The 115,343-nt window shown below is 70.9% G+C and carries 99 protein-coding genes and 5 tRNA genes; 48 read left to right on the top strand and 56 right to left on the bottom strand.

What is annotated here, in order from left to right:
• Nucleotides 1–732: 732 nt before the first annotated feature.
• Nucleotides 733–1,059, bottom strand: coding sequence for a hypothetical protein (locus RT2_RS11515; protein WP_072844926.1), 327 nt, complete (start codon nucleotides 1,057–1,059; stop codon nucleotides 733–735).
• A 106-nt stretch (nucleotides 1,060–1,165) separates the two neighbouring features.
• On the opposite strand from RT2_RS11515, the gene RT2_RS11510 reads away from it, so the two are divergent.
• The 3 genes from RT2_RS11510 to RT2_RS11500 all read left to right on the top strand — a co-directional run bounded on the left by RT2_RS11510 (nucleotide 1,166) and on the right by RT2_RS11500 (nucleotide 4,244).
• Nucleotides 1,166–1,804 (top strand): TetR/AcrR family transcriptional regulator, encoded by a 639-nt coding sequence (locus tag RT2_RS11510; RefSeq protein WP_072844925.1) that lies wholly within the window; start codon nucleotides 1,166–1,168, stop codon nucleotides 1,802–1,804.
• A gap of 164 nt (nucleotides 1,805–1,968) precedes the next feature.
• Nucleotides 1,969–3,186, top strand: a complete 1,218-nt coding sequence (locus RT2_RS11505) for an LLM class flavin-dependent oxidoreductase (RefSeq protein WP_245709454.1) — start codon at nucleotides 1,969–1,971, stop codon at nucleotides 3,184–3,186.
• Nucleotides 3,183–4,244: an alcohol dehydrogenase catalytic domain-containing protein gene (locus RT2_RS11500; RefSeq protein WP_072844923.1), complete on the top strand. Its 1,062-nt coding sequence runs from the start codon at nucleotides 3,183–3,185 to the stop codon at nucleotides 4,242–4,244. Before RT2_RS11505 ends, RT2_RS11500 begins: the two co-directional genes overlap by 4 nt.
• 65 nt (nucleotides 4,245–4,309) lie before the next feature.
• Here the strand turns inward: RT2_RS11500 and RT2_RS11495 are convergent, their stop codons facing one another.
• A complete protein-coding gene (locus tag RT2_RS11495; protein WP_371851159.1) occupies nucleotides 4,310–4,918 on the bottom strand; it encodes a mycothiol-dependent nitroreductase Rv2466c family protein in 609 nt (202 codons plus the stop codon).
• Nucleotides 4,919–5,149: 231 nt separating this feature from the next.
• On the opposite strand from RT2_RS11495, the gene RT2_RS11490 reads away from it, so the two are divergent.
• Both RT2_RS11490 and pepN read left to right on the top strand, forming a co-directional pair.
• Nucleotides 5,150–6,379: an NAD(P)/FAD-dependent oxidoreductase gene (locus RT2_RS11490; protein WP_072844921.1), complete on the top strand. Its 1,230-nt coding sequence runs from the start codon at nucleotides 5,150–5,152 to the stop codon at nucleotides 6,377–6,379.
• Between the two features lie 84 nt (nucleotides 6,380–6,463).
• On the top strand, nucleotides 6,464–9,043 hold the full coding sequence (gene pepN, locus RT2_RS11485; protein ID WP_072844920.1) for an aminopeptidase N: 2,580 nt from the start codon (nucleotides 6,464–6,466) through the stop codon (nucleotides 9,041–9,043).
• A gap of 110 nt (nucleotides 9,044–9,153) precedes the next feature.
• On the opposite strand, the gene RT2_RS11480 is transcribed toward pepN, so the two are convergent.
• From RT2_RS11480 to RT2_RS11470, 3 genes are all read right to left on the bottom strand, one after another.
• Nucleotides 9,154–9,624: a DUF5130 domain-containing protein gene (locus RT2_RS11480; RefSeq protein ID WP_072844919.1), complete on the bottom strand. Its 471-nt coding sequence runs from the start codon at nucleotides 9,622–9,624 to the stop codon at nucleotides 9,154–9,156.
• The gene (ctaJ, locus tag RT2_RS11475; protein ID WP_072844918.1) at nucleotides 9,611–9,871 is read right to left on the bottom strand and encodes an aa3-type cytochrome oxidase subunit CtaJ; all 261 of its coding nucleotides are present in this window, start codon (nucleotides 9,869–9,871) and stop codon (nucleotides 9,611–9,613) included. The genes RT2_RS11480 and ctaJ overlap by 14 nt, the downstream gene beginning before the upstream one ends.
• Before the next feature lie 63 nt (nucleotides 9,872–9,934).
• Nucleotides 9,935–10,594 (bottom strand): HNH endonuclease, encoded by a 660-nt coding sequence (locus RT2_RS11470; RefSeq protein ID WP_083577330.1) that lies wholly within the window; start codon nucleotides 10,592–10,594, stop codon nucleotides 9,935–9,937.
• Nucleotides 10,595–10,826: 232 nt separating this feature from the next.
• Between RT2_RS11470 and RT2_RS11465 the strand changes: the two genes are divergently transcribed.
• Complete coding sequence (locus tag RT2_RS11465) at nucleotides 10,827–11,222, top strand: globin (RefSeq protein ID WP_072844916.1); 396 nt, start codon at nucleotides 10,827–10,829, stop codon at nucleotides 11,220–11,222.
• Between the two features lie 66 nt (nucleotides 11,223–11,288).
• A complete protein-coding gene (locus RT2_RS11460; RefSeq protein WP_072844915.1) occupies nucleotides 11,289–12,878 on the top strand; it encodes a glycoside hydrolase family 13 protein in 1,590 nt (529 codons plus the stop codon).
• A gap of 57 nt (nucleotides 12,879–12,935) precedes the next feature.
• On the opposite strand, the gene RT2_RS11455 is transcribed toward RT2_RS11460, so the two are convergent.
• From RT2_RS11455 to RT2_RS11415, 9 genes are all read right to left on the bottom strand, one after another.
• A complete protein-coding gene (locus tag RT2_RS11455) occupies nucleotides 12,936–13,619 on the bottom strand; it encodes a DUF8010 domain-containing protein (protein WP_072844914.1) in 684 nt (227 codons plus the stop codon).
• Entirely contained in the window at nucleotides 13,612–14,064 is a 453-nt protein-coding gene (locus RT2_RS11450) for an acyl-CoA thioesterase (RefSeq protein WP_072844913.1), read from the bottom strand. Before RT2_RS11450 ends, RT2_RS11455 begins: the two co-directional genes overlap by 8 nt.
• Nucleotides 14,061–18,998 carry an NAD-glutamate dehydrogenase gene (locus RT2_RS11445; protein WP_072844912.1) on the bottom strand — a complete coding sequence of 1,646 codons (4,938 nt, stop codon included), beginning with the start codon at nucleotides 18,996–18,998 and terminating at the stop codon, nucleotides 14,061–14,063. The genes RT2_RS11450 and RT2_RS11445 overlap by 4 nt, the downstream gene beginning before the upstream one ends.
• Before the next feature lie 128 nt (nucleotides 18,999–19,126).
• Nucleotides 19,127–19,549, bottom strand: coding sequence for an acyl-CoA thioesterase (locus RT2_RS11440; RefSeq protein ID WP_072844911.1), 423 nt, complete (start codon nucleotides 19,547–19,549; stop codon nucleotides 19,127–19,129).
• A 3-nt stretch (nucleotides 19,550–19,552) separates the two neighbouring features.
• Nucleotides 19,553–21,232, bottom strand: coding sequence for an energy-dependent translational throttle protein EttA (ettA, locus tag RT2_RS11435; RefSeq protein WP_072844910.1), 1,680 nt, complete (start codon nucleotides 21,230–21,232; stop codon nucleotides 19,553–19,555).
• Between the two features lie 98 nt (nucleotides 21,233–21,330).
• Nucleotides 21,331–22,500 carry a lipase family protein gene (locus tag RT2_RS11430; protein ID WP_072844909.1) on the bottom strand — a complete coding sequence of 390 codons (1,170 nt, stop codon included), beginning with the start codon at nucleotides 22,498–22,500 and terminating at the stop codon, nucleotides 21,331–21,333.
• A 163-nt stretch (nucleotides 22,501–22,663) separates the two neighbouring features.
• Nucleotides 22,664–23,794, bottom strand: coding sequence for a lipase family protein (locus RT2_RS11425; protein WP_072845013.1), 1,131 nt, complete (start codon nucleotides 23,792–23,794; stop codon nucleotides 22,664–22,666).
• Nucleotides 23,795–23,883: 89 nt separating this feature from the next.
• Entirely contained in the window at nucleotides 23,884–24,381 is a 498-nt protein-coding gene (ssb, locus tag RT2_RS11420) for a single-stranded DNA-binding protein (RefSeq protein WP_072844908.1), read from the bottom strand.
• A gap of 235 nt (nucleotides 24,382–24,616) precedes the next feature.
• Nucleotides 24,617–25,273, bottom strand: a complete 657-nt coding sequence (locus RT2_RS11415; protein ID WP_245709457.1) for a TetR/AcrR family transcriptional regulator — start codon at nucleotides 25,271–25,273, stop codon at nucleotides 24,617–24,619.
• Nucleotides 25,274–25,384: 111 nt separating this feature from the next.
• On the opposite strand from RT2_RS11415, the gene RT2_RS11410 reads away from it, so the two are divergent.
• The gene (locus tag RT2_RS11410; RefSeq protein WP_072844906.1) at nucleotides 25,385–26,365 is read left to right on the top strand and encodes an oxygenase MpaB family protein; all 981 of its coding nucleotides are present in this window, start codon (nucleotides 25,385–25,387) and stop codon (nucleotides 26,363–26,365) included.
• A 28-nt stretch (nucleotides 26,366–26,393) separates the two neighbouring features.
• Here RT2_RS11410 and RT2_RS11405 read toward each other — a convergent pair whose 3' ends face one another.
• A complete protein-coding gene (locus RT2_RS11405) occupies nucleotides 26,394–27,329 on the bottom strand; it encodes a serine/threonine dehydratase (protein WP_072844905.1) in 936 nt (311 codons plus the stop codon).
• On the bottom strand, nucleotides 27,326–29,356 hold the full coding sequence (locus RT2_RS11400; protein ID WP_072844904.1) for a bifunctional copper resistance protein CopD/cytochrome c oxidase assembly protein: 2,031 nt from the start codon (nucleotides 29,354–29,356) through the stop codon (nucleotides 27,326–27,328). Before RT2_RS11400 ends, RT2_RS11405 begins: the two co-directional genes overlap by 4 nt.
• Before the next feature lie 123 nt (nucleotides 29,357–29,479).
• Here RT2_RS11400 and RT2_RS11395 point away from each other — a divergent pair.
• The 3 genes from RT2_RS11395 (at nucleotide 29,480) to RT2_RS26385 (ending at nucleotide 30,171) form a co-directional block, all read left to right on the top strand.
• Nucleotides 29,480–29,553: transfer RNA gene (locus tag RT2_RS11395), tRNA-Arg, on the top strand.
• A gap of 214 nt (nucleotides 29,554–29,767) precedes the next feature.
• Nucleotides 29,768–30,037: a hypothetical protein gene (locus RT2_RS11390; RefSeq protein WP_072844903.1), complete on the top strand. Its 270-nt coding sequence runs from the start codon at nucleotides 29,768–29,770 to the stop codon at nucleotides 30,035–30,037.
• An 8-nt stretch (nucleotides 30,038–30,045) separates the two neighbouring features.
• Entirely contained in the window at nucleotides 30,046–30,171 is a 126-nt protein-coding gene (locus RT2_RS26385; protein ID WP_255312527.1) for a hypothetical protein, read from the top strand.
• 996 nt (nucleotides 30,172–31,167) lie between these two features.
• Here RT2_RS26385 and RT2_RS11385 read toward each other — a convergent pair.
• On the bottom strand, nucleotides 31,168–32,547 hold the full coding sequence (locus RT2_RS11385; RefSeq protein ID WP_072844902.1) for an outer membrane protein assembly factor BamB family protein: 1,380 nt from the start codon (nucleotides 32,545–32,547) through the stop codon (nucleotides 31,168–31,170).
• Complete coding sequence (locus RT2_RS25855; protein ID WP_169888303.1) at nucleotides 32,544–33,878, bottom strand: hypothetical protein; 1,335 nt, start codon at nucleotides 33,876–33,878, stop codon at nucleotides 32,544–32,546. The genes RT2_RS11385 and RT2_RS25855 overlap by 4 nt, the downstream gene beginning before the upstream one ends.
• Nucleotides 33,879–34,210: 332 nt before the next feature.
• Here RT2_RS25855 and RT2_RS11375 point away from each other — a divergent pair, with 332 nt between their 5' ends.
• On the top strand, nucleotides 34,211–34,807 hold the full coding sequence (locus tag RT2_RS11375; protein WP_139191241.1) for a hypothetical protein: 597 nt from the start codon (nucleotides 34,211–34,213) through the stop codon (nucleotides 34,805–34,807).
• Nucleotides 34,808–34,847: 40 nt separating this feature from the next.
• Here the strand turns inward: RT2_RS11375 and RT2_RS25850 are convergent, their stop codons facing one another.
• From RT2_RS25850 to RT2_RS11355, 4 genes are all read right to left on the bottom strand, one after another.
• On the bottom strand, nucleotides 34,848–35,018 hold the full coding sequence (locus RT2_RS25850; protein WP_169888300.1) for a hypothetical protein: 171 nt from the start codon (nucleotides 35,016–35,018) through the stop codon (nucleotides 34,848–34,850).
• Nucleotides 35,019–35,171: 153 nt separating this feature from the next.
• The gene (locus RT2_RS11365) at nucleotides 35,172–35,405 is read right to left on the bottom strand and encodes a hypothetical protein (RefSeq protein WP_072844898.1); all 234 of its coding nucleotides are present in this window, start codon (nucleotides 35,403–35,405) and stop codon (nucleotides 35,172–35,174) included.
• Nucleotides 35,406–35,417: 12 nt separating this feature from the next.
• Complete coding sequence (locus RT2_RS11360; protein WP_072844897.1) at nucleotides 35,418–36,596, bottom strand: fatty acid desaturase family protein; 1,179 nt, start codon at nucleotides 36,594–36,596, stop codon at nucleotides 35,418–35,420.
• A gap of 43 nt (nucleotides 36,597–36,639) precedes the next feature.
• Complete coding sequence (locus tag RT2_RS11355) at nucleotides 36,640–37,737, bottom strand: ferredoxin reductase (protein WP_072844896.1); 1,098 nt, start codon at nucleotides 37,735–37,737, stop codon at nucleotides 36,640–36,642.
• Between the two features lie 207 nt (nucleotides 37,738–37,944).
• Here RT2_RS11355 and RT2_RS11350 point away from each other — a divergent pair, with 207 nt between their 5' ends.
• Together RT2_RS11350 and RT2_RS11345 are read left to right on the top strand one after the other, a co-directional pair.
• The gene (locus tag RT2_RS11350) at nucleotides 37,945–38,583 is read left to right on the top strand and encodes a TetR family transcriptional regulator (RefSeq protein ID WP_072844895.1); all 639 of its coding nucleotides are present in this window, start codon (nucleotides 37,945–37,947) and stop codon (nucleotides 38,581–38,583) included.
• Nucleotides 38,584–38,622: 39 nt separating this feature from the next.
• Nucleotides 38,623–39,432, top strand: coding sequence for a TetR/AcrR family transcriptional regulator (locus tag RT2_RS11345; protein ID WP_072844894.1), 810 nt, complete (start codon nucleotides 38,623–38,625; stop codon nucleotides 39,430–39,432).
• Here the strand turns inward: RT2_RS11345 and RT2_RS11340 are convergent.
• Both RT2_RS11340 and RT2_RS11335 read right to left on the bottom strand, forming a co-directional pair.
• A complete protein-coding gene (locus tag RT2_RS11340; protein WP_072844893.1) occupies nucleotides 39,414–40,394 on the bottom strand; it encodes an endonuclease/exonuclease/phosphatase family protein in 981 nt (326 codons plus the stop codon). The genes RT2_RS11345 and RT2_RS11340 overlap by 19 nt on opposite strands.
• 110 nt (nucleotides 40,395–40,504) lie before the next feature.
• Nucleotides 40,505–41,746: a PucR family transcriptional regulator gene (locus tag RT2_RS11335; protein WP_217635620.1), complete on the bottom strand. Its 1,242-nt coding sequence runs from the start codon at nucleotides 41,744–41,746 to the stop codon at nucleotides 40,505–40,507.
• A gap of 140 nt (nucleotides 41,747–41,886) precedes the next feature.
• Here RT2_RS11335 and RT2_RS11330 point away from each other — a divergent pair, with 140 nt between their 5' ends.
• Both RT2_RS11330 and RT2_RS11325 read left to right on the top strand, forming a co-directional pair.
• Nucleotides 41,887–42,750 (top strand): alpha/beta fold hydrolase, encoded by an 864-nt coding sequence (locus tag RT2_RS11330; RefSeq protein WP_072844892.1) that lies wholly within the window; start codon nucleotides 41,887–41,889, stop codon nucleotides 42,748–42,750.
• Nucleotides 42,747–43,331, top strand: coding sequence for a DUF4203 domain-containing protein (locus RT2_RS11325; protein ID WP_072844891.1), 585 nt, complete (start codon nucleotides 42,747–42,749; stop codon nucleotides 43,329–43,331). The genes RT2_RS11330 and RT2_RS11325 overlap by 4 nt, the downstream gene beginning before the upstream one ends.
• Here the strand turns inward: RT2_RS11325 and RT2_RS11320 are convergent.
• Complete coding sequence (locus RT2_RS11320; protein ID WP_072844890.1) at nucleotides 43,301–44,677, bottom strand: MFS transporter; 1,377 nt, start codon at nucleotides 44,675–44,677, stop codon at nucleotides 43,301–43,303. The genes RT2_RS11325 and RT2_RS11320 overlap by 31 nt on opposite strands.
• A gap of 151 nt (nucleotides 44,678–44,828) precedes the next feature.
• Here RT2_RS11320 and RT2_RS11315 point away from each other — a divergent pair, with 151 nt between their 5' ends.
• The 6 genes from RT2_RS11315 to RT2_RS11290 all read left to right on the top strand — a co-directional run bounded on the left by RT2_RS11315 (nucleotide 44,829) and on the right by RT2_RS11290 (nucleotide 52,583).
• Nucleotides 44,829–45,755: an SGNH/GDSL hydrolase family protein gene (locus tag RT2_RS11315; RefSeq protein ID WP_072844889.1), complete on the top strand. Its 927-nt coding sequence runs from the start codon at nucleotides 44,829–44,831 to the stop codon at nucleotides 45,753–45,755.
• 98 nt (nucleotides 45,756–45,853) lie between these two features.
• The gene (locus RT2_RS11310) at nucleotides 45,854–46,381 is read left to right on the top strand and encodes a PadR family transcriptional regulator (RefSeq protein WP_072844888.1); all 528 of its coding nucleotides are present in this window, start codon (nucleotides 45,854–45,856) and stop codon (nucleotides 46,379–46,381) included.
• Between the two features lie 70 nt (nucleotides 46,382–46,451).
• Entirely contained in the window at nucleotides 46,452–48,482 is a 2,031-nt protein-coding gene (locus RT2_RS11305; protein ID WP_072844887.1) for an NADPH-dependent 2,4-dienoyl-CoA reductase, read from the top strand.
• A 104-nt stretch (nucleotides 48,483–48,586) separates the two neighbouring features.
• Nucleotides 48,587–49,390, top strand: coding sequence for a mycolate reductase (cmrA, locus tag RT2_RS11300; protein ID WP_072844886.1), 804 nt, complete (start codon nucleotides 48,587–48,589; stop codon nucleotides 49,388–49,390).
• 103 nt (nucleotides 49,391–49,493) lie between these two features.
• Nucleotides 49,494–50,837 carry a diaminopimelate decarboxylase gene (gene lysA / locus RT2_RS11295; protein WP_072844885.1) on the top strand — a complete coding sequence of 448 codons (1,344 nt, stop codon included), beginning with the start codon at nucleotides 49,494–49,496 and terminating at the stop codon, nucleotides 50,835–50,837.
• A gap of 105 nt (nucleotides 50,838–50,942) precedes the next feature.
• Nucleotides 50,943–52,583 carry an AMP-binding protein gene (locus RT2_RS11290; RefSeq protein ID WP_072844884.1) on the top strand — a complete coding sequence of 547 codons (1,641 nt, stop codon included), beginning with the start codon at nucleotides 50,943–50,945 and terminating at the stop codon, nucleotides 52,581–52,583.
• A 20-nt stretch (nucleotides 52,584–52,603) separates the two neighbouring features.
• Here the strand turns inward: RT2_RS11290 and RT2_RS11285 are convergent, their stop codons facing one another.
• Nucleotides 52,604–54,454 carry a helicase HerA-like domain-containing protein gene (locus tag RT2_RS11285; protein ID WP_072844883.1) on the bottom strand — a complete coding sequence of 617 codons (1,851 nt, stop codon included), beginning with the start codon at nucleotides 54,452–54,454 and terminating at the stop codon, nucleotides 52,604–52,606.
• Nucleotides 54,455–54,539: 85 nt separating this feature from the next.
• Between RT2_RS11285 and orn the strand changes: the two genes are divergently transcribed.
• Both orn and RT2_RS11275 read left to right on the top strand, forming a co-directional pair.
• On the top strand, nucleotides 54,540–55,139 hold the full coding sequence (orn, locus tag RT2_RS11280; protein WP_072844882.1) for an oligoribonuclease: 600 nt from the start codon (nucleotides 54,540–54,542) through the stop codon (nucleotides 55,137–55,139).
• A gap of 89 nt (nucleotides 55,140–55,228) precedes the next feature.
• A tRNA-His gene (locus RT2_RS11275) sits at nucleotides 55,229–55,301 on the top strand.
• Nucleotides 55,302–55,480: 179 nt separating this feature from the next.
• Here the strand turns inward: RT2_RS11275 and RT2_RS11270 are convergent.
• Nucleotides 55,481–56,683: a L,D-transpeptidase gene (locus RT2_RS11270; RefSeq protein WP_072845011.1), complete on the bottom strand. Its 1,203-nt coding sequence runs from the start codon at nucleotides 56,681–56,683 to the stop codon at nucleotides 55,481–55,483.
• A gap of 271 nt (nucleotides 56,684–56,954) precedes the next feature.
• Here RT2_RS11270 and RT2_RS11265 point away from each other — a divergent pair.
• The 4 genes from RT2_RS11265 (at nucleotide 56,955) to RT2_RS11250 (ending at nucleotide 60,962) form a co-directional block, all read left to right on the top strand.
• Nucleotides 56,955–57,027: transfer RNA gene (locus RT2_RS11265), tRNA-Lys, on the top strand.
• A 157-nt stretch (nucleotides 57,028–57,184) separates the two neighbouring features.
• Complete coding sequence (locus tag RT2_RS11260) at nucleotides 57,185–59,548, top strand: arylsulfatase (RefSeq protein ID WP_072844881.1); 2,364 nt, start codon at nucleotides 57,185–57,187, stop codon at nucleotides 59,546–59,548.
• Between the two features lie 14 nt (nucleotides 59,549–59,562).
• Complete coding sequence (locus RT2_RS11255; RefSeq protein ID WP_072844880.1) at nucleotides 59,563–60,780, top strand: DUF2254 family protein; 1,218 nt, start codon at nucleotides 59,563–59,565, stop codon at nucleotides 60,778–60,780.
• A gap of 109 nt (nucleotides 60,781–60,889) precedes the next feature.
• A tRNA-Lys gene (locus tag RT2_RS11250) sits at nucleotides 60,890–60,962 on the top strand.
• Nucleotides 60,963–61,035: 73 nt separating this feature from the next.
• Here the strand turns inward: RT2_RS11250 and RT2_RS11245 are convergent.
• Both RT2_RS11245 and RT2_RS11240 read right to left on the bottom strand, forming a co-directional pair.
• Nucleotides 61,036–61,437, bottom strand: a complete 402-nt coding sequence (locus RT2_RS11245; protein WP_072844879.1) for a hypothetical protein — start codon at nucleotides 61,435–61,437, stop codon at nucleotides 61,036–61,038.
• Between the two features lie 120 nt (nucleotides 61,438–61,557).
• Nucleotides 61,558–62,313: a TetR/AcrR family transcriptional regulator gene (locus RT2_RS11240; protein WP_072845010.1), complete on the bottom strand. Its 756-nt coding sequence runs from the start codon at nucleotides 62,311–62,313 to the stop codon at nucleotides 61,558–61,560.
• A gap of 234 nt (nucleotides 62,314–62,547) precedes the next feature.
• Here RT2_RS11240 and RT2_RS25845 point away from each other — a divergent pair, with 234 nt between their 5' ends.
• Both RT2_RS25845 and RT2_RS11235 read left to right on the top strand, forming a co-directional pair.
• Entirely contained in the window at nucleotides 62,548–62,703 is a 156-nt protein-coding gene (locus RT2_RS25845; RefSeq protein ID WP_092776285.1) for a DUF6131 family protein, read from the top strand.
• 63 nt (nucleotides 62,704–62,766) lie between these two features.
• On the top strand, nucleotides 62,767–63,960 hold the full coding sequence (locus RT2_RS11235) for a fatty acid desaturase family protein (protein ID WP_072844878.1): 1,194 nt from the start codon (nucleotides 62,767–62,769) through the stop codon (nucleotides 63,958–63,960).
• Nucleotides 63,961–64,002: 42 nt separating this feature from the next.
• Here RT2_RS11235 and RT2_RS11230 read toward each other — a convergent pair whose 3' ends face one another.
• Genes RT2_RS11230 through RT2_RS11220 form a run of 3 tightly spaced genes read right to left on the bottom strand, consistent with a single transcriptional unit; the run spans nucleotide 64,003 to nucleotide 65,177 of the window.
• Nucleotides 64,003–64,401 (bottom strand): low affinity iron permease family protein, encoded by a 399-nt coding sequence (locus RT2_RS11230; protein ID WP_072844877.1) that lies wholly within the window; start codon nucleotides 64,399–64,401, stop codon nucleotides 64,003–64,005.
• A gap of 60 nt (nucleotides 64,402–64,461) precedes the next feature.
• On the bottom strand, nucleotides 64,462–64,947 hold the full coding sequence (locus tag RT2_RS11225; protein ID WP_245709458.1) for an Rv1443c family protein: 486 nt from the start codon (nucleotides 64,945–64,947) through the stop codon (nucleotides 64,462–64,464).
• Nucleotides 64,948–64,955: 8 nt separating this feature from the next.
• The gene (locus RT2_RS11220) at nucleotides 64,956–65,177 is read right to left on the bottom strand and encodes a DUF3618 domain-containing protein (protein WP_072844876.1); all 222 of its coding nucleotides are present in this window, start codon (nucleotides 65,175–65,177) and stop codon (nucleotides 64,956–64,958) included.
• Nucleotides 65,178–65,315: 138 nt separating this feature from the next.
• Between RT2_RS11220 and bcp the strand changes: the two genes are divergently transcribed.
• Nucleotides 65,316–65,789: a thioredoxin-dependent thiol peroxidase gene (gene bcp, locus RT2_RS11215; protein ID WP_072844875.1), complete on the top strand. Its 474-nt coding sequence runs from the start codon at nucleotides 65,316–65,318 to the stop codon at nucleotides 65,787–65,789.
• A gap of 55 nt (nucleotides 65,790–65,844) precedes the next feature.
• Here the strand turns inward: bcp and RT2_RS11210 are convergent, their stop codons facing one another.
• The 4 genes from RT2_RS11210 to RT2_RS11195 all read right to left on the bottom strand — a co-directional run bounded on the left by RT2_RS11210 (nucleotide 65,845) and on the right by RT2_RS11195 (nucleotide 70,102).
• Complete coding sequence (locus tag RT2_RS11210) at nucleotides 65,845–67,212, bottom strand: dipeptidase (RefSeq protein WP_072845008.1); 1,368 nt, start codon at nucleotides 67,210–67,212, stop codon at nucleotides 65,845–65,847.
• The gene (locus tag RT2_RS11205) at nucleotides 67,212–67,688 is read right to left on the bottom strand and encodes a hypothetical protein (protein ID WP_072844874.1); all 477 of its coding nucleotides are present in this window, start codon (nucleotides 67,686–67,688) and stop codon (nucleotides 67,212–67,214) included. Before RT2_RS11205 ends, RT2_RS11210 begins: the two co-directional genes overlap by 1 nt.
• A 1-nt stretch (nucleotide 67,689) precedes the next feature.
• Nucleotides 67,690–69,153 carry a glutamate/gamma-aminobutyrate antiporter GadC gene (gene gadC, locus RT2_RS11200; protein ID WP_072844873.1) on the bottom strand — a complete coding sequence of 488 codons (1,464 nt, stop codon included), beginning with the start codon at nucleotides 69,151–69,153 and terminating at the stop codon, nucleotides 67,690–67,692.
• A gap of 142 nt (nucleotides 69,154–69,295) precedes the next feature.
• Nucleotides 69,296–70,102, bottom strand: a complete 807-nt coding sequence (locus tag RT2_RS11195; protein WP_245709459.1) for a TetR/AcrR family transcriptional regulator — start codon at nucleotides 70,100–70,102, stop codon at nucleotides 69,296–69,298.
• Between the two features lie 68 nt (nucleotides 70,103–70,170).
• On the opposite strand from RT2_RS11195, the gene RT2_RS11190 reads away from it, so the two are divergent.
• From RT2_RS11190 to RT2_RS11180, 3 genes are all read left to right on the top strand, one after another.
• On the top strand, nucleotides 70,171–71,145 hold the full coding sequence (locus RT2_RS11190; RefSeq protein WP_072844871.1) for an ATP-binding cassette domain-containing protein: 975 nt from the start codon (nucleotides 70,171–70,173) through the stop codon (nucleotides 71,143–71,145).
• Nucleotides 71,142–71,924 carry an ABC transporter permease gene (locus RT2_RS11185; RefSeq protein ID WP_072844870.1) on the top strand — a complete coding sequence of 261 codons (783 nt, stop codon included), beginning with the start codon at nucleotides 71,142–71,144 and terminating at the stop codon, nucleotides 71,922–71,924. The genes RT2_RS11190 and RT2_RS11185 overlap by 4 nt, the downstream gene beginning before the upstream one ends.
• Nucleotides 71,925–72,016: 92 nt before the next feature.
• The gene (locus tag RT2_RS11180; protein ID WP_072845007.1) at nucleotides 72,017–72,706 is read left to right on the top strand and encodes a TetR family transcriptional regulator; all 690 of its coding nucleotides are present in this window, start codon (nucleotides 72,017–72,019) and stop codon (nucleotides 72,704–72,706) included.
• Between the two features lie 106 nt (nucleotides 72,707–72,812).
• Here RT2_RS11180 and acpS read toward each other — a convergent pair whose 3' ends face one another.
• Entirely contained in the window at nucleotides 72,813–73,229 is a 417-nt protein-coding gene (gene acpS / locus RT2_RS11175) for a holo-ACP synthase AcpS (RefSeq protein WP_072844869.1), read from the bottom strand.
• On the bottom strand, nucleotides 73,229–82,531 hold the full coding sequence (locus RT2_RS11170) for a type I polyketide synthase (RefSeq protein WP_072844868.1): 9,303 nt from the start codon (nucleotides 82,529–82,531) through the stop codon (nucleotides 73,229–73,231). Before RT2_RS11170 ends, acpS begins: the two co-directional genes overlap by 1 nt.
• Nucleotides 82,532–83,031: 500 nt before the next feature.
• Here RT2_RS11170 and RT2_RS11165 point away from each other — a divergent pair.
• Nucleotides 83,032–83,113 (top strand) — tRNA-Leu (locus RT2_RS11165).
• Between the two features lie 561 nt (nucleotides 83,114–83,674).
• Nucleotides 83,675–84,316: a dihydrofolate reductase family protein gene (locus RT2_RS11160; RefSeq protein ID WP_072844867.1), complete on the top strand. Its 642-nt coding sequence runs from the start codon at nucleotides 83,675–83,677 to the stop codon at nucleotides 84,314–84,316.
• Nucleotides 84,317–84,412: 96 nt separating this feature from the next.
• Here the strand turns inward: RT2_RS11160 and RT2_RS25100 are convergent, their stop codons facing one another.
• Nucleotides 84,413–85,252: a pentapeptide repeat-containing protein gene (locus tag RT2_RS25100; RefSeq protein WP_169888297.1), complete on the bottom strand. Its 840-nt coding sequence runs from the start codon at nucleotides 85,250–85,252 to the stop codon at nucleotides 84,413–84,415.
• 423 nt (nucleotides 85,253–85,675) lie between these two features.
• On the opposite strand from RT2_RS25100, the gene RT2_RS11150 reads away from it, so the two are divergent.
• From RT2_RS11150 to RT2_RS11140, 3 genes are all read left to right on the top strand, one after another.
• Complete coding sequence (locus tag RT2_RS11150; RefSeq protein WP_072845006.1) at nucleotides 85,676–86,941, top strand: MFS transporter; 1,266 nt, start codon at nucleotides 85,676–85,678, stop codon at nucleotides 86,939–86,941.
• Nucleotides 86,942–87,128: 187 nt separating this feature from the next.
• Entirely contained in the window at nucleotides 87,129–87,533 is a 405-nt protein-coding gene (locus RT2_RS11145) for a transcriptional regulator (RefSeq protein WP_072844865.1), read from the top strand.
• Nucleotides 87,530–87,889: a DUF3817 domain-containing protein gene (locus RT2_RS11140; protein ID WP_072844864.1), complete on the top strand. Its 360-nt coding sequence runs from the start codon at nucleotides 87,530–87,532 to the stop codon at nucleotides 87,887–87,889. The genes RT2_RS11145 and RT2_RS11140 overlap by 4 nt, the downstream gene beginning before the upstream one ends.
• A 354-nt stretch (nucleotides 87,890–88,243) precedes the next feature.
• Here RT2_RS11140 and rdgB read toward each other — a convergent pair whose 3' ends face one another.
• The 10 genes from rdgB to clpS all read right to left on the bottom strand — a co-directional run bounded on the left by rdgB (nucleotide 88,244) and on the right by clpS (nucleotide 95,148).
• Entirely contained in the window at nucleotides 88,244–88,861 is a 618-nt protein-coding gene (rdgB, locus tag RT2_RS11135) for an RdgB/HAM1 family non-canonical purine NTP pyrophosphatase (protein WP_072844863.1), read from the bottom strand.
• Complete coding sequence (rph, locus tag RT2_RS11130) at nucleotides 88,854–89,642, bottom strand: ribonuclease PH (RefSeq protein WP_072844862.1); 789 nt, start codon at nucleotides 89,640–89,642, stop codon at nucleotides 88,854–88,856. Before rph ends, rdgB begins: the two co-directional genes overlap by 8 nt.
• Before the next feature lie 27 nt (nucleotides 89,643–89,669).
• The gene (locus tag RT2_RS11125; protein WP_072845005.1) at nucleotides 89,670–90,428 is read right to left on the bottom strand and encodes a cyclic nucleotide-degrading phosphodiesterase; all 759 of its coding nucleotides are present in this window, start codon (nucleotides 90,426–90,428) and stop codon (nucleotides 89,670–89,672) included.
• A 130-nt stretch (nucleotides 90,429–90,558) separates the two neighbouring features.
• Nucleotides 90,559–91,221 carry a rhomboid family intramembrane serine protease gene (locus tag RT2_RS11120; protein WP_083577324.1) on the bottom strand — a complete coding sequence of 221 codons (663 nt, stop codon included), beginning with the start codon at nucleotides 91,219–91,221 and terminating at the stop codon, nucleotides 90,559–90,561.
• A 21-nt stretch (nucleotides 91,222–91,242) separates the two neighbouring features.
• Entirely contained in the window at nucleotides 91,243–92,205 is a 963-nt protein-coding gene (locus tag RT2_RS11115; RefSeq protein ID WP_072844861.1) for a PLP-dependent cysteine synthase family protein, read from the bottom strand.
• A gap of 5 nt (nucleotides 92,206–92,210) precedes the next feature.
• Nucleotides 92,211–92,480, bottom strand: a complete 270-nt coding sequence (locus tag RT2_RS11110; protein WP_072844860.1) for a MoaD/ThiS family protein — start codon at nucleotides 92,478–92,480, stop codon at nucleotides 92,211–92,213.
• Nucleotides 92,477–92,920, bottom strand: a complete 444-nt coding sequence (locus tag RT2_RS11105) for a M67 family metallopeptidase (RefSeq protein ID WP_072844859.1) — start codon at nucleotides 92,918–92,920, stop codon at nucleotides 92,477–92,479. The genes RT2_RS11110 and RT2_RS11105 overlap by 4 nt, the downstream gene beginning before the upstream one ends.
• A gap of 188 nt (nucleotides 92,921–93,108) precedes the next feature.
• A complete protein-coding gene (locus RT2_RS11100) occupies nucleotides 93,109–94,179 on the bottom strand; it encodes a P1 family peptidase (protein ID WP_072844858.1) in 1,071 nt (356 codons plus the stop codon).
• Complete coding sequence (gene aosR / locus RT2_RS11095; RefSeq protein ID WP_072844857.1) at nucleotides 94,176–94,751, bottom strand: oxidative stress transcriptional regulator AosR; 576 nt, start codon at nucleotides 94,749–94,751, stop codon at nucleotides 94,176–94,178. The genes RT2_RS11100 and aosR overlap by 4 nt, the downstream gene beginning before the upstream one ends.
• A 61-nt stretch (nucleotides 94,752–94,812) precedes the next feature.
• On the bottom strand, nucleotides 94,813–95,148 hold the full coding sequence (gene clpS / locus RT2_RS11090) for an ATP-dependent Clp protease adapter ClpS (RefSeq protein WP_072844856.1): 336 nt from the start codon (nucleotides 95,146–95,148) through the stop codon (nucleotides 94,813–94,815).
• A 141-nt stretch (nucleotides 95,149–95,289) separates the two neighbouring features.
• Between clpS and RT2_RS11085 the strand changes: the two genes are divergently transcribed.
• The 3 genes from RT2_RS11085 (at nucleotide 95,290) to RT2_RS11075 (ending at nucleotide 99,333) form a co-directional block, all read left to right on the top strand.
• Nucleotides 95,290–96,615, top strand: a complete 1,326-nt coding sequence (locus RT2_RS11085; RefSeq protein WP_072845003.1) for a nicotinate phosphoribosyltransferase — start codon at nucleotides 95,290–95,292, stop codon at nucleotides 96,613–96,615.
• Nucleotides 96,616–96,647: 32 nt separating this feature from the next.
• Nucleotides 96,648–97,241 (top strand): isochorismatase family protein, encoded by a 594-nt coding sequence (locus RT2_RS11080; RefSeq protein WP_072844855.1) that lies wholly within the window; start codon nucleotides 96,648–96,650, stop codon nucleotides 97,239–97,241.
• A 61-nt stretch (nucleotides 97,242–97,302) separates the two neighbouring features.
• A complete protein-coding gene (locus RT2_RS11075; RefSeq protein WP_072844854.1) occupies nucleotides 97,303–99,333 on the top strand; it encodes an ATP-dependent DNA helicase in 2,031 nt (676 codons plus the stop codon).
• On the opposite strand, the gene glgP is transcribed toward RT2_RS11075, so the two are convergent.
• Complete coding sequence (gene glgP, locus RT2_RS11070; protein ID WP_072844853.1) at nucleotides 99,330–101,918, bottom strand: alpha-glucan family phosphorylase; 2,589 nt, start codon at nucleotides 101,916–101,918, stop codon at nucleotides 99,330–99,332. The two genes, RT2_RS11075 and glgP, sit on opposite strands and share 4 nt — an antisense overlap.
• A gap of 98 nt (nucleotides 101,919–102,016) precedes the next feature.
• Between glgP and RT2_RS11065 the strand changes: the two genes are divergently transcribed.
• The 3 genes from RT2_RS11065 to RT2_RS11055 are packed head-to-tail and all read left to right on the top strand — an operon-like array spanning nucleotide 102,017 to nucleotide 107,654.
• Nucleotides 102,017–104,023: an alpha-1,4-glucan--maltose-1-phosphate maltosyltransferase gene (locus RT2_RS11065; protein ID WP_072844852.1), complete on the top strand. Its 2,007-nt coding sequence runs from the start codon at nucleotides 102,017–102,019 to the stop codon at nucleotides 104,021–104,023.
• Entirely contained in the window at nucleotides 104,020–106,224 is a 2,205-nt protein-coding gene (gene glgB, locus RT2_RS11060; protein ID WP_072844851.1) for a 1,4-alpha-glucan branching protein GlgB, read from the top strand. Before RT2_RS11065 ends, glgB begins: the two co-directional genes overlap by 4 nt.
• Nucleotides 106,221–107,654 carry a neutral zinc metallopeptidase gene (locus tag RT2_RS11055; RefSeq protein ID WP_072844850.1) on the top strand — a complete coding sequence of 478 codons (1,434 nt, stop codon included), beginning with the start codon at nucleotides 106,221–106,223 and terminating at the stop codon, nucleotides 107,652–107,654. Before glgB ends, RT2_RS11055 begins: the two co-directional genes overlap by 4 nt.
• Before the next feature lie 46 nt (nucleotides 107,655–107,700).
• Here the strand turns inward: RT2_RS11055 and RT2_RS11050 are convergent, their stop codons facing one another.
• The 3 genes from RT2_RS11050 to RT2_RS11040 form a co-directional block, all read right to left on the bottom strand.
• The gene (locus tag RT2_RS11050) at nucleotides 107,701–108,603 is read right to left on the bottom strand and encodes a tetratricopeptide repeat protein (protein WP_072844849.1); all 903 of its coding nucleotides are present in this window, start codon (nucleotides 108,601–108,603) and stop codon (nucleotides 107,701–107,703) included.
• 206 nt (nucleotides 108,604–108,809) lie between these two features.
• Nucleotides 108,810–109,184 (bottom strand): DUF3817 domain-containing protein, encoded by a 375-nt coding sequence (locus RT2_RS11045; protein ID WP_072845002.1) that lies wholly within the window; start codon nucleotides 109,182–109,184, stop codon nucleotides 108,810–108,812.
• A 109-nt stretch (nucleotides 109,185–109,293) separates the two neighbouring features.
• Nucleotides 109,294–110,487 (bottom strand): acetyl-CoA C-acetyltransferase, encoded by a 1,194-nt coding sequence (locus RT2_RS11040; protein WP_072844848.1) that lies wholly within the window; start codon nucleotides 110,485–110,487, stop codon nucleotides 109,294–109,296.
• A gap of 89 nt (nucleotides 110,488–110,576) precedes the next feature.
• On the opposite strand from RT2_RS11040, the gene mce reads away from it, so the two are divergent.
• Nucleotides 110,577–111,056, top strand: a complete 480-nt coding sequence (gene mce / locus RT2_RS11035; protein ID WP_072844847.1) for a methylmalonyl-CoA epimerase — start codon at nucleotides 110,577–110,579, stop codon at nucleotides 111,054–111,056.
• 126 nt (nucleotides 111,057–111,182) lie between these two features.
• Complete coding sequence (locus tag RT2_RS11030; RefSeq protein ID WP_072845001.1) at nucleotides 111,183–112,196, top strand: coiled-coil domain-containing protein; 1,014 nt, start codon at nucleotides 111,183–111,185, stop codon at nucleotides 112,194–112,196.
• On the opposite strand, the gene RT2_RS11025 is transcribed toward RT2_RS11030, so the two are convergent.
• Together RT2_RS11025 and nucS are read right to left on the bottom strand one after the other, a co-directional pair.
• On the bottom strand, nucleotides 112,177–112,479 hold the full coding sequence (locus RT2_RS11025; RefSeq protein ID WP_072844846.1) for an Rv1322 family protein: 303 nt from the start codon (nucleotides 112,477–112,479) through the stop codon (nucleotides 112,177–112,179). The genes RT2_RS11030 and RT2_RS11025 overlap by 20 nt on opposite strands.
• A 20-nt stretch (nucleotides 112,480–112,499) precedes the next feature.
• Nucleotides 112,500–113,174: an endonuclease NucS gene (nucS, locus tag RT2_RS11020; RefSeq protein WP_072844845.1), complete on the bottom strand. Its 675-nt coding sequence runs from the start codon at nucleotides 113,172–113,174 to the stop codon at nucleotides 112,500–112,502.
• 70 nt (nucleotides 113,175–113,244) lie between these two features.
• Here nucS and RT2_RS11015 point away from each other — a divergent pair, with 70 nt between their 5' ends.
• The gene (locus RT2_RS11015) at nucleotides 113,245–114,789 is read left to right on the top strand and encodes an adenylate/guanylate cyclase domain-containing protein (protein ID WP_072844844.1); all 1,545 of its coding nucleotides are present in this window, start codon (nucleotides 113,245–113,247) and stop codon (nucleotides 114,787–114,789) included.
• On the opposite strand, the gene RT2_RS11010 is transcribed toward RT2_RS11015, so the two are convergent.
• Nucleotides 114,786–115,343, bottom strand: a 558-nt coding sequence (locus RT2_RS11010; RefSeq protein ID WP_218019048.1) for an FKBP-type peptidyl-prolyl cis-trans isomerase, incomplete at its 5' end; no start/stop codon positions are given. The two genes, RT2_RS11015 and RT2_RS11010, sit on opposite strands and share 4 nt — an antisense overlap.

Here is a 115,343-nt window from a genome sequence, read left to right as displayed (position 1 = left end):
TGCCCTAACTGGCAGCCAGCTCAGAGGGGAGGATGCGGATGAAACCAAGACAGCCAGGGCGGGGCACCCCTTCGTAGGCCCCGCTGCAGGTCTCGCTGCTGCCCACAGCAGCGCTGCCCGACTGAACGGGGCCCGCAGCGCTGCCCGTCAGTGGGAGAACAATGGCTGCAAGGAGAACTTGGAACGAATCGCCGATGGCGGGGTTGGGCTCCTCAGCCGACGCCGTGCCCCCACCGAGTGCCAGGCCACCGCCGAGCAGAGCCGCCGCGACCAGGACGGACGCGCCGCGGCGCGCCAGATTTCGAGACATGAAACTTCCTTCGTTCGAATGTGTAGGACCGGGGTGCCCACACCTAACGGAACGCCCCCCGACCGAGCCAGAATAGGGCGAATCGGCCAGGACGGCAGCCGAATCAGACTCGACTTCCCGCAGGTCAAACCGTTAAACACGACCGACGGCAGGACCCCCCACCGCGCTGCGGTCCTGCCGCCGTGGGTTGCCGGTGGTCACCGAAACGGGCGTCCCCTGTTGCCGTCCGACGACGGCACCAGGGGCTCGACAATCACCCACTGCTCATCACAGATCACACTCGTGCGCACCACACCGAGCATGGTGCGCCACAGACACGATCAGATTAAGGAGACATGATCTAGGCGGCTCCGCCGCTCGTGCGCGGTTGACGGGTCCGGGGACCCGTCAACCGCGCACGAGCCGGACCCGGCCACCAGTCGCTAGGACCGGACCACACGCTCGCAGTGGGCGCGCACCCGCCGGTTCTCGCCGTCCACCCAGCCCTTGGACTCGGCGTAGTCGATCATCGAGACGAACCGCGGCAGCCAGTCGGTCACCCGGTCGGGGTGCGCGCGCACCGCGCGTTCCAGCTCGGCGATCTCGAGCCAGACGTGACCGTCGGCGACGATGCCCCACCCGCCGAGCACCGAGGCCATCCGATCGGCGTCGGGGTCCCCGGACACCGTCACCGCGAGCCGCGTGAACTCGTCGACACCGGTCAGTGTCACCGGCGCGACGTCCGAATCCAGGTCCACCTCGAGCTGCATGGCACGCACTCCTCCGACATCGATGTCACCAATTGGATCAGCCGATCCAATCAGTGCCATTGGAAGCCATCGCCGGGCCGCAGTCAAGATGTGGAATGCTCGGCGCATGTCCACCGCCTCCGGGAACCGACAGGGCACCGCCACCCGCCTGCGCCTGATCAAGACGGCCGAACGACTCTTCGCCACCCAGGGCTTCGACGCCGTGTCGGTGCGCGCGGTCAACGCCGCCGCCGGACTGGGCCCCGCGTCGGTGCACTACCACTTCGGCACCAAGGAGGACCTGCTCACGGCGGTCCTCGTCGATCTCGGCGGTGCGGTGCGCGACCAGATCACGGCGAACGTCGCGGAACTGGCGGCGGGGCCGCAGCCGGCCGACGCCGACGCGCTGGTGCGCGCGGTCACCGGGCCGTACCTGGAACTCCTTCTGCGCCAACGCACCCGAGGCATGCGCTGGGTCAAGATCATCGCGCAGATCTCGCCGGAAGGTCACCCGACACTGGAGGCGGCCGGACGGGAGCTGCAGGTCGCACTGCTCGGCGAGGTCCGCCGGACCTACCCCGAGGCCGACCCGGCTCGACTGGAACGGCGCTGGGCGATCTCGGTGACGAGCTTCCTGCAATCCCTGAGCCGCGCCGACGAGTGGCGCCGGGACGGCGGCCGCCTGTCCCCCGACGAGCTCGCCTCGTTCCACGAGGACCTGGTTGTCTTCGTGGTCGGCGGACTCGAACGGCTGCTCGCCAGCTGAAACCGACTTCACCCACACCCGGCCCCTGGCCGCCGACACATTCGGATCACCTGATCCAGAAACTGGAGTGACCGCTGAGCGGGATATTTTTGGATCATCTGATCCAGTTAGGTGATAGGAATCGACCGAGCGCATGTGATGTCGCTCACGCCACAACCTTCGCCGTGTCAACAGTCGCCCGTCAGGAGATGACGCTCGTGTGGACCAGAGATTCCCTCGAATTCGGCGCGTTCCTCGCGCCCTACCACCCGCTCAACGCCGACCCCGCGCTGCAACTGCGCCGGGACATCGACCTGATGGAACACCTCGACCACCTCGGCTTCGCCGAGGCGTGGATGGGTGAGCACCACTCGACCGGGGCCGAGATCGTGCCGGCGCCCGACATGTTCATCGCCGCCGCGGCCGAACGCACCCAGCGGATCCGGTTCGGCACCGGCGTCACCTCGCTGCCCTACCACCATCCGCTCGTCACCGCGGACCGCATCACCCAACTGGACCTGCAGACCCGTGGGCGCCTGATCTTCGGGACCGGCCCGGGCAAGATCCCCCTCGACGCGCACATGATGGGCATCGACCCGTCCGACCAGCGCCGCATGCAGGGCGAGGCGCTCGAGGCGATCCTGCCGCTGCTGCGCGGCGAGGTGGTGAACATGGAGACCGACTGGTTCACGCTGCGCGACGCGCGGGCCCAGCTGCCCACCTACAACCCGGCCGGCATCGAGATCGCGACCGCCTCGACCATCTCCCCCAACGGCTCGGTGCTCGCGGGCACCCACGGCCTGTCGCTGCTCTCGCTCGCGGCGAGCTCGCCGACCGGTTTCGAGGCACTCGGCCGCAACTGGGACATCTACGAGCAGGTCTCGGCCGAACACGGCCACGTCGCGGACCGCTCCACCTGGCGCGTGGTCAACCCGATGTTCCTCGCCGAGACCCGCGCAGACGCCGAACGCGCCGTCAGCCGCCGGATCGGCTCGATGGCCGCCTACGTCAATCGGCAGACCGGGCAGAACCCGGAGTGGGCGCAGACCCCCAAGGGGATCGTCGACCAGTGGCGGGGCGACACCCTCGGCGAGTTCGGGCAGGCGATCATCGGCACCCCGGACGACGCCATCGCGCAGATCGAGCGGCTGATCGAGCAGACCGGCGGGTTCGGCACCCTGCTCGTCCTGCACGTGGACATGGCGAGCTGGGAGGACACCAAGCGCAGTTACGAGCTGTTCGCCTCCGAGGTGGTCCCGCACTTCAAGAACCGAAACGCCGGCCGCGAGGCCAGCCTGCAGTACGCGGCCGACAACCGCGACTACCTGATCGGCGGACTGATCGGCGCAATCACCAAGGCGCACACCGACTACTACGGCCAGCCCGCGGGAGCACAGGCATGAGGGCGGCGCAGTTCGCCGACGGCGCGTTCACGGTCACCGAGGTCCCGGGCCCGCCTGCCGTCGGCCCCGGTCAGGTCCGGATCGACGTCGTCGCCTGCGGCATCTGCGGCAGCGACCTGAGCATGTCCAAGGACCCCTGCCGGTTCGTCCACGTCGCGGAGAACGCGGGCTACCCGCTGGCCACCTTCGACACCGACCGCCCCGTCGTGCTCGGTCACGAGTACGCGGGCACCGTCGCCGAGATCGGCTCGGCCGTCACCGAGTTCGCCGTCGGTGACCGGGTCGCGGGCATCGGGCTCGCGACCGACACCGCCACGGGCATCCCGAAGATCATCGGCTACTCCAACGAGTACCACGGCGCCTTCGGCGAGCACATCGTCGTCGACGCCTTCTGGGTCCGCCGGGTCCCCGAGGGACTCTCGCTCGAGCACGCCACCCTCGCCGAACCGCTGCACGTCGGCGAGATGCACATGCAGCAGTCCGGTCTCACCGCCGCGGACTCGGCGCTGGTGATCGGCTGCGGCACCATCGGGCTCGGCGCCGTCGTGGCCGCCAAAGCCCGCGGGGCTCGGCTGGTGATCGCGTCCGAGCCGTCACCGAAACGTCGCGAGCTGGCCGCAAAGATGGGCGCCGACATCGTCGTCGACCCGAACGAGCAGGACCCGATCGAGCTGTGGAACCGGATGGTCGCCGAGGGCAACACCCTCGTCGGGCAGGCGGGCGGGGGCATCCTGATCGCCTACGAGTGCAGCGGCCGCGCCGGGGTCCTGGGCACCCTGATGCACACGCTGCCGTTCAACTCGCGGATCCAGGTGCTGGCGGCGCCGTTCGGGGACGAGACGATCATCCCCGTGGTCGGACAGTTCCGCCGGATCGCGATCAACTTCGGCCACGGCCCGTACGAGGACGCCTACGACATCACGCTGCGGCGCCTGGCCGACGGGGAGATCGACGCGGACGCGATCATCACGGGGCGGGTGGGGCTGGACGGGGTCGCGGACGCGTTCACCGCGCTGCGCAGCCCCGACGAGCACGTCAAGATCCTGGTCCTGCCCTAGGCGCTCCCCCTAGGCTCGGTTGACGGGTCCGTCGGACCCGTCAACCGCGCACGAGTGCGCAGTGCTCAGTCGAAGGAGGGGTCCTCGGTCCGGGTGCGCTTGAGCTCGAAGAAGTGCGGGTACGACGCCAGCGCGACGGTGCCGTCCCAGACCCTGCCCGCGTCCTCGCCGCGCGGGATGCGCGAGAGCACGGGCCCGAAGAACGCGACGCCGTTGACGTGGATGGTCGGGGTGCCGACGTCTGGGCCGACGGCGTCCATGCCCGCCTTGTGGCTGGCGCGCAGTTCCTCGTCGTAGTCGCCCGACTCGGCCGCCGCGGCCAGTTCCGCGGGCAGGCCGACCTCCTCGAGTGCCTCCGCGATGACGACGGGCAGATCCTTGTTGCCCTGGTCGTGGATGCGCGTGCCCATCGCCGTGTAGAGCGGCAGCAGCACCTTGTCGCCGTGGTCGCGGGCCGCGGCGATCGCCACCCGGACCGGCCCCCACGCGCGCACCATCAGTTCCTGGTACTCCTCGGGCAGGTCGCGGCCCTCGTTGAGCACGGCCAGGCTCATCACGTGGAAGTTGGCGTCGATGTCGCGGACCTTCTCGACCTCGAGGATCCAGCGCGAGGTGATCCAGCACCACGGGCAGAGCGGGTCGAACCAAAAGTCGGCGGTGTCCTTGGCGGTCACGGGCTGGTCTCCTGTCAGCTGCATCGTCGGGGCGAACCACCCCGACGCGGATCGGTACGAACTCGAGACACGGGTCTCCTGCCATGCCAACCTGCCACGGCCCCGATTCCTTCCCGCGCGACCGGGTGCGCCGCTCTCGGTCCACGGACCGCCCACGGGCAGTAGGGTCGGGACGAAGACCCGTTCGGATCCGATCGTTCGCCAGAACCTGGGGAAACGGAGCGTGACGCGATGTCATCGAACCGCACATTTGTCATCGTCGGCGGCGGCCTGGCCGGCGCGAAGACGGCGGAAGCCCTCCGTGAGAAGGACTTCGACGGTTCGATCGTGCTGCTGAGCGAGGAGGACCACCTCCCCTACGAACGTCCGCCGCTGTCCAAGGAACACATGGCGGGCAAGAAGTCCCTCGCGGAGTTCACCGTCCACCACGGCGACTGGTACCGCGACCACCACGTCGACCTGCGGCTCGGCACCACGGCCACCGCCCTGGACCGCGACGCCCACCTGGTCACCCTCCCCGACGGCTCGACGCTGGGCTACGACAAGCTCGCGCTGGCCACCGGGTCCCGCTCCCGGCGCCCCCCGATCCCGGGCGCCGACGCCGACGGAGTCCACTTCCTGCGCACCGTCGAGGAGTCCGACGCCCTGCTCGACGCCCTGTCCCCCGGCGCACGGCTGGTGGTGATCGGCGCGGGCTGGATCGGGCTCGAGGTCACCGCCGTCGCCCGCGACCGTGGCGTGATCGTCACCGTCCTCGAGGCGGCCGAACTGCCGTTGCTCGCCGCCCTGGGCGCCGAGATGGGCACCGTGTTCGCCGAAATGCACCGCGAGCACGGCGTCGACCTCCGGTTCCAGGCCCGGGTCGAGGAGATCACCACCGCCGACGGCCGGGCCACGGGCGTACGGCTGGCCTCCGGTGACGTGCTGGCCGCCGACGCGGTCCTCGTCGCCGTGGGCGCGCAACCGAACATCGAACTGGCCGAGTCGGCCGGACTGACCATGGACGGCGGCGTGGTCGTCGACTCCGCGCTGCGGACCAGCGACCCGGACATCGTCGCGGTCGGCGACATCGCCGCGCACTTCCACCCGGTGCTCGACACCCGAATCCGCGTGGAGCACTGGGCCAATGCGCTCAACCAGCCGGCGGCGGCCGCGGCGACCATGCTCGGTCACCCCACCGACTACACGAACCTGCCGTATTTCTTCACCGACCAGTACGACCTCGGCATGGAGTACGTCGGCTACGCACCCCACTACGCCCGGATCGTGGTGCGCGGCGACGTCGCCCGACGCGAGTTCGTCGCGTTCTGGCTCGACGGCGACCATCGGGTCCTGGCCGCGATGAACGTCAACGTCTGGGATGTCGGTGACGTGGTGCGGGCCCTGATCCTCGGCCGGATGCCGGTCGACCCGGTGGCGCTGTCCGATCCGAACGTGCCGCTCACCGAGGTCGCCGCCTGAGAGTCGGTGCGAGCGGTCGTGAGGTCCGGCACGTCGTGATGGGATGGAGGCGTACACCTTTCCCGACCCCGAGGAGCGTCCGACGTGGCCCCACCGAACCTGACCCGCGACCAGGCAGCGCAGCGCGCGGAGCTGTTGACGGTCGACAACTACCGCATCGAACTGGACCTGACCGACGGCAACGGGGCCCCGGGCGAGCACACCTTCCGCTCCCGCACCACGGTCACGTTCGGCGCGAAGGCCGGCGGCTCGACGTTCGTGGACCTCATCGCCCAGACCGTGCACGGCGCCACCCTCAACGGGCGCGCGGTGGACGTGAGCGGGTACGACGAGTCCACCGGCATCACGTTGACGGACCTGGCCGAGCGCAACGAGCTGACCGTGGAGGCCGACTGCGTCTACTCGCACACCGGTGAGGGCCTGCACCGCTTCGTCGACCCCACCGACCAGTCCGTCTACCTGTACTCGCAGTTCGAGACGGCCGACGCCAAGCGGATGTTCGCCTGCTTCGACCAGCCGGACCTCAAGGCCACCTTCGACGTTCGGGTCACCGCGCCCACCGAGTGGCAGGTGATCTCCAACTCCGCCGTGGTCGAGACCCTGGCCGCGACACCCGGCGAGCACCACTTCCGCACCACGCCGAGGATGAGCACCTACCTGGTCGCCCTGATCGCCGGCCCCTACGCGCAGTGGAGCGACAGCTACTCCGACGAGCACGGCCACGTCCCGCTGGGCATCTTCTGCCGCGCCTCGCTCGCCGAGCACATGGACGCCGAGCGGTTGTTCACCGAGACCAAGCAGGGTTTCGAGTTCTACCACCGCAACTTCGGGGTGCCGTACGCGTTCGGCAAGTACGACCAGTTGTTCGTGCCCGAATTCAACGCGGGCGCAATGGAGAACGCCGGCGCCGTGACCTTCCTGGAGGACTACGTCTTCCGGTCCAAGGTCACCCGGGCGTCGTACGAACGGCGCGCGGAGACGGTGCTGCACGAGATGGCGCACATGTGGTTCGGCGACCTGGTGACGATGACCTGGTGGGACGACCTGTGGCTCAACGAGTCGTTCGCGACCTTCGCCTCAGTGCTGTGCCAGAGCGAGGCCACCGAGTACACCAACGCCTGGACGACCTTCGCGAACGTGGAGAAGTCCTGGGCGTACCGGCAGGACCAGCTGCCCTCGACGCACCCGATCGCCGCCGACATCCCGGACCTGGCCGCCGTGGAGGTGAACTTCGACGGCATCACCTACGCCAAGGGCGCCAGCGTGCTCAAGCAGCTGGTCGCGTACGTCGGCCTGGAGCCGTTCCTGGCCGGCCTGCGCGCCTACTTCGCCGAGCACGCCTTCGGCAACGCCACCTTCGACGACCTGCTCGCGGCGCTCGAGAAGTCCTCGGGCCGCGACCTGTCCGAGTGGGGCGCGCAGTGGCTCAAGACCACCGGCCTGAACATCCTGCGGCCGGAGTTCACCGTCGACGAGCAGGGCCGGTTCACCTCGTTCGCGGTGCTGCAGGACGGCGCCGCGCCGGGTGCGGGCGAGACCCGGGTGCACCGGCTGGCCGTCGGCATCTACGACGACTCGGACGCCGGGAAGCTGGTCCGGACCGAACGCATCGAGCTGGACGTCGAGGGCCCGCGCACCGAGGTGCCGGAGCTGATCGGCGTCGCCCGCGGCAAGCTGATCCTGGTCAACGACGACGACCTCACCTACTGCTCGGTGCGCCTCGACGCCGAGTCGCTGTCCACCCTGATCGAGCGGATCGGCGACATCGCCGACCCCCTGCCCCGCACCCTCGCCTGGTCCGCGGCCTGGGAGATGACCCGGCAGGCCGAGCTCAAGGCCCGGGACTTCGTGGCGCTGGTGCAGCGCGGCATCGGCGCCGAGACCGAGGTCGGCGTCGTGCAGCGGCTGCTGATGCAGGCGCACACCGCGCTGAGCAGCTACGCCGAGCCGGACTGGGCTGCCGAGACCGGCTGGCCCGGCTTCGCGAACCGGCTGCTGGAACTGGCCCGCGAGGCCGAGGCGGGCTCCGACCACCAGCTCGCGTTCGTCAACGCGCTGACCGGCGCGCAGCTGTCCGCCTGGCACACCGAGGTGCTGACGGAACTGCTCGACGCGGACCCGGCCAGCCTCGGCCTGCCGGGCCTGACGGTGGACACCGACCTGCGCTGGCGGCTGGTGCACGCGCTGGCCGCGGCCGGCGAGGTGGACGCGGAGTCGGTGGCGTCGCCTTTCATCGACGCCGAGGCGCAGCGTGACCCGACCGCGGCCGGGTCACGTCATGCGGCTGCCGCGCGGGCGTTGCGGCCGCAGGCGGAGGCCAAGGCGCTGGCCTGGGCGAAGGTCGTCGACGACGACTCAGTCCCGAACATCACCGCCCGCGCCATCATCGGCGGGTTCGCCGGACTGGGGCAGGACGCGGTGCTCGAGCCGTACCTGACCCGCTACTTCGCGGACATCCCCGGCGTGTGGGAACGACGCTCGAGCGAGGTCGCGCAGACGGTGGTGATCGGTCTGTACCCGGCGTGGGCGATCAGCGAGGCGGCGGTCGCCGCGGCGGACGAGTTCCTCGCCGGTGAGCACCCGCCGGCGCTGCGGCGGCTGGTGGTCGAGGGCCGGGCCGGGATCGTGCGGTCGCTCGCGGCGCGGGCGTTCGACGCCGGCTGACCCCCCGCAGACGCCAGTGACCGAATGTCGCATTCGTTCAGCTCAGCTGAATGAATGCGACATTCGGTCACACGGGGGTGGGGACTGAACGTCCCCGCCAGCTCATAGAACTACGGGCGGGCGATGGCCGCGCTCATCACGCGGATCGCGCTGATCAGGCCGTCGATCAGGTCGGCCTCGCCGAACGAGGAGACCGCCGCGGTCACGCCGAGCTGCGCGACCCGGTCGGTGACCCGGTCTGCCACGGCCTTGCCCGAACGGATCTCCACGGCGCGCTGGTTCGGCGACACCGCGATGAGCACCGAACGCTCGGCCTCGGGCGTCGTCGGGAACAGCTCCTCCGCGCCGGCCGCCGGGTCGTCGCCGAGCGGGCCGATGTACGCGTTGAAGCGCACCTTGGTCGCGCGGGTCGCGTCGGTCATGGCGTCGTCGAGCGCCACCAGCTCGTCCACGGTGAACGGCAGATCGTCGTACGGCTCGCCGATGCGGTGCACCGACGAGACGCGACCACTGGCGGTCAACACGGACCCCACCGGGAGGTCGGCCTCGATCACTGCCGGGAAACGGTTACCACCTGCCACTTGCCGTACCTCCGATCAGATCTGCGGAACCGGCCTCGATGGCCGCATGTCCACCGTGGTGACCGGCAACGGTCACCTCGTCGACTGCGGACCACAACACCGGCTTGTGCGTCCATTCCTTGTCCAGCGAGTAGTGCTCGGGCGTCGTGCCCGCCACCGGCTTGGCAAGGTAGGACAGTCCCGCGATGATCGCCGTGATGACCACGGGGATCGCTACGAAGATCAGCACTGTCTCAAGAATGCTCACGAGGCAAACGGTAGCCCAGTCGACGGCAATTTGTACCGTCGGGGCCAACTCCGCGCGAGCCGCCTACGCCGCGCCCTCACCCAGGTAGCGCAACCACACCGGGTCGAGCTCCTTGTTGTCCGCAAGCAACCGCCAGTGCTGCCCCTTCGGCGGCACCAATGTGGCTCGCAGCGTCCAGCCGAGCTCGCTGAGCAGCTTGTCGGCCTTGCGGTGGTTGCACGGCGCGCAGCACGCGACGCAGTTCTCCCAGGAATGGCCGCCGCCTCGGCTGCGCGGGACCACGTGGTCGATGGTCTCGGCCTTGTCGCCGCAGTAGGCGCAGCGGAAGCGGTCCCGGTGCATCAGCGCGGCGCGGGTCAAGGGGATCCGGGCCCGGTACGGGACGCGCACGTAAGTACGCAGCCGGATCACGGACGGCACCTGCAGCGAGTACTCAGCAGAGTGGATGACCTGGCCCAGCGGGTCCTCGTGGACGGCGTCGGCCTTGGCGCAGACCAGCAGGACGACGGCCCGACGGACGGGCAGTGCGGTGAGCGGTTCGTAGGTGGCGTTGAGCAGCAGCACCCGGCGTTTCACCCAGGCGGGTACCGCGTCCTCGCCCAGGTCCGAGGGTCTGGCGCCCTCGTTGATCAATTGCAGCGGAGAAGCCCCCGGTCCCCGTGACATGCGGGAAGCGGTGGGCTCGAGTTGTCGATGCGCGCGTGCGCCCTGTCGGTGCTTCATGCGACCTCCGGAAACAAGTGCCTCCAAGTTGACCACGGATGACGGCCGTGCGCACGCCCATTTTTGACATCGGACACCGGACATCGGGTGAACACTGGGCAACGACCGTGTCACCGGCGCGGCACGTCACCAACACAATCCACACGTCAGCACCACACCCCACAGGCCAGCGCTACGACCCATGGGCACTGCCTTCGACACCGCACCCGGTGGCAGGCACAATGGTGACGCCATGACTGAACCCGAGATGAGCTTCTACGACGCAGTCGGCGGTGCCGAGACGTTCCGCCGGCTCACCGCCCGGTTCTACGAGGAGGTGGCCAAGGACGAGATCGTCCGGCCGCTGTACCCGGAAGAGGACCTCGGCCCCGCCGAGCGCCGCATGCGGTTGTTCCTCGAGCAGTACTGGGGCGGCCCGCGCACCTACTCCGACGAGCGCGGCCACCCGCGGCTGCGGCTGCGCCACCAGCCGTTCCGGATCGGCCCGATCGAGCGGGACGCCTGGCTGCGGTGCATGCACATCGCGATCGCGTCGATCGAGCCGGAGATCCTCGACGACGCGCACCGCCGCGCCCTCACCGACTACATGGACATGGCGGCCGCGTCGATGGTGAACGCGCCGATCTGACCGACTACGCCCGCGCGGTGCCGCTCGGGTCGTGGCGGCAGCGGGTGTTTGGCACTATGTGAACCTGTGAGCACCGAGGAGAACGCGCCGCAGGCGGCAGAACCGTGGTGGACGAATGCGGTGTTCTACCAGATCTACCCGCGCTCGTTCTCCGACTCGAACGGCGACGGGGTCGGTGACCTGGGCGGCGTCCGGGAGCGGCTCGGTTATCTCGAACTGCTCGGTGTCGACGCCCTCTGGCTGAGCCCGGTGATGCGCTCGCCGATGGCCGACCACGGCTACGACGTCTCCGACCCCCGCGACATCGACCCGCTGTTCGGCGACCTGGACGTCATGACGGCGCTCGTCGAGGAGGCGCACGCCCGCAAGATCAAGGTCACCATGGACCTGGTGCCCAACCACACCAGCTCCGAGCACCCGTGGTTCCGGGCGGCGCTGGCGGCCGCCCCGGGCAGCCCGGAGCGTGCCCGCTACCTGTTCCGCGACGGCCGCGGCCCGGACGGCGCCGAGCCGCCGAACAACTGGCCGAGCATCTTCGGCGGCCCGGCCTGGACCCGGGTCACCGAGGCCGACGGCTCGCCCGGCCAGTGGTACCTGCACATCTTCGCCCGCGAACAGCCCGACCTGAACTGGGACAACCCGGAGGTCGCAGAGGACCTGGCGAAGACCCTGCGGTTCTGGCTGGACCGCGGCGTGGACGGCTTCCGCATCGACGTCGCGCACGGCATGGCCAAGCCCGAGGGCCTGCCGGACCACGACTGGGACACCAACCGGCTGATGCGCAACGACGACGACGATCCGCGGTTCAACAACCCCGGCGTCCACGAGATCCACCGCAGGCTGCGCAAGGTGATGGACGAGTACCCGGGCACGGTGGCCGTCGGCGAGATCTGGGTCCGCGACAACGAGCGGTTCGGCCAGTACATCCGCCCGGACGAGCTCCACCTGGGCTTCAACTTCCGGCTCGCCGAGGCCGAGTTCGGCGCCGAGCCGGTGCGGGCGGCGATCGAGAACTCGATGGCCGCGGTCGCCGGCGTCGGCGGCACGCCCACCTGGACGCTGTCCAACCACGACGTCGAACGCGAGGTCACCCGCTACGGCGGCGGCCGGGTCGGCACGGACCGGGCGCGGGCGATGGCACTGGTCGAACTGGCGCTGCCGGGTGCCACCTTCGTCTACAACGGGGCGGAGCTGGGACTGCCGAACGTGGAGCTGCCCGACGCGGCACTGCAGGACCCGGTCTGGGAGCGGTCCGGGCACACCGAGCGCGGCCGGGACGGCTGCCGGGTGCCGCTGCCCTGGGAGGGCGGCGCACCGCCGTTCGGGTTCACCTCCGGCGCCTCGCCGTGGCTGCCGATGCCGCCCGAGTGGGCCCCGCTCACCGTCGAGGCCCAGCTCGAGGACCTGGGATCGATGCTGACGCTCTACCGCACCGCGCTGGACCTGCGGGCCACCCGCCCGGAGTTCAGCGGAGCCGAGATCGACTGGTACGGAAGCCCTCCCAGCTGCCTGGCGTTCCGTCGGCGCGGCGGACTCATCTGCGCACTCAACGCCTCCGACGCGCCCATCCCGATGCCGCCGGGCGAGGTACTGCTCGCCAGTGTCCCGCTGACGGCCGGCGAGCTCCCGCCGAACGCGGCGGTCTGGCTGGTCTGACACTCCGCCCCGGACCCGACCGGGCCCGGGAGCCCGGCCGGGTCGGTCGGGGTGCGGTCAGATGACGGTCAGCGGCAGCGATCCGCCGCGCCGGGCGAACACCGAACCGAAGCGGGCATCGAGCCGGAGCCAGCCCCTGGTCACCCGGATCCGCACCGTCTCGTCCGCGTCGATCCGCGCCAGGTCGGCGTCCAACGCCAGCGGCGCCGCACCGGCGTGCGGGATGAATCCCATTGCCGCCAATGCGAACACCGTGCGCATCGACACCGCGACCTGCTCCCCCGCGCCGTCGACGGTGAGTACCTCCTGCGCGAGCAGGGACGCGGGCGGGCCCTGGCTGCTGCCGAAGTCCTTGGCCACCGCCACGCCCTGCTGCGCCAACTCCACGAGCACTCGTGCCGGCACGTCGTCGACGTGCACGAATCCCTCGACCGGCGGCAACGCACCCTGCCAGGCCGAGTCCATCGAGAAACCAGGGTCGACGTGGGCACCCGTCGCCTCGGTCAGTGCGCGCAGCAGCGCGTCACCGGCCGCCGTGGTGTCTGCGGGTGCGACCTGTCCGGACACCACCCGCGCCGCGAGGGCATCGAAACCCGTTGTCGCCCAAGCCTCCAACATATCCTCGCCGCGCTGGCGCAGTCGCACGACCACGGCCTCGTCCAACCTGATCGCCCGGGCGAGGAAGGTCGCGAGGTTCTCCCGCTCACCCCGGTCCGGGACGGTCAGGCCGCGTTCATGCACGCTTCCAGCTCTCCAGGTAGCCGCGCTCGCCGGCGGTGAGCCGACGCAGGCGCTGGGTGTCGATGTCGAACGCCGCAATCTGGGTGGACGCCACGATCGCCGGCGCCGACGCCGGGTCGGCGCCGCCCGCCCGCACCTCGTACCCGATGGTGAAGTCGACCGCGCGCACCGACTCGATCCACATCAACACGTCGAGCGGGCCGTCGTCGTGCCGCAACTGGCCGCGGTAGCGCACGTGCAGGTCCGCGATCACCGCGCCCTCCCGCAGTGACACCGTCGGCCGCCCCTCCTCGAACAGCCAGGGGATGCGGGCCTCCTCGAGCAGCGTCACCATGCGGGCGTGGTTGATGTGCTGGAAGACGTCCATGTCGGACCACCGCACCCCGACCTTCGTGTGGAAGCCCACCGCTCCCGCCGTCGTGGTGCCTACAGCCTCGACAGTCATCGAGTTCCTTCCGATCGGGTGCCCGCTCCGCGCACCATGCTCCGTACCTGACGCGCCGCCACCGAGAGCGTCGCCAGGTCCAGCGTCCCAGACTCGATGATCTCGGTGAGCGCGGCCCGTGCCCTGGCGAGCCGCGACGAATTCGTGGACTCCCAGTCCGCGATCTTCTCGGCCGCGCTCTCGTCCGGTTCGCCCGCGACGAGTACGTCCATGGTCAGCGACCGCAACGAACCGTACAGGTCGTCGCGCAACGCCAGCCGGGCCAGCGAGTGCCACCGGTCGCCGCGTTCGAGACCCGATACGGCCGTGAGCAGTTCGTCGATCCCGAGGTGCTCGTCGAGCGCGTAGTACAGCTGCCCGACCTCGTCGTGCTCACGTTCGGTGATGTCCGCGATGTCGATGATGTCGAGCACCGGGAACACGTCGAGCAACCGGTACACCCGCTCCGCCAGCTCGTGCGGGCAGCCCCGCTCGATCACTCCCGCCATCCGGGCGTCGAGGTAGGTCACGTGGTGCCCGGTCAGCCAGCCCGCGATCCGCGGGGTCAGCGCCCGCACCCGCGCGGCGTACCGGTTGATCTCGGCGCCGACGGCCACCGGCTGCGGACGGTTGGACAGCAGCCAGCGTGAGGCCCGGTCGAGCAGCCGGCACGACTCCAGGGTCAGCTCGTCGCTGACAGTGGAATCGACCGACGCCGAGCCGATCTCGACCCACACCGCACGCAGGTCGAAGATCTCGGCGGCGGCGCTGAAGGCCCGGGTGGCGTCGGTGCTGTTGGCCCCGGCCTCCTCGCGGAGCCGGTACACGTAGCTGATGCCGCCCCGGTCGACGGTCTCGTTGGCCAGCAGGGTGGCCACGATCTGCCGCCGCAGCCGGTGCCCCCGGATCTGCGCGGCGAACCGGTCCCGCAGCGGGACCGGGAAGTACCGGGGCAGGCGGCCGGCGTAGGTGTCGCTGTCGGGAAGCTCGCTGGCGAGCAGGTCATCCTTGAGCTCGAGCTTCACATGGGCCAGCAGGGTGGCCAGTTCCGGTGAGGTGAGACCGATCCCGGCGGTGCGGCGTCGGGCGATCTCCGCGGTCGTGGGCAGCGCCTCGAGCTCCCGGTCCAGGCCCCGCTTGCTCTCCAGCCGATCGATCAGGCGCTCGTGCACCGAGAGCATCAACGGCGCGTCCGCCCGAGAGGCCCCCATCAACTCGTTCTGCAGGACGTTGTCGGCAAGCACCAGCCGGGTGACCTCGTCGGTCATCGAGGCGAGCAGCTCGTTGCGCTCCTGCCTCGGCAGCGCGCCGGTGTGGACGGCCGCGTCCAGCAGGATCTTGATGTTCACCTCGTGGTCGGAGCAGTCCACGCCGGCGGAGTTGTCCACCGCATCGGTGTTGATCCGGCCGCCGGCCAGGTCGTACTCGATGCGCCCGCGCGAGGTGAACCCGAGGTTGCCGCCCTCACCCACCACCCGCGCCCGCAGCTCGCAGCCGTCGACCCGGACCCCGTCGTTCGACTTGTCCCCCACCTGCGCGTCGGTCTCGTCGGCCGCCTTGACGTAGGTCCCGATACCGCCGTTCCACAACAGGTCCACCGGAGCCCGCAGGATCGCGCGCACCAGTTCGGGCGGGGACAGCTCGACCACCTCGTCGTCCAGTCCGAGCACCGCGCGCGCCTCGGCACTGATCGCGACCGACTTGCGGGTGCGTTCCCAGACCCCACCGCCCGCACCGATCAGCGAGGCGTCGTAGTCCGCCCACGAGGATCGCGGCAACCCGAACAGCCGCTGCCGCTCGGCAAAGGAGCTCTCCGCCACCGGGTTCGGGTCCAGGAAGATGTGCCGGTGGTCGAACGCCGCGACCAGGCGGATGTGCCGGCTGAGCAGCATCCCGTTCCCGAACACGTCGCCGCTCATGTCACCGATGCCGGCCACCGTGAAGTCCTCGGCGGCGGTGTCGAGCCCCAACTCCCGGAAGTGCCGCTTGACCGACTCCCAGGCGCCCCGTGCGGTGATGCCCATCGCCTTGTGGTCGTACCCGACCGAGCCGCCCGAGGCGAATGCGTCGCCGAGCCAGTAGTCGTACTGTGCCGCGACGTCGTTGGCAAGATCGGAGAACGCCGCGGTCCCCTTGTCGGCCGCCACCACCAGGTAGGTGTCGTCGCCGTCGCGCCGCACCACCCGCGGTGCGGGCAGCACCGCGCCGCTCGCCCGATCAACGTTGTCGGTGACGTCGAGCAGTCCGGAGACGAACAGCCGGTAGCACGCCTGCCCCTCGGCGAGGGCCGCCTGCCGGTCCACCCCGGCGTCCCCGGTGGGCGCGGGCGGACGCTTCACCACGAACCCGCCCTTCGCGCCGACGGGCACGATCACCGCGTTCTTCACCGCCTGCGCCTTGACCAGCCCGAGCACCTCGGTGCGGAAGTCCTCCCGGCGGTCGGACCAGCGCAGCCCGCCGCGGGCCACCGGGCCGAACCGCAGGTGCACGCCCTCGACCCGCGGCGAGTAGACGAACACCTCGAAACGCGGACGCGGCCTGGGCAGGTCGGCGATCTGGCTCGGATCGAGCTTGAACACCAGGACGTCCCGGTACGCGGCGTCGGCGTCGGTGACGTAGGCGTTGGTACGCAGCGTCGCCAGTACCAGCCCGAGCATGCCGCGCAGGATCCGGTCCTCGTCGAGGCTGAGCACGGCGTCGATCCGGGACCGCAGTTCGGCGACCAGGGTCTCGGCACGGTCCGCGGACGCCGCGTCGGGGTCGAAAATCGCACAGAACAGCTCGCTGAGCAGTCTGGTGGTGTGCGCGTGGTCGACCAACACACCCTCGATGTGGAACTGGCTGTACGGGAACCTGGCCTGCCGCAGGTACTTTGCGTATGCCCGCAGCACCACCGCCTGCCGCCACTCGAGGCCCGACCGCAGCACCAACTCGTTGAACCGGTCCGGCTCGGACCGACCCTGCCAGACCGCGGTGAACGCCTCGGTGAAGCGTCGCTGCAACTCGCGGGCCGCCACCGACTCGTCCAGGTCGTCGGCCTCGTCGAGTTCCCGGTCCAGGTCTTCCTCCACCGACGAGTCGATCAGTTCCGGGGCCGCGGACAGACCGAAATCGTAGATCCAGCAGCGCATTCCGTCGGGCCGGGTCACCTCGTAGGGTCGCTCGTCGATCACCTCGACGCCGAGGGACTGGAGCACCGGCAGCACCTGACTCAGGGACACCCCGTCCCCGCCCGCGATGTACAGCGTGAACCGCCACTGGCCGGGCGCGGCGTTGCGCCGGCGGTAGAGCTGCAGGTCGATCGAGTCCCCCGTCAGCGCCTCGAGTCGGACGATGTCGTGGGTCGCCCGGGCCTGGCCGAAGTCCTCCTTGTAGCCCTCGGGCAGCGCCGTGGCGTAGCGCTGAGCGGTCAGCGTCGTCACTCGCGGCTCGTCCACCGTCGCGTCCATCAGATCGTCGTCCCAGGCCCGGGTCGCCGCCGCGAGCAGGCCCTCGATGCGTTCCCGGTTCTTTTCCGAGACATCCACCGCCGCACCGTCTTCCGTGGTCCGGCGGATCGTGAAGTGCACCATCGCGAGGTCGGACTCGGTGACCCGCACGCTGTACTCGAGGCTGGCGCCGCGCAGCTCGCGCATCAGGATCGACTGCATCGCCAGGCGGGCCCGGGTGTTGTACCGGTCCCGGGACAGGTACACCAGCGCCGAGGTGAAGTGTCCGTAGCGGTCGTCGCGCAGGAACAGCCGCGCCTGCCGGCGCACGCCGATGGCCAGCACCGACAGCACCGTCTCGTACAGCGTGTCCTCGTCGCTGGCGAACAGTTCCGCGCGAGGGAAGGACTGGATCACCTCGAGCATCGCCTGACCGGAGAACGAGTGCAGGTCGAAGCCGGCCCGCTCGATCACCGAGTGGGCCCGCCGGGCAATCACCGGGATGTCGAGGATGTTCTCGTGCAACGCGGTGACCGTGAACACACCGAGGAAGCGGTGTTCGCCGACGGTCCGTCCGTCCTCCCCAAGCGCGGTGACCGCGACGAAGAACGGGTACACCGATCGGTGCACGGTCGCCGGGGCGGGCCCCTGCGAGAACATCAGCAGCGGGCGCTCCGGCCAGAGCACCGGCGCGGGCAGGTCGATGCCGTGGTCCGTGAGGGTGTGGGAGCCGAGCACTCCGAGTCCGCTGTCGGGGACGATGTGAGCCCGCGGGCGGCCGGTGCCGGTGGTGTCCTCGAACTCGTAGCGCCGGTAGCCGAGCAGGGCGAAGTTTCCGCCCGCGAGCCAGTGCAGCAGCTCCGCGCAGTCCCGGACCTCGTCCTCCGGGTACCGGCAGTCCTCGCGGTCCGCGTGAGCCTCGAGTTCCTCGGCGAGTGCGAGTTGGCTGTAGCGCATCGCGTCGGTGTCCGCGATCACCTGACGGACGTCGAGCAACACGTCGTGGACCGCCTCGCCGATCTGCCCGAGCAGGGCCGCGTCCGTGGCGGGGTGCAACTGCAGGTGCATCCACGACTCCGGCCACAGCGACCCGTCCGTGCCGGTGTCGGAGCCCGCCTCCTCGGCGGTCGACGCGCCGTTGACCAGGACGTCTTCGAGGTCGCCGGCTGGGCCGCGTCGCACCCGCAGGACGGGATGCACGATCTCCACGACGGTGACACCGAGCCTGGTGAGCAACGCGGTCACCGACTCGACCAGCATCGGCATGTCGTCGGTGGCGATCTGCACGGCCGGAGACCCGACCGCGGGGGTGAACACCCGGGACAGCGACTGGCCCGGCCGGCGGTGGCGCGCGAATATCAGATGTTCGCGGAACCCGCGCATCGCGTCGTCCGAGACCACGCCCCCGGTCCACGCGAAATCGGTGTTGCGGAAGTAGGCGGCCGCCACCTCCTCCAGGTGGGAGACGAGGGCCGCGGGCAGGCTCATCGCCCACTGCTCGTCGAAACGATCTGCCGATACGGTCATCGCGGGCCACTCCCTGGTCGATGTGACAGGTGTGCTCCGCTGAGCCTAACCTCGTCCGCGTCGCCCGACCGGGAACCGGTGGCCGGGCGACACGGACGCCGGCGCTGCTGCGCCGGGGTGGCTCGGGGTCAGTCGACGACGGCCGCGACAGCGTACTCGGCCAGCGCCGTCCGGACCGCGTCGGCGAGCGGCGTCGACTTGTCCGTCTTGCGGTCGAAGCCGACCAGCACGCTGTCCGCGACCGCGCAGGTGTGGCCGTGCCGGTCCCGCATGACGTGCCGGACCTCGAACGAACTGTTCCCGATGTGCAGGATGTAGACCTCCGCCGTGAGCGGACCCGACTCGTCGGTGACCGGCCGCAGGTACTCGATCTCCATCTTGCGGACCACCGTGGCGGTGGCCTGTACGCCCGCGGTCCAGATGCAGTCGCGGAAGAACTTGACCCGCGCCTCCTGTGCGTACTCGACGAAGAGCACGTTGTTCACATGGCCGAGGCGGTCGGAATCGCCCCAGCGCACCTGGATCTCGCAGGTGTACGTCTTGTTCGGCACAGATCAGTCTCGGGTGAGCTTGCGGTGCGTGACCCGGTGCGGCCGAGCGGCGTCGGGGCCGAGGCGCTCGACCTTGTTGGCCTCGTAGCCCTCGAAGTTGCCCTCGTACCAGTACCAGGCCGCCTCGTTGTCGCCGAATCCGCCTTCCCACGCCAGGATGTGCGTGCAGGTGCGGTCCAGGAACCAGCGGTCGTGCGAGATGACCACGGCGCAGCCGGGGAACTGCTCGAGCGCGTTCTCCAGCGAGCCGAGGGTCTCGACGTCCAGGTCGTTGGTCGGCTCGTCGAGCAGGATCAGGTTGCCGCCCTGCTTGAGCGTCATCGCCAGGTTCAGGCGGTTGCGCTCACCACCGGAGAGCACCCCGGACGGCTTCTGCTGGTCGTGGCCCTTGAAACCGAACGAGCTGATGTAGGCGCGCGAGGGCATCTCGGTCTGGCCGACCACGATGTGATCGAGGCCGTCGGAGACGACCTCCCACACCGACTTGTTGGGGTCGATGCCGCTGCGGTTCTGGTCGACGTAGCTGAGCTTGACCGTCTGACCGATCTTGACCTCGCCCGCGTCCGGCTCCTCCAGCCCGACGATGGTCTTGAACAGCGTCGTCTTGCCGACGCCGTTGGGGCCGATGACGCCGACGATGCCGTTACGCGGCAGCGTGAACGACAGGTCCTTGATCAGGACCCGGCCGTCGAAGCCCTTGTCCAGGTTGGAGACCTCGACCACCACGTCGCCCAGCCGCGGCGGCGCCGGGATCTGGATCTCGTCGAAGTCGAGCTTGCGGGTCTTCTCGGCCTCGTTGGCCATCTCCTCGTAACGGTCGAGGCGGGCCTTGTTCTTGGCCTGACGGGCCTTGGCGCCGGAACGGACCCAGGCGAGCTCGTCCTTGAGGCGCTTCTGCAGCTTCTGGTCCTTCTTGCCCTGGACCTCGAGTCGCGCGGCCTTCTGCTCCAGGTAGGTGGAGTAGTTGCCCTCGTACGGGTAGAGCCGGCCGCGGTCGACCTCACAGATCCACTGCGCGACGTGGTCGAGGAAGTACCGGTCGTGGGTGACGGCCAGGATGGCGCCCGGGTAGGCGGCCAGGTGCTGCTCGAGCCACAGCACCGACTCGGCGTCGAGGTGGTTGGTGGGCTCGTCGAGGAGCAGCAGGTCGGGCTTGCTCAGCAGCAGCTTGCACAGCGCCACGCGGCGCTTCTCGCCACCGGAGAGGTGGGTGACCATCTCTTCGGGCGGGGGGCAGCGGAGGGCGTCCATGGCCTGCTCGAGCTGGGAGTCGATCTCCCAGGCGTCGGCGTGGTCGAGCTTCTCCTGGAGCTCGCCCATCTCCTCCATCAGCTCGTCGGAGTAGTCGGTGGCCATCAGCTCGGCGATCTCGTTGTACCGCTTGAGCTGGACCATCACGTCGCCCATGCCGTCCTCGACGTTCTGGCGGACGGTCTTGGTCTCGTCGAGCTCCGGCTCCTGCATGAGGATGCCGACCGTGGCGCCGGGCGCGAGGAACGCCTCGCCGTTGCCGGGCTGGTCCAGTCCGGCCATGATCTTGAGGATGCTGGACTTACCCGCACCGTTCGGCCCGACCACACCGATCTTCGCGCCGGGGTAGAAGCTCATCGTGACGTCATCGAGGATGACCTTGTCGCCGTGCGCCTTGCGCACCTTCTTCATCGTGTAAATGAACTCCGCCATGGGCACCAGAGTATCGCCCGCCGGGGCGGCGCCCCAATCCACGCGGGGCAGGGCCCCGATCCACCCGCGGCAGGGCCGAGAACCGGCCCCGCCGCAGGTCAGATCAGGGCCCGCACGAACGCGGTGACGTCCGGCAACGACTCCAACGCCGACACCCGGTGCGTGCCCGGATAGGTCCGGAACGTCACGTTCTGTCCGTTCAGCGCCAGGTCCGCGGCCAGCTTCGCGCCGAGCGGGTACGGCACCGTCGTGTCCGGCAGTCCGTGCCCGACGAACAGCGGCCGGTCGTAGCCGGTGGTGGGCACCGAAAGGTATTCGCGGATCGCGGTGCGGAACGTGTCGTCGCCGAGCGGCCGGGAGAGCATCTCGCCCACCCCGACGTCCCCGGCCTCGGCCAACAGTTCGGTGAAGCAGAGCTGCTCGGACCTGCGGACCAGCCCGGCACCTACCGGAGTGAGGTAGTCGTCGACGCGGATGTCCGGCCGGGCCACCCGCAGCCCGTCGACCACGTAGGCGGCAAACGCGGGCAGTCCGCTCAGCCCCAGGTTCGGAAATCCCGGCCCGCCGAGCGGGAACAGGTCCTCCAGGTTCGCCGGGGTCCCGGTGGCGACCGCTCCCCGGTAGTCGAGTTCGGGTGCGTACCGAGTCGCCTCGTGCGCGGCGAACATCGCGGCGTGCCCGCCCTGCGAATGCCCGACCGCCACCCACGTCGGCGACAGCTCCGGCGTCACCGCGCGGGCGGCGCGGACCATGTCGATGACCGCGCGTCCCTCGCTGCGGCCGTGCAGGTACGCATGCGTTCCGTCGGTACCGAGCCCGACGAAGTCCGAGGCCACCACCGCGAAGCCCTGCGCCAGCCACGTCCCGAGGTACGTGCGGGCAAAGTCGGAGATCTCCCCGTGCGACGGGGCGCAGGCGTCCGCGACTCCGGTGGTGCCGTGCGCCCAGGAGACCACCGGCCAGCCGCCGGCCGGTGACGGGCCGTCGGGCACGTACACCGCGCCGGTGCTGAGCGCGGGCCCGCCGGTCGGACCCTCCGTCCAGTAGGTGAGGCGCTCCGAGTCGTGGGCACCGACGAGCTGGGCATCGGCAGGCAGCGTCTCGACGGACACGACCGTCCCCGGCGCCCCGGCCGGCGCTGGGGCCGCCGACACCGCGGCCGGAGCCGTCAGCGCAAGCACCGCCACCGCGGCTGTCACGATGCCGAGTCGGCGGAAACGGGTGGTCTCGGTGGTCGGTCTCTTCGTCGGTGTCTGCGCCACGGTCATTGTCTACCGCACTTCGACAGCACAGCGGGCGGTTATGTTCCCGACCTGGAATCCATGTCCACAGAATCAAAACCGTGGTCGCACAACGGCGGCCGCGTCCGGCAACGACGCCGCCGGCCCGCCGCGCTCTGGCCCGCCGCGTTCGGACGCGCCGGGCCAGAGCTCAGCGCAGTATCCGGTCGACGAAACGCGCTGAGTCGTCGAAGGATGCCGCGAGGGTTCCGACGTGGTCGGTGCCGGGATAGGTACGGAAGTCCACCCGGGCGCCGCGCAGCGCGAGGTCGGCGGCCAGCTTCACGTTCAGCGGGAAGGGCACAACCAGGTCCGAGAGGCCCTGGCCGAGGAAGACCGGCCTGTCGTAGCCAGCGGTCGGAACGGCCAGGTAGTCGGCGAACGCGCGCCTGACCTGGGTGTTGTTCAGAGACCTCGAGAACAGGTCGCCGACCGACGCGTTGCCGATGGACGGTCGCAGGTCGACGGTGCACACCTGCTCGGCCTTCGCTGCCAGGTCCCGACCACGCGGCGAGAGATACCCGTCCAGGTTCAGATCCGGACGCACCTCACCGAGACCCATCACCGTGTACAGCAGGAACACGGTGAGCCCGGCAACCCCGAAGTTCGGGATCCCCGGGCCGGCGAGCGGAAATATCTGCTCCAGGTTCGACGGCACACCCAGCGCGACGGCGCCGCGGTAGTCGAGCTCCGGCGCGTACCGGGTGGCCTCGTGCGCGGCGAACATCGCCGCGTGTCCGCCCTGCGAGAGTCCGGCCACCAGCCACCGCGGCGCCAGGTCACCGACCGCGGAGCGGGAGGCGCGCACCATGTCGATGACCGAATACGCGGCGGCCAGTCCGTCGAGGTAGGGCAGCGGACCGTCGGTGCCGAGGCCGATGTAGTCGGTGGCCACCACCGCGTATCCGCGGGCCAGCCACCGCGCCACGTACTGGGACTCCGGTTCGTACAGCCCGACGACGGACGGCGCGCAGGCGTCCGCGACACCGATGGTGCCGTGCGCGTACGAGATGACCGGCCAACCGCCCGCCGGTGCGGTGCCCGGCGGCAGGTACACCGCCCCGCTGCTCACGGCGGGCGCCCCGAAGTGGTCGGTGGTCCGGTAGGTCAGGCGGTATGCCCGGGCCGCCCCGGGGACCGCCACGGCCGCGGGCATCTCCTGTTTCGAGAGCACCTCGCCCGGCGCCGCCGGAGCGGCACCAACGGCGGCGGGCACCGCCACCCAGGCGACCGCGAGGGTCACGAGTAGCACGGTCAGAGCGTGAATTCTGGTGCGTTCCATCGCGATCGTCTCCCGCTCGCCGGATCGGCCCACGCAGTCGGACGGACCAACAGTAGGCCTTCGTACACCGCCCAACCGGCATATTGCGTTCAACTCGCCGCCGCGACCGCCTCGATCTCGACCCTCTCGGCCGCTTCGTGTTGCGTGTCGGTCCCGTCTGCGCGCTGCTCCGTGCCACCGTCGGGCTCCGCTTCCTGACCGCTCTCCGACGCGGGCTTCACGCCACGCGTTCCCCGTTCGAGCCGGGCGATGCACCGGGCCAGGTCAGGGCCGACCGCACTGGCGCGCATCTCCAGGTCGGCCCGCTCCACCCCGTCTCGGGTGGTGTACTCGTTGGTCCGCAGCTGCCCGTACGCGATGACGGGGTCTCCCTTCATCAACGAGGCCCCCACCCCCGCAACCAGCCGGCGCCAGCAGGTCACCGTCAGGTAGAGCGTGCCGCCGTCCGTCCAGTCCCCCGTGGCCTGATCCCAGCGCCGGACGTTGCTCGCCATCCGGAAGCTGAGCACCTCCTCCCCGGAGTTCGTCGGACGCTTGACCGGGTTGGTGATGACGGTGCCGACCACCGCCGTGTGTGTCTCGTACATGTTCTGCCCCTTTGCCTTCGACGGGCCACGCGGCCCTCGGCAACAACGGTGCCCCGAGCGGCGCCGAGATTGAGCGCCGGAGCGAATCTGGGGATGACGAAACCGGTTGTCCACAGGAAACCGAGTTCGGCGCCCGGAGAGGGTTTTCCGTCGCAGCCACGTGGTAGGAGCGGGAGATTCAGATGGGGCCTTCGGACCCGCCCCGTCAGATCAGGGCAGGCCCGGCGCCACACGCTCAGGTGCGGCGGCCGGTGACCGACGCGGCGAGGGCGGCGGCGTAGGTCTCGAGCCGCTCGCTGGTGTAGGTGTCGGGGTCGCTGACCGCGAGCCGGCCGAGCATCTCCGCGATGGAGAGCATCGTGTGGGCAAGTAGCACCGGGTCCAGGCCGGCGAGTCCCGGCTCGAGCTCGATCCCGGCTCGGGCCAGCACCTCGGCCCGTGCCAGCACCGCGCCACGGGCGGCACGCAGGTGCTCGCGGTACTCGCCGGGCGCGGTGTCGGGGGCGGTGAGGATCAGTCGCCACCGGGTCGGGTTCTCGAGCACCACGTGCACGAACGCCGAGACCGTGCCCGCGTAGGCCGCGGCCGGTCCCAACGGCCGAAGATCCGTCGGCATCGCCGCGAGAACCTGCCCGATCGCGAGGTCGTGCTCGCGCTGCAGCAGCGCCTCGACCAGGTCCACGCGGGTGCGGAAGACCGTGTACAGCACGGGCTTCCCCACGCCCGCCTCGTCCGCGACGGCCTCCATGCTGAGGTCGTGCAGACCGGACCGGCGGGTCACCTCGAAGGCGGCGTCGAGCAGTTGCGCGCGGCGCTGCTCCGGGGGTAGCCGCGGCGCGTACTTGCGCCGGGGCCGGTCCGCCGGGGTCGCCGCCTGGGGTCGCGTCGTCACGGGGGCCGATCCTACGCACCCGTTGTATTTGCGACCGACCATTGCTACGGTCGCGTTGTATTCACTCCCGGCCGGCGGCACCAACGCGGCCGCCCTCGGCAGGAGAACACCATGAGCGAACCCCGCACGACGGCCGGCCACGGCTGGCCGTTCGACCCGTCGCGCCGCCGCGAGGACCACGGGTTCTTCGGGCCGGGGTCGCCGACCTGGAAGGTGTGGACGCACCCGACCGCGCTGCTCGGATTCCAGCGCGCGGTCACCCTCGAGCACTTCGACCCGTTCCTCACAGCCGCGGTCGCCGATGCCCGCGGGATCTACCTGGACCCGCGCGGCCGTCTCGACGGCACCCTCTCCTACTTCCTGATCGTCGCGGTCGGCGACACCCGCTCCGCGATCGAGACGTCGGAGCTGTTGATGCGGGTGCACGCCAAGGCCACCGGCATCGAGCCGATCAGCGGCCGGCGCTACAGCGCGAACAACCCCGACAGCCAGTTGTGGATCCACGTCACGGGCTGGCATTCGGTGCTCAAGTGCTACGAGATGTTCGGACCCGGCCCGCTGACCGAGGTGGAGGAGACGCAGTACTGGGCGGACTGCGCCGTCGCCGCCGAACTGCAGACCTGCCGGGCCGCGGACGTCCCCCGGTCGCGCGCGGAGGTCCACGAGTACTTCGACGCGGTTCGGTCGCGGTTGTGCGTCTCCGAAAGCGCGCTCGAGGGCATGCACTACCTGCTGCGCACCCGGGCCGGGAAGGGCCGGCTCGCGTTGTGGGCGATGAGCCGGGCCATGGCGCCCGCGACGATCGCGACCCTGCCGAAGTGGATGCGCGAGCTCGGCGGCTTCGACCAGCCCGTCCTCGTGGACCGGGCCGTCACCCCGTTCGCGCGCGCCGCGGTCCGTGCCACCAGCACCCCCCGGGTGGAGCTGGCCGTGATCCGGCGCCTGCTCCCGATGACCCACTCTGTCCTCGACCAGCACTTCAACGGGGCCCCGCCCGAGCGCGCCGAGACCCTGACGCCGGCCGCCGCGCGAGAGCTGCCCGGGGCCCGGTCGGGCGGGCGACAACGCGGGCTCGCGGGCCGGCCGGGCTAGTCGCCCGTCGGGTCCGAGGACCGCTCGGTCACGCGGGCAGCGTCGTGGGGTCGGTGTTCGCGCCGCAGACCACGGCGACCACCCGCTCGCCCGGGGCAGGCGCGTAGGCGCCGCTGAGCAGGGCCGCGATCGGCGCGGCGGCCGAATACTCGACGGCCAGCCGGTACTCGCGCCACAGCAGGTTCCGGGCGTCGACGATGACGTCGTCGTCGACCAGCACCGAGACCATCGCGGTGCTACGCGCGACGTCCATCGCGATGTCTCCGAGCCGGGTGGCCCCGAGCGCGTCGGCTGCGACGCTGTCCACCGGGACGTCCACGGGCCGGCCCGCGGCGAGCGCGCGGTGCAGGGTGGGCGCACCAGTCGGCTCCACCCCGACGACGGCCGTATCCCCCGACAGCGCCGCGGCGATACCCGCGGCCAGCCCGCCGCCACCGACCGCGACCAGCACGGTGGTCGCGTCGGGCACCTGCTCGGCCAGCTCGAGCCCGATCACCCCGGCGCCCGCGACAACGTCGGGCAGGTCGTAGGCATGCAGTTGCTGGGCGCCGCGCTCGACGGCGATCGCAGTCGCCCGCGCGTACGCGTCGGTGTAGCGCTCGCCGTCGAGGACCACCTCGGCGCCGAGGGCCCGGAGCCGCTCGACCTTGACGACGGGCGCGGACGCGGGAACGACCACCGTGCAGGCCACGCCCAGCATCCGCGACGCCGTCGCCGCCGCGATCCCGGCGTTGCCGCCCGACGCGATCACCACCGGCGCGTCACGCTGCGCGGCGGGCCGGTGCAGCAGGGCGTTGAGGCTGCCCCGGATCTTGAACGAGCCGCCCAGCTGCAGGTGCTCGAGCTTGAGCGCGACCGGGAACTCACCGCCGGGCGTCGGCACGCCCACCCGCAGGACCGGGGTGCGCCGCACCCGGTCGCCCACCCGTGACCGGGCGGCGAGCACGTCCTCGCGGGTGATCACCGGCCGGCTTCGCGGTCCCGGCGAGCCAGCTCCGCGAACATCGCGTTGTGCGCGGCCAGTTCGGCGTCTTCATCTCGGACGGCGGCCCGGTCGATCCGGGTGGCCGTCTTCTTGTCGCTGCGCGACCACTGCACCAGCAGCGCCATCATCACCAGCACGAGCGGGATCTCGCCGGTGGCCCAGGCGATGCCGCCGCCGAGCTGCTGGTCACCGAGCAGGTCGTCGTTCCAGCCCAGCGCCAGGGAACGGTAGTACCAGCCGCCCATCACCTCGCCCATGCTCATCAGCGCGATGCCGAAGAACGCGTGGAACGGCAGCGAGCCGAACACCATCGCCAGCTTGGTCACCGGGGAGAGCGTTCGCGGCGCCGGGTCGATGCCGATGACGACCCAGTAGAAGAGGTAGCCGCTGAGGATGAAGTGCAGGTTCATCAGCAGGTGGGCGCCGTGCGCGTCGAGCGTCGCGCCGAAGATGCCGCCGAGGTACAGCGCGTAGAAGCCGCCGACGAACAGCACCGACGCCACCAGCGGGTGGGTGAGGAACCGTGAGACGGGGCTGTGCAACGCGGCGAGCAGCCACTCGCGCGGGCCGGGCGGACCGTCGGATCCGGCCGGCTTGAGCGCGCGCAGCGCCAGCGTCATCGGGCCGCCGAGCACCAGCAGCACCGGCGCGAGCATCGACAGCGCCATGTGCGCGCCCATGTGCACGCTGAACACCGCGGGCGAGTACCGGCCGAGGCCGGAGGAGGTGGCCACCAGCAGCACCGCGCAGCCCAGCACCCAGGAGATGGTCCGGCCGATCGGCCAGCTGTCGCCGCGCTTGCGCAGTCGGCGCACGCCGAGGACGTAGACGACGGCGGCGATGATCGCCGCGGTCCCGAAGATCAGGTCGAAGCGCCAGTCGAACGCCAGCCGCGCGAGCGTCGGCGGGCCGTCCAGGGTGTAGCCCAGGTACACCTCGGCCGGGCTGGGGCGGATGTCCGACGGCGGCGGCGGGGTGCGGCCCAGGCCGACGGCGATACCGATCGTCGCGGCGAACACGAGCGCCTCCGCGCCGGCGAACCGGATCAGCGCGCCCCGCGAGTTGGGATCGGCGGCCAGTGCGGGCAGCGCGCGGCGACGCTGCACGAAACCGAACACGCCCAGGATCACCAGCGCGACGGTCTTGGCCACCAGCAGCCAGCCGTAGGTGCTGGTGAACAGCTCGCTCACCGGGAGCCGGACCAGGCCGTTGAGGACGCCGGAGATCGCCATCACCACGAACGCGCAGGTGGCGACCAGTGAGAACCGTCGGGCCGCGAGGTCGGTGTGCTCGCCGCGTCGTCGGGCGTGCGCGAGCAGCGCGATCAGCCCGCCGGCCCACAACGCCGCCGCGCCCAGGTGCCACAGCAGGCTGTTGGTGGCGACGTCGTGCGAGCCGCCCGAAGAGGAGTGGCCCGTCAGGCCGAGCGGGACCAGGGTCGCGAGGCCGAGCACCAGCAGCGCCGGAGTCCAGGCCCAGCGCAGCACGAGGCGGCAGCCGATCGCGAGCAGGACCGCGAGGATGGCGGTGTTGCGCCAGGCCCCGGCGAGCTCGATCTGCGGCAGCGCCTTCCACAGATTGGCGGGCTGGATGGACTCGCTCAACGGCTGACCGGAGGTGTCCGAGACGGTCAACGGCACCAGCACCAGCGCGCAGGCCGCCCACACGATCGCGGCGTGGCCGGCGATCCGCACCGCCCGATAGCCGCCGACGTCAAGGACACCGCTGCGCTGCGGCGGCACCAGGAACGCGGCGAGCAGCAGCGACCCGATCGCGAGCACGGCGGACACCTCGCCCGCCGCCTTGACCGCGGGCAGGCCGTAGGTGGTGAGCGGGCCCGGGTCCGGGATGCCGAGCCGGATCAGGGCCTCCGAGGCGGACAGCCCGACCACGATGGCCGCGACCAGACCGGCCACGATCCCGAGCGTCACGAAGATCGGTGCCGAGGTCTCACCGACCTTTCGTGGCGACGGCGCTGGCGAGGGGGCGAGCTCGGGTGATGCCATGGACACCAGGGTAGAAGTTCCGCGCGGGTGCGTTCCTCCCAGGTCGGCACGGCGTGACCCACGCCTCCCAAGAGGCGCGGAGCGGTACCGGTAGACTCCTGTGCCGATCCCCCCGGGGATCACGCCTCCGTAGCTCAGTTGGATAGAGCAAGAGCCTTCTAATCTCTAGGTCGCAGGTTCGATTCCTGCCGGGGGCACTCTGTTTGCGCAGTTCACGACTGCTTTTAGGCGTCCCGCTCCTGCCGCATTCCCTCTACGTTCCCTTGAAGCCCGAGTTGTCGGGCGAGTTCACAGCAGCGATCCGACCGTCTGCAGGATGATTCCGGCCCCAATCGCGACAACACCCCATCCGGCCAGCCGGGCATCCGCCTTCGCCTCCTGATCCAGCTCATCGGCCAGACTCTCGAGAGAATGCTGGGCTCGGGCGCGGTCGGCAGCAAGGTCCGCCGTCACCTGATCGACCCGCTCGGTCGTCGCAGCATGCCCATCCGTGAGGTCCGCGACCAGCCGGGCCCGCCGCTCTGTCTCGGTCTCGTCGGTACGTACCGCCGTGCCGCTGATCGCGATATCAGCCGACAGGGTGCGGAGTACGGCGACGGCTGTCTGACGCTCAGCCCGCGTGAGGCCCGGGTGATCGCCGACCAGTTGCGCGCGTACGCGGACCTCGTCGAGCCGACGTAGACCTCGGGGTGTCCGGCCTGGCTGCCAGCACGACGTCGTTCGAGCACGTGAAGTTCTCGGCGGTGCTCAACGAGATCAACTCCCCCGGTAGCCCATTCCCGGTCGGCAAGGGATTCATGGCCACCAACAACTGATCACACAATGACGGGCCAGCGATCTAAATCTCGCTGGCCCGTCATTTGTCAGAACGTCGTATTCCACCAAGCGAGCACGACGTCGATGACAGTGCCGATGGGGCCGTACCAAAAAGTCCAGGTGTCCATCTCGTTCACCTCCTCTCAGGGGCAGTGCCCGCCCAACCAGCACGGGGCGTTGTCCCGGATCCAGATTCGGATGGGGTCCGGGACAATCCCGTAGGGCAGAAACCCCGAGGTCCGCAGGAGGATTCGCGCCCCCAATCACTAGCAGTTCCACCCGCCCAGGTTGCAGGCCAAGGCAGCCAGTAGCCAGATTTTGATGGGGTACGGGATCCATTCGAACCAGAATGTGTCCACCATCTAGATCACCTCGAAGTTGGTTACGGGCAGTATCCCCCCAGCCAACAGGATGCATTGTCCCGGACCCAGACCCGAATGTTGTCCGGGACGATTCCGTAGGGCATTAGCCACCAGATCGGTGGAAAGTCCATCTCGATCACCTCAGTTCTGGCTGGATTACGGGCAGTGTCCACCGAGGTCGCAGCCGACGATCGACCACAAGATGACTCGCCATTCCATCGGGAACGGCAGTCGGTACATCCAGGTGCTCTGAAACTGCGGGTTCGTCTCTGGCGTCATTCCAAAATCCCCGCCCCTCCGGTCCCGGGCCGATCCGTCTGGTCAACGCTAGACCTCCAGACAGCCGGCCAAAAGTGATCGGTCCCAGGCCCTCGCAAACAGGCCGAATCCCTCTCCGCTTGGAAGCACTATCACCGTTGTTGCTGGTAAACAGCCCTATCACTGCAGGCGGACCGCGTCCTGCTTCGCCTCGAGCGGGCAGTCCATCGGCAGGCCGAGCGGCGTCCACGGCATCACCTTCACGTCCGTTACCCGCTCCGTGACGGGGCCGATCTGCAGACGCCCGGAGTCGGGGAACTCGCCATGATGCTCGACCAGCCCTCAGCGAGCACCTCGGCGATCTCGCTGCGCAGTTCAGGCAGCGCCCACCCCCGCCATCGCCGAACCACTCACCGCAACAACGGAATCCCCCGCAACCACCAACCGGGGTTGCCCTCCCGGCTCGCCCAGGTCCTCGAGGGCCCACACGACCTCCCCGGTGCGCGGCGCCATCGCGAACGCCCCGCGACCGTTTCCGCCGTACGCCACGTCGCCGTCGTAGCCGACGTACTCGGCCGCGACATCGGTCTCCCGTTGCCACAGCCGCTCGCCGGTCGCCAGGTCGATGCCCGACGCGGTGTCAGCAGCGTGCACCAGCACTGTCTCCCCCACCACCGCGACCGAGGTGGCGTCCCGAATGTCGTCGCTGCGCCACACCCGCTTGCCGGTGGTCCGGTCGTAGGCGCCGTCACCGATCACCATCGGAAGCTCGGGATCGACCTGCCGCTCCGGCTGCGCCGCCACACCCGTGGCCACGCTGGTCAGCACTCGTCCGTCGGCGGCGCGGGCCTCGATCTCCCGCAGGTGGCCGGAGCAGTCGGTGCGGCCGACCAGTGTCACCGGACCGGCGACGATCGCGGCCGACTCGACGCAGTCCGGCACGACCCTGGCCCACGTCTGCCGGCCGGTGCGGGCGTCGAGTCCGACGGCCTCCCCGGCCACCTGCACCAGCGCGACGTCACCGGCCACCGTCAGCACCGCCGTGCCGGGCACGTCCTCCCAGCCGCCGCTCACCTCGACGGGGGTGCTCCAGTGCGCGGCCGGGTCCGCGACGCTGCCGGCGTGCACCCGCACGTCGGCGTCCTCCGGGTTGCCCTCCACCGTGAACACCCGGTCGCCGCCGACGGCGATGCCGAACGACATCCAGTCGGTCGCGGTGCGGGTGACCTCGCCCGAGCGGGCGTCGACGGCGACGATCTCGTCCCGCCCGTCGTACCCGGTGGTGAAGCAGACGACGCTCTCGCCCAGCGGCCTCGGGGCACAGCCGCCCAGGCCGTCCGCCGGCACCTGCCAGCGCACCGCGCCGCTGCCCGCGTCGACGCCGACCAGCCGCGCGTGGTCGAGCGAGTAGCCGCCCGGCTTGGGCAGCCCGATCGCGGCGACGACGGTGCTGCCCACCGCGATGCCACCGGTGTCGTCGGAGTCGAACTCGGTGCCCCACAACGGGTTCCGGAACTGCGCGAACTTCCGCCCGTATGCCTGCTCGGCGTCCAGGCGCCAGGACTCGACGGCCGGTGGCCCTGCCGGCTGCACGTCCTCGGTCGGCCCCGGCAGGTAGTCGGTGTACCCGGGTCCGGTGAACGCCGGGAAGGTCTCGGCGGGCGGCTGGTCCCGGACGAGCACCGCCACGGCCGCAGTCACGGTGACGACGGCGACCACCGCCGCCGCGATCAGGTTCCGCGTCTCCCTCGTCACGGCAGATCCAGACCCGGTGCGACCGCCAAGGATTCGAGTTGCTCGAACGTCGGCAACTCGGGCCCCCGCCAGCTCACGGAGACCCGGGTGCCGGACGGCCGGGTGACGGCCACCTGGCGGTAGCTGCCGAACTGGCCGCTCGGTCCGGTCCGGGCACTGACGGAACCGTCCGGGAGAGAACGGATCTCGGTGCGATCGTGCTCGGCCGCCGGGTCGTACGGATCGAGCGGGACTGGCGGCCTGTGACCGCCTCCGATCCCGACGGTCAGCGCCCCGGGACCGCCCGGCCCGGAGGTCCCGACCTCGACGCAGACCGCGTTGCGGCCGGCCCCGCCGAGCTGCAAGGCGTCCAGCGTCCCGTCGAGGGTGACGCCGGCGGGCGTGCCGGCCCGCCACGAGGCGTCGAGCGCGCCGCCCAGGCGGGCGATGTCCTCCCGGGTCAGTTCCCGACCGGAGGCCTCGGAGTCGGCGCTGCATCTCTCCCGCGGCGCCGGGGTGCCCGGCGGCACCGGCGCGGTGACCCGCAGCCCTGGGGCGGTCACGATCGCGGTCAGCTCGTCGAGGGTCAGCGGGAACTCCGCCGCGACCTCCGGCTCCCCGCCGCTCCCCACCGCCACCTGGTCGGTGACCTGAGCAAGCACGGACGACCCGTCGGGCAGGTAGCCCGTCGCCGACCGGCTGAACGTCCGGAACGGGCCGACCTGGTACCAGGTCTCCTGCAGGTCGACGACCGCGTCGCCGGGCCCGGCGATGCGGCGCACGAGATCGCCTGCCACACAGGCCGGCACGGCACGGTCCCAGTTGGCCACCTGCACGTTGAACTCGCCGGGGCCGGACCCGCGGTCGAGGTTGGTCCAGAGCGAGGTCCAGCCGGGGACGTCGTCCCGATCATCTCCGCCGAAGTCGGCGATCGGGTCGAACACCAGCGGCCTCGCGAGGTCCACCGCCGCGTCCGGCGGCAGCGCCGCGGCCAGCGCCTGCGCCATCGCCGTCGCCTTGGGTCCGGAGAACCACGGCTCACGGGGATTGTCGTACGTCTGCTCCCCGAAGCTCGAGTAGGCCGCCCACTCCGCCGTGGACGGGGGCTCGACCGCGTCGCAGCCGGGGATCTGCGCCGGGTACTGCACCGGCGGCGTGAGGTAGTCCTCCGCGGCCGCCCGCGGGTCCTCGGACGGCCGCTCCGGCGGCCGCGTCAGCCCGGCGACCACCACCCCGGTCGCCACGATCGACACCACCACCAGGGTGTTCGTCCAGAAGGCCGTCCTGCGCCACCACGGCCGTGTCGTCGCCTCGTCCACCCGTTCCCCATCCCTCGACTCGTCGTCCCTCATGTCCCTTTCGCCACATTCATCCCCTGCGTTACCGGCGAGTCGCTCCCGCTCCAGCCGTTCGTTTCCTGTATAGGGGCGCCGCTCCCGCGGTAGAGTCAGTCAGGCATTTGGCGACCTCTCGAGGAGCGCTACATGGAACCAGCCGGGGGCCTGGGCCTGAAACACCCGGGCTGCAACACCTCCCAAGAGAACCCGTGCGCGATCAGCAGGCGCAGCGGGAGTACGCATCAACCGCGATACGACGCCGCACGAGCTGCGGCACTGCCGTCGAGTGGCCCCCGACCGGGCCGCCGATTCGAGGTCCATCGTCGAGTTCACCATTGGGGATTGCCATGAAAATGGCCAAGGCTCTTGTCATGCCCGCGCTCGTCTTCGCCGCCGTCGCCGCGGGCTCGGGCACCGCCGGCGCGCAGCCGATCCTGCCGGGTCTTCCCGAAATGCCCGCGCTTCCGGCTCTGCCGCCGCCACCTCAACTGCCGCCGCTTCCGCCGCTTCCGCAGTTCAACGTCGCAGATCCGGTGCTGCCCGGTCTCCCCGCGATCCCCGGCCTGCCCCCGCTGCCCACGGTCCCCGGACCACCGGCGGTCCCCGGACCGCCCGCGGTCCCCGGAATCCCCGCGGTCCCCGACGCTTCGCAGGTGACCACGATGATCGCGGACCAGGCCTGGCCGGAGAACCAGGCCAAGCAGGAGGCCTTCCAACACGCGGCGGACGAGGTCAGCATCGGCTGGGCCAACGGCGGTCAGCAGAAGATGATGGTCGGCTCGGTCGTCGGCATGCTCGTCGGCTGCGTGTCGATCTTCCCGAACTTCATGGCCGGCTGCATGATCGGCAACGTCGTGGGCGCCGGCGTCGGCGCCATCATCGGCATCGACGAGGGCAACCCGAACGCGAAGGTCGCGGTTCAGGAATTCATGGCCACACCATGACGCACTGACCGTCCGGCGGGGTGCGCAGGGGCGGGCGCCGTCAGTTCGACGCGCCCTTGCGTACCACCGTCAGCTTGGACAGCCGCGACGAGATCCGGCGGTCCTCACCGTCACGCAGCAGGGCAATGCCGGACCGGACCTCCTCGACCGCCCAGGTTCCAGCCGTGTCCGAAATGTGCACCAGGTCTCCGACCTGCACGGTCTCGCTCATCGAACTCTCTGCCTCCACGCTCGCTGGGGCACGCGACGGCGCGCCCGCCGACACCTCGGTCGACACAGACAATTATCGCGCGCGATGTAACCGCGCTCACGCGCGGACCACCCGAACCCGCCGGATGTCGCGGATCGGCGCCGCTACTCGCCGCTACTCGCCGGTCGCGCCGTCGCCCGCCGCCGATTCGCGATCTGCCTTCGCCTTCGCGGCGGCCTCCCGCATCTCGAGGCCGTCGGTGATCCAGTCGCCGATCTCGCGGGTCACGTCCCGGACGGCACCGGCGATGATCACCGCGATGTTCCCGACCCGCTCGGCGCCGGACTCTGCCAGCTCCTGGACTGTGTCCTTGCCCAACTCGAAGTCGATCCCGATTCGGTGTTCCATTTCTGATCCCCCTCAGACGGTGGCCTTCTGGCGCTCGACGATAACACCGGGCGGACGTCCGGGACCGGCGATGAACGGCGGCAGGGCCAGGGCGAAGATCTTGCCCCACACCGATCCGATCTGCTTGAAGAAGCCGCCGGTGTTGTAGGGCAGGCCGTGCTTGGCGCACAGCGCCCGGACCTGCGGTGCCATCTCTGGGTACCGGTGCGCGGGCACGTCGGGGAACAGGTGGTGCTCGATCTGGTGGGAGAGGTTTCCGGACATGACGTGGAACAGCGGGCTGCCCTCGATGTTGGCGCTGCCGAGCATCTGCCGCACGTACCACTGACCCCGCGTCTCGTCGGCGGTCTCGTCCTCACTGAAAGTCTGCACCCCCGTCGGGAAGTGACCGCAGAAGATGATCGAGTAGGTCCACACGTTGCGCACCAGGTTCGCGGCGGCATTGCCGAGCAGGGTGCTGACGAAGAGCGGGCCGGTCAGCGCCGGGAACAGCACGTAGTCCTTGAGCACCTGGCGGCCGGCCTTGCGCCACATCCCCTGCAGCAGCGGCTTCACGTCGTACCAGGACCGCTTGCCGCTCACAATGTTCTCCACCTCGAGGTCGTGCAGCATGACGCCCCACTCGAAGAACGTCATCAGCGCGAACGCGTAGACCGGGTTCCCCAGGTAGTAGGGGTTCCACTTCTGCCCCTCGTCCATGCGCAGGATGCCGTACCCGATGTCCCGGTCGCGGCCGACGATGTTGGTGTACGTGTGGTGCATGTAGTTGTGCGAGTGCCGCCACTGGTCGGCCGGGCAGACGGTGTCCCACTCGAACACCCGGGAGTTGAGCCCGGGCTCGCGCATCCAGTCGTACTGGCCGTGCATGACGTTGTGCCCGATCTCCATGTTGTCGAGGATCTTGGAGATTCCGAGCGCGCCCACGGCGGCGAGCCAGAACGGCGGCAGGAAGCCGAGGTACATCAGGCCCCGGCCGGCGACCTCGAAGCCGCGCTGCGCCTTGATCACCTTGTAGATGTACTCGCGGTCCGCGGCGCCGAGGTCGGCGACGACGCGGGCGCGCAGTTCGTCGAGTTCGCGGCCGATCTCCTCGACCTGGTCGTAGCTGAGTACAACCGGCCCGTCGGACGTGCCGGTGTCGGACTTGCCGCCGCCCAGGAACGGCAGCGTGCGGATGGACAGACCGAGCATTGGACTTCTCCTGACGATTCGACGAAGTTTCGTGGCGTGGGGCTCAGAGGTCGAGGCTGACGTCGCCGACCGCTGCCGAGATGCACAGTTGGATCGGCCGGTCCGGGTCGGCGTCGATCTCGCCGGTCCGCAGGTTTCGGGTGCATCCGCTGGTCTTGACCGTGGTGCAGGTGAAGCAGATGCCCATCCGGCAGCCGAAGTCCGGGTTCAGGCCCGCCGACTCGGCCTGCTCGAGCAGGCTGGCGCCCGAGTTCGGTGCGCTGACGCCGGAGGCGGCGAAGGTCAGCTCGCCGGTGGCGTCCGCGTCGGCCGCGGCCGGCGCGATCGTGAACTCCTCGCTGTGCAGCCGGTCGGCGAGCCCACGGCCGTCGTAGAGTTCGCGCACCGAGCGCATCAGCGCGGCCGGCCCGCACAGGTAGGTCTGGGCCCCGTCGGCCCACGGCGCGACGGCGTCGAGGTGCGCGGGCCCGAAGTGTCCGCGCAGGTCTCCCCCGCCGCCGTCGCCGGTGTACACGAGCTCGAGCGTGAGGTTGGCGTGCCGGTCGGCCAGGGCCGTCAGCTCCGGCAGGTAGGCGACGTCGCCGGCGGTGCGGGCGTAGTGCAGGAACGCGATCGGGCCGGCGTGGCCCTCCGCGAGGAGGGTCCGCAGTATCGCCAGCACCGGGGTGATGCCGCTGCCGCCGCTGATCAGCAGGACATGCCCGGGCCGCCGGTCCGGGAGCCGGAAGGCGCCGTCGGCGGGCGAGAGGTCCACCACCAGCCCCACCCGGGCCTCCCTGTTCAGGTAGCCCGAGACCACACCACCCGCATGCTCCTTGACGGTGAGCTCGATGCCGGCGTCGTGCTGCGAGCCGGCGGGCGAGTAGCAGCGGGTGTGCCGGACGCCGTCGACGACCACGCCCACCTGGACGAACTGCCCGGCCTCGAAGCCCCGCCACTGGCGGGTCGGCCGCAGGGTGAGGGTGACGGAGCCGGTACCGCGCCGGACCGCGGTGACCTCGGCCCGCAGGTCGCGGACCGTGACCATCGGATCGACCAGTTCCAGGTAGCGATCGAGGCGGTGCGGGGTCGCGAGCGACTCGAGCAACGAGACCAGCGAGGGCCGGCGGGCGGGCCGTGACGGGCGGGACTGCAGGGCCACTGCGACCTCCTGAGTTGGACAAGGGAACGGGTCGGACGCGGGGATCAGACTTCGATACTTTCAGTGAACAGTCGTACTCCAATTAGTGTGACAGGAAGTGGCAGGTAGATGTCAACAGTCCGGGCCGAACTCGTGTCTCATGACACACCCGTGCACAAATACGGTGCACACCCGGACACCGAACCGAGCTCGCCTACACTCGGAGCCGTGACGGAGCCGGAAACCAGAGCCGAACGCAAGGAGCGCACCCGCCAGGCCCTGCTCGACGGGACGCTGGAGATGCTCGCGGACCGCGGCTTCGCGAGCCTGAGCCTGCGCGAGGTCGCCCGCTCGGCGGGCATCGTGCCGACGGCCTTCTACCGGCACTTCAGCTCGATGGAGGACCTCGGGGTGACCCTCGCCGAGGACGGCATGCGGGTGCTGCGCCGGATGCTGCGCGAGGCCCGACGCGACCGCGGCGCCGCCGGCACCACCACCGTCCGCGCGTCGCTGGACATCCTGCTGCGTGAGGTGCGCGCCCACGAGGGCCAGTTCCGGTTCCTCGGCCGCGAACGCCAGGGCGGCGCCCCCGCGGTGCGCCGCGCGATCTCGACCGAGCTGCGACTGTTCGCGAGCGAACTGACCATCGACCTCTCCCGGATGCCGGCGCTGGCGAGCTGGCCGGTCGAGGACCTGGAGATGGCGGCCGACCTGATCGTCGCGGTGATGATGACGACCGTCGTCGACGTGCTCGAGGTCCCCGCGGGCAGCCGCGAGGAGCGAGCCGTGGTCGCCCGTGCCGAGCGCCAGCTGCGCCTGATCCTGGTCGGCATGGGGTCGTGGCGCCCGAACTCGGAGGCCGGCTGAGGGCGGCGTGGGCGGCGCGCTGGAGGAGAATCCACTGTTGTGGCAGCAAAGAAGGACGTTCCGACCGATCCGGCCCGCACCCTGGCACTGCTGTGGGGCCTCGAAGGCAAGGCCGGACGCAGGGGTCTGAGCGTGGACTCGATCGTCGCGGCCGGCATCGCCCTGGCCGACGCCGAGGGGCTCGACGCCGTCTCCATGCGGCGGGTGGCCGAGCGACTCGACGTCGGCGCCATGTCCCTCTACACCCACGTCCCGGGCAAGGCCGACCTGATGGACCTGATGCAGGACGCGGCGCTCGCCGGGCTGTACGCGGACCTCGACGAACCCGCCCGCGCGCCGGGCGGCTGGCGCGGCGGCATCGAGTTCGTCGCCGAACGCAACTGGGCGCTCTACCAGCGACACCCGTGGATGCTGCACCTGGCCGGGGCCCGCCCGGTCCTCGGGCCGAACACGAGCCGCAAGTACGAGGCGGAACTGCGGCCGCTCGACGGCATCGGCCTCACCGACGTCGAGATGGACTCGGTCCTGACGCTGGTGCTGGCGCACGTCGTCGGCACCGCCCGACAGCTGGCCAGCGTGGCCGCGACCGTGGAGGAGTCCGGGCTCACCGACGCGCAGTGGTGGGGCATCGTCGGCCCGATCCTCGACCGCGTCATGGACGGCGAGCAGTTCCCGGTCTCCGGCCGGGTGGGCACCGCCGCCGGCACCGAGTTCGACGCCGCGTCCGACCCTATCCATGCGCTGCGCTTCGGGCTGGACCGCATCCTCGACGGCGTCGCCGAGCTCATCGGCTCACGCGCGCATCGGGACTCCGCCTCGTCGCGGCCGGATCAGTCCGGCGCGGAGTAGCCACCGGCCGGGTGCACCGCCACGGTCGCGACCACCCCGCGGTGGTCCGACCCGGGCAGTTCGACCGCCTCGGCGCCGGTGGCACACGCCCCGGCGACCAGGATGTGGTCGATCGCGAGCAGCGGCGGCCACCAGCGGTCCGCGGGGTAGGTGCGCAACACCCCGGCACCGGACTGCTCGGCGGCGTCCCGGAACCCGTCGTCGATCAGCGCCCGGTACTGCGCGTGGTCGAAGGTCGCGTTGAAGTCCGCTCCCACGACGACGGTCCCGCCGCCCGCCCGCAGGTCCCGCAGGATCCCCCGGACCTGCCCGAGTTCGCGCGACCAGATGTCTGTCTGCGGCCGCGGCACCGGCGGCAGCGGGTGCGCGGCCACGAGCACGAACGACGGCCCGGTCGGCGGCTGCACCCGCGCCGAGACCATGTTCAACACGAACCCGAGATGCTCGGTCTCCTCCGACAACGGGTGCCGGCTCCAGATCCCGGTCCCGCCGCCCAGGTCCATCGGGCGCAGGTACCGGAACGGCAACTCCTCGTCGAGGCCGGCCGCGCCGAGCGCCGGCACCGCCCCGGGCGTGAGCTCGTTGACCGTCAGCACGTCGACCTGCCTCGACCGGACCTGCGCGACCACGCCCTCCAGGTCGTCGTTGCCGAAGAAGATGTTCGCCTGCATGACCGTCAGCTCCGCGGCCGCATCGGCGACGCGGTCGGCGGTGTAGAGCGGCAGCTGCGTCCAGACGGCGGCCGCCAGCACCACCGCCGCGACCGCGGCCCCCGCCCACTGCCGGGCCGCGGCGAACGCGGCCAGCCCGACGACGCTGGACGCCATCAGCAGCGGCGCCGCCGAGGCCAGCACCACCAGGGTCGTCACGGTGGTGTCGAGGTAGTGCGCACCGACGCCGACCGCGGCCACCAATACCGCCAACGACCCGAACGCCACCGCCGCACGCCGAACCCACCGCATCGAATTCCCCTCCAGGTCGTCGCCCGAGTGTGCCCTACGGGCGAGAGGTCGCGGGAACAGCCGGGCCGGCGGGACGCCACGACCCCGACCGGGGTCGGCGTTCCGGCCGGTCAGCCCAGTGCGCGCTTGGCCACCAGCGCCGCGCCGACCTGCGGCAGATCCGACGGATCCGACGGATTCAGTCCCGTCAGCTCGAAGACCCGGCGCATTCGGTAGTCGACGGTGTTGGCGTGGACGTGCAGCGTGGCGGCGGTGGCGCGACGGTTCAGCCCGCTGGCCACGTACGCCTCGAGGGTCTGCATCAGCTCCGGCTTCGAGGCCAGTGGTTCGAGCAGCCGGGCCAGTTCGAGGTGTGCCGGACTCGGCCGGCTCAGCTGGTACTCGAGCAGGACGTCGGAGAGCCGGTACAGGCCGGGCGGGCGGCCGGAGCGGGCGACGAGCGCGATGATCTCCGAGGTCTCGTGCACGGCGGCGGGCACGGCGGCGGGTTCGGCGATCGCGCCGGCGACCCGCAGGTCGGCGCCGACGACCACCCGCGCCCGCTCGACCATCTGCCGCAGTTCCTCCCAGTCCGGCGGCGAGGCCGGGCAGGGGATCAGGGCGGTACCGCCGCCGCTGTCGATCACGGTGAGCGCGGGCTCGCCGGTGATCCGGTCGAGCTCGGCCTGCAGCCGGCGCAGCTTGCGGCGGGCGGCGACGGTGCCGCTCACCCCGTAGCCGCGTTCGTCGGTGTTCTCGTCGATCGCCAGGCTCAACGCCAGGTAGTGCGGCGCCACCCGGAGGCCGGTGCGGCGCACCACCGCGTCCACCGGTTCGCCGGCCACCAGCGCCGACATCAGCGAGCGCCGCCCCGAGTTCTCCTGACTCTCCATGATCTGGCGTTCTTCGAGGTACGCGGCACTGACCGCGATGGTGAGCCGGCGCAGGAAGTCCAGGACCATCCCGATCACCACCTGGGTGTCGCCCATCTCGTCGGGGTCGGCGCCGGCGAACAGTTCCTCGGCGGCCAGCCCGATGCCCACGTGGTAGGCGTGCAGGATCGCGTCGAGCGGGACACCCTCCTCGGCGCGGCGGGCGGCCGAGTTGCGCTGCTCGACGAGCTCGGAGTCGTACGCGGCGCGGCGCTCACGGATCAGGGTGGCGAACAGCTCCATGTTGTGCTGGATGATGGCGGAGATCTCGCCGTAGACCTCTTCACGCGGCAACTCGCGATAGATCGGCAACTCGTCGACGAGCCGGGCGATGACCCGCGCGGTGAGCTCCGATGCCGACGCGTTCAGCCAGTTCGCGATCGGCCGGCCGCCGATTCGCAGGGGTTCATCTCTCCAAACGACCTTGTTGGTATCTGTCACAATCCGACCCCGACGTTTCTCATGAATAGCGCCGCTCACCGCGATACATGTGATGCATACCATGTTGCCGATTCCACACACAACGGAACCGTCCCGATCATCCGGACGCCACACCTCAAGCGCCGGTACGGTTTTCGACCATGAGGCCACGCAGCGCCAGGAACGATGTCCGGACAGGCGCGGTCGAGGTGGGAGATTTCACCTTCGAAATCACCTCCGCGGGGCCACCCGAGGGCCCTCCGGCGGTCCTGTTGCACGGGTGTCCCGAGACCCCGGCGTGCTGGCTGGAGCTGACCGGGTACCTCACCGCCGCCGGACTGCGGGTGATTGCGCCGGCACAGCGCGGCTACTCCCCCGGCGCCCGCCCCGTCGGCGTCGAGCACTACGCGATGCACCACCTCGTCGGCGACGTCGTGGGCCTGTTCGACGCCCTGGGCCTGGACTCGGTCCACCTGGTCGGCCACGACTGGGGTGCCGCGGTGGCCTGGGCCGTGGCCGCGACGCACCCCGACCGCATCCGCACCCTCACCGCGGTGTCGGTCCCGCACCCCACCGCGTTCAGCCGCGCCCGGCGCGAGGACGACGACCAGCGCGACCGGTCCCGCTACATCGACCTCTTCCGCGACGGCGACCGCGCCGAGAGCCTGCTGCTGGCCGACGACGGCCGCCGGCTGCGGGCCGTGTTCGGCGACGTCGATCCGGTCCGGGTGGAGGCGCACCTGCGGGCACTCACCGAGCCGGGCGCCCTCACCGCGGCACTGTCCTGGTACCGGGCCATGACCCGGGAGTCGAACTCGCTGCCGGCGGTCCGGGTGCCCACCACCTTCGTGTGGAGCACCGGCGATGCGGCGATCGGCCGCGCCGGGGCGCAGATGTGCGGCGAATACGTCGAAGCCCCGTACCGTTTCGTGGAACTGGACGGGGTCAGCCACTGGATCCCCGAGGTCGCCGCCCCGGCGCTCGCCGAGGCGGTGCTGGCACGCGTCGAAGGGAATGAGCGATGAGCGGAATTGCGGTACTGCTGGTCGGAATCGTCCTCTGTTTCTGGGGAATCGGATCGCTGCACGTCGCGGTGCTGGCGGCCGGCTTCGGCCTCGGCTGGTTGATCGCCGACCTGTTCAGCGCGTCGCTCGCCACCCTCTTCCTGTTCGCCCTGATCGGGGCCGTCGCCTCGTGGGTCGTCACCACGCTGGTCTTCAAGTTCTCCGCCTACTTCATCGGCGGCCTCACCGGTGCGATGGCCGGTGCCAAGATCGCGGACGTACTGCAGCCGGGCGAGAACAACTGGGCCATGAGCGGCATCGTGATCGTCGCGGTTGCGGTGGCCGCCGCCTTCCTCGCCGACAAGTACCGTGCCCGGGCGCTGCTGTGGCTGACCTCGATCGGTGGCGCCAGCATGATCCTGAGCGGCCTCGGCCGGACCACCAGTTCGCTCGACTTCCTGGCACACCCGAGCCAGGGCTGGGAGCAGGTCACCTCGACGGTGCTGTGGATCGCGCTCGCCGCGGCCGGCTGGCTCGTCCAGCGCCGACTCTTCCCCGACAAGCTCCGGATTCAGTCCGACGAGGGCGCCAAGAGGAGGTAGCCCGGCCGCGGCGGACGGACCGGGAGCAGCGCGGCCAGCCCCACCGCCAGCACGATCAGCAGGCCCAGGATCCCGGCGCGGTCGCTCCCGAAGAGCCACGCACACAGCCCGAACAGGGTCGGCGCCAGGAACGACGCGGCCCGGCCGGTGGTCGCGTACAGGCCGAACATCTGACCCTCACGGCCCGGCAGGGTGATCCGGGCGAGGAAGGTGCGGGCCGCGGACTGCGCCGGACCGACGAACAGGCACAACACCAGGCCCAGCACCCAGAAGGCGAACGGACCCGACACCACGAGCAGGACTGCGCCCGCGCCGAGCATCGCGATCAGGGACCCGACGATGACCGGCTTGGGCCCCATCCGGTCGTCGAAGCGGCCCGCGGCCAGCGCGCCCGCCGCCGCCACCACGTTCGCCGCCACCCCGAACAGCAGCACGTCGGCGGTCGCGATGCCGTAGACGTTGACCGCGAGCACCGCACCGAAGGTGAAGACGCCGGCCAGCCCGTCTCGGAACAGCGCGCTGGCCCCGAGGTAGTAGACGGTGTGCCGGTCGGCGTCCCACAGCTCGCGCAGGTCCCGCCACAGCACCCGGTAGGAGCCGAGGAAGCCGATCTGTTCTGCAGAATTGCCCGAGGCTCCGCCCGAGAACGTCTGCACCTGGGCGCGGGGCAGTTCCGGGACCGCGAGCAGCACCGGGATCGCGAACGCCGCGAACCAGACCGCGGCGAGCAGCACCACCAGCCGGATGTTCAGCCCGCCGTCGGTGCTGACGCCGAGCAGTCCCCGCGCGTCGCCGTCACCGGCGATGAAGCCGAAGTAGCAGATCAGCAGCAACGCGATGCCACCGAAGTAGCCCATCGCCCAGCCGAACCCGGAGACCCTGCCGATGTTCTGCGGGGTGGACACCTGCCGGAGCATCGCGCTGTAGGGCACCTGGGCGAGCTCGAAGAGCACCGTCGCCGCGCCGAGCAGCGTCAAGCCCAGCCACAGATACTGGTACCGGTCCTGCACCAGGCTCATCGCCGTCATGGCGACCACCACCGCCCCGGTGAGCAGCGCGAGCGAACGCTTGCGGTGCCCGGTGGCGTCCGACCGCTGACCGGTCACCGGGGCCAGCACCGCGATCAGCAGGCCCGACGCCCCGAGCGCCCAGCCGAGCCAGCTGCTGGCCGAGACCGAGCCCGGCAGGTCCGCGCCCACCGAGTCGGTGAGGTACACCGAGAACACGAACGTCACGATCACCGCCGAGAACGCGGCCGAGCCCCAGTCCCACATCGCCCAGGCCAGCACCTGCCCCCTGGAGGTCGCCGACCCGATCGCCGCCGGCCCGATCGCCGCTGTCGCCATAACGCGAGCCTAGGGCGAGACGTGGCCCGTCGCCGGGACGTCACTTCGGAGTAACGATTACCCCGGAGCCCGGCGCCGCCCACCGCGCGGTTCCTAGTCTTTCGAGCAACCCTTCTGTGTCGGTCCGTCGCCAAAGAACGGGAGTCCACGCATGCGCTGCCCGAGACTGCTGTCCCTCGCCGTTGCCGTCGCGGCCGCCTCGGCGGCGCTCGCCGGCTCGCCCGCCGGCGCCGATCCGGCCGCCGGCGCCGGTCAGCCCGCCGACACGTACTACCTCTCGCTCGGCGACTCGTTGGCCGCCGGCTACCAGCCGGACACCGACCGGGACGAACCGGTCTCGTACAGCGACGACCTGTACGCCACGTTGCGCCAGTCCGATCCCAACCTGCAGTTCGTCCGGCTCGGATGTTCCGGCGAGACCACCGAGACAATGATCAGCGGCGGCAGTTGCACCTACCCCGGCGCGAGTTCCCAACTCGCCTACGCCACCAAGTTCCTGCGTGAGCACCCGGGACAGGTCCGGTACGTCACCGAGGACATCGGCGCCAACGACATCTACCACTGTCTCCGTGACTCGACCGGTTCCGCCGGCTCGTCCGGGGTGCCCGACATCGGCTGCATCACGCAGAGCCTCGGCACCATCGGCGGCAACCTCACCAAGATCAACGGCCAGTTGCGCGAGGCCGGCGGCGACGGCCCCCGCTACGTCGGGATGAACTACTACGACCCCGCGCTCGCCGGCTGGGTCGACGGCGGGGCGGGCCGCGCGATGGCGGCGGCGACCGCGGCCGCCGCCAACGTCCTGTCCGCGACCATCGCCGGCGCCAACAGCGCGGTCGGATGGCAGACGGCCGACGTGGCCGGCGCGTTCTTCAACAACGACTTCGGCAATCCGGTCGACGTCCCCGGGTTCGGGTCGCTCCCCCGCAATGTCGCGTCGATCTGCACGTGGACCTGGATGTGCACCGACCAGGACATCCACGCGAACCCGACCGGACACCGGGTGATCGCGCAGGCCTTCCTGCCGCTCCTGACGGCCGCGCCCGGTCCGGGCACGGGGTCCGCCGACGCCTCCTGAACCCGGGCCGTCGGCGCGCGGCCGACGCCCAAGCGAATGCACCTCGTTGCATAGTCACCTCGTTGCATAGTCACCTCGTTGCATAGATACTCCTACCCGTGGCACTCGAACACGCGCTCCTGGTCTCGCTCTCCGAGCAGTCCGGCTCCGGCTACGAGCTGGCCCGCCGGTTCGACAAGTCGATCGGCTACTTCTGGAGCGCCACCCACCAGCAGATCTACCGGGTACTGAAGCGGATGGCCGCCGCCGGCTGGGTCGACGGCGAGGTCGTCGGCCAGGACGGCCGCCCCGACAAGCGCGTCTACCGCGTCAGCGACGCCGGCCGCGCCGAGCTCCGACGGTGGATCGCCGAGCCGACCGACGCCGGGCACCTGCGCAACGAGCTGGCCGTGAAGATCCGGGCGGCGGCACACGGCGACCTCGACGAGCTGCGCACCGAGGTCGCCCGGCACCGCGACGCGCACGCCGGTCGCCTGGATCTGTACCGGCTGATCGAGAAGCGCGACTTCCCCGCCCCGCAGCAGCTCGCCGGCACCGACCTGCACCAGTACCTGGTGCTGCGCGGGGGCATCCGGGTGGAGGAGGGCTTCACCGCCTGGTGCCAGGAGGTGCTCGATGCCCTCTGACCGTCCGACCACCCCCGACGATCCGGCGCTCCACCAGCCAGCCAGCCCCGACCCCCGAAAGGCCGCACCCGTGAGCAACCCGTACCCGAACCTGCTCTCGCCCCTGGACCTCGGCTTCACCACCCTGCGCAACCGCGTGGTGATGGGGTCGATGCACACCGGGCTCGAGGACCGCACCCGCGACGTCCCGAAGCTGGCGGCGTACTTCGCCGAACGCGCCCGTGGCGGGGTGGGGCTCATCGTCACCGGTGGCTACGCACCGAACCGCACCGGCTGGCTGCTCCCGCTCGGCGCGGACCTGATCACCAAGTCGCAGGCCGCCAAGCACCGCACGATCACCGACGCCGTGCACGCCGAGGGCGGCAAGATCGCCCTGCAGATCCTGCACGCCGGCCGCTACTCCTACCAGCCGCTGAGCGTCTCCGCGTCCTCCATCAAGGCCCCGATCAACCCGTTCCGGCCGCGGGCGCTGACCGGCCGCGGCGTCGAGTCGACGATCGACGACTACGTCCGCTGCGCCCTCCTGGCCCAGTCCGCCGGGTACGACGGCGTCGAGATCATGGGCGGCGAGGGCTATCTCGTCAACCAATTCCTCGCCGCGCGCACCAACAAGCGCCGCGACAAGTGGGGCGGCAGCGCCGAGAACCGGCGTCGCCTCGCCGTCGAGGTCGTCCGCCGCACCCGCGCCGCGGTCGGGCCGAACTTCGTCATCCTGTTCCGGCTCTCCATGGCCGACCTGGTCGAGAACGGGCAGACCTGGGACGAGATCGTCTCCCTCGCACGCGAACTCGAGACCGTCGGCACCACGATCCTCAACACCGACATCGGCTGGCACGAGTCCCGGGTGCCGACGATCGTGACCTCGGTGCCGCGCGCCGCCTTCGCCGACTTCACCGCCCGACTGGCCCGCGAGGTCACCATCCCGGTGTGCGCGTCGAACCGGATCAACATGCCCGAGACCGCCGAGGAGATCCTCGAAGGCGGTGCGGTGCAGCTCATCTCGATGGCCCGGCCGATGCTGGCGGACCCCGAGTGGGTGCGCAAGACCGCGGCCGACCGCGGCGACGAGATCAACACCTGCATCGCCTGCAACCAGGCCTGCCTCGACCACGCGTTCGTGAACAAGCCCGTGTCCTGCCTGCTCAACCCGAGGGCGGCCCGCGAGACCGAACTGGTGCTCTCGCCCACCCGCCGGGCCAAGAACGTCGCGGTGGTCGGCGCCGGCCCGGCCGGACTGTCCGCGGCGCTGAACCTGGCCGAGCGCGGCCACCGGGTCGAGCTCTTCGAGGCGGGCGAGGAGATCGGCGGCCAGTTCGGGATCGCCCGCCGGATCCCGGGCAAGGAGGAGTTCGCCGAGACCATCCGCTACTACACGCGTCGGCTCGAGCTGGTCGGCGTGAAGGTGCACCTGGGCACCCGCGTCACCGCGCGCGAACTGCTCGACGGCGGCCACGACGAGGTGGTCCTCGCGACCGGCGTCACCCCGCGCATCCCGGCGATCCCCGGGATCGACCACCCCAGCGTGCTCTCCTACGCCGAACTGGTCCGCGAGGGGCGCCCGGTGGGGGCGAAGGTCGCGGTGATCGGGGCCGGCGGCATCGGCGTCGACGTCTCCGAGTACCTCACCCACGACGCCTCGCCGACCCTCGACCTGGCGGAGTGGAACCGCGAGTGGGGCGTCACCCACGACGAGTCGGCGCCCGGCGCCCTCACCGAGCCCCGGACCGAGCCGTCCCCGCGGGAGGTGTTCCTGCTCCAGCGCAAGGCCGGGCAGATCGGCAAGTCGCTGGGCAAGACGTCCGGCTGGGTGCACCGGGCGGCGTTGAAGAAGAAGGGCGTCGAGCAGATCTCCGGGGTGAACTACGAGCGGATCGACGACGACGGCCTGCACATCACGTTCGGGGACAAGCGCGAGCGGCCGCGGACCCTCGCCGTGGACAACGTCGTGATCTGCGCCGGCCAGGAGCCGGTGCGCGACCTCGCGGCGGAACTGGAGGCCGCCGGGATGACCACGCACGTGATCGGCGGCGCCGACGTGGCCGCCGAACTCGACGCCAAGCGGGCGATCGAGCAGGGCACCCGCCTCGCCGCGTCGTTGTGAGAACGCAGGCGGCTCCGCCGCTCGTGCGCGGCAACCGTCCCCCCCCGGACCCGCAAACCGCGCACGAGCCGTGGGCCGTCTCGGCGACCCGCTAGCCTGACCCCGTGAGCCTGCCTATCCCCACCCCCGACACCCGCGCGGTCGTGACCGGCGCCTCCTCCGGCATCGGCGAGGCGCTGGCCGCCGAACTGGCCGCGCGCGGCCACTCGCTGATCCTCGTCGCCCGGCGCGGCGAGCTGCTCGAGGCGCTGGCGCAGCGCCTGACCGAGGCGCACGGCGTCACGGTGGAGGTGCGTGCGGTGGACCTGTCCGACCGCGACGCCCGCGCCGTGCTGACCGCCGAGCTCGCCGACCGCCCGGTCAGCATCCTGTGCAACAACGCCGGCATCGCGACGTTCGGCCCGATCGCGGAGCTGGACCCCGGCTATGAGCGGGACCAGGTCGAGCTCAATACCGTTGCCGTGCACGACCTCACGCTCGCCGTGCTGCCGGGGATGCTGGCCCGCAACAGCGGCGGCATCCTGATGGTGGGGTCGGCGGCCGGCAACATGCCGATCCCGAACAACGCCACCTACGCCGCGTCGAAGGCGTTCGTGAACACCTTCTCCGAGTCGCTGCGCGGCGAACTGGCCGGCACCGGCGTCCACGTCACCCTGCTGGCGCCGGGCCCGGTACGCACCGTGGAGCCCGATCCCGCCGAGGCCTCCATCGTCGACAAGCTGGTCCCCGACTTCCTGTGGATCTCCAGCGAGTACACCGCGAAGCTCTCGCTGGACTCGCTGGCCAAGAACAAGATGCGCGTGGTGCCGGGCCTGATCAGCAAGGGCATGTCGGTGGCCGGGCAGTACACCCCCCGCGCCTTGATCGCGCCGATCGTCGGCACGTTCTACAAGAAACTCGGCGGGTAGGCGTAAGCCTTTGCCACGCGGCCGTCAGGGTCCCGTCAAGGACGACGGATCCGGCGGCCGCGGCGGGTACTCCGGAGGGTGAACCCCACCCAAGGAGCCCACGGTGACCCTGCTCGAGATCTTCCCCTCGTTGCGCTCGGCGATGACCCCGCGCCTCGACCCCGCCGTCTGGCCGGCCAGCACCCACGTCGACGACCACGACCGGATCACGGTGGCCGGGGTCGCGCTGGCGGACATCGCGGACCAGTACGGCACTCCGAGCTACGTCCTCGACGAACTGGACCTGCGGCACCGCTGCCGCACCTACCGAGAAGTCTTCCCCGAGGCCGAGATCGCCTACGCCGGAAAGGCGTTGCTGACCCGGGCCGTGGCCACCTGGGTCACCGAGGAGGGCCTCTCGCTCGACGTGTGCTCGGCGGGCGAGCTGGCCATCGCCCTGTCCGCGGGCGTCAATCCCCGCCGAATCATCATGCACGGCAACGCCAAGACCCCGGCAGAGCTGTCCGCCGCCCGGGACGCCGGCGTGGGACGGATCGTGATCGACTCTCATGCCGAGATCACCCTGCTGGCCGCGACGCTGACCCGCCGCCAGAACGTCCTCGTGCGGGTCACCCCGGGGATCGATGCGCACACGCACCGGGCGGTCGCGACCGGCGTCACCGACCAGAAGTTCGGCTTTCCCCTCGAGCACGGCCAGGCCGACGAGGCCGTCAGGAGGGTGCTCGGACAGCCCCGCCTGAACCTGATCGGCCTGCACTGCCACCTCGGTTCGCAGATCACCGAGGTCGAGCACTTCCGCACGGCGGTGGATCGGATGATCGCGCAGATGGCACAGATCCGGATCGACCACGGCACCATCCTGACCGAACTCAACCTCGGTGGCGGGCACGGCATCTCGTATGTCTGCGGCGACCCACAGCTGGACCTGAGCTCGTTGGCCGCGACACTCGACGACGCGCTCGACGACGCCTGCGCGCGGCACCGCTTCCCGCGACCGCGCATCACCCTCGAGCCCGGCCGCGCGGTTGCAGGCAGGGCCGGGGTGACCGTCTACCGGGTGGTGTCGGTCAAGCACGTGACCGGCGGCCGGACGTTCGTCTGCGTCGACGGCGGGATGAGCGACAACCCGCGGGTCGCGCTGTACGGCGCGCACTACAGCGTCGCCCTGGCGAATCGGCACTCGATCGCCGCGCCCGCCGTGGTCACGGTCGCAGGTAGGCACTGCGAAGCGGGTGACGAGCTGGCGGTAGACGTGCAGCTGCCCTCCGACCTGCACCCCGGCGACGTTCTCGCCGTCCCCGGGACCGGCGCCTACCACCACAGCCTCGCGTCGACCTACAACGCGGTCGGGCGGCCGCCGATCGTTGCGGTGCGCGACGGCCGCAGTCGCGAGTTGATCCGGCGCGAGACCGTCGAGGACCTGCTGCGGCGCGAGGTGTCCGGGTAGGCGTGGCGCCAGTCCTTACCGGCAAGTAAGTTGGGACCCGTGTGGCGGGCGACATCATCGCCGCCGCCCGGGCACACCTCACCGCCACCAGGAGGACACCAGCCGATGCCGCGCCTTTCCGGAGCCACCGACCTGATCAAGGGCCTGGTCCCCATCACCCGCGCCGGCATCGTCGAGCCGATCGGGCCGGGCCGGCTCGCCGGGGTGATCTCCGCCTGGTACCAGTGGGACTTCACCGCCGGCGGGCTGCTGGCGGTGGCGGCGCGCCGCGACGGCGACCGGGTGGCCGTCGTCGACGACCTCGGCGCGATCAGCTACCGCCGGCTCGACGCCGACGCGCACGCCCTCGCCGTCGCCCTGCACGACCGGGGCCTGCGCGAACGCGGGCGGATCGGCATCCTGGCCCGCAACCACCGCGGCTTCCTCGTCGCGATGGGCGCCTCGTCGCGGCTCGGCACCGACCTGGTGCTGCTCAACACCGGGGCCTCGGCCGCCCAGCTCGCGGAGGTCGCCGCCGAGCAGAAGTTGGACTGGCTGCTGGTCGACCCCGAGTTCGCGGCGCTGATCCCCCATTCGACGCTGCGGGTCGCCGTCTTCCACGACCCCGACGCGGCCCCCGACGACACCCGCGCCGACGGCTGGGCGCGGTTCGACGGGCTCCTCGAGGACGGCCGGCGCGGCGGCGTATCCGGGCTGCCCGCCCGCCCGCGCCGCGGCCGGATCGTCGTCCTCACCTCCGGCACCACCGGCACCCCGAAGGGCGCCAACCGACCCGAACCGCGCAGCTGGATGCCCGCGTCGGCGCTGCTGTCGCGGCTGCCGCTGCGCAGCGCGGAGACGACGGTGGTCGCGTCGCCGATCTTCCACACCTGGGGCCTGGCCGCCGTGCAGATCGCGCTCGCGCTGCGCTCGACCATGGTGCTCAGCCGGCGCTTCGACCCCGCCGCCACCGTCGCGCTGGTCGCCGAGCACCGGGCCAGCGTGCTCTGGGTGGTGCCGACGATGCTCCAGCGCATCACCGACCTGCCCGTGGGCGAGCGCGCGGCGGACCTGTCGACGCTGCGGGTGATCGCGGCCAGCGGCTCCGCCATCCCGACCGGCGTCGTGCACCGGACCCGCGAGGTGTTCGGCCCGGTCCTCTACAACTTCTACGGCTCGACCGAGGTGAGCTGGGCGTCCATCGCGCAGCCCCACGAGCTCGACGCGCACCCGACCACCGCCGGCCGTCCCCCCCTCGGCACGGTGCTGCGGATCCTCGACGACCGCGGCGCCGAGGTGCCCCGCGGCACCGTCGGCCGGGTGTTCGTCGGCAACGGCATGCTCTTCGAGGGCTACACCCGCAACGGCAGCGAGAAGGAGGTCCGGGACGGCCTGATGTCCACCGGCGACCTCGGCCACTTCGATGCGGACGGCCTGCTGTTCCTGGACGGGCGCAGCGACGACATGATCGTCTCCGGCGGCGAGAACGTCTACCCGCGCGAGGTCGAGGACCTGCTCAGCCTGCTGCCCGGGGTGCTGGAGAACGCGGTGGTCGGCGCCGAGGACCCCGAGTTCGGCGCCCGCCTGGTCGCCTACGTGGTGCGCAGCGGGGACGCCGACGGCGAGACGCTCAGCGAGGACGGCATCCGCACCCACGTGAAGGCCCACCTGGCCCGCTTCTGTGTGCCCCGCGAGGTGGTCTTCCTCGACGAACTGCCCCGCAACCCCGCGGGCAAGGTGGTCCCCCGCCTGCTCCCTCCGGTCTAGGCGGCTCCGCCGCTCGTGCGTCAGCGCTTGCGGCGGCGGCCGGTGCCGAAGATGGACCGCGAGATTTCCCGGCCGGCGACGGTGGCCGCGGACCGCAGGAAGCTCTTGACCGCGGCATTCTCCATGATCCGCTCGACCGCGCTGGGCTCGTCCGGCGGCGGGGGCGGCAGGTCCGGCAGGTCCGGCAGCAGCGGCGGCAGGTCCAGGCCGTCCGCGTTCGGCGCGCCGGAGACCTTGGCCGTGAGCCGCTCGTAGGCCGACTCGCGGTCGACGGTCTGCCCGTACTTCGCGTTCAGCGGGCTGGCCGCGGCGGCGGCCCGGATGGCGGGCTCGCCCACGGTGTCCATCAGCGACCGCGGCGGCGGGATCATCGCCCACGCGACCGGCGTCGGTGCGCCCTTCTCCGAGAGCACGGTCACCACGGCCTCGCCGGTGCCCAGCGAGGTCAGCGCCTTCTCCAGGTCGTAGTGCGCGGTCTTCGGGTACGTCCGGACGGTCTTGTTGAGTGCCTTCTGGTCGTCCGGGGTGAACGCGCGCAGCGCGTGCTGGATCCGGGCCCCGAGCTGCGAGAGCACGTTGTTGGGCACGTCGGTGGGCAGCTGCGTGCAGAAGAACACGCCGACGCCCTTGGAGCGGATCAGCTTGACGGTCTGCTCGACCTGCTGCAGGAACGCCTTCGACGCGTCCGCGAACAGCAGGTGCGCCTCGTCGAAGATGAACACCAGCTTGGGTTTGTCCACGTCGCCGACCTCGGGCAGCGTCTGGAACAGGTCCGCGAGCACCCACATCAGGAAGGTGGAGAACATCACCGGCCGGGCCGCCTGCGCGCCCAACTCGAAGAGCGTGACGACGCCCTTGCCGTCCGGCCCGACCCGCAGGAGGTCCTCGGTCTCGAACTCGGGCTCGCCGAAGAAGGTGTCACCGCCGTCCGCCTCCAGGTTGACCAGGGCCCGCAGGATCACCCCCGCCGTTGCCGAGGACACGCCGCCGATCCCCTTCAGGTCGGCCTTGCCCTCGTCGGAGGTCAGGTGCGCGATGACCGAACGCAGGTCCTTGAGGTCGAGCAGGGCCAGGCCCTGGGTGTCGGCCCAGTGGAAGATCAGCCCGAGAGTCGACTCCTGGGTGGCGTTGAGCCCCAGCACCTTGCTCAGCAGGATCGGACCGAAGCTGGTGATGGTGGCGCGGACGGGGACGCCGATCCCGCCGGTGCCGAGCGAGAGGAACTCGGTGGGGAACGCGGTGGGTGCCCAGTCCGCGACGCCGGTCGACGCCGCACGGGCGGCGATCTTCTCCCCCGCCTCGCCGGGTGCGGACAGCCCTGACACGTCGCCCTTGACGTCCGCCATCACCACCGGCACGCCCGCGGCCGAGAGCTGCTCGCAGATGCCCTGCAACGTCTTGGTCTTGCCGGTGCCGGTCGCACCGGCCACCAGGCCGTGCCGGTTCAGGGTGGCCAGCGGGATCCGCACTCGCGCAGTGGGATCGACGACGCCGTCCACCATCACGGTGCCGAGCTCGAGCGCGGCACCGGCGAAGGCGTAACCGGCGGCGATCTCCTGGGCGGCCGAGGTCGACGACGCCGGAGCCGAGCCACCCGCGACGGACCCGCCGGCGGATTCGGCGGGCGCGGGAACGGATTCGGCCGGAGCCGTGCTGGTTTCGGCGGGAGCCGGGGTCTCGACCGGCGGCGGCCCTGCCTGCTGCGCCGCGGCCTCCGCCTCACGCAGGGCCGCCGCGGCTGCGGCCGCCGCCTCCGCCGCCACCCGGGCAGCCTCTTCGGCCGCGGCCTGCGCCGCTTTCGCCCTCTCCGCCAGCGAAACCTGGTCGGGCTTCGGCTCGGATGCTCCGGATGCGGTCGGATCCACCGTCATTCACGTCCTCCTGGTCGGCACTGCAACGCGTCGAATGTGTCCACCGGGACCCTATCCCGAGAACCCCGTGACTACTGTGGACCCAGTGCAGGACAAACTCGTGTGGATCGACTGTGAAATGACCGGACTGCGGCTCGGCTCCGACAAGCTCATCGAGGTGGCCGCGCTGGTCACCGACAGCGAGCTCAACGTGCTGGGCGAGGGAGTGGACATCGTCATCCACGCCGACGACGCCGCGCTCGCCGAAATGCCCGACGTGGTCAAGGAGATGCACGCGCGCTCCGGCCTCACCGAGGAGGTGCGCGCCTCCACCGTCACCCTGGCCGAGGCCGAGGAGCGGGTCCTCGCCTACATCAAGGAGCACATCCCGAACGCGGGCACGGCACCGCTGGCGGGCAACTCGATCGCCACCGACCGCGGCTTCATCACCCGGGACATGCCGCTGCTCGACGACTACCTCCACTACCGGATGATCGACGTCAGCTCCATCAAGGAGCTGTGCCGGCGCTGGTACCCCCGGATCTACTTCGGCCAGCCCGAGAAGGGCCTCTCGCACCGGGCCCTCGCGGACATCAAGGAGTCGATCCGCGAACTGAAGTACTACCGCCAGACCGCGTTCGTCGCCGACCCCGGCCCCTCCACCAGCGAGATTGCCGAAATCGTCAAGGTTCTCGAAGCCGAGTAGAAACCGATTGGCTTTCCGGCGGGGAGTCAGGCTAATATCGTTCTCGCTGCTGCGGAACAGCCCGAGAGGGCGAAGCCGTGGAAGTTATGGTGACTGTAGTTCAGTTGGTAGAGCACCAGGTTGTGATCCTGGCTGTCGCGGGTTCGAGTCCCGTCAGTCACCCGAAGAGAAGGCCCCCGATTTCGGTCGGGGGCCTTCTCTCGTTTCCGGCCAAGCCGGCCACCCCGCGACAACCACCCCCGAACGACCGAATGCGTCATTCGTTCACTTGAAGTGAACGAATGACGCATTCGGTCAGTCGAGGCGGACCCGGATCTCCGCGGAGAGGCCGGGCGTACCGGTCAGGCGTTGCCGGCGTTACCGGCCTTCCAGGTGGCCCACGGCACGTTCCAGTCGCCGAGTCCGTCCGTCCCCGACAGCGTGCCGCCGAGGGTGTTCTTCACGATCGTGATGTCGCCGCGCTTGGTGTTGTCGAACACCCACTTCGCGTTGGCGGGACTCAGATTCAGGCAACCATGGCTGACGTTGTAGGACCCCTGGTCCCCCACCGACCACGGCGCGGAGTGGAAGAAGATGCCGCTGTACGACATTCGGGTCGCCCAGTCGACGGGCGTCTTGTAGCCCTGCGGCGAGTTCACCGGGACGCCGTACGTGGACGAGTCCATCACCAGGTGCGAGAACCGGTCCCCGATGATGTAGACGCCGTTGTCGGTCGGCGTGCTGTCCTTGCCCATCGAGGTCGGCATCGTCATCACCACCTCGCCGTTGCGCTCGAAGGTGACCTGCTTGGTGCTGTCGTCGGCGGTCGCGATCATCGCGTCACCGATCTTGAACTGCGAGTGCTCGTCGACCTGACCGAACAGGCCGCCGCCGAGGTCCTTGCCGAAGACGTTCACGTCGACCGTGACGGTGGTGCCGGGCGCCCAGTAGTTCTCGGGCCGCCAGCGCACCTCGCGGTTGTTCACCCAGTAGAAGGCGCCCTCGACGGGCGGGTCCGTTGTGACCTTGATCGCAGACTGGGCCGCCAGCCGGTCCGGGACGTTCTCGTCGAACTGCACGGCGACGGGCTGGCCGATGCCGACGACGTCACCCTGACCGGGCAGCACGTACGGCTTGGTGAGGTTGCCGGGCGAACTCGTGGTGAACTCCGACGTCATGGTCGTCTCGCCGCCGAGACCGAAGGCATCGGCCGTGATCCGGTACCGCCCGTTGTACGCGAGCGGCGCGGTGTTCATCCAGGACAGCCCGTCCGCGGCGACCGCGCCCGGCACCGCGGTGCCCGCGGCGTCGGTCAGCGTGACCGCGGACAGCAGCCCGTCGGTCACCCGGACCGCGACCGGGTCGGCCGGCGAGTGCCCGATGGCACCGTCCGCGACCACCGCGGTGAGCTTGGGCTTGACCATCTCCGTGACGGGGTTCAGGTCGATCGCCACCTTGGTCGGGGCCGCCTCCGCGGTACCGCCCGAGGGGACCGTGCACCCCGTGACCACCAGTGCCATTGCCGCCGCCCCCAGCGCCCACGCGCTCAGCGAGACCCGCACCATCTCCACCCCACTTCTCCTGCTTGTAGACCACCACCGACGTCGAGAAAACGCTCGTCACCTGTGCGGACCTGCCGAACTGCCATGATGCCAGCAGTTAGCTGGACGAGCCAACAACGACTCGGTGCAACCGGTCACGTTCGTATTTCAATCGCAGCGATCCCCCGAAGCGTTACCTGACCTGCGATAACCGTGCAGATTTGCATTCGATCGAGGCGCTCGTCTAATGTTCTCCACGTCGCAGCGAGCGGGTCTGACCCGGTCGAGTGGCGATGCGCCTATAGCTCAGTTGGTAGAGCAAGTGACTCTTAATCACTGGGTCCGGGGTTCGAGTCCCTGTGGGCGCACCCGAAAGTCCCCCCTGATCTTCGCGATCAGGGGGGACTTCGTGTTTCTGCGTCCACCCGGCCGATTCGCTCCGGCGGTGCACGAGCAGCGATTACCCTGAGGCCACTACAGGCGCCGAACGGCGTTCCGATGCATGCCAACGGAATGTGAGCAGCCATGGTGGACCGGGTCGATCGGCGCGAGGTACTTCCTATTCCGGATCGGCCGCATGTCGGCCTGCTGACCTACGACGCGAAAGACCCGGACACGGCGTTCCCACCGATCGAGCCGTTGCTGCCACCGGCGGGCGCACCCAATGTCCTCGTGGTCCTGCTCGACGACGTCGGGTACGGCGCCAGCAGCGCATTCGGCGGGCCGGCGAACACGCCGACCGCGGAGCGACTGCAGCGGGGCGGGCTCACCTACAACCGCTTCCACACCACCGCCCTGTGCGCGCCGACCCGGGCCGCGCTGCTCAGCGGGCGCAACCACCACTCGGTCGGGATGGGCATGATCACCGAGACCGCGACCTCGGCGCCCGGCTCGTCCGGGCTGCGCCCGAACACCAAGGCCGCACTGCCGATGACGTTGAAACTCAACGGCTACTCGACGGCCCAGTTCGGCAAGTGCCACGAGGTGCCGCCGTGGCAGACCTCGCCGGTCGGCCCGTTCGATGCCTGGCCCACCGGCGGCGGCGGATTCGAGCACTTCTACGGGTTCATCGGCGGCGAGAACAACCAGTACTACCCGGCACTCTACGAGGGCGTCGCGCCCGTCGAGGCCGACCGGACGCCCGAGGAGGGCTACCACCTCACCGAGGACCTGGCCGACCGCGCCATCGACTGGGTGCGCACCCAGAAGTCGCTCGCGCCCGACAAGCCGTTCTTCGTCTACTTCGCGCCCGGCGCCACCCACGCCCCGCATCACGTGCCGCGGGAGTGGGCCGACAAGTACGCCGGCCGGTTTGCCGGCGGGTGGGACGCACAGCGTGAGTCCATCTTCGAGCAGCAGAAGCAGCGCGGCGTGGTTCCCGACTCCGCCGAACTCACCGCCCGGCCGGACGCCATCCCGGCGTGGGACGAGATGGACGAGACCCTCAGACCGGTGCTGGAGCGCCAGATGGAGGTGTACGCGGGATTCCTCGAGCACACCGACTTTCACGTCGGCCGCGTCATCGACGCGATCGAGGCGCTCGGCGCCCTCGAGAACACGCTGGTCTACTACATCATCGGCGACAACGGTGCCTCCGCCGAGGGAACGGTCAACGGGGCGTTCAACGAGATGGCGAACTTCAACGGCATGGCCGCGATCGAGACGCCGGAGTTCATGGCGGCGGTCAAGGACAAGCTCGGGACGACGGAGGCCTACAACCACTACTCGGTGGGTTGGGCGTGGGCCATGTGCGCGCCCTTCCAGTGGACCAAGCAGGTCGCCTCGCACTGGGGCGGCACCCGCAACGGCACGATCGTGCACTGGCCCGCCGGGATCCGCAGCAAGGGCGAGACCCGGTCGCAGTTCACCCACGTGATCGACGTCGCCGCAACGGTGCTCGAGGCCGCCGGACTGCCGGAGCCCACGTTCGTCAACGGCGTGCAGCAGGCCCCCATCGAGGGCACCAGCATGGTCTACAGCTTCGACGAGGCCGACGCACCGGAACGACACGACCTGCAGTACTTCGAGATGGCAGGCAACCGCGGCATCTACTACAAGGGCTGGAGCGCCGTCACCCGGCACAGCACCCCGTGGCTGCCGAACGAGGTGCTGCCCGCACTCGACGACGACGTGTGGGAGCTCTACGACGGCACCAAGGACTGGACGCAGGCCCGCGACCTGGCGGCGGAGATGCCCGAGAAACTGGCTGCGCTGCAACGGCTGTGGCTGATCGAGGCCGTGAAGTACAACGTGCTCCCGATCGACGACCGCCGGTTCGAACGGCTGAACGCAACCATCGCCGGCCGCCCACAACTGGTGTCCGGCAACACCCAGGTGCTCTTCCCCGGCATGAAGCGGCTCAGCGAGAACAGCGTCCTCGACGTCAAGAACCGGTCCTTCGCCGTCACCGCCGCCATCGAGACGCCGGCCGACGGCGCGACCAACGGGGTGGTCATCGCGCAGGGCGGCCGCTTCGGCGGGTGGGCCCTCTACGTCAGCGAGGGCCGCGCCCGGTTCGTCTACAACCTCCTGGGCATGAAGGAGTTCGTGACCGAGGCCACCGAAGACCTGTCCCCCGGCAGTCACCAGATCCGGGCCGAGTTCGCCTACGACGGCGGCGGTCTCGCGAAGGGCGGCGACGTCACCCTCTACTACGACGGCCGGGGCGTCGGGACCGGCCGGGTCGAGCAGACCCAGCCGATGGTCTTCTCCGCGGACGAGACGACGGACATCGGCGAGGACTACGGGATGCCCGTCAGCGCCGGCTACACGGGCCCGACCAGGTTCAACGGACGGATCGACGTCGTGCAGATCGACGTCGGCGACGACGACCACTCCCACCTCATCGACCCGGCGGAGGTCTCGCGGGTGGCCGTTTCCCGGCAGTGACGGGCGAGTGACCGGTGCCCACCCCCGTCGGCCAGGTCTTCCGCCGCCACAGACGACGCCTGCGCGCCGGACTCGCCCAGCTGCTGTCGGTCCTGGCCGGCCTGGGGCTCGGTCTCGTCATGCCGACCGTGACAGGTGGGCCCACCGTGCCCGCCCGGCAGGTCACCGACCTGTTGATCACCTTCGGCCTGGGGCTGCTGGGCGCGGTCGCCGTGATCTTCTCGCTGCTCTTCCTGGTGGTGCAGTGGGCCGCCACCACGTTCACACCACGCCTGACGCTGTTCCGGGACGACCCGATCGTCTGGCGGACCTTCGCCTTCGCCCTCGGCCTGGCCGTCTTCGCCATCACTACGGCCCTCGCAATCGGCACCAAGACCGAGGTTTCGGTGATCCTGCCCGTCATCACCTTTCTGCTGCTGCTCGTGATGCTCGCGCTGCTGCGAACACTCCAGCTCCGTGCCTTCGCCGCGATCCAACTGGCCCCGGCCCTGGGCTCCATCGCGGACCGCGGCCGGACGGTCCTCGCCACTCTCTACCCCGAGACCACCGGAGAACCCGTCACGCCGCCGACTACGCTGCCGCCGCTGCGCACGACGGTCACCTGGCCGCACCCGCCGAGCGTGGTGCAGGAGATCGATGTCGACCGGCTCCTGGTCGCCGCCCGGGCCGCGAACGCGGTGATCGTGCTGCGCGGGCTCCCCGGCACCACCCTGCAGCGCGGAGCACCCGTCGCGGATGTCCACGGCGCCGACCTGCCGGATGGCACGGTTCTCGACACGCTGACCTGTGGCCAGGAGCGAACATTCGTCCAGGACCCGCTGCTCGCCCTCCGGTTGTTGGCCGACATCGCGCTGCGAGCCCTCTCGCCCGCGGTGAACGACCCCGCGACGGCCGTCCAGGTGCTCGACGAGATCGAAGACCTGCTCGACCGGGTCGCCGCCGCGGGCACGGCGCCGCTGTGGATCGTCGACAGCGCCGGCGTACCGCGAATCGTCGTCCCGCTGCCCGGATTCGACGACTTCGTGCGGACCGGCCTCGACGACGTGATCGCGGCCGCCGCGACCTCGCCGATGACCCTCGACCGACTCCAGGTGCTGCTGGCGCGGGAACTGAACCGGTCGGCGCCCGTCCACCATCGGGTGCTCGGCGCCCGGCAGGACTGGGTCGACGAACTGGCCGGACCCTTCACACACCTTCACCCGCCGCCCGGTGACAGCGGTCAGTCACCCTGATCGCCCCCGCCGCGGACACCGGAGCGGGGCCGAATTTGGATTCCCGCGGCGCGCTCGTCTAAAGTTCTCCACGTCGCAGCGAGCGGGTCTGACCCGGTCGAGTGGCGATGCGCCTATAGCTCAGTTGGTAGAGCAAGTGACTCTTAATCACTGGGTCCGGGGTTCGAGTCCCTGTGGGCGCACCCGAAAAGCCCCCCTGGTCTTCACGACCAGGGGGGCTTTCGTGGTCTCCGTGGACACCTGGCCGTCCGACGTTCACAAGTCCTGGGAATCCTGGTGCCGGCCGGGTCGAGGCGCTTCCGGTGTCGTCGAGGCCGGATCGATCGTGTCGGCCCGATCCAGCTGCTGGTTCAGTTCGTCACGGGAGGCCGTGGCCTCGTTGCGATGAGCCGCGGCGCGCTGTTCCAGGCCCTCGGCTTCGGCCGCCTTGGCCTCGGCTTCGGCCTGGGCGGCGCGAGCCTTGGCGGCGGTCTCGTCCGCGAGCGCCTCCCGCTCGCCGACCCGGAGTGATTCCTCCCCTGCCTGGGCGCGGATCTTCTCTGCTTCGACGTCACGGTGTTCGTTGCGTTTGTTCCGCGCCACCCACGCGAGCGCGGCCAGGACCGCAATCACCGCGACTGCGGCAACGACGATCCAGATCATTGTGCTGGTGGCCATTTCGGCTCCTTGCGTTTGTCCAGCGTTGGCGACATCACCAATCGCATGACGCAACCTGCTGACCTGGTGTGTGTACGTCTCTCAGTCAACGTTGTAGACCTACGGCCGTCGGCAACGGATTCAGACGACCACAGGTTCCGGACTGTCGGGGTGGGTCAGAGTTGCGATCAGGCCCGCGAACAGGATGTCGAGGCCACGCTCGAGTTCGGCTTCGCCGTCGTACGCGGCCAGCACGGGCGCAAGACCACGCAGCAGCGGAAAGTCCCCGATCGGGAGCCGGTGCAGTCCGAGGCGCAGCAGGTCGTCGGTCTCCTCCGGGCGTTCGACCAGCTCCTGCAGCTCGTTGAGGACATGCCCATGGAGGAACCCGAACAATGCCCGGTAGACGTGCAGTGCCTCGGCGTCGGTGAAGCCCGCCCGCGTGAGCAGGGCCAGGATGGCTTCGAGCGGCCGCAGCGTCCCCAGCGGCCGGAGCCCGAGTGGCGTCGAGAGCGGGCGGGTGACGAGCAGGGGCACGACATGCGGATGGTCGAGCGCCAATCGGCGGTAACCCCGCGCGACCGAACGCAACCGGGCGACCCAGTCACCCTCGCTGCCGTCGACCTCGAACTGGCCGCCGTCGTCGACCTCGAGTTGGTCGAGGACCTTCTCCGCAACGCCGTCGAGTAGGGCCGCCTTGTTCGGCGCATGCCGGTACAGAGTCATCGGGTCACGGTCGAGGGCCTTGCCCAGGTGGCGCATGGACAGCGCCTCGACGCCGTCGCGATCGATGATCTCGAGCGCGACCTCCAGGATCCGCTGCCGGGTGATCGGACCGTCGCCGGGCGCACCGCCACTACCGTGGCGTGTCGAGCGAGGAGCCGGCTCCTTCGACATCACCAACACATCCCGTCCTCGAACGCTGTAGACCTCAAGCATAGGACTACACCGTTGACACACTTTCGAACCCGGCGTTGACTAGGTACGACAGCGTGAGAGCACGCCCGGCACGACCCGTACTCGCGGCGGCTCGGCGCCACCCACCGAGAACCTCACGCAGGTGGGACAGCGACTGCTCGACCTCCACGTCGCGCACTTCGCGCAGTCCGTCAACAAGATCAGGAAGCCGTCATGATCATCCTCGGAATCATCCTCGCCATCGCCGGATGGCTACTCTCGATCCCCGTGCTGCTGTACGTCGGCGTCATCCTGCTCGTCGTCGGTATCGTGCTGATGGTCGCGGGATCGGCGGGCCATGCCGTCGGTGGACGGCGCCACTACTACTGACCACGTCCGGTCCCCACGCCACATCGTCCGCGAGTTCACGGTCTCGCGGGCCGGTGAGCACCCATGGCGATCTCCGACATCAAGGAATACGCGCATCTCAGCAGTAGGGATGTGGAGGAGTTGCGCCGCGAACTCGACAGCATCCGCCGCGAGGTCACCGATTCGCTCGGCGCGAGCGACGCGGCGTACATCCGCCGGACCATCGCCGTCCAGCGGGTACTGGACACCGCCGCTCGGCTGGTGATCCTCACCAGCCGGACCAAGGCCGGCTGGTCACTCGGAACGACGGCGCTGGCCGCGGCCAAGAGCATCGAGAACATGGAGATCGGACACAACGTGTCCCACGGACAGTGGGACTGGATGAACGACCCCGAGATCCACTCGACCAACTGGGAGTGGGACATGGCGGGCCTGTCGTCGCAGTGGCGCTACTCCCACAACTACCGCCACCATGTGTTCAACAACGTCGTCGGCATGGACGAGGACCTGGGCTTCGGGGTCATCCGCATCACCCGGGACCAGCCGTGGCGGCCGGGTCACCTGCTCCAGCCATTGCGGAACCTGTTGCTGGCGGCCACGTTCGAATGGGGCATCGCCCTGCACGGCCTGTACTCCGAGCGGGCCCGTGCCGGCACCGTCGCCGAGCGATCCGCCCACACGCGGGCGCTGCTCGGGAAGGTCGCCCGCCAGGCGGGCAAGGACTACCTGCTCTTCCCGATCCTCGCCGGGCGCCAGTGGCGACGGACCCTGAAGGCGAACATCACGGCCAACCTGCTGCGGAACATGTGGGCGTACGTCGTGATCTTCTGCGGGCACTTTCCCGACGGCGCCGAGAAGTTCACCCTCGTGGAACTCGAGAACGAGAACCGGGCGGAATGGTATCTGCGCCAGATGCTCGGCACCGCGAACTTCCGGGCAGGCAGGGTGCTGGCGTTCATGAGCGGCAACCTCTGCTACCAGATCGAGCATCACCTGTTTCCCGATCTTCCCAGCAATCGCTACGCGGAGATCTCGTCGAAGGTGCAGGCCCTGTGCGCGAAGTTCGACCTGCCGTACACCACGGGTTCGCTGGTGCGGCAGTACCTTCTGGTGCTCCGCACCGTCCACAAGCTGGCGCTGCCGGACCGGCTTCTCGTCGCAACCTCGGACGACGCACCGGAAACGGCCTCCGAACTCAAGTTCAGCAGACCCGGGGCCCAACGAGTCGGCGCCGCCCGTACCGGACTGCTCACCGCGCTGCGGACCGCGTCGCGGTGACGACGAAATCCACTCACCCGGAGTCTCGGCTCACCCGAGCTCTCAGTGGCGCTCTTCGAGGCCGACGGCTTCCCTCAGCCGGTCCGCCGCAGTTCGAAGCGCCGGGTCGTCGAGTGCGGGCGAGGCCAGCAGCGCGGCCAGCGCCTCGGCGATGACATTGAGCTTCTCCTGCGAGGCCTCGTTGGCGCGGCGCCCAGCGTTCTCGAGGAGCACCACGAGGAGCAGCGTGAAGACGCTCGCGATCGTGTGGATGGCGACCTGCCAGGCCTTGAGGTCCGTCCACCACGGCAGGCTGATCAGCCACACCACCACGATCCCGGCACACAGGAAGAAGAAAGGCGCCTGACTCACCCGGAGTTCGGCCTGCTCCACGAATCGGTCGAACGACGAACGGTGCTCTCGTCCTTCGCGGGTGCGGGCGGCATCACTGCTTCGCTCCATCAACCGGAGTTTAGTCGCGTCTCACGCGCCGGATGCGGGCGGAATTCTCGCGACCTGACGCTATCGCGCGAAGTGCCGCCGCAGCCGCCGATGCCGGTGCGCGAAGAAGGCCGCGATCCCGCGGGCCAGCAGGCCGCCCATCCCGGGGACGGCGGCCAGCGGCCGGCGGGGCTCGAAGGTGACCCGGTCGTGCACGCGGGTGCGCGACGGCCCGTCCGAGGTCAGCGTCCGCTCGTGTTCCCAACGTCGCATCGAGCCCATCGTGGACCGCTCGTGGAACCGGTGTCCCGGATCCAGCTCGGCCACCGTCAGGTCGTCGTAGTCGAACGGGAGCAGACCGAAGAGGAACAGCCAGCACCGGCCGACCTCCCGGCCCACCTCGACGGTGTCCACCGTGAGCCCGCGCCGGCCGCGGGGCGTCGCCATCCGCATCACCGGCATCATCTCGCCGTTGATGCCCGCCGACGTGACCACCCGCGCCCACACCTCGTTCCGCGGCGCCTCGACCAGCGAGGTCCGCTCGACCACGCGCACCCGGGTGGACACCGGTCAGGTCAGCTGAAGATCTTGCGCAGCACCAGGACGACGACCAGTGCGCCCGCGCCCACCAGCGCGTACTTGACGGGCGGCTCGTTCACCTTCGCCACCAGCGTGGCCTTGGCGTTCTCCACCAGACGCTTGGGGTTGGTGCGGACGCTGAGCTCGTCCAGGGTGCTGGCGAGCTGGTTGCGCGCCCGTTCGATGTCGCGCTCGATGCTGTCGGTGTCCCTGGGCACGTGAATCCCGCTTTCTCTCATCGCCTTGTCGTTTGTGCCTTGACCGTACCGGGACGAGCACCCCGGCCGTAGCCAGGAACCCGCGTCGGGGCCGACGGAGCACGGCGGGCGGGGAGGTCGAGCAAGTAGCCTGACGTCGTGACCGAGAACATCAAGCTCTCCCCCGGAGACGCCGCACCCGAGTTCACCCTTCCCGACGCCGGCGGCAAGGAGGTGTCGCTGTCCGACTTCCGCGGACGCAAGGTCATCGTGTACTTCTACCCGGCCGCCAGCACCCCCGGCTGCACCAAGCAGGCCTGCGACTTCCGCGACAGCCTCGCCGAACTCAACGGCGCGGGCCTCGACGTCGTCGGCATCTCCCCCGACAAGCCCGCCAAGCTGGCCAAGTTCCGCGACGCCGAGTCGCTGACCTTCCCGCTGCTCTCCGACCCCGAGCGGACCACGCTGCAGGCGTGGGGCGCGTTCGGCGAGAAGAAGATGTACGGCAAGACCGTGCAGGGCGTGATCCGCTCGACCTTCCTCGTGGACGAGGAGGGCAAGATCGAGGTGGCCCAGTACAACGTCCGGGCCACCGGGCACGTCGCCAAGCTGCGCCGCGACCTGTCCGTCTGACGCGTCGACCGCCGCCCCTGCGCCCGAGTACGAACCCGGACGCGGGGCGCCGTGGTCACCGGGTGTCGGCGAACCGGCGCAGGAACAACGCCTCCGCGACCGCCAGGTTCTCGATCTCGGACGGGTCGACGCTTTCGTTCGGGGCGTGGATGAGGCAGCGCGGCTCCTCGACCCCGATCAGGGCGATCTCCGCCCCCGGGACCTGGTTCGCGAAGACGTTGCACAGCGGGATCGACCCACCCTGCCCGACCGTGCCGAGCGGCTTGCCGAAAGCCTCCGCCATGGCCGCGCCGAGCGCCGCGTACCCCGGGCCGTCGGTGCCGGCCCGGAACGGTGACCCGGTCGGCTCCCGCTCGACGGTGACCCGCGCGCGCCAGGGCGCCGCGGCCTCGAGGTGCGCGATCAACGCGTCCTGGGCCTGCTGTGGGTCCATGCCCGGCGGCACCCGCAGGTTCAACCGGGCGGAGGCGCGCGGCTGGACGGCCGCGGCCGAGCCGACCACCGGCGGGCAGTCGATGCCGAGGATGGTCAGCGCCGGCCTGGCCCACACCGCGTCCGCCACCGAACCCGTCCCGGCCAGCCCGACGCCGTCGAGCACCCCCGCGTCCGTGCGGAACTGGGCCTCGGGGTAGTCCACCCCCGCCCACGTCTGGGTGGCGTCCAGCCCCGCCACGACGGTGTTGCCCGCGGCGTCGCGCAGCGTCGCGAGCATCGTCACCAGGGCCGCCAGCGCGTCCGGCGCCGGGCCGCCGAACATGCCCGAGTGCACCTCCCCCGCCAGGGTTTCCACGTGCACCACCACGTTGGCGATGCCGCGGAGGGTGGTGGTGGCGGTCGGCAGGCCCACCTCCGCGTTGCCGGTGTCGACCACCAGGATCATGTCCGCCTCGAAGAGTTCGGGCCGCTCCTCCACGAGGGCCTCGAGGCCGCCGGTGCCCATCTCCTCGGAGCCCTCGGCGACCACCCGGATGCCCACCGGGAACGGCGTGCCCAGCGCCCGCAGCGCCAGCAGGTGCATCACGATGTTGCCCTTGCAGTCCGCGGCGCCGCGTCCGTACCAGCGACCGTCGCGCTCCGTGAGCTCGAACGGCGAAGTGTGCCACTTGCTCTCGTCGCCCGGCGGCTGGACGTCGTAGTGGCAGTACAGCAGCACCGTCGGCGCACCCGGCGGTCCCGGCTGGTGCCCGACGACGGCGTTCGACCCGTCGGCAGTCTCGATCAGGTCGACAGTGCCGATCCCGGCCGCGACGAACGCGTCCCGGACCCACTGCGCGGCCTGCACGCATTCCTCCGCCGGGAACAGTCGCGGGTCGGCCACCGAGCGGAAGCCGACCAGCGTCGCGAGTTCCTCACGCGCCGTGGGCATCAGGGCCCGCACCGCGCCGCGGATCTCGTCCGCCGTCGACGTCTGACTTCCCGCCATCATTCCTCCACCAGTTTGAGGTCGCGCACGTGCGCGTCGTATCCGGCCAGCTCGTCCGGGCAGTAGACCTCGAGCACCAGGCGCTGGGCCTCGACCAGTTGCCGGGTGCCGATGATCGGGCGCTGGCCCGGCCCGGCCGCGCCGCTGACGATCTGCTGGTGCAGCACGGCGTCGCGCAGGGCGCTGCCGGGGTCACTGCACGCCGCCCCGCCGTCGGTGCCCAGCACCCGCGCGGTGGCCTCCGTGTCCAGGGTCCCGAATCCGGCCGCGTCGAAGCGCGCCGACAGTTCGGTCGCCTTGTCCTGCGCGGCGAGGTCGTCCCGGTGCTGGTTGAACGCGACCAGCCCCCACACCGCCAGTCCCACGAAGACGGCGGCCGCCACCAGGTACACCACCCGGTGGGTGTTCTCGGGCCGCGTGGGCTGGTCGTCCACCGCGGCGATGCTCACGCCGTCGTCCTTTGCGGTACCGGCCATCTCACGCCTCCTTCACGGGATCCACGACGAGTTCCTGTTTCCAGGACGGCTTGCGCAGCGCCAGGATCAGCAGCGGCACACCCAGGCCCACGATCCCGAACCCGCCGCCGACGATCAGCACGTACACCAGCACGCTGCCGCCGCCGAACTGCGAGGGCGGTACGAAACCGATGCAGAACGCCGCCACGCTGGCGACCAGGCCCACCCAGCACAGCACGAACAACGCGGGCGCGCGGTAGCCGCGCGGGTGGTCCGGCTGCTGACGCCGCAGCCGCATCGCCGCCACGAACATCAGCACGTACACCACCAGGTAGACCTGCGTGGTGATGACCGAGAGGATCCAGTACGCGCTGGAGACCTCCGGGATGAACGCGTAGAGCAGCGCGATCACGGTGGTCACCGCGCCCTGCGCCACCAGGATGTTCTGCTGGACCCCGTGCACGTTGAGCCGCTGCAGGATCGGCGGCAGGAAGCCGTCCTGCCGGCCGATCATCAGCAGTCCCTTCGACGGCCCGGCCAGCCAGGTGAGCATGCCGCCCAGTGACGCCGCGATCAGCATCAGCGCGAGGATCGGTGTGGCCCAACCGAACCCGAAGTGCGCGAAGAAGGTGTCGAAGGCCTGCATGACGCCCGCGGTCAGGGACAGACTCTCCGCCGGCACCACCCAGCTGATGGCGATGGCGGGCAGGATGAAGATGCCCAGCACCAGCCCCATCGCCACGAACATCGCGCGGGGGAACTCGCTGGCCGGCTTGCGCAGGCTCGAGACGTGCACGGCGTTCATCTCCATGCCCGAGTAGGACAGGAAGTTGTTGACGATGAGCACCAGGCTGGCGACGCCGGTCCAGGCCGGCAGCAGCGCACTGAACTCCATCGGGGCCGCGGACGGGTTGCCCTGACCGAGGAACACCACGCCCATGACGATCAGCAGCACGCCGGGTATCAGGGTGCCCAGCACCAGCCCGGCACTGGAGAGCCCGGCCACCGCCTTCATCCCCCGCGAGGACACGAACACCCCGGCCCAGAACAGGGTGACGATCACGATCGCGGTGTACGGGCCGCTCGATGCCAGTTGCGGGTTCACAACGTACGCAAAGGTGCTTGCGACGTACGCCAGCAGCGTCGGATAGTAGAAGATCGTCATCGCGAACTGACACCACACGGCCAGGAACCCGGCCTTGTCCGAGATCCCCTCGCCCACCCAGCGGTAGACGCCGCCCGCCCAACCCGACGCGAGTTCGGCGGAGACCAGCGCGGTCGGCAGCAGGAACACCAGTGCCGGGACCAGGTAGAGGAACACACAGGCCAGCCCGTACACGGCCATCGACGGGGCCGAACGCAGGCTGGCCACCGAACTGGTGGTCATCATGGCCAGGGCTATCCAGGTGATGTACTGCTGGCGCGGCGCGGGTGGTTTCCGGTGCGCCGCGGTGGAACTCGGCTCCCCTGTCGTGTCCACGCTCATTCGGTCACCATCCCGTCGGACGGGCCGCCGCGGAGTCGGCGGGCTCCCACCCACACTGTCCCCTCTACCGCGGGGGCGTGCACTCGATCGTGCGGGCCAGGCCCGGATTTCACCCGGATCGGATGAGCCGACCGGGCGCGGCTCAGCGATGCGCGTCGATCAGCTTCTCGACGCCGTCGAGCAGCAGGGCGAGCGCGAAAGTGAAGTCCGCGTCGTCCCAGTCGACGTCCGGGTCGGCGTCGAATGCGCCGTCCGCGACCGCCGCGGTCAGGTGCGGAAACTTCGCCGGGTCGAGCAGTTGCGGCAGCAACACCGAATAGTCCAGCGCGGCGGCGTACTCGGGCGACACCGTGGCGGAGGCCGCCTCGAAGTCCGCGGCGAAGCGGGCCCGTCCGATCACGTACAGCGAGGTGTTGAGGACGATCTGGAAACGCAGCGGCGGCGGCAGCGGGGTGTCCGCCAGGCAGCCGAGTCCGGCCTCGAGCCACGCGATGTTGTTGGGCCCGGTCGGCGGCACGCCCCCGAGGGACAGCTGCAGCCACCACCGGTGCCGCATCAGCGCCTGGTACTCGGAGGTGGCCCACTGCGCCAACGCATCCCGCCACGGCGTGTCCGGCTCGATGTGCGGCGCGGGCCCCACCACCCGGTCGGTGATCAGCTCGATCAGCTCGTCCTTGCTCTTGACGTACCGGTACAGCGACATGGTCGTGAAGCCCAACTCCTTGGCCAGGCGGGCCATCGACAGCGATGCGGCACCCTCCGCATCCGCGACTTCGATTGCGGTGTCGAGAATCTTCTCGAGGCTCAGCCCGCGGCGCGGCCCCCGACTGCCCGGTTCGGTGAGCCCCCAGGCGAGCCTGACAGCTCGGGGCAGATCGCCTGTCCCCGTGGTGTCCGCACCACTCGTGTCCATGTCAGTACCGCTCCCGTCGTCACCTCTTGCGCTCATCGTAAAACTGTGTACGTTATAAACCGAAGTTTATGGCATACACAGTTTCCGATTCCGGGAGAAGACTGATGACTCACGACGAACCCACCGGGGCGATTCACGTCTCCGGCCTCACCAAGTCCTACGGCGACCACACCGTTCTCGACGGCCTGGACCTGCACGTGCCTGCCGGCCGAATCTTCGCCCTGCTCGGCGCGAACGGTGCGGGCAAGACCACCACGGTCCGCATCCTGTCCACGCTGCTGCCCTTCGACTCCGGGCAGGTGAGCGTCGCCGGACACCCGCTCCCCGGCGCCGCGCGGGCGGTGCGCCGCCGCATCAGCGTCACCGGCCAGTACGCCGCGGTCGACAAGGTGCTGACCGGCCGCGAGAACCTCATGCTCGTCGCCGAGCTCAACCACCTCGGCCGGAGCGAGGCCCGTCGCCGCACGGCGGAACTGCTGGACCGATTCGACCTCGTCGACGCGGCCGACCGCCGGGCGCAGGACTACTCGGGCGGCATGGCGCGCCGGCTGGACCTGGCGATGAGCCTGGTCGCGCACCCGAAAGTCGTCTTCCTCGACGAGCCGACCACCGGACTCGACCCGCGCAGCCGTCGTGAGATGTGGTCCGTCATCCGCGAACTCGCCGACGGCGGTGTCACCATCTTCCTGACCACGCAGTACCTCGAGGAGGCCGACCAACTCGCGGATCGCGTCGCCGTCATCGACGGCGGCCGGATCGTGGCCGAGGGCACCCCCGACGAACTCAAGCGACTGGTCGACGGCGGCCGCATGGAACTGCAGTTCGCCGACCGTGCCCAGTTCGACCTCGCCGCGGGTGCCCTGCCCGGTGCGGTCACCGACGACGCCACCCTGACCGTCGAGGTACCCACCGACGGCAGCGTCGCCTCCCTCAAGGCGCTGCTGGATCGAATCGACTCCCCCGACCTCGCGGTCGAGAGGTTCGCCCTGCACACCCCCGATCTCGACGACGTCTTCTTCGCCCTCACCGATGCACCGCGCGTGCCCGGCCCCACCTCGACGAAAGCGGCGGCCCGATGAGCACCCACACCGATCGTGAACTCACCTCTGTCGTGGCCGATTCGACGGTGATGCTGCGACGCAACCTCAAACACGTCCTGCGCAGCCCGGACACCATGCTCATGGCGGCGGCGCTGCCGATCATGCTGATGCTGCTGTTCGTGTACGTCTTCGGTGGCGCGATCGACACCGGCACCGAGTACATCAACTACGTCGTCCCCGGAATCATCCTGCTGTGCGCGGCATTCGGCGCATCGACCACCGCGGTCAGCGTGTCCACCGACATGGCCGAAGGCATCATCGACCGCTTCCGCACCCTGCCCATCGCGCAGTCGTCGTTCCTGACCGGCCACGTGCTCGTCAGCGTGGTCCGCAACCTGGCGACCACCGCGATCGTCATCGCGGTCGCGCTGCTGTTGGGCTTTCGCCCGACCACCGACCCGCTGCGGTGGCTGGGGGCTCTCGGCGTCATCGGCGGCTTCATCTTCGCCCTGTCGTACCTGTCGACGGCACTGGGACTGCTCGCGAAGAACCCGGAGGCGGCGAGCGGGTTCACCTTCGCGATCATGTTCCTGCCCTACGTCAGCAGCGCGTTCGTGCCCGCCGACTCGATGCCCTCGTGGCTGCAGTGGTTCGCCGAGAACCAGCCGGTCACCCCGATCATCGAGACCGTCCGAGGACTGCTGATGGGCACCGAGATCGGCAACAGCGGCTGGCTCGCCCTCGGCTGGTGCGCGGCGATCACCGTGGCCGGCTTCGCCTGGTCGACCGTGCTCTACCGCCGGCGCGTCGCCGCCTGAAAACCAGGACCCGTCCGAGGTATCCGGTACCGGAAGAAACACCAGACCATGGGGTGCGTCGAAACCCGAGCCCCTGCGGTTAACCTGGGGTGGTGGAAGCCATCACCAGCAGTCGAGCCTCGCGACGCGCGGACCCGGCTCTGGAGAGCCCGGACGATCCGCAGGAGTTGCTGCCCCGCAAGCGCCCCACTCAGGAGCGCAGCCAGCGCAAGTTCGACGCCCTGCTCTCCTCCGCGCGCGAACTGCTGACCGAGGTCGGTTTCGAGTCGTTCACCTGCGAGGAAGTCGCCTCCCGCGCGGACGTCCCGATCGGCACGCTCTACCAGTTCTTCGCCAACAAGTACGTCATCGTGTGCGAGCTGAACCGGCAGGACTTCGCCGACGTCCGCGACGAGCTCGAGCAGTTCAACGGCGAGGTGCCGTCGCTGGACTGGCTGCGCTTCCTCAACAACTTCGTCGACCACCTGGCAAAGCTGTGGACCTCGGACCCGTCCCGGCGGGAGGTGTGGCTGGCCATGCAGTCCACCCCGTCCACCCGCGCCACCGGCAAGATCCAGGAGAAGGGGCTGGCCGGGCAGATCGCCCTGATGCTGGCCCCGTTGACTCCGCGCACCGAGCGGGACCGTCGGATCATGATGGCCGAGGTGCTGGTGCACGTCGTGTACTCGATGCTGAACTTCTCGGTGCAGGACGGCCAGAGCCACGCCGACGCCGTCGACGAACTCAAACGGCTGATGGTCGCGTATCTCCTGGTGGCGGAGAAGGAGTCCCGCTCTCACTGAGTCCCCCGGGCGCTCGGCTCCCGATCACGGACACCACACGGACGAACGAGGCCGGCCGGCGGATTTCTCCGCCGGCCGGCCTCGTGTGAAGTCCGGGTGCTGTCGGTCAGCGCGGGATCGGCACCACGATGTCCGGTTCCTCGATCACGACCATCGCCCCGGCCATGTCGCCGTCGTGCGTCAGCGACAGGTGGATGATGGCGCCCGGCAGGAACTCCGCGGCCTCGTCGTGCAGCTTGATGCTCGGCCTGCCCCAGGCGTCGTTGACCACCTCGATCTGTGCGTACGCGTTGTCACCGACGGCGGGCGGCCGGGCGAAGCGGGAGGACGCCCAGGCCTTGATGACCGCCTCCTTGGCCGCCCAGCGCACCGCGTAGTGACGCGCCGGCTCGGTGCTCTTCGACTCGCAGTACCGCCGTTCCCCCGGCCGGAAGCTCGAGAGCATCGCGGTGCCGGGGCGTCCCAGCTGCTCCGCGAACTCGGAGACGGTGACCAGGTCGAACCCGATTCCCAGGATGGCCATTACTGGCACCCCGGCAGACCGGAACGGTAGACGTCGTCGTCGCCGAGGCGCGCCTCGCACGTGAGCAGCATGTCGGCCTCGAGCTGACGGGCCGCCTGGGCGGGCACCGAGTCGCCGCCGAAGCGACGGTCCGCGGGCCGCTCGTAGAGGTCCGCGCCACCGCACATCGCCGACGCGAGACGGCGCTGACCGGCGAGAGTCCGCTCCTGCGCCTGTGCGAGGTAGTCGCCCCGCTTGGCGGCGGGGATCGACTCCACGAACGCCTGCGGGTGGACCACCGCGATCAGTCCGGACACGTGACCGAAGCCGAGGCTGGTGAGCAGGCCCGCCTTGAGCGGGAAGCTGCCACCGAAGCGCATCGCCTCACGCGGCCACACCAGGTGCTCGAACTCGGCCATCTTCGGGTCCACGCAGTCGAGGCTGCGGTTCGGCGGGACGATGCCCTGGCCGAGGACCTGGCACAGCCCGATCAGCTGGAAGGCCGCGGCGCCGCCCTTGGCGTGACCGGTCAGCGACTTCTGCGAGACCACGAACAGCGGGGAGCCCTCGCTGCGGCCCAGGGCCGCCGCCAGACGCTCGTGCAGTTCGGCCTCGTTCGGGTCGTTGGCCGCCGTCGAGGTGTCGTGCTTGGAGACCACCGAGATGTCGTCCGCGGTGACGCCGAGCGCGTTGAGCGAGAGCGCCAGCTGCGAGTCCTGGCCGCCGCGACCGGCACCCAGGGCGCCGATTCCGGGGGCCGGGATGGAAGTGTGCACGCCGTCCGCGAACGAACCGGCCCACGCCACCACACCGAGCACCGGCAGACCCATCTCCAGCGCCAGGTCGCCCCGCGCCAGCAGGATGGTGCCGCCACCGGCGGACTCGACGAAGCCGCCGCGACGACGGTCGTTGGCCCGCGAGAAGCGGCGCTCGTCGATGCCCTTGGCCGTCATGTCGGCCGACTTGGCGGTGGCCGACATGTCGCCGAACCCGACGATGCCCTCGATGCCGAGGTCGTCGAAGCCGCCGGCGACCACCAGCTGTGCCTTGCCGAGGCGGATCTTGTCGACGCCCTCCTCGACGGACACCGCCGCCGTGGCGCATGCCGCGACCGGGTGCACCATCGCGCCGTAGCCGCCGACGTAGGACTGGACCACGTGCGCCGCAATGACGTTCGGCAGGGCCTCCTGCAGGATGTCGTTCGCGCGGGACTCGCCGAGCAGGGTGTCGATGTAGAGCGAGCGCATGGACGTCATGCCGCCCATGCCGGTGCCCTGGGTGTTGGCCACCGTCGACGGGTGCACCCAGCGCAGCAGCTCCGACGGGGTGAAGCCGCCGGTCAGGAACGCGTCCACCGTGGTGACCAGGTTCCACAGGCCGACCCGGTCCACGGATCCGGCCATGTCCGCGGGGATGCCCCACTTGGTGACGTCGAACCCGGTCGGGATCTGCCCGCCCACCGTGCGGGTGAGCTTCGCCTTGCGCGGCACCCGGATCTCGGTGCCGGCCCGGCGGGTGACCTGCCAGTCGCCGCTGTCCGGCACGGCCGCCGCGACGGTGTGCTCGGGGTCGGACTCGACGAAGGCCTTGGCCTCCGCCTCGCTGCCGACCACGAAGGTCAGGTCGTTGTCCAGGAACACCGACGTCAGCAGCGGCGCGGTGTTGTCCACCATGGCGCCCTCGTCGACGTAGGTGCGGATGCCGCACCGCTCGACGACCGCGTCGTGGTAGCGCTCGGCGATCTCCGCCTCGGGCACCAGTTCACCGGACTCGGTGTCGTACCAGCCGGCGACCGGGTCGTTCTCCCACGTGAGAAGTCCCGTGTTCCAGGCCAGTTCGAGCACGCCTGCCGCCGAGAGCTCCTCGTCGACCTCCATCTCGAAACGGGTCCGGGAGGAGCCGTAGGGGCCGAGCTCGCCGGCGCCGACGATGACCACCAGGTCGGACGGGTTGACGTCCAGCTCGGGCCAGACCATCTCGGGCAGCGCGGCGGCGAGGCGAGGCGGCGCGGGCAGCGCCGCGATGGTGCCGTCCTCGTCCGCTGCGGATTCGCTTGCCGCGGAGGCCTTCTCGGCGTCCGCTGCGTCGCGGGCCAGGGCGACCAGGTCCAGGTCGACGTCGGCGAGTCCGCCGGTCAGGTCGAGCTGCACCGGTGCGGTGGCGGCCGCGCGGACCGTCTCCGGGGTGCAGCCGGCCAGCAGCTGCTCGGCCATCTCCTCGGTCGACCAGGTGCGCACACCCTTGGCCTCGACGGCCTCGACCATCGGGTCGTTGCCGCCCATCAGCCCGGTGCCGCGCACCCAGCCGATCAGGGCGTGCACCAGCGTGACCCGCTCGGCCCAGTTGCGCTCGGCGTTCCAGCGCATGACCACCGCGTCGAGCGCGGCCTTGGACTCGCCGTAGGCACCGTCGCCGCCGAACAGGCCCCGGTTCGGGGAGCCTGGCAGCACCACGTGCAGGTGCGTGTCGACGTCACGGTCGTAACCGATCTTCGACAGCCCGCCGATCAGCCGCTCGACCGACCACAGCAGCACCCGCATCTCCATCTCGGCGCGGGCGCCGGCGTCGGAGAGCTCGCCGCCCACGCGGGGCGCGGCGAACGGGAACAGCATCGTCGGGGTGACGGCCTCCTTGACCAGCTTCTTGGCGCCGCCGGCGGTCTCGGTCTGCTCGCTGCCGATCCACTCGATCAACGCATCGACGTCGGAGTAGGACGCCATGTTCGCGGGCACCACCCACAGGGCAGCACCGGCACGAGCGTTGGCGCGGTACAGCTTCCGGTAGAAGCCGAGCCGCTCCGAGTCCAGGCGCGAGGTGGTCACGAAGACCGTGGCCCCGCCGCGCAGCAGCTTGCCCGCCACCGAGGCAGCGATGGAGCCCTTGCTGGCGCCGGTGACGACGGCGACCTGGTCGGCCCACTCGGCTGCCTGGTCGTCGGACGCGACGGCGTCGGCGGCGATCCGGGCGTAGGTCGTCGCCAGCTCGGCGCGACCCTCCGCCTGTGCCCGCTGCTGCCACCAGGCGGCGTGGGCTCCCACGGTCTTGCCGGCGCCGGTGAAGTTCACCGTCTCCAGCGCGGACGCGTCGGACTCGAGCCACAGCCGGGCCAGGTCCTCGCGGGCGGTGGCCCAGCGGTCGTCGACGAGCACCGCGCGGCGCGCGTCGAAGGCCGGGGCGACCAGTCGGGGCCAGTCCGAGCCGAGCTCGGCGGAGACCAGGTCGACCAGCTCGGTGTCGGCGTCGGGAGCGGCCGAGACCGCCTCGTCGGCCAGGCCGAGCTGCTCGAGCACCAGCCGGGCCGCGGAGGCGAGCACGCCGTTGCGTCCGGTGATGTGCTCGGTGAACTCGCCGAGTGCGGCCGCGTCGACGGTGCCGCCCGCGCCGCCACCGGCGGCGGGCATCGACACTGCGGCGCCGCGACGGGAGGCCACGGACTGAACCGCGGCGTCGATCACGGCATCCACCGCGGCGCCGTCGGACAGCGCGCCCTCGTGCAGGCCGCCGAGCGACCCGCCCCGGACGCTGGAGCCGTCGCGGGTGCCGAGCGCCACCTCGGCGGTGACGTGCGACGCCCAGCCGGCGCCGAGCTCCCAGACCTTGGTGACGCGCTCCGCGATGGCCGCCGGGCGCTTGCCCGAGGGGCCGAACACCTTGCGCAGGTGGTCGTTCAGGGAGTCGGTGAGCACCGGGCCGAACGGCTTGTAGGTACGGGCCAGCTTGTTGACGGTGACCGCCAGCGCGCCCATGTCCGCGTCCGCGGCGCCGTCGATGGCGCCGAGCGAGAGCTCCGCGCCGAGGTCGACGAGCAGCTGGTTGCGGCGCGAGGACACGCCGTCGCACAGCGCCTCGATGGTGTCGGCGGGGCCGACCTGGTCCGGGCGCAGCTTGGTCCACAGCCCGATCAGCACGGCGGTGGCGTCGGACGCGGCGAAGGCGATGTCGTCGGGGCGCGGTCCGCCGGACGGGGCGGCCGGGGCCGCGGCGGGTGCCGGTGCGGCCACCGCGGCGGGCGCCGCGGTCTCGGCAACGGGGGCCTCGGGCTCGTCGTCCTCGACGGGCGCCGGGTCGGTGTCGGTGGAGAACACCACGCCGGCCTCGCGCTCGATGTTGAGCACCTCGACGGGGTTGCCGAAGCGGCCGGGCAGCTTGAGCGTCTGAGAGGCCAGGTTCGCCACGGTCGGGACCGCGCCGAGACCGATCTCGACGAAGCGCTCGACCCCGAGGCCGCCGTCGGACTCGTCGCCGAAGAGCAGGTCCTGCGTCTCGATCCACCGGACCGGGCTGGCGAACTGCCAGGCCAGCAGCTCGGCGAGCACCACGCGGCACAGGTCCGAGGGGCGTGCGGCCCACGCGTCGAAGTCCGCGAGAACCTCCGCCAGCGGCTCCGAGGGCACCAGGTCGGCGATCTCCTGGACGAAGTCGCGGCCCAGGTTGAACGGCTTGGGCACCAGGTTCGGGATGTACCGGCCGATCAGGATCGCGGGGTCGATCTCCTGCGGCAGCAGGTGCAGCAGCCGCTCGCGGAAGTCGTCGACACCGCCGCGCAGCACGGTGGAGTGGAACGGGACGTCGATGCCCGGGATCTGGATGTACGCCCGCTTGCCGCCGGTCTCGGCGCGCTTGCGGTCGATCTCCTGCTCGAGCGCGTCGAGTCCCGCGACGGTGCCTGCGATGGCGTACTGCGAGCCGCGCAGGTTCAGGTTCACGATCTCGAGGAACTCACCGGTCTCCGCGGCGACGCCCGCCACGAACTCGGCGAGGTCCTCGTCGGCGACGCCGATCTGCGAGGGCCGGATCGCGGCCAGGCGGTAGTTGGAGCGGCCCGCCGCGTCGCGGGGCACCAGTGCGTGCATCGCGGAGCCGCGCTGGAAGACCACCTCGAGGACGGCCTCGAGCGGCAGCACCCCGGCGACGGCGGCGAGCGCGTTGTACTCGCCGACCGAGTGGCCGGCCAGCAGTGAGTCCTCCACGAAGGCGCCGGCCTCGCGCAGCTCCGCAACCTGGGCGACGCCCAGCACGGCCATGGCGACCTGGGTGAACTGGGTCAGGTGCAGCACGCCGTCGGGGTGCTTGTGGGTGACCCCACGCGCCTTGAGGACGGTCGGGTTGTCGCGGACCACGGCGAGGATCGAGAAGCCGAGTGCCTGGCGGGTGTGCTTGTCGGCACGGTCCCAGATCTCGCGGGCGGCCTTGGAGCGGGCGCGGGCGTCGAGGCCCATGCCCGGACGCTGGATGCCCTGGCCGGGGAAGGCGTAGACGGTCTTCGGCGCGTCGGTGCGGCCGGAGGCGACCATCACCAGTTCGCCGTCGACGCGGCAGCCGACCTCGATGACCTCGGCGCCGCCGTCGAAGGCGGTGCGGTCCACGCGGACGTCGATCTCGGCGCCGGGCCGGACCATGCCGAGGAAGCGTGCGGTCCAGGCGGTGAGCCGGCGCGCGGGGACGGTGGCCGTCGGGTCCACGGCGGTCACGACCTGCTGGGCGGCGGCGGAGAGCCACATGCCGTGCACGATCGGGCTGCCGAGCCCGGCGAGCAGCGCCGCGGCGTCGGAGGTGTGGATCGGGTTGTGGTCGCCGGAGACCCGGGCGAAGGCACCCATGTGACGCGGCGCGACGATCGTCGCCTGACGGCGGCGGCGGCGCGGGGTGTCGGTCGCGGCGTCGGTCAGCGAACCGCCGGCGCGGACCGGGTCGGCCAGCTCGCCCTTGCCGGTGCGGCCGCGGATCGCGAACCGCTCCACCATGGTGGCGAACGTCGGGGCGGCGGTGCCCTCCTCGCCGCGCATGGCGCCGACCTCGACGTGGACCTCGACGACGCGGCCCATGTCGGTGTCGACGACGGAGATGCCCTCGGCCTTGACGGTGAGCACGGCGGCGTCGGCCGGGACGGCGTCGACCAGGTTGACCGCGTGGTCGAGGTGCACCAGGTCGAGCATGCCCTCGATGGCGTGGATGCCCTCGGAGGTGGTCGCGGCGCCGAGTACGGCGAACACGGCCGGCCAGCAGGCGCCCACGATGACGTCGGGCACGGCGCCGGCGCCGGGGATCAGCGACTCCGGCAGGCCGGACGCGGTGACGCCGGCGTGGTCCGCGACGAGGTCGGGGATCCAGGCGACGTTCAGCCGGGCGGTGGCGTTCTTGACGGCGGGCAGGTCCTGGCCGGCGGCCACGCCGAGCAGCGCGGACATGGCGGCCTCGGCGTCGGCGTCGGTGACCACGGGGGCGCCGCCGTCACGGGTGGAGGCGGGCACGGTCAGGCGGATGGTGACCGCGCGGCCGGCGACGAGCGGCACGCTGAGCTCGGCGGTCTCGGCGTCGACGGCGCGCAGCACGGCACCGGTGGTGGCGTGGGTGGCGGCCGTCTCCTCGACGGTCCAGGCGGCGAGGTCGCCGAGGCGGTGCACCGGGTTGCGGGTCAGTCGCGAGGCCCACAGCACGTCCGGCGAGGCCAGCACGACGGCGAGCAGGCCGCGGGCCTGGGTGCCGTGGCGGCGGGCGGTCACCTCGGTGGGCGTGACGCCCGCGCCGAGCAGCTCGTCGGTGGTGGCGCGCTCGAAGCGGTCGAGCAGCTCGCCGACCGGCTCGTCGACGCGGGTGATGCCCGCGACGGCGACGGTGCCGGGGATGACGCACACCTGGTCGGCGGAGTAGCGCGGGTCGTGGGCCTGCCACAGCGAGTCGGAGCGCCACCAGCGGCGGACGTCCTTGTCGATGACCGGCACGAAGTTCACCGGCTTGCCGGCGATCTTGCACAGCGAGGTGAAGAACGGGACGTCCGCCGGGTGCAGCACGGTGTCCGCGGCGTCCGGGTAGGCGGCCGTGAGGGCGCACAGCGCGGCCTCGGGCCGCTCGAGCGTCGCCTCGTCGGCGAAGAGGGTCTGGATCGGGCCCCTGTCGTTGCGGTGCAGCCGGGCCTCGGCGCGCTGCAGCATCTGGGCGAAGCGGTCGCGCCAGGTGACGTCGAGCCACACGGACTCGGTGGCGTCGGCGTAGGCCTCGGACCAGTCGGTGCCGCAGTCGAAGACCTTGGCTGAGTCGATGCCGACGGCCAGCTCCAGGTAGCGGCGCAGCCAGCGCTCGTAGCTCATGGTCGCGACGTCGCCGAAGTACGGCTTCGCGGTGCCGTCGAGGGCGGCGACGATCTCGTCGCGGCGCTCGGCGACGGCGTCCGCGTCACCGGCGACCTCGTCGAGCAGGCGGCCGGTACGCGAGGCCGCGTTGTCGATCTCGTGGATGTCGGCGCCGAGCTGGCTGCGGCCGGAGGCCATGCCGCCCGCCGCGGTGCCCGCACCGACCCAGTCGGGGGTGCCGGGGGTGTCGACGAGCAGCTGCTTGACCTCGGGCGAGGTGGTGGCCTCGAGGGTCGCCATCGCCGCGGTGCCGACGAGGATGCCGTCGACCGGCATCGCCGGGTAGCCGGCCGCCTCGGACCAGCGGCCGGTGAGGTACTCGGCCGCCCGCTCCGGGGTGCCGATGCCGCCGCCGACGCAGATCACCAGGTTCGGCCGGGCGCGCAGCTCGGCGTAGGTGGTGAGCAGGAGGTCGTCGAGGTCCTCCCAGGAGTGGTGGCCACCGGCCTTGCCGCCCTCGATGTGGACGATGACCGGGTAGTCGGGGACCTCGTTGGCGATGCGGATCACCGAACGGATCTGCGCGACGGTGCCGGGCTTGAACGCGACGTGGCTGATGCCGGCCTCGCCGAGCTCCTCGATCAGCGCGACGGCCTCGTCGAGCTCGGGGATGCCGGCGGTGACGATGACGCCGTCGATCGGGGCACCGGCGGCGCGGGCCCGCTGCACGAGGCGCTTGCCGCCGAGCTGGAGCTTCCACAGGTAGGGGTCCAGGAACAGCGAGTTGAACTGCACGGCGCGGCCCGGCTCGAGCAGTGTCTGCAGCTCGGCGACGCGGTCGGTGAAGATCTGCTCGGTCACCTGGCCGCCGCCGGCCAGCTCGGCCCAGTGGCCGGCGTTGGCCGCCGCGGCGACGATCTTGGCGTCGACCGTCGTCGGGGTCATGCCCGCGAGCAGGATGGGCGAGCGGCCGGTCAGCCGGGTGAAGGCGGTGGAGGTGGCGACCTTGCCGTCGGGCAGCGTCACCAGGGTGGGGGCGAACTCGGTCCATGCCTTCTGCACCTCGGGCGCCGCGCCGGGGGTCAGCAGGTTGCGCTGGCCGCCGCGGGTGGAGGCCGCGACGATGCCGACGCCGCGGCCGCGCAGTGCGTTGACGGTCATCCGGGTGAGCAGGTCGCCCGGGCCCAGGTCCAGGATCCAGGACGCGCCGGCGTCGACGGCGTTGTCCACCTCGACGACCCAGTCGACCGGGTCGGTGAGGCAGGCGCACGCGAGGCGGGTGGCGAGGTCGGCGTCGAGGCCGCAGCGCACGGCCCAGGCGCCGACGGTGTCGACGGCGTCGGCGAGCGCGGGGTGGTGGAAGCCGATTTCCACGGCCAGCGGCTCGAACACGGGCGAGAACACGGCGCCGCCACGCTTCTTGGCGTCACGCTCGCGGGCCTCGTCGGCGGCGACCTGCTCGGCGCGCTGCTGGACGCGGGCGAGCTGCGCCGGCGGGCCGGAGAGCACCACGCGACGGCGACCGTTGCGGATGGCCATGACGGCCGCGCACTCGCTGTCGAGGCCGCGGCCGACCTCGTCGACGATGGCCTGCATCCGGGCGGGGTCGACGTCGGAGACGGCGAGCATGGGGGCGCGCTCGGCGCCGCCGAGGACGCCGCGACGACGGCCGACCAGGACGGCAGCCGCGCCGATCAGCTGCGCGATCGCAAGGAGGGAGGCGTCCGCGTTGCCACCGGTGGCGACGGACTCGGCGGCGAGCAGGCCCTGCGAGTGGCCGATGACGGCGACGGGCGGGGTGCGCTCAGGGTCGAGGCCCTGCAGGCGCAGCGACTTCAGGGCCGCGATCTGGGTGAGGAGCACGCCGGGCAGGGACACCGAGGCGGAGGTGAGTGCGGCGGCGGACGGGCCCGCCGGGGCGGCGCCCTCGTCGACGACGTCCTGCTCGAGGATCCAGCCGATCGGGTCGAAGCCGGCGGGCCGGACCACGAGGAGATCCTGGGCGACGGGCGCGAGCAGCGCGGCGGCCTCGTTGACCAGTGCGGTCATGTCGGGCTCGAGGCCGTTGTCGCGAATCAGCTCTTCGAGGGGGCTCAGCCACGCGGCGCCCTGGCCGCCGAAGGCGAGGGCGTAGGGCTCACCGGACAGGAAGCGGTCACGCAGGGGGGACTTCGCCGGCCCGGCGCTCGGTGCGAACCGCGACCGTCCGGCGCCGTTCCCCTGGCCCGCTGGTGTGCTCTCGTCGATCGTCACGCTGGACAGTCCTCTCCTGGTCGGAACCCACCGAGATCTGAAGCCTCACGCGGCCTATCGGCGAGCACACGGGAGTCCTTCGACGGGTCCCGTCAGGTTTGCACAGAATCATGAGGACTTCCTCACGTTTATGACCTGGACAAGCGTTCTACCAGGTAGTAGGCGTGATGCAGGTCACAAAAGCGGCCCCGAAGTGACTCGCGAGTAGGAAAAGAACGCGCTGGCTGAGCCGAAAACGGGGCGCCGCCAAACCTGAGGAACTCCTCATATTGATCGTTATAAAGTTGTTATATACGCCACAGCGTAGACCGGGCTCCGACGGGCCCTTCAAGACCCTTTCGGCGCGGTGCAAAGCGGGATGCGCGGCCCCCGCCGGTCGGGGCGGGGATGCCCGGCCGCCCCGACGAGACCGCCCGAAACCGGGCGTCCGCCACCGCGACTGCGCAGTCGAGCACCGGGAGGATTCGGGGCAACGCCGTGGCGTAGTCTGTCCCGGTCACGCGCGAGTGGCGGAATTGGCAGACGCGCCAGGTTTAGGTCCTGGTGTCCTAGGACGTGGGGGTTCAAGTCCCCCCTCGCGCACAGGGAGCAGTCCACTGACTGCGACAGACGAGGTCACGAACTCTGAAAGGGTTCGTGACCTCGTTCTGGTTGGCTGAGGCGTTCGTGAGTGAACTCTTGTCGAGATGGCTTTTCGGCTCTGCAGGACACGTCGCTTTGCATTCTGACTCGATCACAATGAGATTCATCGGTCATGGACGGCCCGACACCCTCGTGGAAGCGCGGTCGCGACTCGACGTTCACCTCGACGAGCAGCGGGTCCAGGGTTGGACGAAGTGGCGTGCAGAGGACAGCCACGGCGAAATGATCGGCCGTGCGGGTTTCGGTGGGGTCGGCTCTTGCAGTTCCACGACCTGCGACGACGAGGTCACGATCTCGACAGGGTCTGCGACCCGTTTTCACGCGCAGGGTGCAGCGGTCACGAGACCTCCCGGCCGTTTACCCCAGTTCACCGTGAAAATGCCGACGCACCCACGCCCGTGTCGCGGCGGGAGTGCGTAGGTTGGCCTGGCGCGCGATGAGTTTCTCGGGCGCGGGGAGTCTCAACCTCTGCATCCATCGTCAAGAGGGCAGGAGAACCGAGTGACACAGCTACTGCGAGTCCAGAACTTCAACGTCTCGAGTGACGGAATCGGTGCCGGTGAGCACCAAAGCCTCGAGAGTCCGTTCGGCCTCGACCCCGGGAAGATGTTCGCCTGGGCCGGCGCTACCGCCAGCTGGCCCATGCGCACCGACCCCGGCGGAAGCCGCGGGCTCGACGACTACTTCACCCGTGACTACGCACGCAACATCGGCGCCGAGATCATGGGCCGCAACAAATTCGGACCCCAACGCGGGCCCTGGAACAACCTCGAGTGGCGCGGCTGGTGGGGGGACGAGCCCCCGTTCCGCACCCCGGTGTTCGTCATGACCCACCACGAGCGCCCCTCCTTCACCCTCTCCGACACCACCTTCCACTTCGTCGACGGCGAGCCTGCCGGCGTCCTCGAGCGGGCACGTGAGGCGGCCCAGGGCAAGGACGTCCGGCTCGGCGGCGGGGTCACCACCATCCGGGAATTCCTCGACGCCGACCTCGTCGACACGATGCACGTGGCGGTCTCTCCCGTGAAGCTCGGATCCGGACTGCGACTCTGGGAGTCACCCGACGAGCTACTCGACCGCTTCCACCTCGAGGTCGTCCCCAGCCCGAGCGGCGTTGCCCACCACCTGTTCTGGCGAAAGTGATTCCGAGGAGTCAGAGGGCGCGCGGGTATCGGGAATCCTCGGTCGGGAGCACCTGGCAAGCGTGCTCGAGCGGAGGTCGCGACTTCAACCGGCGTTCTAGCGATTGGGCCGACTGAACGGAGGGGTGAAGCCCGACCAGGCCGTGTTCTGGTCGTAGTAGACGTCGGTCAGGTCCACGCCGGTCAGTTTCGCGCCGGTCAGATTCGTGCCGGTCAGGTTCGCGCCGTACAGGTCGGCGTCGGTCAGGTCCGCGCCGGACAGGTCGGCGTCGGTCAGGTCCGCGCCGGACAGGTTCGCGCCGGACATCGCCGCGCCATAGAGGTCGGCGTCGGTCAGGTCCGTGCCGGTCAGGTCCGTGCCGGTCAAGTTCGCGCCGTACATGTTCGCGTCGTTCAGGTGTGCGCCGGACACGCAGGTGTATGCGAGGTCGATCGGGTTGGGTCCGTCTCTGGTCGCGTCGCGTCGGCCGATCACCGTTACGGCAGCCTGGCTGTCTACCGCGAGCATCCGACCGGGATTGGTGCGCTGCGAGCATTCGGACGTAGCTGGGGCATGGGTGCGGACGAAGGCGCCGAGGACCTCGAACACGGTGGGGTGATCTGTCGGGGAGTCTCGGGCAAGGCGCTCCAAGGAATAGATGCCGCCCAATCGAACGTCCATGTTGTCCGAGCCGATTTGTTCTGTCGCCTTGGAGAACCTGTCGGTGACCTGACCCTGCTCGGACAGCCCGTATTGATTCTCGGTAGCACTCAAGGAGTGGCCCGTAAACCAGAGTGCCGCAACGGCGGCGGCCGCCGTGGCCAGAGAGGCGACCTTCGGCCAGCCGTCCCAGGCGAAAAGCGCGAGCAGGAAGCGCCGGACCTGCCGGATCCACCTCTGCCACCGCCGTTGCGGTGGCGGCCTGGTCAACCGAATGCCACTGTGCGAGCGGCTCACGGCACCAGCAGCCGCGGCGCGGCGAGATTGCCGCGGGGACGGGGAGCCGGAACTCATGTCTTCATCATTCAGGCCCCATTCGGTCCACGTGACGCCTTTGCCTGGTTACCTGTTCCGTCGCGACCACTGCCACACCATCTGAATTTGCTTCGGCTTTTGCATATGCACAGTGGGACTACACCCGGTCGCGACCACCGACTGGAAACCCGCAACTCCGAAGGGACGCGCTCAGCGCCGCTGACTGTTGCCGCGCGTGGACGGACCGCAGGGCGGTCGGACTTCGTCCGCCGTCGGCACTCCCCGGTGGCGGCGAGCGCAAGATAACGTTTCTATAACTGTACCTATCAATGACTCGGTGAACCCCCATACTTCCGAGGCAGTGTCGCGCGCCACACTGTGCCCGAGAAGAAGCAGGAGACGCCGATGACAGTCGTGGACACCGAGGGGCTCGAACCGACGAATGCCGGTCAGTCGACGTCGACTCCCCCGCCCCGGGCGTTCGCCGCGCGCCTGGCGATGGCGAACCTGGGCCTGTCCATGGCACTGATCACGCCGGTGGTCGTCACCATGCAGCTGCGCATCGAACACCTCGACCCGGACCACAAGGAACGGACCCTCGGCCTGGTCCTCGGAATCGGCGCGCTCCTGGCGCTCGTCGGGAACCCGCTCGCCGGCCGGCTCTCGGACCGGACCTCGTCGCGATTCGGCCGCCGCCGGCCGTGGCTGATCGGCGGAGCCCTGGTGGGCACCGCCGGCCTGACGGTCGTCGCGACGGTGCCGTCGATCGCGGGCGTGATCGTCGGATGGTGCCTGGCCCAGCTCGCGTTCAACGCCGTCATGGCCGCACTGACGGCCACGATCCCCGATCACGTGCCGCCGGAACAACGCGGACTCGCCTCGGGTGCGATGGGCTTCAGCCAGATCATGGCGATCGTCGTCGGCGTCCTGCTCGCCACCGCGCTGCCCGGCCCCGCGAAGTTCCTGGTGCCGGCCGCGATCGGCGTGGTCCTGATCACCGCCTTCGCCGTGACCCTGCCCGATCCGCAGGTGCCCGCCCCGCGCGAGCCGTTCTCCTTCCGGATGTTCGCGGGCAGTTTCTGGGTCAATCCGCGGCGCCACCCGGACTTCGGCTACGCCTGGCTCACCCGGTTCCTCGTCATGCTCGGCGTCGCGATGCCGATGTCGTTCCTGCTGTTCTTCCTCCAGGACCGGATCGGCATGTCCAGCGAAGAGGCCGCCGCCGGGGTCGCGACGCTGGTCGGCACGAGCTACGCACTCACCGCGCTGATGTCCGGGCTGGGCGGTTGGGTCTCCGACAAGGTCGCGCGCCGCAAGGCATTCGTGATCGGGTCGGCACTGACCATGTCCGCCGGCCTGGCCCTGCTGGCCACGGCAAGCACCTTCACCATGGTGATCGTCGCCGAACTCGTCATCGGCATCGGCACGGGACTGTTCTTCGCGGTGGACATGGCGTTGGTCACCCAGGTGCTGCCGGACCCGCGGACGGCGGCGAAGGACCTCGGCGTCATCAACATCGCGAACGCGTTGCCGCAGTCGCTGGCGCCGGCCATCGCGCCGATGTTCCTCGCGATCGGACCCGAGAAGAACTATCCGCTGCTGTTCACCTTCGCCGCGCTGTCTGCGCTGGTCGGAGCCGTCCTGGTCACGCGGATCAAGGGAGTCAACTGACGGTCCCGGCCGGGCGGCCCGGGTGCCGGGCCGCCGCCGCGCCGTCGGCCCCGGTCACCGCCCGCGGCGCGGGCCCGCCGCCCGCGTGCGGCACGGACCGAGACGGCGCCGTCGGCGTGGTCCACCGGCCCGCCGACGGCGCCGGGCGTCGTTTCGGCCGCCCTGTCGGCTCGGGTACCGTCGAGGCATGGCAAGTTCACCATCCCGGCGCCGACCAGCACTGATCCTGTTCGTCGTCATCGCGGCAGGCGCCTGCCTGGCGTTGGGATGGTGGCAGTGGACGCGGTTCGAGGCCGCGGGCGGCACCGGCCAGAACCTCGGCTACGCCTTCCAGTGGCCCCTGTTCGCGGCCTTCGTGGTCTACGCGTACCGCAGGTTCGTGCAGCTCGAGGACGCCGATCCGGAGGCTCCGGTCGCCGGGGCGGACGAGGGTCCCCGCGAGATCCCCGCCGACCTGCTGCCCCAACGGGCCTCCGTCGGCGCAGCGGCGACAATCGGCACCGACGTCGACGACCCCGAGGTCGAGGCCATAGCGGCGTACAACAACTACCTCGCGCAGATCCGCGCCGAGGGCGATAGGAGCACCACGTGAGCACGGCCCCCGAAGACACCGTCGAGACCGCGCCGGTCCGCGACAACAAGAAGATCGCCGCGGCACTGCTGCGCTACCGGGTCCTCGCCTACGCCACCGGCATCTGGCTGCTGGTGCTCACCGCCGAGATGGTCGCCAAGTACATCTTCAAGGTCGACAACCTGCCGAGCTGGATCGCCATCGTGCACGGCTGGGTCTACTTCGTGTACCTGATCCTGACGATGGACCTCGCGGTGAAGGTGCGCTGGCCCGCGGGCCGGACCGTCGGCACCCTGCTCGCCGGCACCGTCCCGTTCCTGTCCTTCTTCGTCGAGCACTGGCGCACCCAGCAGGTCAAGCGCGACTTCGGCGTCTAGTCGCCCGCTCCGCCGAGTGTGCACCTGCCGGGGCGTCGCCCGAGAAGTGCACACTCGGCGGACGCGGCTAGGACCCGCCGCCGCCCTTGACCACGGGCTGACCGGTCAGCGTCGCAACCAGGTAGACCAGCCAGTCGCAGGGCGTCTGCGGAATCATCCTCGGGGTCATCGGCACCCTTTCCTTTCGGTCGGCCGGGCTCGTCTGCCCGCACCGGCGCCGCCGAGTGTGCACCTGCCGGGGCGTCGCGCGGGGGCAAACGACGAAAAGTGCACACTCACGCCATTGACCGAATGCGGCATTCGTTCACGTCAAGTGAACGAATGCCGCATTCGGTCGACAGGGAGGTCGACCGGTCAGCGGCCGGACAGCGCCGCGAGGTCGGGCACCAGCTGCGCCAGCGCACGACCGCGGTGCGAGGCCGCGTCCTTCTCCTCCGGCAACAGCTGCGCCGCGCTGCGCTGCTCCCCCGCCGGCACGAACACCGGGTCGTAGCCGAAGCCGCCGTCGCCGCGCGGCTCCCGGGCGATCGCGCCGGGCCACGTCCCGCGCACGACGCGCTCCGCCCCGCCCGGCGTCACCAGCGCGCACGCCGAGACGAAGGCCGCGCCCCGCCGCGCGTCCGGCACGTCCAGCAGCTGCGCCAGCACCAGCGCGGTGTTCGCGCCGTCGTCCCCGTGCACGCCCGACCACCTCGCGGACAGCACCCCGGGCATGCCGTTCAGCGCGTCCACCTCGAGTCCGGAATCATCTGCGACACAGGGCATTCCGGTCGCCGCAACCGCGTCACGCGCCTTCGCCAGGGCGTTCTCCTCGAAGGTGGCGCCGGTCTCCGGCGCCTCCGGGAAGTCCGGCACCTCGTCGAGGCCGACCAGCTCGATGCCGCTCACCCCGGCGGTCTCGAGCACCCGCCGCAGCTCGCGCAGCTTCTTGGCGTTACGGCTCGCGACCAGCAGCCGGACCGCCTCAGGCACCGAACTTCTTCTTCGCCGCCTCAGGGTTCTTCGGCTCGGGCAGCTCGCCCGGGTACGGCATCTCCAGTGCCTGCCGCTGCAGCTCGAACAGGTGCTCGCAGCCCGCCAGCGCGGAGTCCAGCATCTTGTCCAGGGTGGTGCGCGGGAAGGTCGCGCCCTCGCCGGTGCCCTGCACCTCGACCAGGGTTCCCGTGTCGGTGGCGACGATGTTCATGTCGACCTCGGCGCGCGAGTCCTCCTCGTACGGCAGGTCCAGCCGGACCCGGCCGTCCACGACGCCGACACTGACGGCGGCGATGCCGCAGGAGATCGGCTGCGGGTCGGTCAGCAGGTCCGCCGCCCGCAGGTAGGTGACGGCATCGACGAGCGCGACGTACGCGCCGGTGATCGCCGCGGTGCGGGTGCCGCCGTCGGCCTGGAGCACGTCGCAGTCGATGGCGATGGTGTTCTCGCCGATCGCGGCGAGGTCGATGCAGGCGCGCAGCGAGCGGCCGACCAGCCGGCTGATCTCCTGGGTGCGTCCGCCGACCTTGCCCTTGACCGACTCGCGGCCGCTGCGGGTGTGGGTGGCCGCCGGGAGCATCGCGTACTCCGCGGTGAGCCAGCCGAGGCCGGAGCCCTTGCGCCAGCGGGGCACGCCCTCCTCCACGCTGGCCGTGCACATCACCCGGGTGTTGCCGAACTCGACCAGCACCGACCCTGCGGGGTGACTGGTGAAGCCTCGGGTGATCCTTACCTCGCGGAGTTCGTCGTCCGCCCTGCCGTCCAGTCGTCTGCTCACCTGGGTCAGCCTAATCGGTGGGCCCGGTCAGATCGCGAAGACATCCCCGGGCAGGACGGCGTGCACGGGTCCGGAGAACTCTGCCTTCGCCTCGGCGATGACGTCCTCGCGGGAGGTCCACGGCGGAATGTGAGTGAGCAGCAGCTCGCCGACGCCGGCCCGCGCCGCGACCTGACCGGCCTCGGTCCCGGACAGGTGGATGCCCTCGGGACGGTCGGGGCTGTGCGTCCACGACGCCTCGCACAGGAACACGTCCACCCCGCGGGCCAGTTCGACCACCTCGTCGCACATGCCGGTGTCCCCGGAGTACGCCAGGCTGCGGCCGTCCGGATCGGTGAACCGGAGCCCGTACGCCTCCGGCGGGTGGAACACCCGGCGGGCCTCGACGGTCAGCGCACCGAACTCCACCGAGCGCCGGTCCTCGAGGAGCCTCAGGTCGATGGTGTCGGAGATGTCGTCGGTTTCGCCGGCGAGTTCCGCGGACGCCGCGCCGATCCGGGAGTCGGTGCCGCTGGGGCCGTACAACAGGGCGCGCCCGGCCGGCTTCACCGGGTGGTAGCGGCGCCAGACGAGCAGCCCGGGCAGGTCGAGGCAGTGGTCGGCATGCAGGTGGGTCAGGAAGATCGACACCTCGCCGGGGTCGGCGTACCGCTGCAGCGCGCCCAGTACGCCGGGCCCGAAGTCGATGACCACCGGCGGTGTGTCGGGTGCGGTCAGCAGGTAGCCCGACGCGGGCGAATCGGGGCCGGCGACGCTGCCCGAACAACCCAGGACGGTGATGCGCATGAGTGCCATGCTGCCACGAGCCGTCAGTCCCTTGAATACTTCCCGGGCGTTTCGAGACGAATCCTTGGTGACCGTGTCGATGCGCCTGCCGTCACACCCGGCCGCGGCGGGCCCACATCCGGTCCCGCGGCTACGGATTCAGCGCCGGGGCCCGCCGCGCCTTTCGGACGTCGGACGCCAGCACCCACGCCGCCAGGACGCCGCCCAGCGCGCCGAACAGGTGCCCCTGCCACGACATCCCGTTGACCCCCGGGAACACGCCCCACAGCAGCCCGCCGTAGACCACCAGCACCACCAGTCCCAGGGCCAGCTGGCCCAGGTGCCGGGTGAACAGACCGCGGGCGATCAGGTACGCCAGCCAGCCGAACACCAGCACCGACGCGCCGAGGTGGATGCTGTTCGCGCCGCCGAAGAGCCACTGCCCCAGGCCCCCGACCACCCAGATGATGCCGGTGGCCGCGAGGCCGCGGCCGATCCCCGAGAGCAGCACCAGGAATCCGAGCACCAGCAGCGGGATGGTGTTGGCGACCAGGTGTCCCCAGCCGGCGTGCAGCACGGGCGCGAACACGATGCCCCACAGCCCGTCCAGGGTGCGCGGCTCGACGCCGACGCTGTCCAGGCGGCCGCGCATCAGCATGTCGACGAACTCGAGCAGGTAGAGGCCGACGACGAATCCACCGATGACCATCGCCGCCTGTTGCCACAGCGCGCGCTGGGTCGCGGGCACGGCGGGCTGACCGGGCACCGGCAGTCCCGCCGGGGTGCTCCGGAACTGGTCCATGGGATTGGTCATCTTCCGCCTCAACCGCTTTCGTCACGCCCACAGCTGACCGTCAAGGGCTTGCTCTGCATCTTCGAGCGTACCGTCGTACGCGCCGGTCGACAGGTACTTCCAGCCCGCGTCGGCGACGACGAACGCGACGTCCGCGGGCCGGCCCGCCCGCGCCGCCCGGCCCGCGACGACGAGCGCGGCATGCAGCACCGCGCCCGAGGAGATACCGGCGAAGATGCCCTCCCGCTTCACCAGTTCGCGGGTCCGGCGCACCGCGTCGGCCGGTCCGACGGAGAAGCGGGCGGTCAGCACCGTCTCGTCGTAGAGCTCCGGGACGAAACCCTCGTCGAGGTTGCGCAGGCCGTAGACCACCTCGTCGTAGCGCGGCTCGACGGCGACGATCTCGACACCGGGGACGCGCTCACGCAGGTAGCGCCCGACGCCCATCAGGGTGCCGGTGGTGCCCAGGCCGGCCACGAAGTGGGTGATCTCGGGGAGGTCGCGCAGCAGTTCCGGCCCGGTGCCCGCGTAGTGCGCATCCGCGTTCGCGGGGTTGCCGTACTGGTAGAGCATCACCCAGTCGGGGTGCTCGGCGGCCAGCCGCTTGGCCGTCGCGACGGCCTCGTTGGAGCCGCCGCGGGCGGGCGTGTCGACGATCTCGGCGCCGTACAGTGCGAGCAGCTGGCGGCGCTCGAAGGACGTGTTCTCCGGCATGACGCACACCAGCCGGTAGCCCTTGAGCTTCGCCGCCATCGCCAGCGAGATGCCGGTGTTGCCGCTGGTGGGTTCCATGATGGTGGCGCCGGGGGCGAGCCGTCCGTCCCGCTCGGCCCGGTCGATCATCGCCAGGGCCGGCCGGTCCTTCACCGATCCGGTGGGGTTGCGGTCCTCGAGCTTCGCCCACAGCCGCACCGGGTCCGGGCCCGACCAGCGGGGCGAGAGCCGGGGCAGGCCGACGAGCGGGGTCTCGCCCAGCGTCGCCAGCAGGCTCTCGTACCGGGCCACCGCGCTCAGCCCCCGGCGACCGCGGGCAGGATCGTGACCTCGTCGTCGGCGGCGATCGCGGTGCCGAGTCCCCCGGTGAACCGCACGTCCTCCTCGCCCACGTACACGTTCACGAACCGGTGCAGCGCGCCCCCGGCGACCAGCCGGTCGCGGATGCCGGCGTACCGGCTGTCGAGGTCGTCGATCAACTCCGACAGCGTGGAACCCGTTGCCTCGACCCGTTTCTCGCCCCCGGTGTGGACGCGGAGAACGGTCGGGACGGAGACGACGGTCATGGTTTGCTCCCATTCGATGCCGCGGCCCCGGAGGCGGGCAGCACCTCTACCGGCTCCTCGGCGACCTGCCCGTCGACGATCCGGAAGCTGCGCAGCTCGTCCCGCTGCGGGTCGCGGGTGGAGATCAGCACGTAGTGGGCGTCGGGTTCGGCGGCGAGGGCGACGTCGGTGCGGCTGGGGTAGGCCTCGGTGGCGGTGTGCGAGTGGTAGAGCACCACCGGCGCCTCGCCGGCCGCGTCCATCGCCCGCCACAGTCGCAACTGCTCACCGGAGTCGAAGCGGTAGAAGGTAGGCGACCGCTCCGCGTTGGTCATCGGGACGTGCCGCTGCGGGGCGTCGGAACCCTCGGGGCCGACCACGATGCCGCAGGCCTCGTCCGGGTGGTCGGCGCGGGCGTGCGCCACCATCGCATCCACCAGGTCGGATCTGATCTGCAGCACGCTTGCCTCCCGAGTGCCCCCAGCCTAGTGCCTCGTGCTCGAAGTCCATTGATGGTTGCCGGGGATCCACGTGGATGCATCGGAAGGCGGAGAAGTCCCAGGTAGCGGTGTTCTACCTGGGACTTCGACAACGCAGCGAGGCGCCGCGTGGGCCCCGGCAACCGCGAGAAGACTTCGGGCGCGGGGCACTAGGTCCGGAAGGCGGAGGGGAACAGTTCCCGGTAGGTCGGGATCCCCGCCACCGGGGTGGCCGTCAGGATCGCGTCGACGATCGCCCGGGCCGTGACGTCGGCAGCGGCCTCGCACACCGCGGCCAGCACCGGCAGGTCCGCGGCGAAGGCGGCCGGGACGGGCAGGGCGGCGTCCGGCGTCGGCCCCGGGTGGGTCCCGGTGGCGAGCGCGAACAGGGTGTCGCCGTCGAGCGGCGAGTGCGCGGGGCGGATCGCCCGGGCCATCCCGTCGTGCCCGGCGACGGCGACGCGGCGGCACCCGGCCTTGCCGAGCGGGGCGTCGGTGGCGACCACACCGATCGTGGTGTTGAGGACGGTGCCCTTCTGACCCAGCTCGACGGCCGCCGCCAGTTCGGCCGGATCCGGCATCCGCAGCCCCCACCGCTCCAGGTCCCCCGGGCCCACGCCCCAGGGCAGTCCGGTCGCCGGATCGAACACGGCGCCAACGGGATTGGCGACGACCAGCGCCGCCACCGTGACGCCCTCCGCGGGTCCGGGCCCGAGCACCGCGGAGGCGGTGCCGACGCCGCCCTTGAGGATCCCGGCCCGGGCGCCGACGCCGGCCCCCACCGAGCCGCGCCCCACGCTCGCCGAGGCGGCGTCCGCGGCCAGGAACCCGTGGTCCGCGGTGGGACGCACGGCCCAGTCCCCCACCGGCAGGTCGAAGATCACCGCGCCCGGCACGATCGGAACCACGTGGCCGTCGGCGTCCATCGGGATGCCCCGGCCGCGTTCCTCGAGCCAGCGCATCACGCCGTCCGCCGCGGCCAGGCCGTACGCACTGCCGCCGGTGAGCAGCACCGCGTCAACCTGCTGCACGCTGTGGCTGGGATCGAGGAGGTCGGTCTCGCGGGTGCCCGGGCCGCCGCCCCGCACGTCCACCGAGGCGGTCGCGCCGCCCGGCGCCAGCACCACGGTGCAGCCGGTGGCCCGGCCCGAGCCCATCGCCGCGTGCGGGTCCAGTTCGTGGTGGTGGCCCACCAACAGGCCGGCGACGTCGGCCAACGAGTCGCTCGGCCCCGGCCTCACGGGACCAGGACCTGCACCAACGAGTCCTGCATCCAGGTGAGCCAGTGGTAGACGTCGAGATGCGGGGCCCGCGGGTCGTCGGGGTCCAGTTCGTCGGGGGTGTCCGCGTCGATCTGCAGCGTCGAGCCCAGCGCCAGCCGGACGTCGTTGAGGCCCGCGAGCCAGGCGTCGGCCTGCTCCGGTGTCAGCACCACCTTGCCGCCCTCCGCCGGAACCGTCTGCAGGATCACCGAACCCGCCGCGAGCTTCGCGTCGATGATCTCCGGCTCGTGCAGACTGCGCAGTGCCCCATTGACATTGGCACCCGGCGTCGCCTCCTCGCCGCCCGCGGCGTCGGGCTTGAGGAAGTCCGGCAGCAGCCGGGCCAGCGTCGCATCGGTTGGCGCGGTGGAGTTCCCGGTCCGCAGCCCGGTCAGCTCGGCCAGGTCGTCCTGCGGCGCGGACGCGGCCCGGTCCTGCAGCAGCGAGAGCACCGAGCTCACCAGCGACCGCAGTACCGACGCCTCACGCGCATCCATCTCGGAGCGAATCTTCACGCCGCCCAGCGAATTCTTCCGACTCCATGTGCGCACGATGCCTACCCGCAGGTCCTTTCGAGTGGTGGTGAGGCGTCTCTCCGTGAGGAGATCCGCGTCAGCTGTCCCGCTGCATGGTCGCCCACAGCCCGGCGGCGTGCAGTCGCTGCACGTCGTGTTCCATCTTGTCCCGCGAGCCGGAGGACACCACGGCCTTGCCCTCCTTGTGGACCTGCAGCATCAGGTCGGTGGCCTTCGCCTTGCTGTAGCCGAACAGCTTCTGGAAAATGAAGGTCACGTAGTGCATCAGGTTCACCGGGTCGTCCCACACCAGCGTCACCCAGGGACGATCCTGCGCCTCGTCCTCGTCAGTGACCTCCGCCTCCGCGGGTAGGACCTGCGGGGCTGCGGCGGGAATCCTCGCCATCGGAGTGATTGTGGAGCCTGGAGCCATGCAACCAGCCTACGACGTGATCCCGACAGAATGAACATCGTGGGACAAAACGGCCAGGACGCGGGCGCCGGGCCACCGACGCCTCGTTATGGTGACCCGGTGACGACGCACTCAGGTTCGACCACCGCCGCGCCCGCCGCCATCGCCGGCTCCGCGCTGTGGTCCCAGCCGGGCACCAGCACGGCGCTACTGACCGACCAGTACGAGCTGACGATGCTCTCCGCGGCGCTCGCCGACGGCTCCGCGCACCGCCGCTGCAGCTTCGAGGCCTTCGCGCGGCGGCTGCCCGACGGCCGTCGCTACGGCGTGGTCGGCGGCATCGGCCGCCTGCTCGACGCCCTCGACCGGTTCCGCTTCGGTGAGCCGGAACTGGCCGTGGTGTCGAAGTTCCTCGACGACCGCACGGTCGACTGGCTCCGCGAGTACCGGTTCACCGGCGACATCGACGGCTACCGCGAGGGCGAGCTGTACTTCCCCGGGTCGCCCATCCTCTCGGTGCGCGGCACCTTCGCCGAGTGCGTGCTGCTCGAGACGCTGCTGCTGTCGATCCTCAACCACGACAGCGCGATCCTGTCCGCCGCCACCCGCATGGTCAGCGCCGCCGCCGGCCGGACCATGATCGAGATGGGCTCGCGGCGCGCCCACGAGGAGTCCGCAGTGGCGTGTTCGCGGGCCGCCTACCTGGCCGGCTTCACCGCCACCTCGAACCTCGAGGCCGTCCGCCGGTACGGCGTGCCCGGCGCCGGCACCAGCGCCCACGCGTTCACCCTGCTGCACACCACCGCCGACGGCCCGGACGAGGCCTCGGCCTTCCGCGCCCAGGTCGAGGCGCTGGGCGTGGGCACCACCCTGTTGGTGGACACCTACGACATCACCGAGGGCGTCAAGACGGCGATCGCCGTCGCCGGCCCCGAACTCGGCGGCGTCCGCATCGACTCCGGAGACCTCGGGGTGTGGGCCCGCCAGGTGCGCCGGCAGCTCGACGACCTGGGCGCCGTGAACACCCGGATCGTGGTCTCCGGCGACCTCGACGAGTACGCGATCGCGGCGCTGCGGGCCGAACCGGTGGACACTTACGGTGTGGGCACCGCGCTGGTGACCGGGTCGGGGGCGCCCACTGCGGGCATGGTCTACAAGCTCGTCGAGGTCGACGGGCTCCCGGTGGCCAAGCGCAGCAGCCACAAGGTGTCCCGCGGCGGCACCAAGCGGGCCGTCCGGCTGGCCCGGCCCACCGGCACGATCGTCGAGGAGGTCGCCTACCCGGCGGACTCCGAGGCCCCCGACGCCGGCGACCTGACCTGCCGGGAGCTGATGATCCCGCTGGTCCGCGGCGGTGTGCGGGCGGACGGCCTGCCCACCCTGGCCGAGGGGCGCGACCTGGTCGCCCACGGGCTGGTGAGCCTGCCGTGGGAGGGGCTGAAGCTCTCGCGCGGCGAGGCCGCCGTGCCGACCCGGTTCGTCGGCTAGTTCGGGTTCGCAGACAACGTAGGAGTGAGGAAATGGGCACCGGATCGGGTCGGCGGGCGCTGGTCGTCGTCGACGTGCAGAACGACTTCTGCGAGGGCGGCTCGCTCGCCGTCACGGGCGGCGCCGCGATCGCCCGAGCCGTCAGCGGCTACCTGACGGACCAGGCCCACCGCTACGCCGCGGTGGTCGCGACCGCGGACCGCCACGTGGACCCGGGCGACCACTTCTCCGACACACCCGACTACGTGGACACCTGGCCGCCGCACTGCCGCGCGGGCACCCCCGGCGCCGAGTTCCACCCGGACCTGGACGTCGCGCCGGTGCAGGCGGTGTTCGCCAAGGGCGCGTACAGCGCCGCGTACTCCGGTTTCGAGGGCATCGACGACTCGGGCGAGACGCTGGCCGGGTGGCTGCGCGGACGCGGCGTCGACGCGGTGGACGTGGTCGGCATCGCCACCGACCACTGCGTGCTGGCCACCGCACTGGACGCGCGCCGTGAGGGCTTCGACACCACGGTGTTGCTGCAGTACACGGCGGCGGTCTCCCCCGACACCCTCACCACCGCCCTGGACCGCCTGCGTGGCGCCGGGATCCAGCTGATCGGCGAGGTGCCGTCGGCGGCGTGACCGCGCGACCGGCCGCGCGACGCTGTCGGGACCTGACGGTGGCTGCCGGTAGCCTTGGCCGGTGCCTGAACTCCCCACCGTCCCCGAACTGCTGTCCGAGGCGGTGCACGCACTCGGCGGCGCCGAGCGGCGAAACCAGCTGACCATGGCGTCGGCGGTGGCGCATGCCATCGACACCGGCGAGCACCTGGCCGTGCAGGCCGGCACCGGCACCGGCAAGTCGCTGGCCTACCTGGTGCCGAGCGTGCGGCATGCGGTCGAGTCGGGCCGCACCGTGGTGATCTCCACCGCGACCATCGCGCTGCAGCGTCAGCTCGTGGACCGCGACCTGCCGCGGCTGGCCGACGCGCTGAGCAAGACGCTGGGGCGGCGCCCGCAGTTCGCCATCCTCAAGGGCCGCGGCAACTACCTCTGCATGAACAAGATCCACACGGGGGCCGCCGAGGAACCGGAGAACGCCGAGCTGTTCGACGCGTTCGCCATCTCCCGGCTCGGCCGCGAGGTCAAGCGGCTGACCGAGTGGTCCTCCGAGACCGACACCGGCGACCGCGACGAGCTGGTGCCCGGCGTCGGCGACCAGGCCTGGCGTCAGGTCAGCGTCACCGCCCGTGAGTGCCTCGGCAAGTCCCGCTGCCCGGTCGGCGAGGACTGCTTCGCCGAACGCGCCCGGGCCGAGGCGTCGCAGGTGGACGTGGTGGTGACCAACCACGCGCTGCTCGCGATCGACGCGATCACCGGCATCGCCGTGCTGCCCGAGCACGACGTGGTGGTCATCGACGAGGCGCACGAACTGGTGGACCGGGTCACCGGCGTGGCCACCGCCGAGCTGGCGCCGTCCACGATCACCGCCGCCGCACGACGCTGCGTCAAGCTGGTCGAGGAACAGGACGCCGACCGGATGGAGGCGGCCTCGGAGGGCTGGGCGGCGGTGCTCGAGGACTGCTACGCCGGTCGCTGGGAGCGGCTGCCCGACGGCGCCGGCCCCGCGCTGGCCGCGGTCCGCGACTCCGCATGGGCGGTCCGTACCGCGATCGGCCCGGTCCGGCCGGGGATGAACGCCGCCGACCCGGAGGCCGCGGCGGCCCGGGTCGCCGCCCTGGCCGCGGTCGACGAGGTGCACGACAACGCGGTCCGGGTGCTCACCGCCTTCGACGAGCCGGACCCCGCCAAGCACCGCGACGTGGTGTGGCTGGCCGACGAGGAGCGCCGCGGCAAGCTGGTGCGGATGGCGCCGCTGTCCGTCGGCGGGCTGCTGCGTTCGCGGCTGTTCGCCGAGTCGACGGTGGTCCTGACCTCCGCGACGCTGACGGTGGGCGGCTCCTTCGACGGGCTGGCGGTGAACTGGGGCCTGCCCGCGGAGTCCGCGGTGAGCCCCGACGCGGCGATGGCCACCGGCACCGAGGCGCCGGCGGACGCCGGGGACATCAAGTGGAACTCCCTCGACGTCGGCTCCCCCTTCGACCACGCGAAGGCCGGAATCCTGTACGTCGCAAAGCATCTGCCCGCACCCGGCCGTGACGGACTGGCACAGGGCTACCTCGACGAGATCGCCGAGCTGATCACCGCCGCGGGCGGCCGCACCCTCGGGTTGTTCTCGTCGATGCGGGCGGCGAAGGCCGCCGCGGAGGTGATGCGCGAGCGGCTCGACACCCCGGTGCTGTGCCAGGGCGAGGACGCCACGGGCCAGCTGGTGCGCAAGTTCGCCGCGGACGAGGCCACCTCGCTGTTCGGCACCCTGTCGCTGTGGCAGGGCGTGGACGTGCCCGGCCCCTCGCTGAGCCTGGTGATCCTGGACCGGATCCCGTTCCCGCGCCCGGACGACCCGCTGCTGGTGGCCCGCCAGCGCGCCGTCGAGTCCCGCGGCGGCAACGGCTTCCTGTCGGTGGCCGCCAACCATGCCGCGCTGCTGCTGGCCCAGGGCGTGGGCCGGCTGCTGCGCAGCGTCGACGACCGCGGCGTGGTCGCGATCCTCGACTCCCGGCTGGCGACCGCCCGCTACGGCGGCTACCTGCGGGCGTCGCTGCCGCCGTTCTGGGAGACGTCCGACCCCGAGGTGGTCCGCAAGGCCCTGACCCGGCTCGCCGAGCGTTAGCCCGCCGGCAACGCCACCAACGCCAGCTCGGCGTCCCCGGCGAGCAGTTCGTGGTGCGGCAGCACCCGGACCGTGTACCCGACCGCGCCGGAGAGCGGCATCCGTGTCTCGGCGACGAAGAGCTCCCCCAGGTCCTCCGAGCCGGCGTGCGTCATCGGCACCACCACCGTCTCGGAGAGCTCCTCGTCCGCGCCGACGTGGCCCAGGACTGCCTGCACCGCGACCTCGGACGGTTCGAGGCCACCGAGCCGCAGGTGCGCCCGCAGGGTCAGGTCGGCGCCGATCACCGGGGTGTCCGGCAGCCCGGAGCTGTCCACCTGCACCACCTGCACGCGCGGCCAGGCCGCCTCGACCCGACCGCGGTACGCCGCGACCTGCCGTGCCCCCGCGTAGCCGTCGGCCACCGCGGTACGTGCGGCCCGCGCCGCCGGGGCGTACAGGCCCACCACGTAGTCGCGCACCATCCGCGACGCCAGCACCTTCGGCCCCAGGTCCTCGAGCGTGTGCCGGACCATCTCCACCCACCGCGCCGGCAGTCCGTCGGCACCGCGGTCGTAGAACTTCGGCAGCACCGTCTGCTCGAGCAACTCGTACATCGCGTTGGCCTCGAGGTCGTCGCGGCGCACCTCGTCGGTGACGCCGTCCGCGGTCGGGATGGCCCAGCCGTTCCCGCCGTCGTACATCTCGTCCCACCAGCCGTCCCGGATGGACAGGTTCAGCCCGCCGTTGAGCGCCGACTTCATCCCCGAGGTGCCGCAGGCCTCGAGCGGCCGCAGCGGGTTGTTCAGCCATACGTCGCAGCCCCAGTACAGGTAGCGGGCCATCGACATGTCGTAGTCGGGCAGGAAGACGATCCGGTGCCGGACGTCGTGCTCGTCGGCGAACCGCACCACCTGCTGGATCAGCGCCTTGCCGCCGTCGTCGGCGGGATGGGACTTGCCGGCCACCACCAGCTGCACCGGCCGCTGCGGGTCCAGCAACATCGCGCGCAACCGCTCCGGGTCCCGCAGCATCAGCGTCAGCCGCTTGTAGGTCGGCACCCGGCGCGCGAACCCGACCGTCAGCACATCGGGATCGAAAACCCCTGCCGTCCAGGACAGTTCGGCATCGGTGGCGCCCCGTTCGAGCCACGACGCCCGCACCCGCCTGCGCACCTCGGCCACCAGCTGCCCGCGCAGCGTGTTCCGGGTTGCCCACAGCTCGCCCGGCGCGATCTCGTGCAGCCGCTCCCAGCCGCGGGCCTCCTCGACCTGCTCGGGGCCGACCACCCGCCGGGCCAGGTCCATCCACTCGCGGGCCGCCCAGGTGGGGGCGTGCACCCCGTTGGTGACCGAGCCGATCGGCACCTCGGTGGCGTCGAAGCCCGGCCACAGCCCGCTGAACATCTCCCGGCTGACGGTGCCGTGCAGCCGGGACACCCCGTTGGCGCGCTGACCGAGCCGCAGGCCCATGTGCGCCATGTTGAACACCGACGGGTCGCCCTCACGGCCCAGTTCGACGATCCGGTCCACCGTCAGACCCGGCAGCATGGCCGACTCGTTCTCCCCGTTGGCCCCGGCGAAGTAGGTGCGCACCAGGTCCGTCGGGAAGCGGTCGATGCCCGCCGGGACCGGTGTGTGGGTGGTGAACACGGTGGCCGCACGCACCGCGGCGAGGGCGGCGTCGAAGTCCAGCCCGGCCCCGGTGATCAGCTCGCGGATCCGCTCCACCCCGAGGAAGCCGGCGTGGCCCTCGTTCATGTGGAAGACCTCCGGGTCGGCCAGCCCCATCGAGCGGGTGTACGCCCGCACCGCGCGCACCCCGCCGATGCCGGCCAGGATCTCCTGCTTGATCCGGTGGTCCTGGTCGCCGCCGTAGAGTCGGTCGGTGACCCCGCGCAACTCCGGGTCGTTCTCCGCGATGTCGGAGTCCAGCAGCAGCAGGGGCACCCGGCCGACCTGCGCGATCCACACCCGGGCCCGCAGCACCCGGTTGCCCGGCATCGCCACGTGCAGCAGCACCGGCGCCCCGGACACCGGCTCCGCGAGCAGCCGCAGCGGCAGTCCCTGCGGGTCCAGCGAAGGGTAGTGCTCGGCCTGCCAGCCGTCCGCGGTCAGCGACTGCCGGAAGTACCCGGACCGGTAGAGCAGGCCCACGCCGATCAGCGGCACCCCGAGGTCCGACGCCGCCTTGAGGTGGTCGCCGGCCAGGATGCCGAGGCCGCCGGAGTAGTTCGGCAGCACCTCACTGACGCCGAACTCCATTGAGAAGTAGGCGATCCCGCCGGGCAGGTCGACGCCCTTCGACTGCTGGTTCTGGTACCACCGCGGACGGTCGAGGTACTCGTCGAGGTCCTCGGCGCGGAGGTCCAGCTCGGCCACGTAGTCCGGGTCGATCGCCAGCGCGTCGAGCCGGGCCGGCGACACCTCGCCGAGCATCCGCACCGGGTCGCCCGCCACCCGCTGCCACAGCCCCGGGTCGATCCGCGCGAACAGGTCCTGGGTCTCCGGGTGCCAGGACCACCGCAGGTTGGTCGACAACGGCCCGAGCGCGGCGAGCCGGGCGGGGAGGTGGGCACGGACGGTGAACCGACGCAAGGCTTTCACCCTGCGAAGACTACCCACCGGCGGGCCCGCGGTCCTGTCGTGACGACCCGGCCTTCGATCCAGCGTGCACCGTGGCCGTACCCGTAAGGTAGTGCTCCATGACCGGGCGGATAGGCATCGACGACGTCGTCCCCGACATCGAGGGCGGGCGTTTCCCCGCGAAGGCCGTCGTCGGCGAGACGTTCCCGGTCTCGGCGACCGTCTGGCGCGAGGGGCACGACGCGGTCGCGGCCACCCTCGCGGTCCACGGGCCGGACGCCGCCGGCACCCTGCGGATCCCGATGCTGCCGGGCCCGCTCCCGGACACCTTCGCCGCGGTGTTCGTCCCCACCACGCCCGGCGCCTGGACGTTCCGGGTGGAGGGCTGGGGCGACCCGATCGCCACCTGGCGTCACGCGGTCGAGGCCAAGTTGTCTGTCGGGCAGGGCCCCACCGAGCTGGCCAACGACCTCGAGGTCGGCGCCCGACTGTTCGAGCGTGCGGCCAAGGCGGTGCCGAAGGGCGACCGCGCGCGAGTCGTCGCGGCCGCCGCCGCCCTGCGCAGCGACCAGCAGCTGCCCGCCCGGGTGGCGCCGGCCTTCGCCACCGACCTCACCGCCCTGTTGCGCACGCACCCCCTGCGGGACCTGGTCACCAAGGGCCGCACCGGGACCGTCTGGGTGGACCGTCGGCGCGCGCTGTTCGGCTCCTGGTACGAGTTCTTCCCGCGTTCGACCGGCGGCCGGGAGCCCGACGGCACCCCGCGGCACGGCACCTTCGCCACCGCCGCCAACGACCTGCCCCGGATCGCGGCGATGGGTTTCGACGTCGTCTACCTGCCGCCGATCCACCCGATCGGCCGGGTGAACCGCAAGGGCCCCAACAACTCCCTGACCCCCGGTCCGGACGACGTCGGGTCGCCGTGGGCGATCGGCGCCCGCGAGGGCGGCCACGACGCCGTGCACCCGCGGCTCGGCACCCTCGACGACTTCGCCGCCTTCGTCGCCCGCGCCCGCAAGCTGCACCTGGAGGTCGCACTCGACCTGGCGCTGCAGTGCGCTCCCGACCACCCCTGGGCCGCAGCCCATCCCGAGTGGTTCACGGTGCTGCCGGACGGCACCATCGCCTTCGCCGAGAACCCGCCGAAGAAGTACCAGGACATCTACCCGGTCAACTTCGACGACGACCCGGACGGGATCTACGCCGAGGTCCTGCGGGTGGTGCGCTTCTGGATCGACCGCGGCGTCCGGATCTTCCGGGTGGACAACCCGCACACCAAGCCGCCGAACTTCTGGGAGTGGCTGATCGCCGAGGTCAAGGAGACCGACCCGGACGTGCTGTTCCTGGCCGAGGCCTTCACCCGGCCGGCCCGGATGTACGGCCTGGCCAAACGTGGGTTCACCCAGTCCTACACGTACTTCACCTGGCGGGTCGGCAAGCAGGAGCTCACCGAGTTCGGGCTCGAGCTCGCGGCGAAGGCCGACGAGGCGCGGCCGAACCTGTTCGTCAACACCCCGGACATCCTGCACGAGAGCCTGCAGCGCGGCGGGCCCGGAATGTTCGCGCTGCGCGCCGCGTTGGCCGCCACGCTCGCGCCGACCTGGGGCGTGTACTCGGGATACGAACTCTACGAACACCTTCCGGTGCACCCCGGCAGCGAGGAGTACCTCGACTCGGAGAAGTACCAGCTACGGCCGCGCGACTTCGACGAGGCACGGGCCCGCGGCGAGTCGCTGGAGCCGTGGATCGCGACGCTGAACCGGATCCGTCGGGCCCACCCCGCACTGCAGCAACTGCGCAACCTCACCTTCCACCACATCGACAACGACTCGCTGATCGCCTACTCGAAGTTCGACCCGGTGACCGGCGACGCGGTGCTCACCGTCGTCAACCTCAACCCGTACGGCGCCGAGCAGGGCCACATCTGGCTGGACATGCCCGCCCTCGGCCGCAACTGGCAGGACCACATCACCGTGCTCGACGAGGTCACCGGCGAGCAGTACCAGTGGGCCCAGACCAATTTCGTCCGACTCGAGCCCTGGCGCGCGGTCGCGCACGTCCTGGCGCTGCCCGCCGTCCCCTACCCCGCGCGGATGCACCTGGCACACCGCGCGCCCGCGTCGTGACCGCCCGCGGCGCCGCGCAGGTCGCCGCGCCCCCGCTGGCCGACCTGGCGCGACTGGCCTCGGGCACCCACCACGACCCGCACTCGCTGCTGGGCGCGCACCCGCATGCCGGCGGCACCGTGATCCGGGCGCTGCGCCCGGGCGCCGAGTCCGTCGCCGCCCGGATCGACGGCGTCGACCACCCGCTGTACCACGTCTCCGACGGACTGTTCAGCGCCGTCGTCCCGGTACCGGAACCCGCCGACTACCGACTGGTCGTCGAGTACCCGGGCGGGCACACCGTCGTCACCGCCGACGGCTACCGCTTCCTGCCGACGCTCGGGGATCTCGACCTGCACCTGTTCGGCGAGGGCCGGCACGAACGGCTCTGGGAGGCGCTCGGCGCGCACCCCCGCAGCTACGACACCCCGGACGGCCCGGTCACCGGCACCTCGTTCGCGGTGTGGGCGCCCGCCGCGCGGGGCGTCACGCTGATCGGCGACTTCGACCTCTGGGGCGGGCAGACAGCACCGATGCGGGCGCTGGGCTCCACCGGCGTCTGGGAACTGTTCGTGCCCGGCATCGAGCCCGGCGCGTTGTACAAGTTCCGGGTGCACGGCGCCGACGGCTCGGTGCGCGACAAGGCCGACCCGATGGCGTTCGCCACCGAGGTGCCGCCCGCCACCGCGTCCGTGGTCGACGCCAGCACCCACACCTGGACCGACGCCGCCTGGCTGCGGGCCCGCGCCGAGACGGAGCCGAACCAGTCGCCCATGAGCGTCTACGAGGTGCACCTCGGGTCGTGGCGGCCGGGACTGAGCTACCTCGAACTGGCGGAACAGCTTTCGGCGCACGTACTGGCGACCGGGTTCACCCATGTCGAACTGCTGCCCGTTGCCGAGCACCCGTACGGCGGGTCCTGGGGCTACCAGGTGACCTCCTACTACGCCCCGACCTCCCGGTTCGGTTCCCCCGACGACTTCCGCGCCTTCGTGGACCGGATGCACCGGGCCGGCATCGGCGTCATCGTGGACTGGGTGCCCGCCCACTTCCCCAAGGACGACTGGGCCCTGGCCCGCTTCGACGGCGGCCCGCTCTACGAGCACGCCGACCCGCACCGGGGCGAGCAGTTGGACTGGGGCACCTACGTTTTCGACTTCGGCCGACGCGAGGTCCGCAACTTCCTGGTTGCCAACGCCCTGTACTGGATCGACGAGTTCCACGTGGACGGGCTACGGGTCGACGCCGTCGCGTCGATGCTCTACCTGGACTACTCGAGGCCGTCGGGCGGCTGGACCCCGAACATCCACGGCGGCCGCGAGAACCTGGAGGCGGTCGCGTTCCTGCAGGAGATGAACGCGACCGTGCACAAGCTGCACCGCGGCGTCGTCACCATCGCCGAGGAGTCGACCGCCTGGCCGGGTGTCACCCGGGCCACCTCCGTCGGCGGCCTCGGCTTCACCATGAAGTGGAACATGGGCTGGATGCACGACACCCTGGGCTACCTGGGCCGCGATCCCATCCACCGCAGCTTCCACCACCACGAGATCACCTTCTCGCTGATGTACGCGTGGAGCGAGAACTACCTGCTCCCGGTCAGCCACGACGAGGTGGTGCACGGCAAGGGCACGCTGTGGACGCGGATGCCGGGCGACGACCACGCCAAGGCCGCCGGGCTGCGCGCGCTGCTCGCCTACATGTGGTCGCATCCCGGCAAGCAGCTGCTGTTCATGGGCCAGGAGTTCGGCCAGCGCACCGAGTGGTCCGAGGAACACGGGCTGGACTGGGGCCAGCTCGAGGGCGGACCCACCGCCGCGCTGCAGCGGGGCGTGCTGGCGCTGGTGCGCGACCTCAACGCCGCCTACCGGCGCCACCCCGCGCTGTGGACGATGGACAACTCCCCCGGCGGCTACTCCTGGATCGACGCCAACGACACCGAGAACAACGTGCTCAGCTACCTGCGGTACGGGACCGACGGGTCGATCGTCGCGTGCCTGTTCAACTTCTCCGGTTCCGCGCACGCCGAGTACCGGGTGGGCCTGCCCGAACCCGGCCGGTGGGTGGAGGTCCTCAACACCGACGCCGCGGAGTTCCACGGCTCCGGGATGGGCAACTTCGGTGCCGTGACCGCGACCACCCAGCCCTGGCACGGCCGCCCGGCCTCCGCGGCGGTCGCGTTGCCCGCGAACAGCGCCCTCTGGCTCAGCCTGGAACGCGGGTGATCCGGGCCCGGGCGGCGGTCGTCGGCGTCGCCGTCGCGCTGGCCGCGATCCTGCTCGCCGGCTGCGCGTCCACCACGGGCGGACGCGCGGTGTCGATCTACGCCAACCCGTTCACAGTCGCCGGGCTGCCCGCGACCGACGGCCCCAGCGGCCCACGCCCCGACGTGCCCGACGCGTCGCTGCCGGTCCGGGGCGCGGACGGCTCGGCCGCCGACGTGCTGGCCACCAACGCCGTCGACGACATCGCCGCCTTCTGGGGTGTCGAGTACCCGAAGGTCTTCGCCGGCGACTTCCAACCGGTCACCGACCTCGCGTCGTGGGACCCGGACGCGCCGCCCGCCCACTCGGACACCTTCTGCGGCGACAACACGCACGGCGTGGTGAACGCCGGCTACTGCACCCGCGACGGCTCGATCGGCTGGGACCGCACCACGCTGCTGCCCACCCTGATGAGCACCTTCGGCCCGATGGCCGTGGTGATGGTGATGGCGCACGAGTACGGCCATGCGATCCAGCACGACTCCGGCCTCGCCGGCGACGACGACCCGACCCTGGTGCTCGAGCAGCAGGCCGACTGCTTCGCCGGGGCCTTCATGCGAGACGTCGCGCAGGGTGGTGCGCCGCACTTCACGCTCAACACCTCGGACGGACTGAACTCGGTGATGGCGGCGATGGTGGCCGTCCGCGACACCAACCCCAACGACCCGGAGGCCGTGCACGGCTCCGCCTTCGAACGGGTGACAGCCTTCCAGATCGGCTTCACCGACGGCGCCCGCGCCTGCACGGCCATCGACGCCGCCGAGGTGGACGCGCGGCGCGCCGAGGTGGCCCAGCAGCTGTCCGTCGCCGGCGGCGACGGCGAGATGCCGGTCACCGAGGAGACGGTCCGGCTCACCGTGGACTCGTTGCAGGCGGTCTTCGCGCTCCCGCAGCAGCCGACGGTGACCTTCGCCGGCGCCGACACCGGGTGCCCGGACGCCACGACCACCGAGCCGGTCTCGTACTGCCCGTCGACGGACACCATCGGCGTCTCGCTGCCCGCGTTGGTGGCGCGCAGCATCCCGCTGACCGGCAGTCCGGACGAGATCGCGGCCGACGTGCGCGGCGACTTCGGCGCCTACGTGCTGGTGGCCTCGAGGTTCACCCTCGCCGCCCAGCGCCGGGCCGGCGACTCGCTCACCGACGCCACCACGGCGGTCCGCGCGGCCTGCCTGTCCGGCGTCTGGACCGCGGCCGCCGCGGCGGGTGAGGCCGGCGGGCTGACGCTGTCCGCCGGCGACCTGGACGAGGCGGTGTCCGGCCTGCTCACCGACGGCCTGATGGCCAGCGACGTCAACGGGGACACGGTCCCGAGCGGCTTCGCCCGCGTCGACGCCTTCCGCTCCGGGGTGCTCGGCGGGCAGGACGCCTGCGCGAACCGCTACGGCTGACCCGGCCCGATCCTCGGGACGGCCGGGTCTCGGTGCGGCCCCGGCCTCAGTACAGCGCGGAGGCCAGCTTGCGGCGCGCGGCGACCACCATCGGGTCGGCCGGGTCGAAGAGCTCGAACAGCTCGAGCAGCCGGGTGCGGGCCGCGGTCCGGTCGTCGCCCGCGGTGCGCCGGATGGTCTCGATGAGCCGGCCGAACGCCTCCTCGGCCTGCTGGGTGTAGAGCAGCGCGTCGGCGGCGTCGAGCTGCGCCTGCACGTCGGTCGGGGCGGCGGCCGCCTTGGCGACCGCATCGGGCGCCACGTCCTGCACCCGGGCCAGGAAGCGCACCTGGCGGATGGCGCCGAGCGCGGCCGTGTTGCCCGGCTCCGCGTCCAGGATCGCCTGGTAGCCCGCCTCGGCGCCGGCCAGGTCACCCTCGGCGAGGGCGTCCTCGGCAGCGACGAACCGCGGGTCCTCGGCCTCGGGCTCCTCCTCGCCGCCCGACGCCGGCGGACCGGCGAGCTTGCCTGCCGTGGCGAGCAGCACCTGCTCGAGCCAGCCACTGACCTGGTCCTCGGGCTGGACGCCCTCGAAGTCGGCGAGCGGCTGCCCCGCCGCCACGGCCACCACGGTCGGGATGGCCTGCACACCGAACGCCTGCGCGATCCGCGGGTTGGTGTCGACGTCCACCCGGGCCAGGACCCAGTCACCCGCGCCCCGGCGGGCCAGGGACTCGAGCACCCCGGAGAACTGGACGCTCGACGGGCTCCGCTCGGACCACATCGAGACCAGCACCACCACCTGGGACGACCGCTCGAGCACCTCCGCTTCGAAGGTGGCCTCGGTGACGTCGACGACCGGCGCGAGCCCGGTCGGGCCCGCCTCGCCGACGGGGCCCGTCGGTTGCTGCGACGGCGGCGGGGACTGCGCGCGGTCCTTGAGGGCAGACAGGTCCACGGCCCCGGACATGGCGGCAGCCGCGGCGGCCGAGGGACGTGCGGGCGGGCGAGAGCCAGGTCGAGTCACACCCAACAGTCTGGCACGCCCACCCCGGTGTCAGCGCGCCTCACCCCTCCCGCCCGGACCCCGGTACGCCTGGAGACCCCCGGACCCCCAGATACGCGCGGTGCCCCCGAACCGTGACGGTTCGGGGGCACTGCGGATGTGTCTGGAAATCAGGCCTCGGCGAGGGCGGGATCCGCGACCTTGCCGGACGCGACCGCCTCTGCGGACAACTCGGCGAGCTTGCCGTTACGCACGGCCCAGCGCTCGAACACGATCGTCCCGAACGGCGGCACGCTCGACACCAACGCCCAGAAGGTGGTCATCAGGTCCCACTTCAGCGACCGCGCGGTCACCAGCGCGATCAACACGAACGGAACGAAGGCGGCGATGCCGTGCACCATTCCGGGGATCCGGACGGCCTCTTCGTACCCGAGCACCCACTTGAAGAACATCGCAACCAGCAGGGCGGCCCAGGTGACGGCCTCCCACTGGGCAACCAGGCGGAACCGCTTCGCGGGCGTGGACACGTCGAGGATCTTCGGCATGCCCACCATTGTGCCTGAGCAAATCGGACAACAAGGCGCCGTCGTGTGTGATCTACGACGCCTTGTAGTCGGATTCGGTTGGTGCAGTTGTGGCCGCTGACCGGGCGAGTTACTGCTGGGGAACGCGGATGATCAGTGCGTCGCCCTGACCGCCGCCGCCGCACAGTGCCGCCGCGCCGACACCGCCGCCGCGACGCTGCAGCTCGAGCGCGAGGTGCAGGGCGATCCGCGCACCCGACATGCCGAGCGGGTGCCCGACCGCGATGGCGCCGCCGTTCACGTTGACCTTGTCCGCGTCCAGGCCCAGCTCACGGGTCGACGCGATGCCGACCGCCGCGAATGCCTCGTTGATCTCGACGAGGTCGAGGTCGGTGGGCGCGATGCCCTCCTTCGCGCAGGCCTTCGCGATCGCGCGGGCGGGCTGCGACTGCAGGGTGGAGTCCGGGCCGGCTACGACGCCGTGGGCGCCGATCTCGGCGATCCAGCTCAGGCCCAGCTCCTCCGCCTTGGCCTTGCTCATCACGACCACCGCGGCGGCGCCGTCGGAGATCGGCGAGGCCGAACCTGCGGTGATGGTGCCGTCCTTGCTGAAGGCCGGACGCAGCTTGCTCAGGGACTCGACGGTGGTGTCGGCACGGATGCCCTCGTCCTCGGCGAAGACGATCGGGTCGCCCTTGCGCTGCGGGATCTGCACCGGCACGACCTCGTTGTCGAACAGGCCGTTCTTCCAGGCGCGGGCGGCGTTCTGGTGCGACGCCGCGGCGAACGCGTCCTGCTCCTCGCGGGTGATGTGGCTGGCTTCCTGCTGGTTGACCTGCTCGGTCAGCAGCCCCATCGCCTGGTCGGTGAAGATGTCGTGCAGGCCGTCGTACGCCATGTGGTCACGCAGGGTGACGTCGCCGTACTTGAAGCCCTCGCGGCTCTTCTCGAGCATGTGCGGCGCGCGGCTCATCGACTCCTGGCCGCCGGCGACCACGATGTCGAACTCGCCGGCGCGGATCAGCTGGTCGGCCAGCGCGATCGCGTCGACGCCGGACAGGCACACCTTGTTGATGGACAGGGCCGGCACGTCCATGGGGATGCCGGCGGCCACGGCGGCCTGGCGGGCGGGCATCTGACCGGCGCCCGCGGTGAGCACCTGGCCCATGATCACGTACTCGACCTTCTCGGGCGCGACGCCGGCCTTCTCGAGCGCGCCCTTGATGGCGATGCCACCGAGATCGGACCCGGAGAAGTCCTTGAGTGAACCCAGGAGCCGCCCCATCGGGGTACGGGCTCCGGCGACGATTACAGAACTGCTCACGGCTTCCTCCAAAGATCAGTGCGGGCGGGCACCGGTTAAAGCCACATCCCCACGAGAACTACCAAGACGGTAACGCTAACGTCAATGTCATGACACACTCTGCCCCCAGCTCGGCCACTTCCCCCCTGGCCTCCGACCTCGTGACGGCCATCGACCACGTCGGCATCGCAGTGCCCGACCTCGACGTCGCGATCGCCTGGTACGCCGAACACCTGGGCCTCGTCTCCACGCACGAGGAGACCAACGAGGAGCAGGGCGTCCGCGAGGCCATGCTGTCGGTGCCCGGCAGCCCGGCGGGCTCCACCGCGATCCAGCTGCTCGCGCCGCTCAACGAGAACTCCACGATCGCCAAGTTCATCGACCGCAGCGGCCCGGGCCTGCAGCAGCTCGCCTACCGCGTCACCGACCTCGACGCGATCTCCGAGCGCCTGCGCGCCGGTGGCGTCCGGCTGCTCTACGACGCACCGCGCCGCGGCACCGCGAACTCGCGGATCAACTTCCTGCACCCGAAGGACGCCGGCGGCGTGCTGGTCGAGCTCGTCGAGCCGGCCGCAGACGGCGGGCACTGAGCCCCACCTTCCACCACACCTGACCGCCGTGCGGGGAGCCGATCGCTACCCGTACGGCGGTCTCGCGTATTTTGCACGCCTGACAGGGCAACGACACCACAAGCGCAGCGACGGTAGGTTATGAGCATGGCCAACGAGCACGACCGCGGATCGATTCCGCTCCCCTTCACCGTCGCACGCAAGGGTTACGACCGCGACGAGGTTCGTCACTACTTCGACCGTTTCGACGCCGAGCTGCGGGTGACCGCAACCGACCGGGACGCCGCGGCCGCGCAGGCCCGGGACCTGGCGATGCAGCTCGAGGACGCACGCGACGAGATCGACGACCTGCGCAAGGACGTCGACCGGCTGTCCGTGCCGCCGACCACCGCCGAGGGCATGAGTGAGCGTATCTCCCGGATGCTGCGCCTCGCCTCCGACGAGGCCTCCGAGGTGCGCGCCCATGCACAGGCCGAGGCCGCCGAAATGGTGTCCATCGCCCAGCAGGACAGCACCGCGATGCGCGCCGAGCACGAGACCCGGCTGGCCGAGCTCGCCGACCTCCGCTCCGCGCTCGAGACCGAGCACACCCAGACCATGGCCGCCGCGCGCACCGAGGCCGCCCGGATCGTCGAGGCCGCCCAGAGCGAGCGAGCCCGCATGGAGGCGGAGTCCGAGGCCAAGCGCAACCAGATCCAGCAGGACTTCGAGATCACCATGAGCGAACGCCGCACCAAGGTGGTCAGCGCGGTCGAGGAGCTCGAGGCGACCAGCAAGGCCGAAGCGGCCCGCCGGATCACCGACGCCACCAACGAGGCCCGGCGCCGGCTGCAGACCGCCACCGAACAGGCCGAGAAGCGGATCGCCCACGCCAAGGAGCTCGCCGAGGAGCTGCGGGTCCTCCGGGGCCGGGTCCTCGCCCAGCTCTTGGGTATTCGCGGCCAGCTCGATTCGGTGCCGGCGATGCTGGCCTCGGTCAACCGGGAGGGCGAGCTGCTCGACGGCGTCAACGAGTCCGAGCGCAAGGACCGCCGGGACTCAGCGGCGGCCGAGGACGAGGCTCACGGCGAGTCCGATCAGAACGACGCCGGTCAGGACGACCACGGGTCCGCGGACGAGTACCAGGAGTCCGAGCGGGACGTCACGACCAACGCCGGGTGATCCCGCGGGACCCGCGCCCGTTCCAGCATCCTGAGTGCCAGTGCCGGCGGTCCTCGGCTCCGCCGATCGCGTCCGCCGGCCAGGCCACCAGGTGCGCAACGCCGGGCCGGATCTCGTGGTCACAGCCGGGGCACCGGTAGGTCTTGGTGGCGCGGGCGCCCGGGATCTGCCGGACCTGGTACTGCTCGCCGTCGTAGCCGGCCGGGCCGGATTCCACACGGGCCTGCGAGCCGCCCAGCGGTGACGGCGGCTCGGCGCGACGGTGATGATTGCGGCGGGGCATGAATCCAGCCTAAATGCCGCTCAGAACAGCCTGAACTCGGTGCTCTCGATTCCGCGCAGCGCCTCGTAGTCGAGGGTCAGGCAACGGATTCCCCGGTCCTCCGCCAGCGTCCGGGCCTGCGGCTTGATCTGCTGCGCGGCGAACACACCGGTGACCGGGGCCAACAGCGGGTCCCGGTTGAGCAGTTCGAGGTAACGGGTCAGCTGCTCGACGCCGTCGATCTCCCCCCGACGCTTGATCTCCACCGCCACCGACGCGCCGTCCGCATTGCGGCACATCAGGTCCACCGGGCCGATCGCCGTCATGAACTCGCGCCGCACCAGCGTGTAGCCGGGGCCGAGTGTCTCGACGTGCTCGGCGAGCAGCTCCTGCAGATGCGCCTCGACGCCGTCCTTGATCAGACCCGGGTCGACACCGAGCTCGTGCGAGGAGTCGTGTTCCACCTCGTCGATGGTGATCCGCAGTTCCTCGCCGGCCTTGTTGGTCACCACCCAGAGCTGCTTGCCGTCGCCGGCGTCGTCCTCGACCAGCCAGCAGGGCGGGCTCATCCAGTTCAGCGGCTTGTAGGCACGGTCGTCCGCATGGATGCTCACCGAACCGTCGGACTTGACCAGCAGCAGCCGTCGGGCCTTCGGAAGGTGGGAGGTGAGACGGCCGACGTAGTCGACATGGCAGTTGGCAATCACGAGACGCACTCGGACCACACTAGAGCACGCCAGCGCGGGTCCCGACCACAGCTGGCCGGAGCCATTACGCTCGGCGATCATGGCCGTTCCCGGAGTTTCCACAGCCCCGCTGGGCTCGCGCCTCCTCGGTTCCCCCACCGAGACGCCCCGGCGTCGGCGGCTGCGGGTACAGGTGCTGCTCACCGTCAGCCTGCTGGTGACCAACCTGGTCGGATTCGTCGTGGTCGGCGCGCTCATCGCGGTGGTCCCCGGACCGGAACTGCTGACTCGGGAGTTCCTCTTCGTCAACGCCGTCCTCGGCCCGGCCTATCTCGTCGCAGCCACCGTCGTCGGCCTGGTCTGGGGCACCCTGCGCGCCCTGCGTGGGCTGCGCTGGGCCGTCGAGGGCCGGGCACCGACGCGCGAGGAGGCGGCCGCGGCCCTGTCGATGCCGTGGAAACTGACCCGGATCCAGATCGTGCTGTGGCTCGGCGGCCTGGTGGTGTTCACCACCGCCTACGCCATGGTCGATCCCGAGACCATCCCGAAGGTCTCGCTGACCATCGCGATGAGCGGCACCACCATATGCGCCTTCGGATACCTGCTCGCCGAGTTCGCCCTGCGCCCCGCCGCCGCTCGGGCACTCGAGGCGGGCGATCCGCGCCGGGTCCGGATCGCGGGCGTCACCGGCCGCAACGTGCTGGCCTGGCTCCTCGGGACGGGGGTACCCGTCACCGGGCTGATCCTGGTCGCGCTGTTCTCACTGCTGCACGAGGAGGCCAGCCCGCGCCAGCTGGCGAAGTCGATCCTGGCCATCGGCGGCGCCACGCTGGTGTTCGGACTGCTGCTCACCCTGCTCGGGGTGGCCGCGACGGTCGCTCCGATCCGGTCCGTCCGCGCCGCCATGACCGAGGTCGAGAAGGGCCACCTCGGTACCCGGATCCAGGTGTACGACGGCACCGAGCTCGGGGAACTGCAGAGTGGTTTCAACCGGATGGCGGAGGGCCTGGCCGAACGCGAACGAATCCGGGACCTGTTCGGCCTGCACGTCGGTCACGAGGTGGCCGAGGCCGCCATCGCACGCAATCCCGAACTCGGCGGCGAGGAGCGCGAGGTCGCGGTGTTCTTCATCGACCTGGTGGGCTCGACGCAGCTCGCGGCGTCCCGTCCCCCGCAGCAGGTGGTCGACCTGCTCAACCGCTTCTTCGACGTGGTGGTCGACGAGGTGGACCGGCACGGCGGTTTCGTCAACAAGTTCGAGGGGGACGCGGCGCTGGCGATCTTCGGTGCGCCCGCGGACCTCGACGACCCGGCCGGGAGCGCCCTGGCCGCGGTCCGCCGGATCCAGCAACGGCTGCGCGCCGAGGTGCCCGACTGCGACGCGGCCGTCGGGGTCGCGGCCGGCACCGCGGTGGCCGGGAACATCGGCGCCCGAAAGCGATTCGAGTACACCGTGATCGGCGACCCCGTGAACGAGGCGGCCCGCCTCTCCGAGCTCGCGAAGACCGTTCCCGGAGCCGTGCTCGCCTCCGACCGCGCGGTGGCCGCGGCCGGCGCCGCCGAGGCCGCACGGTGGACGCTGGGCGACACGGTGACCCTCCGCGGGCGCAGCGCGCAGACCCGCCTGGCGACGCCCCTGCCCTAGTTGACGCTCTTGATGTCGACCAGGAAGACCAGAGTCTGACCCGCGAGCTCCGAGCCACTGCCGGCCGGACCGTAGGCGTCCTTCGGCGGGATCTCGGCGAGGACCTTCGAACCGACCTGCTGCCCGACGAGCGCCTGCGCGAACCCCGGGATGACCTGGCTCGGGGCGAACGTGGCCGGCGCACGACCGTAACTCTGGTCGAAGATCTCTCCGGTGTCCCAGCTCGTGCCCTGGTACTCGAGGGTCACCTGGTCGTTGGGTCCGACAGTGGCCCCGTCACCCTTGGCCACCACCGTGATCTTGGTTTCGGCCAGGTCCGGCTTGTCCGCGGGCAAGGTCAGCGTCGGCGGCTCGTCGCCGTTGAACTGCACATTCAGGTCGCCGGCGCTCAGTGACGCATCCGGGGTGGACTCGTCGGACGCGGAATCCGACCCACAGCCCGTCAGTGTCAGCGCGGTGACCGCGGCAAGCGCAAGTGGGACAGAACGCAGCAGATTCTTTCGCGACAGCATTCGCACAGTCTGCCAGGGCGCCTCCGCCCGAAGGTCGGCCGG

Origin of the sequence: Rhodococcus tukisamuensis NBRC 100609, assembly GCF_001894985.1 — a bacterium.
GTDB lineage: Bacteria > Actinomycetota > Actinomycetes > Mycobacteriales > Mycobacteriaceae > Rhodococcus_G > Rhodococcus_G tukisamuensis.
This window is presented reverse-complemented; position numbering and strand designations above follow the sequence as displayed.

Excerpts from the sequence above, each read along its gene's own strand:
- RT2_RS11080 (WP_072844855.1), top strand. The coding sequence starts at position 96,648 with ATGGGCACCGGATCGGGTCGGCGGGCGCTGGTCGTCGTCGACGTGCAG.
- RT2_RS11365 (WP_072844898.1), bottom strand. The coding sequence starts at position 35,405 with ATGGAACACCGAATCGGGATCGACTTCGAGTTGGGCAAGGACACAGTC.
- RT2_RS11240 (WP_072845010.1), bottom strand. The coding sequence starts at position 62,313 with ATGTCGAAGGAGCCGGCTCCTCGCTCGACACGCCACGGTAGTGGCGGT.
- RT2_RS11320 (WP_072844890.1), bottom strand. The coding sequence starts at position 44,677 with ATGGCGACAGCGGCGATCGGGCCGGCGGCGATCGGGTCGGCGACCTCC.
- RT2_RS11110 (WP_072844860.1), bottom strand. The coding sequence starts at position 92,480 with ATGACCGTCGTCTCCGTCCCGACCGTTCTCCGCGTCCACACCGGGGGC.
- RT2_RS11185 (WP_072844870.1), top strand. The coding sequence starts at position 71,142 with ATGAGCACCCACACCGATCGTGAACTCACCTCTGTCGTGGCCGATTCG.
- RT2_RS25855 (WP_169888303.1), bottom strand. The coding sequence starts at position 33,878 with ATGAGGGACGACGAGTCGAGGGATGGGGAACGGGTGGACGAGGCGACG.
- ssb (WP_072844908.1), bottom strand. The coding sequence starts at position 24,381 with ATGTACGAGACACACACGGCGGTGGTCGGCACCGTCATCACCAACCCG.
- RT2_RS11465 (WP_072844916.1), top strand. The coding sequence starts at position 10,827 with ATGACTGAACCCGAGATGAGCTTCTACGACGCAGTCGGCGGTGCCGAG.
- RT2_RS11290 (WP_072844884.1), top strand. The coding sequence starts at position 50,943 with ATGCCGCGCCTTTCCGGAGCCACCGACCTGATCAAGGGCCTGGTCCCC.
- acpS (WP_072844869.1), bottom strand. The coding sequence starts at position 73,229 with ATGGCCATCCTGGGAATCGGGTTCGACCTGGTCACCGTCTCCGAGTTC.
- gadC (WP_072844873.1), bottom strand. The coding sequence starts at position 69,153 with ATGAGCGTGGACACGACAGGGGAGCCGAGTTCCACCGCGGCGCACCGG.
- RT2_RS11125 (WP_072845005.1), bottom strand. The coding sequence starts at position 90,428 with ATGCGCATCACCGTCCTGGGTTGTTCGGGCAGCGTCGCCGGCCCCGAT.
- RT2_RS25845 (WP_092776285.1), top strand. The coding sequence starts at position 62,548 with ATGATCATCCTCGGAATCATCCTCGCCATCGCCGGATGGCTACTCTCG.
- RT2_RS11190 (WP_072844871.1), top strand. The coding sequence starts at position 70,171 with ATGACTCACGACGAACCCACCGGGGCGATTCACGTCTCCGGCCTCACC.
- RT2_RS11360 (WP_072844897.1), bottom strand. The coding sequence starts at position 36,596 with ATGCTCGGTCTGTCCATCCGCACGCTGCCGTTCCTGGGCGGCGGCAAG.
- RT2_RS11210 (WP_072845008.1), bottom strand. The coding sequence starts at position 67,212 with ATGGCGGGAAGTCAGACGTCGACGGCGGACGAGATCCGCGGCGCGGTG.
- RT2_RS11150 (WP_072845006.1), top strand. The coding sequence starts at position 85,676 with ATGACAGTCGTGGACACCGAGGGGCTCGAACCGACGAATGCCGGTCAG.
- ettA (WP_072844910.1), bottom strand. The coding sequence starts at position 21,232 with ATGGCGGAGTTCATTTACACGATGAAGAAGGTGCGCAAGGCGCACGGC.
- RT2_RS11450 (WP_072844913.1), bottom strand. The coding sequence starts at position 14,064 with ATGACTGTCGAGGCTGTAGGCACCACGACGGCGGGAGCGGTGGGCTTC.
- RT2_RS11510 (WP_072844925.1), top strand. The coding sequence starts at position 1,166 with ATGTCCACCGCCTCCGGGAACCGACAGGGCACCGCCACCCGCCTGCGC.
- RT2_RS11025 (WP_072844846.1), bottom strand. The coding sequence starts at position 112,479 with ATGCCCCGCCGCAATCATCACCGTCGCGCCGAGCCGCCGTCACCGCTG.
- RT2_RS11490 (WP_072844921.1), top strand. The coding sequence starts at position 5,150 with ATGTCATCGAACCGCACATTTGTCATCGTCGGCGGCGGCCTGGCCGGC.
- RT2_RS11260 (WP_072844881.1), top strand. The coding sequence starts at position 57,185 with ATGGTGGACCGGGTCGATCGGCGCGAGGTACTTCCTATTCCGGATCGG.
- clpS (WP_072844856.1), bottom strand. The coding sequence starts at position 95,148 with ATGGCTCCAGGCTCCACAATCACTCCGATGGCGAGGATTCCCGCCGCA.
- RT2_RS11285 (WP_072844883.1), bottom strand. The coding sequence starts at position 54,454 with ATGACGGTGGATCCGACCGCATCCGGAGCATCCGAGCCGAAGCCCGAC.
- RT2_RS11050 (WP_072844849.1), bottom strand. The coding sequence starts at position 108,603 with ATGTCCGGGGCCGTGGACCTGTCTGCCCTCAAGGACCGCGCGCAGTCC.
- RT2_RS11205 (WP_072844874.1), bottom strand. The coding sequence starts at position 67,688 with ATGGCCGGTACCGCAAAGGACGACGGCGTGAGCATCGCCGCGGTGGAC.
- RT2_RS11470 (WP_083577330.1), bottom strand. The coding sequence starts at position 10,594 with ATGAAGCACCGACAGGGCGCACGCGCGCATCGACAACTCGAGCCCACC.
- RT2_RS11245 (WP_072844879.1), bottom strand. The coding sequence starts at position 61,437 with ATGGCCACCAGCACAATGATCTGGATCGTCGTTGCCGCAGTCGCGGTG.
- RT2_RS11315 (WP_072844889.1), top strand. The coding sequence starts at position 44,829 with ATGCGCTGCCCGAGACTGCTGTCCCTCGCCGTTGCCGTCGCGGCCGCC.
- RT2_RS11120 (WP_083577324.1), bottom strand. The coding sequence starts at position 91,221 with ATGACCAATCCCATGGACCAGTTCCGGAGCACCCCGGCGGGACTGCCG.
- RT2_RS11270 (WP_072845011.1), bottom strand. The coding sequence starts at position 56,683 with ATGGTGCGGGTCTCGCTGAGCGCGTGGGCGCTGGGGGCGGCGGCAATG.
- RT2_RS11325 (WP_072844891.1), top strand. The coding sequence starts at position 42,747 with ATGAGCGGAATTGCGGTACTGCTGGTCGGAATCGTCCTCTGTTTCTGG.
- mce (WP_072844847.1), top strand. The coding sequence starts at position 110,577 with ATGACACACTCTGCCCCCAGCTCGGCCACTTCCCCCCTGGCCTCCGAC.
- RT2_RS25850 (WP_169888300.1), bottom strand. The coding sequence starts at position 35,018 with ATGAGCGAGACCGTGCAGGTCGGAGACCTGGTGCACATTTCGGACACG.
- RT2_RS11425 (WP_072845013.1), bottom strand. The coding sequence starts at position 23,794 with ATGGAACGCACCAGAATTCACGCTCTGACCGTGCTACTCGTGACCCTC.
- RT2_RS11500 (WP_072844923.1), top strand. The coding sequence starts at position 3,183 with ATGAGGGCGGCGCAGTTCGCCGACGGCGCGTTCACGGTCACCGAGGTC.
- RT2_RS11145 (WP_072844865.1), top strand. The coding sequence starts at position 87,129 with ATGGCAAGTTCACCATCCCGGCGCCGACCAGCACTGATCCTGTTCGTC.
- RT2_RS11030 (WP_072845001.1), top strand. The coding sequence starts at position 111,183 with ATGGCCAACGAGCACGACCGCGGATCGATTCCGCTCCCCTTCACCGTC.
- RT2_RS11390 (WP_072844903.1), top strand. The coding sequence starts at position 29,768 with ATGCTGGGCTCGGGCGCGGTCGGCAGCAAGGTCCGCCGTCACCTGATC.
- RT2_RS11230 (WP_072844877.1), bottom strand. The coding sequence starts at position 64,401 with ATGGAGCGAAGCAGTGATGCCGCCCGCACCCGCGAAGGACGAGAGCAC.
- RT2_RS11400 (WP_072844904.1), bottom strand. The coding sequence starts at position 29,356 with ATGGCATCACCCGAGCTCGCCCCCTCGCCAGCGCCGTCGCCACGAAAG.
- RT2_RS11430 (WP_072844909.1), bottom strand. The coding sequence starts at position 22,500 with ATGACCGTGGCGCAGACACCGACGAAGAGACCGACCACCGAGACCACC.
- RT2_RS11330 (WP_072844892.1), top strand. The coding sequence starts at position 41,887 with ATGAGGCCACGCAGCGCCAGGAACGATGTCCGGACAGGCGCGGTCGAG.
- RT2_RS11445 (WP_072844912.1), bottom strand. The coding sequence starts at position 18,998 with ATGACCGTATCGGCAGATCGTTTCGACGAGCAGTGGGCGATGAGCCTG.
- RT2_RS11340 (WP_072844893.1), bottom strand. The coding sequence starts at position 40,394 with ATGCGGTGGGTTCGGCGTGCGGCGGTGGCGTTCGGGTCGTTGGCGGTA.
- RT2_RS11065 (WP_072844852.1), top strand. The coding sequence starts at position 102,017 with ATGACCGGGCGGATAGGCATCGACGACGTCGTCCCCGACATCGAGGGC.
- RT2_RS11375 (WP_139191241.1), top strand. The coding sequence starts at position 34,211 with ATGAAAATGGCCAAGGCTCTTGTCATGCCCGCGCTCGTCTTCGCCGCC.
- RT2_RS11515 (WP_072844926.1), bottom strand. The coding sequence starts at position 1,059 with ATGCAGCTCGAGGTGGACCTGGATTCGGACGTCGCGCCGGTGACACTG.
- RT2_RS11015 (WP_072844844.1), top strand. The coding sequence starts at position 113,245 with ATGGCCGTTCCCGGAGTTTCCACAGCCCCGCTGGGCTCGCGCCTCCTC.
- RT2_RS11410 (WP_072844906.1), top strand. The coding sequence starts at position 25,385 with ATGAGCGAACCCCGCACGACGGCCGGCCACGGCTGGCCGTTCGACCCG.
- RT2_RS11235 (WP_072844878.1), top strand. The coding sequence starts at position 62,767 with ATGGCGATCTCCGACATCAAGGAATACGCGCATCTCAGCAGTAGGGAT.
- RT2_RS11045 (WP_072845002.1), bottom strand. The coding sequence starts at position 109,184 with ATGCCGAAGATCCTCGACGTGTCCACGCCCGCGAAGCGGTTCCGCCTG.
- RT2_RS11195 (WP_245709459.1), bottom strand. The coding sequence starts at position 70,102 with ATGAGCGCAAGAGGTGACGACGGGAGCGGTACTGACATGGACACGAGT.